Origin of the sequence: Kitasatospora sp. NPDC098652 (assembly GCF_044760155.1) — a bacterium.
Taxonomy (GTDB): domain Bacteria; phylum Actinomycetota; class Actinomycetes; order Streptomycetales; family Streptomycetaceae; genus Kitasatospora.
Window position 1 is genome coordinate 1 of the sequence record NZ_JBIWAQ010000025.1, and the last position, 106887, is coordinate 106887.

85 protein-coding genes are annotated in these 106887 nt (G+C 73.7%); 22 read left to right on the forward strand and 63 right to left on the reverse strand.

Annotated elements, in window-relative coordinates:
- Positions 1-105: 105 nt before the first annotated feature.
- Positions 106-981: a hypothetical protein gene (locus ACIQWA_RS35015; RefSeq protein WP_402489618.1), complete on the reverse strand. Its 876-nt coding sequence runs from the start codon at positions 979-981 to the stop codon at positions 106-108.
- A gap of 517 nt (positions 982-1498) precedes the next feature.
- Between ACIQWA_RS35015 and sepH the strand changes: the two genes are divergently transcribed.
- Positions 1499-2578, forward strand: a complete 1080-nt coding sequence (gene sepH, locus ACIQWA_RS35020) for a septation protein SepH (protein ID WP_360237610.1) — start codon at positions 1499-1501, stop codon at positions 2576-2578.
- A gap of 61 nt (positions 2579-2639) precedes the next feature.
- On the opposite strand, the gene ACIQWA_RS35025 is transcribed toward sepH, so the two are convergent.
- A complete protein-coding gene (locus ACIQWA_RS35025; RefSeq protein WP_402489621.1) occupies positions 2640-3515 on the reverse strand; it encodes a sulfurtransferase in 876 nt (291 codons plus the stop codon).
- Positions 3516-3681: 166 nt separating this feature from the next.
- On the opposite strand from ACIQWA_RS35025, the gene ACIQWA_RS35030 reads away from it, so the two are divergent.
- The gene (locus ACIQWA_RS35030; protein WP_402489762.1) at positions 3682-4425 is read left to right on the forward strand and encodes a VOC family protein; all 744 of its coding nucleotides are present in this window, start codon (positions 3682-3684) and stop codon (positions 4423-4425) included.
- Here the strand turns inward: ACIQWA_RS35030 and ACIQWA_RS35035 are convergent.
- The 4 genes from ACIQWA_RS35035 to ACIQWA_RS35050 all read right to left on the reverse strand — a co-directional run bounded on the left by ACIQWA_RS35035 (position 4422) and on the right by ACIQWA_RS35050 (position 9960).
- Positions 4422-5078, reverse strand: a complete 657-nt coding sequence (locus tag ACIQWA_RS35035; RefSeq protein WP_360237606.1) for a thymidine kinase — start codon at positions 5076-5078, stop codon at positions 4422-4424. The two genes, ACIQWA_RS35030 and ACIQWA_RS35035, sit on opposite strands and share 4 nt — an antisense overlap.
- 61 nt (positions 5079-5139) lie before the next feature.
- A complete protein-coding gene (locus ACIQWA_RS35040; RefSeq protein WP_360237604.1) occupies positions 5140-6327 on the reverse strand; it encodes a nucleotide pyrophosphatase/phosphodiesterase family protein in 1188 nt (395 codons plus the stop codon).
- A gap of 94 nt (positions 6328-6421) precedes the next feature.
- The gene (locus tag ACIQWA_RS35045; protein WP_360237602.1) at positions 6422-7021 is read right to left on the reverse strand and encodes a DUF5998 family protein; all 600 of its coding nucleotides are present in this window, start codon (positions 7019-7021) and stop codon (positions 6422-6424) included.
- A gap of 92 nt (positions 7022-7113) precedes the next feature.
- On the reverse strand, positions 7114-9960 hold the full coding sequence (locus ACIQWA_RS35050) for a GNAT family N-acetyltransferase (protein WP_402489623.1): 2847 nt from the start codon (positions 9958-9960) through the stop codon (positions 7114-7116).
- A 227-nt stretch (positions 9961-10187) separates the two neighbouring features.
- On the opposite strand from ACIQWA_RS35050, the gene ACIQWA_RS35055 reads away from it, so the two are divergent.
- Entirely contained in the window at positions 10188-10469 is a 282-nt protein-coding gene (locus ACIQWA_RS35055) for an HPr family phosphocarrier protein (protein ID WP_360237598.1), read from the forward strand.
- A 67-nt stretch (positions 10470-10536) separates the two neighbouring features.
- Here ACIQWA_RS35055 and ACIQWA_RS35060 read toward each other — a convergent pair whose 3' ends face one another.
- The 3 genes from ACIQWA_RS35060 to ACIQWA_RS35070 all read right to left on the reverse strand — a co-directional run bounded on the left by ACIQWA_RS35060 (position 10537) and on the right by ACIQWA_RS35070 (position 14786).
- Positions 10537-11730: an RtcB family protein gene (locus tag ACIQWA_RS35060; protein ID WP_402489625.1), complete on the reverse strand. Its 1194-nt coding sequence runs from the start codon at positions 11728-11730 to the stop codon at positions 10537-10539.
- A 324-nt stretch (positions 11731-12054) separates the two neighbouring features.
- Positions 12055-13443 carry a M16 family metallopeptidase gene (locus ACIQWA_RS35065; RefSeq protein ID WP_402489628.1) on the reverse strand — a complete coding sequence of 463 codons (1389 nt, stop codon included), beginning with the start codon at positions 13441-13443 and terminating at the stop codon, positions 12055-12057.
- Positions 13440-14786 (reverse strand): pitrilysin family protein, encoded by a 1347-nt coding sequence (locus ACIQWA_RS35070; RefSeq protein WP_360237592.1) that lies wholly within the window; start codon positions 14784-14786, stop codon positions 13440-13442. Before ACIQWA_RS35070 ends, ACIQWA_RS35065 begins: the two co-directional genes overlap by 4 nt.
- A gap of 316 nt (positions 14787-15102) precedes the next feature.
- On the opposite strand from ACIQWA_RS35070, the gene ACIQWA_RS35075 reads away from it, so the two are divergent.
- Both ACIQWA_RS35075 and ACIQWA_RS35080 read left to right on the forward strand, forming a co-directional pair.
- The gene (locus ACIQWA_RS35075; RefSeq protein WP_360237590.1) at positions 15103-17553 is read left to right on the forward strand and encodes a DNA topoisomerase IV subunit A; all 2451 of its coding nucleotides are present in this window, start codon (positions 15103-15105) and stop codon (positions 17551-17553) included.
- Between the two features lie 178 nt (positions 17554-17731).
- Positions 17732-18634: a sucrase ferredoxin gene (locus ACIQWA_RS35080; protein ID WP_402489631.1), complete on the forward strand. Its 903-nt coding sequence runs from the start codon at positions 17732-17734 to the stop codon at positions 18632-18634.
- A 58-nt stretch (positions 18635-18692) separates the two neighbouring features.
- On the opposite strand, the gene ACIQWA_RS35085 is transcribed toward ACIQWA_RS35080, so the two are convergent.
- Genes ACIQWA_RS35085 through ACIQWA_RS35095 form a run of 3 tightly spaced genes read right to left on the reverse strand, consistent with a single transcriptional unit; the run spans position 18693 to position 21470 of the window.
- Positions 18693-19751 (reverse strand): ABC transporter substrate-binding protein, encoded by a 1059-nt coding sequence (locus tag ACIQWA_RS35085; protein WP_402489634.1) that lies wholly within the window; start codon positions 19749-19751, stop codon positions 18693-18695.
- Positions 19752-19789: 38 nt separating this feature from the next.
- The gene (locus ACIQWA_RS35090; protein WP_402489637.1) at positions 19790-20671 is read right to left on the reverse strand and encodes an ABC transporter permease; all 882 of its coding nucleotides are present in this window, start codon (positions 20669-20671) and stop codon (positions 19790-19792) included.
- Entirely contained in the window at positions 20661-21470 is an 810-nt protein-coding gene (locus ACIQWA_RS35095; protein WP_360237582.1) for an ABC transporter ATP-binding protein, read from the reverse strand. Before ACIQWA_RS35095 ends, ACIQWA_RS35090 begins: the two co-directional genes overlap by 11 nt.
- Positions 21471-21718: 248 nt before the next feature.
- Here ACIQWA_RS35095 and ACIQWA_RS35100 point away from each other — a divergent pair, with 248 nt between their 5' ends.
- The gene (locus ACIQWA_RS35100; protein ID WP_402489640.1) at positions 21719-23311 is read left to right on the forward strand and encodes an ATP-binding protein; all 1593 of its coding nucleotides are present in this window, start codon (positions 21719-21721) and stop codon (positions 23309-23311) included.
- Positions 23311-23997 carry a response regulator gene (locus tag ACIQWA_RS35105; RefSeq protein WP_360237578.1) on the forward strand — a complete coding sequence of 229 codons (687 nt, stop codon included), beginning with the start codon at positions 23311-23313 and terminating at the stop codon, positions 23995-23997. The genes ACIQWA_RS35100 and ACIQWA_RS35105 overlap by 1 nt, the downstream gene beginning before the upstream one ends.
- Before the next feature lie 128 nt (positions 23998-24125).
- Here the strand turns inward: ACIQWA_RS35105 and ACIQWA_RS35110 are convergent, their stop codons facing one another.
- From ACIQWA_RS35110 to ACIQWA_RS35135, 6 genes are all read right to left on the reverse strand, one after another.
- Positions 24126-25802 carry a cation acetate symporter gene (locus ACIQWA_RS35110; RefSeq protein WP_402489643.1) on the reverse strand — a complete coding sequence of 559 codons (1677 nt, stop codon included), beginning with the start codon at positions 25800-25802 and terminating at the stop codon, positions 24126-24128.
- Complete coding sequence (locus ACIQWA_RS35115) at positions 25799-26428, reverse strand: DUF485 domain-containing protein (RefSeq protein WP_402489646.1); 630 nt, start codon at positions 26426-26428, stop codon at positions 25799-25801. Before ACIQWA_RS35115 ends, ACIQWA_RS35110 begins: the two co-directional genes overlap by 4 nt.
- A gap of 128 nt (positions 26429-26556) precedes the next feature.
- Entirely contained in the window at positions 26557-27270 is a 714-nt protein-coding gene (locus ACIQWA_RS35120) for a response regulator (protein ID WP_402489649.1), read from the reverse strand.
- Positions 27267-28457, reverse strand: coding sequence for a sensor histidine kinase (locus ACIQWA_RS35125; protein WP_402489652.1), 1191 nt, complete (start codon positions 28455-28457; stop codon positions 27267-27269). The genes ACIQWA_RS35120 and ACIQWA_RS35125 overlap by 4 nt, the downstream gene beginning before the upstream one ends.
- Positions 28458-28487: 30 nt before the next feature.
- A complete protein-coding gene (locus tag ACIQWA_RS35130; protein WP_402489655.1) occupies positions 28488-28973 on the reverse strand; it encodes a DUF1453 domain-containing protein in 486 nt (161 codons plus the stop codon).
- A gap of 154 nt (positions 28974-29127) precedes the next feature.
- On the reverse strand, positions 29128-31239 hold the full coding sequence (locus tag ACIQWA_RS35135; protein ID WP_360237565.1) for a DNA topoisomerase IV subunit B: 2112 nt from the start codon (positions 31237-31239) through the stop codon (positions 29128-29130).
- Positions 31240-31777: 538 nt separating this feature from the next.
- Here ACIQWA_RS35135 and ACIQWA_RS35140 point away from each other — a divergent pair.
- Positions 31778-32011 carry a hypothetical protein gene (locus ACIQWA_RS35140; protein WP_360237563.1) on the forward strand — a complete coding sequence of 78 codons (234 nt, stop codon included), beginning with the start codon at positions 31778-31780 and terminating at the stop codon, positions 32009-32011.
- 218 nt (positions 32012-32229) lie between these two features.
- On the opposite strand, the gene ACIQWA_RS35145 is transcribed toward ACIQWA_RS35140, so the two are convergent.
- The 8 genes from ACIQWA_RS35145 to ACIQWA_RS35180 form a co-directional block, all read right to left on the reverse strand.
- The gene (locus tag ACIQWA_RS35145) at positions 32230-33168 is read right to left on the reverse strand and encodes a S1 family peptidase (RefSeq protein ID WP_402489658.1); all 939 of its coding nucleotides are present in this window, start codon (positions 33166-33168) and stop codon (positions 32230-32232) included.
- Positions 33169-33389: 221 nt separating this feature from the next.
- The gene (locus ACIQWA_RS35150; protein WP_402489660.1) at positions 33390-35039 is read right to left on the reverse strand and encodes an RNA polymerase sigma factor; all 1650 of its coding nucleotides are present in this window, start codon (positions 35037-35039) and stop codon (positions 33390-33392) included.
- A 489-nt stretch (positions 35040-35528) separates the two neighbouring features.
- Positions 35529-36461 (reverse strand): FadR/GntR family transcriptional regulator, encoded by a 933-nt coding sequence (locus ACIQWA_RS35155; RefSeq protein WP_360237557.1) that lies wholly within the window; start codon positions 36459-36461, stop codon positions 35529-35531.
- 162 nt (positions 36462-36623) lie between these two features.
- Complete coding sequence (locus ACIQWA_RS35160; RefSeq protein ID WP_402489663.1) at positions 36624-37529, reverse strand: hypothetical protein; 906 nt, start codon at positions 37527-37529, stop codon at positions 36624-36626.
- Between the two features lie 3 nt (positions 37530-37532).
- Positions 37533-39065, reverse strand: coding sequence for an ATP-binding cassette domain-containing protein (locus tag ACIQWA_RS35165; protein ID WP_402489665.1), 1533 nt, complete (start codon positions 39063-39065; stop codon positions 37533-37535).
- Positions 39066-39224: 159 nt separating this feature from the next.
- Positions 39225-39557, reverse strand: coding sequence for a hypothetical protein (locus tag ACIQWA_RS35170; protein ID WP_402489668.1), 333 nt, complete (start codon positions 39555-39557; stop codon positions 39225-39227).
- Positions 39558-39753: 196 nt separating this feature from the next.
- The gene (locus ACIQWA_RS35175; RefSeq protein ID WP_375889312.1) at positions 39754-40512 is read right to left on the reverse strand and encodes an NUDIX domain-containing protein; all 759 of its coding nucleotides are present in this window, start codon (positions 40510-40512) and stop codon (positions 39754-39756) included.
- A gap of 143 nt (positions 40513-40655) precedes the next feature.
- On the reverse strand, positions 40656-42779 hold the full coding sequence (locus tag ACIQWA_RS35180; protein ID WP_402489764.1) for a glycogen debranching N-terminal domain-containing protein: 2124 nt from the start codon (positions 42777-42779) through the stop codon (positions 40656-40658).
- A gap of 625 nt (positions 42780-43404) precedes the next feature.
- Between ACIQWA_RS35180 and ACIQWA_RS35185 the strand changes: the two genes are divergently transcribed.
- The gene (locus ACIQWA_RS35185) at positions 43405-44718 is read left to right on the forward strand and encodes an alpha/beta fold hydrolase (RefSeq protein ID WP_402489671.1); all 1314 of its coding nucleotides are present in this window, start codon (positions 43405-43407) and stop codon (positions 44716-44718) included.
- Between the two features lie 31 nt (positions 44719-44749).
- Here the strand turns inward: ACIQWA_RS35185 and ACIQWA_RS35190 are convergent, their stop codons facing one another.
- Positions 44750-46297: a DUF4192 family protein gene (locus ACIQWA_RS35190; protein WP_402489674.1), complete on the reverse strand. Its 1548-nt coding sequence runs from the start codon at positions 46295-46297 to the stop codon at positions 44750-44752.
- A 229-nt stretch (positions 46298-46526) separates the two neighbouring features.
- Between ACIQWA_RS35190 and ACIQWA_RS35195 the strand changes: the two genes are divergently transcribed.
- A complete protein-coding gene (locus ACIQWA_RS35195; protein ID WP_360237543.1) occupies positions 46527-48722 on the forward strand; it encodes a RecQ family ATP-dependent DNA helicase in 2196 nt (731 codons plus the stop codon).
- Positions 48723-49088: 366 nt separating this feature from the next.
- Positions 49089-49808, forward strand: a complete 720-nt coding sequence (locus ACIQWA_RS35200) for a hypothetical protein (RefSeq protein ID WP_402489677.1) — start codon at positions 49089-49091, stop codon at positions 49806-49808.
- A 148-nt stretch (positions 49809-49956) separates the two neighbouring features.
- On the opposite strand, the gene ACIQWA_RS35205 is transcribed toward ACIQWA_RS35200, so the two are convergent.
- The 3 genes from ACIQWA_RS35205 to ACIQWA_RS35215 all read right to left on the reverse strand — a co-directional run bounded on the left by ACIQWA_RS35205 (position 49957) and on the right by ACIQWA_RS35215 (position 52198).
- The gene (locus tag ACIQWA_RS35205) at positions 49957-50670 is read right to left on the reverse strand and encodes a hypothetical protein (RefSeq protein ID WP_402489679.1); all 714 of its coding nucleotides are present in this window, start codon (positions 50668-50670) and stop codon (positions 49957-49959) included.
- Positions 50671-50771: 101 nt separating this feature from the next.
- Positions 50772-51470 (reverse strand): ribonuclease HII, encoded by a 699-nt coding sequence (locus ACIQWA_RS35210; protein WP_360237537.1) that lies wholly within the window; start codon positions 51468-51470, stop codon positions 50772-50774.
- Between the two features lie 80 nt (positions 51471-51550).
- Positions 51551-52198 carry a TetR/AcrR family transcriptional regulator gene (locus tag ACIQWA_RS35215; protein ID WP_402489684.1) on the reverse strand — a complete coding sequence of 216 codons (648 nt, stop codon included), beginning with the start codon at positions 52196-52198 and terminating at the stop codon, positions 51551-51553.
- A 556-nt stretch (positions 52199-52754) separates the two neighbouring features.
- On the opposite strand from ACIQWA_RS35215, the gene ACIQWA_RS35220 reads away from it, so the two are divergent.
- Positions 52755-54206, forward strand: coding sequence for an MFS transporter (locus ACIQWA_RS35220; RefSeq protein WP_402489766.1), 1452 nt, complete (start codon positions 52755-52757; stop codon positions 54204-54206).
- 181 nt (positions 54207-54387) lie between these two features.
- Here the strand turns inward: ACIQWA_RS35220 and ACIQWA_RS35225 are convergent, their stop codons facing one another.
- The 15 genes from ACIQWA_RS35225 to nrdR all read right to left on the reverse strand — a co-directional run bounded on the left by ACIQWA_RS35225 (position 54388) and on the right by nrdR (position 71798).
- A complete protein-coding gene (locus ACIQWA_RS35225) occupies positions 54388-56151 on the reverse strand; it encodes a DUF4153 domain-containing protein (RefSeq protein WP_402489687.1) in 1764 nt (587 codons plus the stop codon).
- Between the two features lie 187 nt (positions 56152-56338).
- Positions 56339-57229 (reverse strand): carbohydrate ABC transporter permease, encoded by an 891-nt coding sequence (locus ACIQWA_RS35230; protein ID WP_402489690.1) that lies wholly within the window; start codon positions 57227-57229, stop codon positions 56339-56341.
- 50 nt (positions 57230-57279) lie between these two features.
- On the reverse strand, positions 57280-58302 hold the full coding sequence (locus ACIQWA_RS35235; protein ID WP_402489693.1) for a carbohydrate ABC transporter permease: 1023 nt from the start codon (positions 58300-58302) through the stop codon (positions 57280-57282).
- 202 nt (positions 58303-58504) lie between these two features.
- Positions 58505-59890, reverse strand: a complete 1386-nt coding sequence (locus ACIQWA_RS35240; RefSeq protein ID WP_360237527.1) for an ABC transporter substrate-binding protein — start codon at positions 59888-59890, stop codon at positions 58505-58507.
- Between the two features lie 360 nt (positions 59891-60250).
- Positions 60251-61471, reverse strand: coding sequence for a cytochrome P450 (locus tag ACIQWA_RS35245; RefSeq protein WP_402489695.1), 1221 nt, complete (start codon positions 61469-61471; stop codon positions 60251-60253).
- A gap of 104 nt (positions 61472-61575) precedes the next feature.
- Positions 61576-62814 (reverse strand): cytochrome P450, encoded by a 1239-nt coding sequence (locus ACIQWA_RS35250; RefSeq protein WP_360237523.1) that lies wholly within the window; start codon positions 62812-62814, stop codon positions 61576-61578.
- Complete coding sequence (locus ACIQWA_RS35255; RefSeq protein WP_402489698.1) at positions 62811-63485, reverse strand: GTP-binding protein; 675 nt, start codon at positions 63483-63485, stop codon at positions 62811-62813. Before ACIQWA_RS35255 ends, ACIQWA_RS35250 begins: the two co-directional genes overlap by 4 nt.
- Complete coding sequence (locus tag ACIQWA_RS35260) at positions 63466-63834, reverse strand: DUF742 domain-containing protein (protein ID WP_360237519.1); 369 nt, start codon at positions 63832-63834, stop codon at positions 63466-63468. The genes ACIQWA_RS35255 and ACIQWA_RS35260 overlap by 20 nt, the downstream gene beginning before the upstream one ends.
- Positions 63831-64277 carry a roadblock/LC7 domain-containing protein gene (locus tag ACIQWA_RS35265; protein WP_402489701.1) on the reverse strand — a complete coding sequence of 149 codons (447 nt, stop codon included), beginning with the start codon at positions 64275-64277 and terminating at the stop codon, positions 63831-63833. Before ACIQWA_RS35265 ends, ACIQWA_RS35260 begins: the two co-directional genes overlap by 4 nt.
- On the reverse strand, positions 64274-66064 hold the full coding sequence (locus ACIQWA_RS35270) for a sensor histidine kinase (RefSeq protein ID WP_402489703.1): 1791 nt from the start codon (positions 66062-66064) through the stop codon (positions 64274-64276). Before ACIQWA_RS35270 ends, ACIQWA_RS35265 begins: the two co-directional genes overlap by 4 nt.
- Before the next feature lie 261 nt (positions 66065-66325).
- Positions 66326-66889, reverse strand: coding sequence for a Clp protease N-terminal domain-containing protein (locus ACIQWA_RS35275; protein WP_402489705.1), 564 nt, complete (start codon positions 66887-66889; stop codon positions 66326-66328).
- A gap of 3 nt (positions 66890-66892) precedes the next feature.
- Positions 66893-67129, reverse strand: coding sequence for an RNA polymerase subunit sigma-70 (locus ACIQWA_RS35280; protein ID WP_350513675.1), 237 nt, complete (start codon positions 67127-67129; stop codon positions 66893-66895).
- A 104-nt stretch (positions 67130-67233) separates the two neighbouring features.
- The gene (locus ACIQWA_RS35285) at positions 67234-67995 is read right to left on the reverse strand and encodes an SDR family oxidoreductase (RefSeq protein WP_402489707.1); all 762 of its coding nucleotides are present in this window, start codon (positions 67993-67995) and stop codon (positions 67234-67236) included.
- 182 nt (positions 67996-68177) lie between these two features.
- Complete coding sequence (locus ACIQWA_RS35290; RefSeq protein ID WP_360237509.1) at positions 68178-71063, reverse strand: vitamin B12-dependent ribonucleotide reductase; 2886 nt, start codon at positions 71061-71063, stop codon at positions 68178-68180.
- Positions 71064-71300: 237 nt separating this feature from the next.
- Entirely contained in the window at positions 71301-71798 is a 498-nt protein-coding gene (gene nrdR, locus ACIQWA_RS35295; protein ID WP_360237507.1) for a transcriptional regulator NrdR, read from the reverse strand.
- 439 nt (positions 71799-72237) lie between these two features.
- Between nrdR and lexA the strand changes: the two genes are divergently transcribed.
- The gene (gene lexA, locus ACIQWA_RS35300) at positions 72238-73023 is read left to right on the forward strand and encodes a transcriptional repressor LexA (RefSeq protein ID WP_380526524.1); all 786 of its coding nucleotides are present in this window, start codon (positions 72238-72240) and stop codon (positions 73021-73023) included.
- A 127-nt stretch (positions 73024-73150) separates the two neighbouring features.
- Here the strand turns inward: lexA and ACIQWA_RS35305 are convergent, their stop codons facing one another.
- Genes ACIQWA_RS35305 through ACIQWA_RS35325 form a run of 5 tightly spaced genes read right to left on the reverse strand, consistent with a single transcriptional unit; the run spans position 73151 to position 80890 of the window.
- The gene (locus tag ACIQWA_RS35305; protein ID WP_402489710.1) at positions 73151-75265 is read right to left on the reverse strand and encodes an ATP-dependent DNA helicase; all 2115 of its coding nucleotides are present in this window, start codon (positions 75263-75265) and stop codon (positions 73151-73153) included.
- 12 nt (positions 75266-75277) lie between these two features.
- The gene (locus ACIQWA_RS35310) at positions 75278-77113 is read right to left on the reverse strand and encodes an IucA/IucC family protein (RefSeq protein WP_402489712.1); all 1836 of its coding nucleotides are present in this window, start codon (positions 77111-77113) and stop codon (positions 75278-75280) included.
- Complete coding sequence (locus tag ACIQWA_RS35315) at positions 77091-78515, reverse strand: lysine N(6)-hydroxylase/L-ornithine N(5)-oxygenase family protein (RefSeq protein WP_402489715.1); 1425 nt, start codon at positions 78513-78515, stop codon at positions 77091-77093. The genes ACIQWA_RS35310 and ACIQWA_RS35315 overlap by 23 nt, the downstream gene beginning before the upstream one ends.
- A 9-nt stretch (positions 78516-78524) precedes the next feature.
- Positions 78525-79199: a GNAT family N-acetyltransferase gene (locus ACIQWA_RS35320; protein ID WP_402489770.1), complete on the reverse strand. Its 675-nt coding sequence runs from the start codon at positions 79197-79199 to the stop codon at positions 78525-78527.
- Positions 79091-80890: an IucA/IucC family protein gene (locus ACIQWA_RS35325; protein ID WP_402489718.1), complete on the reverse strand. Its 1800-nt coding sequence runs from the start codon at positions 80888-80890 to the stop codon at positions 79091-79093. The genes ACIQWA_RS35320 and ACIQWA_RS35325 overlap by 109 nt, the downstream gene beginning before the upstream one ends.
- A 368-nt stretch (positions 80891-81258) precedes the next feature.
- On the opposite strand from ACIQWA_RS35325, the gene ACIQWA_RS35330 reads away from it, so the two are divergent.
- Complete coding sequence (locus ACIQWA_RS35330; RefSeq protein WP_360237497.1) at positions 81259-82437, forward strand: hypothetical protein; 1179 nt, start codon at positions 81259-81261, stop codon at positions 82435-82437.
- 27 nt (positions 82438-82464) lie between these two features.
- Positions 82465-83694 carry a trypsin-like serine peptidase gene (locus ACIQWA_RS35335; RefSeq protein ID WP_402489721.1) on the forward strand — a complete coding sequence of 410 codons (1230 nt, stop codon included), beginning with the start codon at positions 82465-82467 and terminating at the stop codon, positions 83692-83694.
- A gap of 42 nt (positions 83695-83736) precedes the next feature.
- Here the strand turns inward: ACIQWA_RS35335 and hflX are convergent, their stop codons facing one another.
- From hflX to miaA, 5 genes are all read right to left on the reverse strand, one after another.
- Positions 83737-85239: a GTPase HflX gene (gene hflX, locus ACIQWA_RS35340; protein WP_360237493.1), complete on the reverse strand. Its 1503-nt coding sequence runs from the start codon at positions 85237-85239 to the stop codon at positions 83737-83739.
- On the reverse strand, positions 85236-87578 hold the full coding sequence (locus ACIQWA_RS35345; protein WP_402489725.1) for a RelA/SpoT family protein: 2343 nt from the start codon (positions 87576-87578) through the stop codon (positions 85236-85238). The genes hflX and ACIQWA_RS35345 overlap by 4 nt, the downstream gene beginning before the upstream one ends.
- A 192-nt stretch (positions 87579-87770) precedes the next feature.
- On the reverse strand, positions 87771-88685 hold the full coding sequence (dapF, locus tag ACIQWA_RS35350; RefSeq protein WP_402489728.1) for a diaminopimelate epimerase: 915 nt from the start codon (positions 88683-88685) through the stop codon (positions 87771-87773).
- Between the two features lie 47 nt (positions 88686-88732).
- Complete coding sequence (locus ACIQWA_RS35355) at positions 88733-89245, reverse strand: hypothetical protein (protein WP_402489730.1); 513 nt, start codon at positions 89243-89245, stop codon at positions 88733-88735.
- 229 nt (positions 89246-89474) lie between these two features.
- The gene (gene miaA / locus ACIQWA_RS35360) at positions 89475-90410 is read right to left on the reverse strand and encodes a tRNA (adenosine(37)-N6)-dimethylallyltransferase MiaA (RefSeq protein WP_402489733.1); all 936 of its coding nucleotides are present in this window, start codon (positions 90408-90410) and stop codon (positions 89475-89477) included.
- A 177-nt stretch (positions 90411-90587) separates the two neighbouring features.
- Here miaA and ACIQWA_RS35365 point away from each other — a divergent pair, with 177 nt between their 5' ends.
- A complete protein-coding gene (locus ACIQWA_RS35365; protein WP_360237483.1) occupies positions 90588-90833 on the forward strand; it encodes an antitoxin in 246 nt (81 codons plus the stop codon).
- Positions 90834-90846: 13 nt separating this feature from the next.
- On the opposite strand, the gene ACIQWA_RS35370 is transcribed toward ACIQWA_RS35365, so the two are convergent.
- Positions 90847-91545 (reverse strand): class III extradiol dioxygenase subunit B-like domain-containing protein, encoded by a 699-nt coding sequence (locus tag ACIQWA_RS35370; RefSeq protein WP_402489735.1) that lies wholly within the window; start codon positions 91543-91545, stop codon positions 90847-90849.
- Positions 91546-91629: 84 nt separating this feature from the next.
- A complete protein-coding gene (miaB, locus tag ACIQWA_RS35375; protein WP_360237479.1) occupies positions 91630-93132 on the reverse strand; it encodes a tRNA (N6-isopentenyl adenosine(37)-C2)-methylthiotransferase MiaB in 1503 nt (500 codons plus the stop codon).
- Between the two features lie 119 nt (positions 93133-93251).
- Here miaB and ACIQWA_RS35380 point away from each other — a divergent pair, with 119 nt between their 5' ends.
- The gene (locus tag ACIQWA_RS35380) at positions 93252-94271 is read left to right on the forward strand and encodes a TAXI family TRAP transporter solute-binding subunit (protein ID WP_402489739.1); all 1020 of its coding nucleotides are present in this window, start codon (positions 93252-93254) and stop codon (positions 94269-94271) included.
- A gap of 65 nt (positions 94272-94336) precedes the next feature.
- Here ACIQWA_RS35380 and ACIQWA_RS35385 read toward each other — a convergent pair whose 3' ends face one another.
- Entirely contained in the window at positions 94337-95767 is a 1431-nt protein-coding gene (locus ACIQWA_RS35385) for a HAMP domain-containing sensor histidine kinase (protein WP_360237475.1), read from the reverse strand.
- Positions 95768-95773: 6 nt separating this feature from the next.
- Positions 95774-96532 (reverse strand): response regulator transcription factor, encoded by a 759-nt coding sequence (locus tag ACIQWA_RS35390; protein WP_402489742.1) that lies wholly within the window; start codon positions 96530-96532, stop codon positions 95774-95776.
- A 394-nt stretch (positions 96533-96926) separates the two neighbouring features.
- Between ACIQWA_RS35390 and ACIQWA_RS35395 the strand changes: the two genes are divergently transcribed.
- The 5 genes from ACIQWA_RS35395 (at position 96927) to ACIQWA_RS35415 (ending at position 102206) form a co-directional block, all read left to right on the forward strand.
- Positions 96927-97700 carry an amino acid ABC transporter ATP-binding protein gene (locus ACIQWA_RS35395; RefSeq protein ID WP_360237471.1) on the forward strand — a complete coding sequence of 258 codons (774 nt, stop codon included), beginning with the start codon at positions 96927-96929 and terminating at the stop codon, positions 97698-97700.
- Between the two features lie 160 nt (positions 97701-97860).
- A complete protein-coding gene (locus tag ACIQWA_RS35400) occupies positions 97861-98769 on the forward strand; it encodes a glutamate ABC transporter substrate-binding protein (protein WP_360237469.1) in 909 nt (302 codons plus the stop codon).
- Positions 98770-98848: 79 nt separating this feature from the next.
- The gene (locus ACIQWA_RS35405) at positions 98849-99499 is read left to right on the forward strand and encodes an amino acid ABC transporter permease (protein WP_402489746.1); all 651 of its coding nucleotides are present in this window, start codon (positions 98849-98851) and stop codon (positions 99497-99499) included.
- Positions 99496-100344, forward strand: coding sequence for an amino acid ABC transporter permease (locus ACIQWA_RS35410; protein ID WP_402489748.1), 849 nt, complete (start codon positions 99496-99498; stop codon positions 100342-100344). The genes ACIQWA_RS35405 and ACIQWA_RS35410 overlap by 4 nt, the downstream gene beginning before the upstream one ends.
- Before the next feature lie 122 nt (positions 100345-100466).
- Positions 100467-102206 carry an FAD-dependent monooxygenase gene (locus ACIQWA_RS35415; protein WP_402489751.1) on the forward strand — a complete coding sequence of 580 codons (1740 nt, stop codon included), beginning with the start codon at positions 100467-100469 and terminating at the stop codon, positions 102204-102206.
- Here ACIQWA_RS35415 and rny read toward each other — a convergent pair.
- The 4 genes from rny to ACIQWA_RS35435 all read right to left on the reverse strand — a co-directional run bounded on the left by rny (position 102203) and on the right by ACIQWA_RS35435 (position 106793).
- On the reverse strand, positions 102203-103639 hold the full coding sequence (gene rny / locus ACIQWA_RS35420; protein WP_402489754.1) for a ribonuclease Y: 1437 nt from the start codon (positions 103637-103639) through the stop codon (positions 102203-102205). The two genes, ACIQWA_RS35415 and rny, sit on opposite strands and share 4 nt — an antisense overlap.
- A gap of 73 nt (positions 103640-103712) precedes the next feature.
- Positions 103713-104627: a regulatory protein RecX gene (locus ACIQWA_RS35425; protein WP_402489756.1), complete on the reverse strand. Its 915-nt coding sequence runs from the start codon at positions 104625-104627 to the stop codon at positions 103713-103715.
- A 7-nt stretch (positions 104628-104634) separates the two neighbouring features.
- The gene (recA, locus tag ACIQWA_RS35430) at positions 104635-105750 is read right to left on the reverse strand and encodes a recombinase RecA (protein ID WP_402489758.1); all 1116 of its coding nucleotides are present in this window, start codon (positions 105748-105750) and stop codon (positions 104635-104637) included.
- Between the two features lie 209 nt (positions 105751-105959).
- Positions 105960-106793 (reverse strand): AI-2E family transporter, encoded by an 834-nt coding sequence (locus tag ACIQWA_RS35435; RefSeq protein ID WP_402489760.1) that lies wholly within the window; start codon positions 106791-106793, stop codon positions 105960-105962.
- Positions 106794-106887 lie beyond the last annotated feature (94 nt).

Genomic DNA, 106887 nt, shown 5'->3' on the forward strand with positions numbered 1-106887 from the left:
TCGCGGAGCCGTTCCACCTCACCAAGATCCACAGACCGCAGCATGCACCACCACGACCACCAAGATCAAATTGACCTAACGAAGTACTACTAGGGAGTCGGGGAGTCAGGGGGTCGCGGTGGCGGGCGGGGGCACCGTCGCGTTCGCCGGGGCGTCGCTCGGCACCGGCGGCTGCGGGGTCGCCTCACCGGTGGGCCCGCCCGAGCCGCCCGCCGACGGCGAGGCGCCGGCCGACGGGCTCGCACTCGAACTCGGGCCCGCCGAGGGCGAGGCGCTCCCGCTCGCACCGCTGCTCGGGGTGGCGGTCGGCTCCCGGCCCGGCCGCGTCGTCGCCGGGGCCGAGGCCCCGCCGGACGGCACGTCCTGCGAGCCGTACCCGGTGGACGGGCGCTGCGACGGCACGTCCTGCGGCGGCGGGTCCTTGCGCGTCACCGTGCCGCCGAAGGACGTCCCGTCGCCCGACTCGCCCTTCACCGTCGCCGACACCGGCTGCCCGGTGACCAGCTCGAACGCCACGATCGGCGTCATCGCCAGGACGAAGACCAGGCCGGAGACGGCCGCGTAGCCCCGCCAGCCCAGCCGCCGGCGCGCCCGCACCACCTGCGGCGCGCTCCACTCCGAGGTGATCACCGGCGGCCCGGCCGACTCCTGCGCCGGGTGCTGGGCCGGGTCCTGAGCCGGGAGCTGCTGCTCCACCGGCACCTGGCGCAGGCCGTTCACCGTCTGGTTCGGCCCGCGGTCCACCGCCTCGCGCAGCTGCTCACCGGTCCGCCGGAACACGTGCTGGAACACCGCGCCGCCGGTGGTGGCCCCGATGCTGACCACCGCGGCGCCCATGATCGTGCCGTACACGCCGAGTTCGGAGGCGAGCAGCGCGCCCACCACCGCGGCCAGCGCACTCGCCACGACCTGAGCCACACTCAGGTCGAGCCGCTTGCGCTCCTCCTTGCCGCCCTCCTCGGCGGGGTTCCGCTCCGACATCAACATCCCTCGGTCCGTACGACTGCAACTCGAACAAGCCACTCCATCTTGCCCAAAGAAGGACACAAGGGACGAAAATGCGGTTCTCCGCTCCCGGATTGTGTGAAGATGATCACCGTTCATCCGCCGGTGGTCCGCCGTCGGGGGCGCACGCTCTTGAGATTCCCGTGAATCGCGGGAGACTTGAGCGGCGAGCCGCCCCTCCGGATGCCACGAATGGAGTACTGTTCGTAAAGCCCGAGCCTTGGGTCGACTTGTCGACTGTGCCTTCACCGGCAGCTTGACGAAGAGCCACTGAGCGGGCACGCACGGCGACGCCGGTCCCGGATCGTCGCGAACACTCCGCGTGCGAGGACGGCCGGGACGCCCAGGCGCGACGTCGACGGATGGCGTGGCAAAAAGGCAACCGTGCCACAGCGGCGTGGCCGGGCGTAAGCCCGACACGCCGGGGAACTCAGCAAGGTTGTGGCCAGTCGCGAGTGGGCAGGCCACACTCAGTACGGGAGCAGCGACGCAGGTGACGTCGGCAGGCACAACCCGGGAGGTGACCGTGCCCGAACTGCGGGTTGTGGCCGTCAGCAACGACGGCACACGGCTGGTGCTCAAGGCTGCCGACAGCACGGAGTACACCCTCCCCATCGACGAGCGGCTCCGCGCCGCCATCCGCGGCGACCGGCCGCGCCTCGGCCAGATCGAGATCGAGGTCGAGAGCCACCTCCGCCCCCGGGACATCCAGGCCCGGATACGAGCCGGAGCCTCCGCCGAGGAGGTCGCCCAGGCCGCCGGCATCTCCGTCGACCGGGTCCGCCGCTTCGAGGGGCCGGTCCTGGCCGAACGCGCCTTCATGGCCGAGCGCGCCCGCAAGACCGCCATCCGCCGCAACGGCGAGTCCCCCGGGCCGCAGCTCGGCGAGGCCGTCGCCGAGCGGCTCGCCCTGCGCGGCGCCGAGAAGGACACCGAACGCTGGGACTCCTGGCGGCGCGACGACGGCACCTGGGAGGTCATCCTCTCCTACCGTGCCGACGGCGAGGGCCGCAGCGCGTCCTGGACGTACGACCCGCCCCGGCGCCTGGTCCAGCCCAACGACGACGAGGCCCGCGCGCTGATCGGCGAGGCGGTCGAGCGCGAGGAGGACTCGGTCTTCCCGTTCATCCCGCGGATCGCCCGGCTCCCCCAGGACCGGCCGCCCCGCCCGATGATCGACCGGCCCTCCGCCGACCGCATCATGTCGGCCCGCGAGGTCCGCGAGTCGCGCGAGGCCACCGCCGATTCCCGGGACTCGCTGACCAGCCTGCTCGACGTCGTGCCGGCCTTCCGCGGCGACCTCGCCGTGGGCGGCCCCGCCCCGATCGAACCGGTGCCCGCCGAGGTCGCCGAGGAGACCGAGGAACCGGCCGCGGCCGCCGCCCCGGCGGTCGGCGCGGGCTCCGCCTACGCCGACATCCTGATGCCGCGCGCCGTCGCCCCGCACCGCGAACGCCTGGTCGGCACCACCGACCGGCAGGCCGAGGCGGACGGCGTCCGGCCCGGCCGCCGGGCCACCGTGCCCAGCTGGGACGAGATCGTCTTCGGCAGCCGGCGCAAGAAGCAGGAGTAGCACCCCACGCGTGCCGGAGGGGCGGGAGGCCGGGCCTCCCGCCCCTCCGGCACGTCCGGGCTCAGCCCGGCTGGTCGGTCACCGCCACCGGGCGGCCCGGGTCGCTCGACCACTCGCTCCACGAGCCCGGGTACAGCACCGCGTCCAGGCCCGCCACCTCCATCGCCAGGATCTGGTGCGCCGCCGTCACGCCCGAACCGCAGTACACCGCGACCTCCCCCTCCCCCGCGCCCAACGCCCGGAACCGGGCCCGCAGTTCGGCCGCCGGGCGAAACCTGCCGTCCGGGCCGACGTTCTCGGCGGTCGGCGCCGACACCGCGCCCGGGATGTGTCCGGCCCGCGGGTCCACCGGCTCGCTCTCGCCCCGGTAGCGCTCCCCCGACCGGGCGTCCAGCAGCAGACCGCTGCGCGCCCGGGCCGCGGCACCGTCCGCGTCCAGCGTCGGCAACTTCCCCGGTACGGGCTTGAAGTCGCCCTCCGCCGGCTCCGGCAGCTCGGCCGTCACCGGCAGCCCGGCCGCCCGCCAGGCCGCGAAGCCGCCGTCCAGCACCCGGACGTTCGGGTGCCCGGCCCAGCGCAGCAGCCACCAGGCCCGCGCCGCCGCCATCGACGCCGCACCGTCGTACACCACGACCGGACGCCCGGAGCTCACCCCGAAGCCGCGCATCGCCGCGCCGAACTCCTCCGGATCCGGCAGCGGGTGGCGCCCGCCCCGGCCCGGGGCGCCCGGCGGGGCCGCGAGGTCCCGGTCCAGCTCGACGAAGTGGGCACCGGGCAGGTGCCCGGCCCGGTACTCCTCGGCCGCGGTCGGGCCGCCCGGCGCGGCACCGACCAACTGGTAGCGCACGTCCAGCAGCACCGGCGGCCGCGTGGAGGCGAGCGCCTCCCGCAGCTCGGCCGCGGAGATCAGCGGGGAACCGTCGTTGAAGGTGGTCATGCCGGCCATTGTCGCGCAGCGCGCCCGAACCACGGCTCTTTGTGCGCTCTTTGCCGGACTTTCCGCGCGGGTCGAGGGTTGGGCACGCGCCAGAGTGGAAGCATCACCCTCGCGCGCCCGGATCTCCGTGCGCCCAACACCCGTGAGGAGGCCCGCATTGCCCGCGGTGGAACTCCGACTGGCCCAGGGCACACCCTGCTGGGTCAGCCTGCTGACCGACGACCTGCCCGGCGCGCGCGCCTTCTACGGCGACCTGCTCGGCTGGACGTACTCCCCCGGGCCCGGCCAACTCGGCGCCTACGTCCGGGCCGAGCTCGACGGCACTCCCGTCGCCGGCCTCGGCGTCTCCAGCACCACCGGCTTCCCGGTGCAGTGGACCACCTACTTCGCCGTGGACGACGCCGACCGCACCGCCCAGTTGGTGCGCGAGTGCGGGGGCACCGTCGCGGTCGGGCCGCTGCAGGCCGACGACGCCGGGCGGATGGCCATCGCCGCCGACCTCTCCGGCGCCGTCTTCGGCCTCTGGCAGGCCGAGGAACACCTCGGCCGGGAGGCCGGGACGGAGCCCGGCGGCCCCGCCTGGGCCGAACTGCTCACCCCGGACGCCGACGGCGCCGCCGTCTTCTACGGCACGGTGCTCGACCGGCCGGTCCGGCCCGCTGCCGACGAGAGCGCACTGCTGGTGCACGGGCGCCCGGTCGCGGGCATCCGCCACCGCGCCGACCTGCGCGGCCACCCGCCGCGCTGGCGCACCCACTTCGCCGTCCGGGACGCCGAACTGACCACCCGTCGCACCGTCGAGCTCGGCGGCCGCGTCCTGGTCGAACCGCACGACACCGCCCGCGGCCGCGCCGCCCGGCTGGCCGACCCCCAGGGCGGGCACTTCTCGGTGCTCGAAGCGGCAGGCTAGGCCTGCTGTTCCTCGAAGGGCAGCACGTCCGGGGAGAGCACCGAGGCGCGAGCGGTCGCGGCGGTCATCCGACGGCGGTGGTGGCGGCGGCACAGCACCTCGTAGCCGATCTCGTCCTCGCTCACCGAGATGTCGCCGATCACCACCTGGGCGCCCTCGACCACCATCACGCCGCCGACCGTACGGGCGTTGTGGGTCGCCCGCGCGCCGCACCAGCAGAGCGCCTCGACCTGGAGCACCTCCACCCGGTCGGCCAGCTCGATCAGCCGCTGCGAACCGGGGAACAGCCGAGTGCGGAAGTCGGTGGTGATGCCGAAGGTGTAGACGTCGATGTCCAGCTCGTCCACCACCCGGGCCAGTTGGTCCACCTGCTCGGCGGCGAAGAACTGGGCCTCGTCGCAGATCAGGTAGTCCACCCGGCCGCCCGCCGACAGCCGCTGCACCACGTGCCCGTGGAAGTCGAAGTCGTCCGTCACCTCGACCGCGTCGGTGCGCAGGCCCAGCCGGCTGGAGACGGTCGCGGCGCCGGCCCGGTCGTTGCGGGTCAGGATGACGCCCTGTCGGCCGCGCGCCGAGTGGTTGTGGTCCATCTGCAGCGCCAGCGTCGACTTGCCGCAGTCCATCGTGCCCGAGAAGAACACCAGTTCAGCCATGGGTGGAGCAAGGGCCTTTCACATCAAGGGGGTTCGGGCGCGAAGGGGTCAAGGGTCCGCCTCAGCCCCGGACTTCGAGCAGCGGCACGAACTGTTCGACCGGGGTCATCGAGCCGTGCAGGCCGATCATCGCGGACTCGCCGGGCTCGTTGCGGGAGGCGATGATCGCGATGTCGTCGCGCGCCGCGGCGACCACGTCGCCGATCCGCAGGTACACCCGCTCGTCCACGGTCGGGCCGAACCAGCCCGCCGCGATCGCCTCGTCCCGGGTGGCCACCCACATCCGGTCGCCCAGCACCTCGCTCCAGACCGTGTGCACGTCGGCCGCGGCACCCGGCACCGCGTACACGTGCCGGGCCCGGCCCTCGCCGCCCAGCAGGGCGACACCGGCACCGAGCTCCCAGTCCTCGTCGAAGTCGATCCGGTCCTCGGGGGCGATGTCGATCATGCCGTGGTCGGCCGTCACGTACATCGCCGACCGCGGCGGCAGCTGCTCGGCCAGCCGGCGGGCCAGCCGGTCCACCGCGTCCAGCGTCATCCGCCACTCGTCGGAGTCCACCCCGAAGCGGTGGCCCGCGCCGTCCAGCTCGCTGACGTAGGTGTATACCAGCGCCCGGTCGTGCTCGGCCAGCCAGGAGGCGGCCAGGTCCATCCGCTCCTCGCCGGTGGTGCGGCCCAGGAAGGTCCCTCCGGACAGCGCCACCCTGGTCAGCGGGGTCTGGGCGAACAGCGGGGAGGACACCTGGGCGGTCGCCACCCCGGCCCGGTGGGTCTGCTCGAACACCGTCGGGTACGGCTGCCAGACCTGCGGGTCGGTGTGCGGCTGCCAGCGCAGCTGGTTCATCAGGTAGTCGGCGCCCGGCACCGCCACCGTGTACCCGGCCAGGCCGTGCAGGCCGGGCGGCGTGCCCGTGCCGACCGAGGCCAGCGAGGTCGCGGTGGTCGACGGGAAGCCCGCGGTCAGCGGACGGCCCGAGCCGCCCAGCGAGCTGCCGGCCAGCGAGGACAGGAACGGCGCGTACTCGGGGTGGCGCAGCAGCAGCTCCCAGCCCAGGCCGTCCACCAGGAAGACCACCGCCCGGTCGGCCGGGGCGATCGGCAGCGTCGCGGTGAACCCCGGGACGCCCAGGCCCGCCGCCACCGAGGGCAGCAGGTCGCAGAGCGAGCCGCTGCCGTACGGGGGCGCGGGGGCGTCGGCCGGGTCGAGGATCTCGAAGGCGTCGAAGCCGTCGGGGGGTGCGAAGGACATGGAACCGGATTCGTAGCGGGCGGGACCGCGGGCGGGCACGCGATCTGGAACGGCGGGGCTCGGTGGCCGGGCGCGACGGGGCCCGGCCGGGACCTCAGACCCGCGGGCCGTTGTCGATCGTCGCGTCGGACAGCGCCCGGGCGAACAGCAGCGCCTGGGCCACCGTCTCCGGGCCGTCCCCGGCCTCGCTCACCCGCAGCGAGAGGTCGTCGGCCGTGGCCGAACCGGTGTAGCCGTGGTCGGCCTCGCAGTTCGGGTCCGAGCAGCCGGCCGGCTCCAGGTCAAGGCGCTGGACCGCGCCCCAGCCGATGGTCAGCACCACCTCGCGCGGCAGCGTCCCGGGCGTGTACGTCTCCGGGTTCGCCACCATCCGGCTCAGCACGACCGAGCCGATCCGGTCCAGCCGGACGCTCTCCGTCGAGGTGGTGGCGAACGGCACGGCCGGGCTGCCGGCGTCGCCCGACTGCTCGTCGGTGTGGCTCACCACGAACCGGGTCGGGGTGAGCACCAGCACCGTCACGTGCCGGCGCACCTCGTTGGAGTCGAAGGTCGTCTCCTGGTGCACCAGGTAGGAGCTGATCGGCTCCGGGCCCACCGCGGACTCGACCGCCTCGGACACCAGGGCCGGGTAGTAGCCACTGCGCTCGATCGCCGAGCGCAGGTCCTGAGTGGTGGTGGTACCGGTCTTCGCCATAACTCCATCCTGGCATGGTCCGCCGACGAAGCGGGCGGCGCGGCGCCGAGCTTCGGACATCAGCGCCCACGGGCAGGCGCAACCAAGGAAGGTTACAGGGTGTCCATCGCGCGCGGGCCCAGATCGCTGCGGACGGGCAGCGGGGCGACCCGCACCCGCGCCCCCAGGATCGCCAGCCCGTGCGGGGCGACGACCACCGGTTCGAGGTCCACCGAGGCGATCTCCGGTAGGTCGTCCACCAACTGCGACACCCGCAGCAGCAGTTCCTCCAGCGCGTCGGTGTCCACCGCCTCGGCGCCGCGCCAGCCGAACAGCAGCGGTGCCGCCCGCACCTCGCGGATCAGGCCGGCGACGTCCTGGTCGGTGGCCGGTACGAGGCGGTGGGCCACGTCGCCGAGCAGCTCGGCGGGGGCGCCGGCCAGGCCGAAGGACAGGATCGCGCCGACGGCCGGGTCGACCGTGGCGCCGATCACGGTGTCCACTCCGCGCGGGGCCATCCGCTGCACCACCAGCTGGGCGCCGGCCGCGCCGCCGAGCAGGGCGTCCAGCTCGCGGTGGGCGCGGCGCAGGCCCTCCTCGCCGGTCAGGTCCAGCCGGACGCTGCCCAGGTCGGGGCGGTGGCGCAGGTGCGGGGCGGTCGCCTTCAGGGCCACCGGGTAGCCGAGCTGCTCGGCGGCCCGGACGGCCTCCTGCTCGTCGGGGGCGGGCAGCGTGGGCGAGACGTCGATGCCGTAGCGGGCCAGCAGCAGCCGGGCCTCGGAGTCGGACAGGGTGATCCGGGCACCGCCGGGCTGGGTGCGCGCGGCGACCGCGGTCCGGGTGCTCAGCGCCGCGTCCACCAGGGCGCGGGCGCCGGGCTGGTCGATCCGGTCCAGGTCGGGGACGCGTGCCGTCTCCTCCGCCGCGGCGGTGCGGCGGCGCCACTCGGCGTAGTGCACGGCGTGCGCGAGGGCGCGCACGGCCCGCTCGGGCGCCGCGTAGGCCGGGATCCCGCCCGGGCGCAGCCGGGTCGGCAGGTCGGTCAGGGCCAGGTGGGCCAGCACCAGGGGCTTGCCCAACTCCCTTGCCCGCTCGCCCGCTTCGAGCAGGGCGGTGGCGATCTCCGGGTCGTCCGAGCCCATCTCCGGAACGCCCGGGCCAGTCAGCCGGCCGCCCATGAAGGCGTGCGCGGAGGTGCCGATCGGCGGGATGGCGACGGCGATCACCGCGTCCACGGCCGGGTCGCTGAGCGCGACGTCCAGGGCGATCCGGAAGTTCTCCCCGGTCGCGGCGGTGGTGAGGTCGACCGGCGTGCGCGGCCGCAGCCCGGCGCTCAGGCAAGTGTCGTAGGTGAGCAGGCCCAGCGAGTCGGAGTTGCCGACCACGGCGACCCGGTCGCCCGGCGGCAGCGGCTGCTGGGCGAGCAGCTCGCCGGTGTCGAACAGCTCGGTGATGGTCGCCACCCTGGTGACCCCGGCCTGTTCGAACAGCGCGTCCACGGTGGCGTCCTGCAGGCCGGTGGCGGTGGCCGGGACGGCGTGGCCGGGCGGCAGGCTGCCGGTGTGGCGGGCACCCTTGACCACCACCACCGGCTTGGCGGTGGCCAGCCGGCGCGCGATCCGGGTGAACTTGCGCGGGTTGCCGAAGGACTCCAGGTAGAGCAGCACCACCTCGGTGGCCTCGTCCTCGGCCCAGTACTGGAGGAAGTCGTTGCCGGAGACGTCCGAGCGGTTGCCGACCGAGGCGAAGGAGGAGACGCCGAGGCCGCGCCGGTGGGCGGACTCCAGCAGGGCTACGCCGATCGCCCCGGACTGGCAGAAGATCCCGAAGCCGCCGCGGTCCGGCAGGTGCGGGGCGAGCGAGGCGTTCAGCGGGCGGTCGGGGTCGGTGTTGATCAGGCCGAAGGCGTTCGGGCCGACCACCCGCATGCCCGCCGCGCGGGCCTGGCGGACCAGGGCGCGCTGGCGGTCGCGGCCCTCCGGGCCGGTCTCGGCGTAGCCGGCGGTGACCACCACCAGGCCCTGCACGCCGTGCGCGCCGCACTCGGCGACGGCCGCCGGGACGACGCTCTCGGGGACGGCGATCACCGCGAGGTCGACCGGCCCGGGAATGTCCAGAATCGAGCGGTGCACCGGGACGCCGTCCAGTTCGGTGCCGGGCGGGGCGCTGCGGTTGACCGCGTAGACGGTGCGCGGGGCGCCCTTGGACTCGTACCGGCTCTCGAACCCGGTGTCGAAGCTGCCGAGCAGGTCGCGCAGCAGGGCCCGGCCGACGGTCTGCGGATTGCGGGAGACGCCGATCACGGCCACCGAGCGCGGGGTGAGCAGCCGCTGCACCGAGCGGGCCTCGGCGCGGTGCTCGCGGGCTCGCATCACGGCGAGTGAGCGGTCGGTCTGTTCGAGGTCGAACTCCAGGTGCACCACGCCGTCGGCGAAGCTGCGGCGCTGGGTGTAGCCGGCGTCGGTGAAGACCTTCACCATTTTGCGGTTCTCCGGCAGCACCTCGGCCTGGAAGCGGCGGATGCCCCGCTCCTGGGCCACCGCCGCGATGTGCTCCAGCAGCGCGGAGGCCACGCCGCGGCCCTGGTGGGCGTCCTGGACCAGGAAGGCGACCTCGGCGTCGGTGCCGTGGTCGGAGGGGCGACCGTCGGCGTCGATCCGGTCGTAGCGGACGGTCGCGATGAAGTGGTCCCGGATCACCACGGCGAGGCCGACCCGGTTCACGAAGTCGTGGTGGGTGAAGCGGCGGACATCCTTGTCGGAGAGCCGCGGGTAGGGGGCGAAGAAGCGGAAGTACTTGGACTGGTCGGAGACCTGTTCGTAGAACTCCACCAGCCGCCCGGCGTCGCCGGGGGTGATCGGCCGGATCCGGGCCGTGCCGCCGTCGCGCAGCAGGATGTCGGCTTCCCAGTGCTGCGGATAGTCGGGTTGCGCGGGGTTCGCCACCGCGGGGTCTTCCACATTCGTCAGGCTATCCGGCGGCGGGCCGAATGGCGCCGGGCGCGCGCTCACGGCAGGGTGGACAGGGCCACTGGCCGGGCCTTATGCCCCGAAAAGAAACAATCACAAGTCCCGAACGCGGCGCCTCGCCGGGGTTGCCTGCGTGCAACACTGGTCTAGACAACACGGTCGTTCCCCCCGCTCGCCCGAGCACGGCCGTGACCAGCTTCACCGGAAAGGCACGTCTCATGGCTGAGCGCCGCGTCACCATCGGTTGGGCCGAGGGCCTGCACGCCCGTCCCGCCTCCGTCTTCGTCCGGGCCGTCACGGCCACCGGCGTGCCGATCACCATCGCCAAGCCGGGCGGCAACCCCGTGAACGCCGCCTCCATGCTCGGCCTGCTCGCCCTGGGCGCCCAGGGCGGCGACGAGGTCATCCTGGCCTCCGACGCCCCCGGCGCCGACGAGGCCCTCGACCGCCTCGCCAAGCTGGTCTCCGAAGGCCTCGACGAGCTCCCGGCCGCCGCCTGAGCCCCCGCGCGCCACGTGTGACCTGACCGAGGCCCCCGGGATCGCCCCCGGGGGCCTCGGCCGTTTGTCAGCCCTTCACGCAGATCACCTGCTTGAGGTGCGCGACCACCTCGACCAGGTCCTTCTGCTGCTCGATGACCTTCTCGATGTTCTTGTAGGCGCCCGGGATCTCGTCCACCACGCCGCTGTCCTTGCGGCACTCCACGCCCGCGGTCTGCTCGGCGAGGTCGCGCGCGGTGAACCGCTTCTTGGCGGCGGTGCGGCTCATCTTGCGGCCGGCGCCGTGCGAGGCGGAGTTGAACGACGCCGCGTTGCCCAGGCCGCGGACGATGTAGGAGCCCGTCCCCATCGAGCCGGGGATGATCCCGAGGTCACCGGAGCCGGCCCTGATCGCGCCCTTGCGGGTCACCAGCAGGTCGACGCCGTCGTACCGCTCCTCCGAGACGTAGTTGTGGTGGCAGCTGATCACCTCGTCGAAGGTGACCTGCGCCTTGGCGAACTCGCGCCGGACCACGTCCTGGAAGAGCGCCATCATGACCGCCCGGTTGTTCTTGGCGTACTCCTGCGCCCAGAAGAGGTCCTGGCGGTAGTCGGCCATCTCCGGCGTCTTCGCGAGGAAGACCGCGAGATCCCGGTCGACCAGCCCCTGGTTGTGCGGCAGGGCGCGGGCGACGCTCATGTGGTGGTCGGCCAGCTCCTTGCCGATGTTGCGCGATCCGGAGTGCAGCATCAGCCAGACCGCATCGGTCGTATCGACACACAGTTCGATGAAGTGATTTCCTCCACCGAGCGTCGCCATCTGCTGCATCGCCCGCTCGCGGCGCCACTTGACGTCCTCCGCGATGCCGTCGAAGCGCTGCCAGAGGTCGTCCCAGCCCTCCGCGCGGAAGCCGGGCAGCGTGGCCGGGTCGACCGGGTCGGTGTGCAGGCCGCGGCCGACCGGGATGGCCTGCTCGATCTTGGAACGCAGGGCGGAGAGGTCGTCCGGGAGGTCCGCGGCGGTGAGGGAGGTCTTCACCGCGCTCATCCCGCAGCCGATGTCGACGCCGACCGCCGCCGGGCAGACCGCGTCCTTCATCGCGATGACGGAGCCGACCGTCGCGCCCTTGCCCAGGTGGACGTCCGGCATCACGGCGAGGCCGTGCAGCCACGGCAGGGAGCTGATGTTGCGCAGCTGCTGGAGGGCCGCGCCCTCGACCGTCGCCGGGTCGGTCCACATCCGGATCGGGACGCGGATGCCGGGTACTTCGGTGTACGACATGGGTGAACGACCTCCAGAGGTCGGGTGGTTAGGGAAAGGGATGCCGCGCGAAAGAGAATCCCGGCGCGGCTCGGGGAAGTTCAGGGGGCGACTGCGCTCAGGCGGCCAGGGCGGAGCAGGGGAGGGACGGTCTCGGGGAGCGCCGTCGTATGGCTTGCTCGACCCGCATGGTGACCGCCTCCCTTCGCTGCTCGCAGTTCGCACGTGTTGTGCGTCGGGGAACATCTATCCACGGAACGGGCCGGGCCCGCAACGGATTTAAGAACGCGTCCGGCCCGGCGGAGCGAAGGCGCTCCACCGGGCCGGAGGGGACAGCGGAAGGCGTCAGCTGACGACGGTGACCTCGCCGATCCCGAGCGCCCGCACGTCCGCCTCGATCGCGGCGGCGTCGCCGACCAGGACGGTGACCAGGCGGTCCGGCGGGAAGGCCGCGACCACGGCCTCGGTGGCCGCCGCGGTGGGCAGTTCGGCCAGCTGCCGGTAGACCTCGGCCTGGTAGTCGTCGGGGAGGTACTGCTCGACCTGGTCGGCCAGGGTGCCGGCGACCGAGCCCGCGGTCTCGTACTTGAGCGGCGCGACGCCGACCAGGAACTGCACGGCCTCGTCGCGCTCGGCGTCGGTGAGGCCCTCGGCGGCGAGGGTGCGCAGGATGGTCCAGGTGTCGGCGAGCGCGGGGGCGGTGGAGGCGGTGTCCACCGAGCCGCTGATGGCGAGCAGCGAGCGCCCGCTGCCGTCGGCGGCGGAGCGCAGCGGCTGGGCGAAGGCCCGGACGCCGTAGGTGTAGCCCTTCTCCTCGCGCAGGACGCGGTCGAGGCGGGAGGTGAGGGTGCCGCCGAGGCAGTAGGTGCCGAGGATCTGGGCGGCCCAGACCGGGTCGTGGCGGTCGGGGCCGATCCGGCCGATCAGCAGCTGGGTCTGGACGGAGCCGGGGCGGTCGACGATGAGGACGCGGCCGCGGTCGTCGCCGGTGACCGGGGCGTGGGTGGAGGGCTCCGCCGCGGTGCCGGTCCAGGTGCCGAGGGTGCTCTCCAGCAGGGCGGGGAGGTCGACGCCGGTGAGGTCGCCGACCACCACGACGGTGGTGGTGGCGGGGCGCACGTGGGCGTCGTAGAAGGCCTTGACGGCGGCCCGGTCGATCGACTTGACGGTGTCGGCGGTGCCGCTGCGGGGCCGGGAGAGGCGGTCGGCGGCCTCGAAGAGCTCGGCGTAGAGGGCCTTGGCGGCCCGCCGGGCGGGGTTGGCCTGCTCGTGGACGATCTCGTCGAGGCGGTTGGCGACGAGGCGCTCGATCTCCTCGGCCGGGAGGGCGGGGGCGCGCAGGGCGTCGGAGAGCAGGGTGAGGCCGCGCTGGAGCCGGGAGGCGGGGACTTCGAGGGCGACCCGGATGCAGGGGTGGTCGGCGTGGGCGTCGAGGGTGGCCCCGGCGCGCTCCAGCTCGCCGGCGAACTCCTCGGCGGTGAGGGTGTCGGTGCCCTCGTTGAGGGCGCGGGCGAGGATGGCGGCGACGCCGTCGAGGCCCTCGGGCTCGGCGGCGAGCGGGGCGTCGAGGAGGACCTCGACGGCGACCAGCTGCTGGCCGGGCCGGTGGCAGTGCAGCACGGTGATGCCGTTGCCGAGGGCGGTCCGCTCGGGGGCGGGGAAGGCCCAGGGGCTGGGGGTGCCGGGCTGGGGCTGGGGGTGGAAGGTCATCGCGGGGACGTAGTCGGTGCTCATACGGCGGCACCCTCCTCTTCGGAAGCGGCGTCGGAAGCGTCGTCGGCGGCGGTCGCGGTCGGCTCGTAGACGAGGACGGCCCGGTTGTCGGGGTGGAGCCGGGCCTTGGCGACGGCCTGGACCTCTTCGGCGGTGACGTCGAGGACCTTGGGGAGGGCGTCGTTCAGCAGCTTGGGGTCGCCGAACAGGACGGCGTAGCGGCAGAGTTCGTCGGCGCGGCCGGCGACGGTGGTGAGCCGGTCGAGCCACTCGCGCTCGATCTGGGCCTGGGCGCGCTCGAGTTCCTCGGGGGTGGGGCCCTCGGCGGCGAAGCGGGCGAGTTCCTCGTCGACGGCGGCGTCGATCTGGGCGATCGTGGCGTCGCCGGAGGTCTTGACGTCGAGCCAGCCGAGGCTGGGGGCGCCGGCGAGGCGCAGCAGGCCGAAGCCGGCGGCGACGGCGGTGCGGTCGCGGCGGACGAGCCGGTTGTAGAGGCGGCTGGACTCGCCGCTGCCGAGGATGGTGAGCGCGAGGTCGGCGGCGTCGGCCTCGCGGGTGCCGTCGTGCGGCAGGCGGTAGGCGGCCATCAGGGCGCGGGAGGGGACGTCCTCGGCGAGCTCCTGGCGCAGTTCGCGGCCGATGGTGTCGGGGAGTTCGCCGGAGCGCGGGGGCTGCTTGCCGTCGTGCGCGGGGATGGAGCCGAAGTACTTCTCGACCCAGGCGATGGTCTGCTCCGGGTCGATGTCGCCGACCACGGAGAGCACCGCGTTGTTGGGCGCGTAGTAGGTGCGGAAGAACGCGCGGGCGTCCTCCAGGGTGGCGGCGTCGAGGTCGGCCATGGAGCCGATCGGGGTGTGGTGGTACGGGTGGCCCTCAGGGTAGGAGAGCGCGGTGAGCTTCTCGAAGGCGGTGCCGTACGGGACGTTGTCGTAGCGCTGGCGGCGCTCGTTCTTGACGACGGCGCGCTGGTTCTCCATGGACGTCTCGTCGAGGGCGGCGAGCAGCGAGCCCATCCGGTCGGCCTCCAGCCAGAGGGCGAGCTCCAGCTGGTGGGCGGGCATGGTCTCGTAGTAGTTGGTGCGCTCGAAGCTGGTGGTGCCGTTGAGCGAGCCGCCGGCGCCCTGGACGAGCTCGAAGTGCCCGTTGTTGGAGACGTTGGCGGAGCCCTGGAACATCAGGTGCTCGAAGAGGTGGGCGAGGCCGGTGCGGCCCTTGACCTCGTGGCGGGAGCCGACGTCGTACCAGAGGCAGACCGCGGCGACCGGGGTGAGGCGGTCCTCGGAGAGGACGACGCGCAGGCCGTTGGCCAGGCGGTGCTCGGTGATGGCGATGCCTCGGCTGGAGGCGGGGGCCGGGTTGGCCATGCGCTCGGGTCCTTCCCGTCGTCGATGTCGGGGTTCGTGTGGCGTCCCCCATTGTGGTGCAACGCGTGGGGGGCGTGTTTGTGTCCGCGCGGAAGCGGCGTTCGCCAGGGGCGGAAGAGGGCCGCTGACCGGGAGTGTCGGCGCGAGGGTCCACAATGGGGGCGCCGTGCCCTGTCGGTCGCACCCGGTTGACGGGTCGCGGCGGCAGGACGGTGAATCAGGGAGCCGGGGCGGCGAAGCCCGTCCGGTGACCGGACCGGACGGCCGACGTCCGGCCGACGACACAGCCAGCGACACGTAAGGGAGCCCCGCCGCGATGGCCCGCCGCAGTTCGCAGACCCCGCCGCCCGGAGACTTCGAGGAGCGGATCCTCGACGTCGACGTCGTGGACGAGATGCAGGGCTCCTTCCTGGAGTACGCCTACTCGGTGATCTACTCGCGTGCGCTGCCCGACGCGCGGGACGGTCTCAAGCCGGTGCACCGCCGGATCCTGTACCAGGCCAACGAGATGGGCCTGCGTCCGGACCGGGCGCACGTCAAGTGCGCGCGCGTGGTGGGCGAGGTGATGGGCCGGCTGCACCCGCACGGCGACCAGTCGATCTACGACTCGGTGGTGCGCATGGCGCAGCCGTTCTCGATGCGGCTGCCGCTGATCGACGGGCACGGCAACTTCGGTTCGCTGGGCAACGACGACCCGCCGGCGGCGATGCGGTACACCGAGTCGCGGCTGACGGCGGCCTCGATGGCGATGGTGGAGTCGATCCACGAGGACACCGTCGACTTCGGGCCGAACTACGACGGCAGCGAGCAGGAGCCGCTGGCGCTGCCGGCCGCGTTCCCGAACCTGCTGGTGAACGGCGCGACGGGCATCGCGGTGGGCATGGCGACGAACATGCCGCCGCACAACCTGTCCGAGGTGGTGGCGGCGGCCCGGCACCTGATCAAGCACCCGAGCGCGGACCTGGACACGCTGATGCGGTTCGTGCCCGGTCCGGACCTGCCGACGGGCGGGCGGATCGTGGGCCTGTCGGGCATCCGGGACGCCTACGAGTCGGGCCGCGGCACGTTCAGGATCCGGGCCACCACGACGATCGAGAACGTCACGGCGCGCCGCAAGGGCATCGTGGTGACCGAGCTGCCGTACAACGTCGGCCCGGAGAAGGTCATCTCGAAGATCAAGGACCTGGTCAACGCGAAGAAGCTGCAGGGCATCGCGGACGTCAAGGACCTGACCGACCGCGAGCACGGGCTGCGGCTGGTGATCGAGGTGAAGAACGGCTTCGTGCCGGAGGCGCTGCTGGAGCAGCTCTACAAGCTGACGCCGTTGGAGGAGACCTTCGGCATCAACAACGTGGCGCTGGTGGACGGGCAGCCGCTGACGCTGGGCCTCAAGGAGCTGCTGGAGGTCTACGTCGACCACCGCTTCACGGTGGTGCGCCGGCGCAGCGACTTCCGCCGCCGCAAGCGGGAGGAGCGGCTGCACCTGGTCGAGGGCCTGCTGGTGGCCCTGGTGGACATCGACGAGGTCATCGCGGTCATCCGGTCGAGTGACAACGCCCAGCAGGCGAAGGAGCGCCTGATGGAGCGCTTCTCGCTGTCGGAGACGCAGACCGGCTACATCCTGGACACCCCGCTGCGCCGGCTGACCAGGTTCGACCGGGTGGAGCTGGAGCAGGAGAAGGAGAAGCTGAACGCGGAGATCGCGGAGCTGACCGAGATCCTGGAGTCGGATTCCCGGCTGCGCAGTGTGGTGTCGTCCGAACTGGGCGCGGTGTCCAAGCAGTTCGGGACGGAGCGGCGCACGGTGCTGCTGGAGGCGGGGGCGGCTCCGTCGGCGGCGCTGACGGTGCCGCTGGAGGTGGCGGACGACCCGTGCCGGGTGCTGCTGTCCTCGACGGGGCTGCTGGCGCGGACGGCGGACGGCGAGCCGTTCGAACTGTCGGAGAAGCGGGCGAAGCACGACGTGATCGTGTCGGCGGTGCCGGCCACGGCGCGGGCGGACGTGGGTGTGGTGACGTCCGCGGGCCGGGTGCTGCGACTGCCGGTGATCGACCTGCCGGCGCTGCCGCCGATGCCCTCGCCGACGCTGGCGGGCGGGGCCGCGGTGGAGGAGTTCCTGCGGCTGGAGGCCGGGGAGCGGGTGCTGGCGCTGACCACGCTGGACGAGTCCTCGCCGGGGCTGGCGCTGGGCACGGTGCAGGGTGTGGTGAAGCGGGTGGTGCCGGAGTGGCCGGCGAACAAGGACGAGTTCGAGGTGATCGCCCTCAAGGACGGCGACGAGCTGGTGGGCGCGGTCGAACTGCGCACCGGCGAGGAGGACCTGGTCTTCATCACCTCGGACGCCCAGCTGCTGCGCTACCCGGCGGGGCAGGTCCGTCCGCAGGGCCGTCCGGCGGGCGGCATGGCGGGCATCAAGCTGTCGGACGGCGCCCGGGTGCTGTCGTTCACGGCGGTGGACCCGGGTGCGGACGCGGTGGTGGTCTCGGTGGCGGGCGCCTCGGGCACGCTGTCGGGTGACGAGCAGACGTCCTGGAAGGTCACCCCGTTCGAGCAGTACCCGCGCAAGGGCCGGGCGACCGGCGGTGTGCGCTGCCAGCGCTTCCTGCGCGGCGAGGACGGCCTGGTGTTCGCCTGGGCGGGTGCCGCCCCGGCCCGGGCCGCCGGTGCCAAGGGCGTGCCGGTCGACCTGCCGGAGCGCGACCCGCGCCGGGACGGTTCGGGCACCCCGGTGACGGCGCCGATCACGGTGGTGGCCGGCCCGGCGTGACGGCCGGCCCCGTGCCGACTCCCGGGCCGACGGGAGCGGAGGGCGGGGTGCCTGCGGGCGCCCCGCCCGCCGGCGTGTCCGCGGCCGTCCCGCCCTCGGGTGGGAGGGCTCCGGGCCTGGTCGCGGGCGCTCCACGACCCCAGGGCCGGGCCGGACCGCCAGGGGTAGCCTTGCCCGGGTGAGCACCTGTGCGACCCTCTCGCGTGAACTTTCGGAGCCGTTGACCGCGACGGCGGCGGTGGCGACCACCTGGCTGCTGCTGGAGCAGAACGGCCCCTGGGGCGCGAAGGCCCTGGGCGAGAGCCACCTGGACGGGGCGGTCGGCCGCGCGCTGGAGGCCGCCGCCGCGGGTACCGGCGTACGGGTCGCCCTGATCCGGCGGCCCGGCCGGCACGCGGACTGCCTGCCGACGGCGCGGCACGAGGTGGTGGTGGCGCACGCGGTGCCGGGCCGGGGCTGGGTGCGCCGGGCGCAGGTGGCGGATCCGGCGGAGCTGCTGGAGCTGGACTTCGCGGCGCTGGGCGCCGGTGACCACAAGGGTTTCGGGCTGGAGCACGTCGGCGGTCCGCTGGCGCTGGTGTGCACCAACGGACGCCGGGACCGCTGCTGCGCGCTGCTGGGCCGTCCGCTGGCGGCGGAGCTGGCGGCGGCCGGGCACAGCGAGGTGTGGGAGGTCACCCACCTGGGCGGGCACCGCTTCGCCCCCACGATGCTGGTGCTGCCATACGGCTACGCGTACGGGCGGCTGACGCCGGAGAGCGCCAAGGAGGTGCTGGCCGCGACGGCGGCCGGGCACATGGTGCCGGAGTGGTCGCGGGGCTGCTCGGGCTGGGAGCGGCCGGGCCAGGCGGCCGAGCACGCGGTGCGGCTGGCGATCGGCGAGACCGGGGTGGACGCGCTGACCGTGACGCAGCGGCCGGACGGCCCGGGCCGCTGGCTGGTGGGGGTGATCCACCGGGACGGCCGGGCCTGGGAGGTGGACGTGATCGAGTCGGTGAGCGAGCCGGCGCGTCCGGAGAGCTGCGGCAAGGCGGCGGGGACGCCGTCGCGGATGGACGTGCTCTCCGTACGGGGGATCTGAGCAGCACGGCGGCCCCGCGCCCGTGGGGGTGGGCGCGGGACCGCCGCGGGCGGTGGGATCAGCCGGCCGCCTTGCCGACGAACTCCGTGGTGTACGTCCTGGACAGGTCGATCGTCCCCTCCTTGCCCTTGACGTCCGGGTGGAAGGCGGCGAGCACCGCGAGCACGGTCCTGGGCCCGTCGGCGGGCATCACCCCGTCGGTGGTGAACATCGGCAGGGTGGACTTGATGGCCGCCGCGTACTGCTCGGCGCCGCCCTGCGCGTAGTCGGCGGGCATCTTCGCGGCGATCTCCGCGGGGCTGTGGGTGGACATCCACTTGAGGGTCTTCACGAAGGCGTTGGTGAGCTTCTGGGTGGTGTCCTTGTTCTTCTCGACCCACTCGGTGCTCATGTAGAGCGAGGAGGACGGGTAGAGCCCGCCGAGTGCCTGGCGCGAGCCCTCGGGGGTGCGCATGTCGTAGAGGATCTTGCCGAGGCCCTTGTCGAGGACGGTGGCGACGGTCGGGTCGGTGGTCATCCCGGCGTCGATGCTGCCCTGCTGGAGGGCGGCGATGAAGGTCTGGCCGGCGCCGACCGCGATTGGGCTGAAGTCGCTGACGGAGGCGCCGTTCTTGACCGCGAGGTACTTGGTGAGGAAGTCGGTGGAGGAGCCGATGCTGGTGACGCCGAGCTTCCTGCCCTTGAAGTCGGCGCCGGACCTGATGGCGTCGGCCTGCTTGGTGGAGACCAGTTCGACCTCACCGGGGGCCTGGGCGAACTGGACCACGGACTCGACGTGCTTGCCCTTGGCCTGGAGGTCGATGGTGTGGTCGTAGAAGCCGACGGCGCCCTGGACGTCGCCGGCCAGCAGTGCGGTGGTGGCGTTGACGCCGGCCGGTTCGGTGAGCAGTTCGACGTTGACGCCGGCCTCGGCGAAGTAGCCGAGCCGCTGGGTGAGCATCGCGGGCAGGTAGATGACCTTGTCCAGGCCGCCGACCATGATCTTGACCTTGGGGCCGTCGACCTGCTGCCCGGCCGGGGCGGCGCCGTGGGCGGAGGTGGCGGCGTCGTTGGCGCAGCCGGTGAGCGGGAGCAGCAGGGCGGCAGCGGCGAGGGCGGCGGCAACGGATCTGCGCATCGTGGGGGAACCTCTCGGTACGTACGGGCGGGGGGAGTTCAGCGGCCGTCGCCCGCGTCGGCGGGCTTCCAGCGGAAGAGCCGCTTCTCGGCGAAGGTCAGCAGCCCCTCGGTGAGCAGCGCGACGACGGCGAGGATGGTCATGGCGGCGTACACCCCGGCCGCGTTGAAGGTGCCCTGGGCGGCGGCGACCAGCAGGCCGAGGCCCTTGGTGGCGCCGATGTACTCGCCGACGATCGCGCCGATCAGCGCGAAGCCGAAGCTGACGTGGAGGCTGGTGAAGATCCAGGTGGTGGCGGCGGGGATGACCACCTGGAGGGTGACCCTGCGGTTGTCGGCGCCCAGGATGCGGGCGTTGGCGACCAGGTTGCGGTCGACCTCGCGGGCGCCCTGGAAGGCGTTGAAGAACACCGGGAAGAACACCAGGACCACCGCGGAGGCGACCTTGGAGGCCGGGCCGAGGCCGAACCAGATCAGGAAGATCGGGGCGAGCACGATCCGCGGGATGGCGTTGAGGACCTTGATGTACGGTCCGAACACGTCGGCCAGGAAGCGGATCCGGCCGAGCGCGATGCCCAGCAGCACGCCGCCGACCACGCCGATCACCCAGCCGGTGAGGGCCTCGTACAGGGTGTAGCCGATCTGCTCGCCGAGCGAGCCCTGGGCGGTGCCGTGCGTGGTCCACTGCCAGATCTGGTCCCAGATCCTGGACGGCTGCGAGAAGTTGAACGGGTCGATGACCTCGGTGCGGGCGCACACCTCCCACAGGCCGAGGAAGGCGACCAGCACCCCGATCCGGGCCGCGTAGACGGTCAACTTCCGGTTGCGGGCGGCCCGTTCGCGGGCCTCGGTCCTGGTGGTGGCGGCCGGGGGCGTCCCGGCGGCGGTCGAAGCGGTCTCGGACGCGGTCTCAAGCGGCACGACCCGCTCCTCTCTCCCGGGTGATGCGCACCTCTTCGCCGAGCGAGGCCCAGATCTCGCGGTACAGCTCGACGAACCTCGGTTCCAGCCGGACGGCCTCCACGGTGCGCGGTCGCGGCAGGTCGACGGTGAAGACCTCCTTGACGGTGGCCGGGCCGGCCGTCATCACGACGACCCGGTCGGCGAGCGCGATGGCCTCGTCCAGGTCGTGGGTGACGAACACGACCGAGGAGCCCGTACCGGCCCACAGCTCCAGCAGCTGGTCGGACATCAGGGCGCGGGTCTGCACGTCCAGCGCCGAGAACGGCTCGTCCATCAGCAGGATGGCCGGGTCGTTGACGAAGGTCTGGGCGAGCGCCACGCGCTTGCGCATGCCGCCGGACAGCTGGTGCGGGTAGCGGTCCTCGAAGGCGGCCAGGCCCACCCGGCCCAGCCAGTCCCGGGCCCGCTCCCTCGCCTCGGCGGCGGGCACGCCGCGGAAGCGCGGCCCGGCCATCACGTTGGACAGCACGGTGCGCCAGGGGAAGACGGCGTCCTGCTGGAAGACGAACCCGACCTGGGGGTCGATCCCGCGCACGGGCTCGCCGTACACCCGGACCTCGCCCTCGGTGGGCTCCTCCAGGCCGCTGACCAGGGTCAACGTGGTGGACTTGCCGCAGCCGGTGGGGCCGACGACGGCGACGAACTCGCCCTGGGCGACGGTCAGATCGAGATCACGGACGGCGGTGTGCAGCGCACCGGAGGGGGTGCGGAAGCGTTTCGTCGCGCCGGTCAGCTCGATCGCCGGGGTATCGGTCATTCATTCCTCCCGGGTCAGTGCTTGCCCCGGAAAGGTAGGAGCGGGCCCGGCCCCGGCGGGAGCCTTCTCCGCGTAGTGCGACTTCTCCGCATTGAGGGGTGTTCTGCTCCTTTTGCTTCCGCTACAACTGCGGGAACGTGGCTGACAGAAACACGTCGGAAACATAAGGTGTCCCGACCGCGCCCCTGCCGGACCCCGCCCCCGTGTCCGCGGGCCCCGTCACACCCAGCCGCCGAGAGGAGGCCCGGATGAAGCTCCCCCACTGGCCCCGCCGGGTCTTCGCCCAGCTCCTGCTGAGCCAGACCGTCGTCACCGTCGGCGTCACCGCCCTGACCGCCGGGCTGTTCCTGGCCCCGGTCAGCAGCGAACTGGACCACGACGCCATGCAGCGGGCGCTGTCCATCGCCCAGGCCACCGCCACCGACGAGGCCATCGCCCGGGCCGCCGACACCCGCGACGTCGTCACCGCGCAGCGCAACGCCGAGCAGATCCGGCTCGCCACCGGCGCCAGCTTCGTCGTGGTCACCGACCTGGACGGCATCCGCCTCTCGCACACCGACCCGGGCCGGATCGGCCAGCGGGTGAGCACCGACCCGGAGCCGGCGCTGGCCGGCCGCAGCGTCACCGCGATCCAGCAGGGCACCCTGGGCCGCACCGCCCGCGGCAAGGTGCCGCTGCGGATGGCGGACGGCCGGATCGTCGGCGAGGTGTCGGTCGGCATCAGCGACGACTCGATCCGCCGCCGGCTGCTCAAGATGCTCACCGGCATCCTGCTGTGCGCCGCCGCCGGCCTGAGCGCCGGCACCGTCGCCACCCTGGTCCTGGCCCGCCGGCTCAAGCGCCGCACCCACAACATCGCGCTGGCCGACATCTCCGCCCTGCTGGTCGAACGTGAGGCGATGCTGCACGGCATCCGCGAGGGCCTGGTCGCGCTGGACGAACGGGGCCGGATCCGGCTGGCCAACGACGAGGCCCTGCGGCTGCTCGACCTGCCCGGGGACTGCACCGGCCACCCGATCGCCGCGGTGCTGCCGCCGGGCCGGCTGGCCGACGTGCTGACCGGGCGGATCACCGGCACCGACCTGCCGGCCGTCCGGGACGACCGGGTGCTGGTGGTGAACCGGACGACCACCGCCGAGGGCGCCGTGGTGACGCTGCGCGACCGCACCGAGCTGGAGTCGCTGGTCCGCGAGCTGGACACCACCCGCAGCCTCACCGAGGCGCTGCGCGCCCAGGACCACGAGCACGCCAACCGGATGCACACCCTGCTCGGCCTGCTCGAACTCGGCCGCCACGAGCAGGCGATGGCCTTCATCTCGGAGCAGTCCGGTTCGCACGCCGTGGTCGCCGCGCGGATCGCCGAACAGGTGCAGGACCCGCACGTGGCGGCGCTGCTGGCGGGCAAGACGGCGGTGGCCGGCGAACGCGGGGTGCGGCTGGTGCTCGCCCCCGCGGCGCACCTGCCGGACGCGGTGGTGGACGCCCGGGCGCTGGTGACGGTGCTCGGCAACCTGATCGACAACGCGGTGGACGCCCTGGTGCCCGGCGGGGGCGGGCGGCTGGAGGTGACGCTGGCGGCGGCCGGCTCCACCCTGCTGCTCCAGGTCGCGGACAGCGGCCCGGGCGTGCCCGAGGAGCTGCGCGAGCAGGTCTTCGAGGAGGGGTGGACCAGCAAGGACGCGCCCGCGCACCGTCCGCGCGGGCTGGGCCTGGCGATGGTGCGGCGGCTGGTCGAACGGACCGGCGGCCGGATCGTGCTCGACACCGGCCCGCTCGGCGGCGCCCGGTTCACCGTCGAGCTGCCCGAGGCCCTGCTCACCACTCAGCTCGTGGAGGCCTGATGATCGACGTACTCGTGGTGGACGACGACTTCCGGGTCGCGGACGTGCACGCCGCCTACGTGGCCAAGGTGCCGGGCTTCCGGGTCACCGGCACCGCCCACTCGGCCGGGGAGGCCCTGGCCGCGCTGGAGCGCCGCCCGGTGGACCTCCTGCTGCTCGACCACCACCTGCCGGACGAGACCGGCCTGGCGCTGGTCCGCCGACTGCGGGACCGCCAGGTGGCCTGCGACGTGATGATGGTGACCGCCGCCCGGGACGTCTCCACCGTGCACGCCGCGATGCAGCACGGCGCCCTGCAGTACCTGGTCAAGCCGTTCACCTTCGCCGGGCTGCGGGACAAGCTGGTCTCCTACGCCCAGCTGCGGCACGCGCTGGCCGCCCCGGCCCGGGAGGCCGGCCAGGACGAGGTGGACCGGCTGTTCGCCACCCTGCGCAGCGCCGCCGCGCCCGCCGGAACGCTGCCGAAGGGCCACTCGGCGCCCACCACCGACCTGGTGCTGGGCGTCCTGCGCCGGGCGGGGCGGCCGCTGTCCGCCCAGGAGGTCGCCGACGCCACCGGGCTGAGCCGCTCGACCGCCCAGCGCTACCTCAAGCAGCTGGAACGGGACAGCCGGCTGCGGCTGACCCTGCGCTACGGCGACACCGGCCGCCCCGAGCACCGCTACGGGCTGGCCGTCCGGGCCTGACCGCACCCGGACGCCCCGACACCCCGGCGCACGACGGACCCCCGACCGGCCCGGGAACGGCGGAACCCCGGCGGGCCCAGGTCCGCCGGGGTTCCGTCTGGTCACCCGGGATTCCCGGGTCACGGCGGTTACGCCGCGCCCGCACCGGTGAGGGCCCGCACCTCCAGCTCGGCGAAGCGGTCCGGATCCGCCGGTTCGGGAGAGGTGAGCGTCCCGATCCAGCCCGCCAGGAAGCCGAGCGGGATGGAGACGATCCCGGGGTTCTCCAGCGGGAACCAGTGGAAGTCGACACCGGGGAACAGCGCCACCTTCGAACCGGAGACCACCGGCGAGAAGAACACCAGCACGATCGCCGGAACGAGCCCGCCGTACACCGACCAGACCGCGCCCCGGGCGGTGAACCGCGACCAGAACAGGCTGTACAACAGCACCGGCAGGTTCGAGGAGGCGGCCACCGCGAAGGCCAGGCCGACCAGGAAGGCGACGTTCAGCTGCTGGGCGTAGAGGCTGATCACGATCGCCGCCGCGCCGATCCCGCCGGCCGCGAACCGGGCCACCACCACCTCCTGCTGCTCGCTCGGCTTCTCCGCGGTGCGCTCCGTGCCGCGCCGGCCCGGCCGGTTCCGCCAGGCGCCGGCCCAGATGTCGTGGGCGAAGGCGGCGGAGGAGGCCAGGGTCAGCCCGGCGACCACGGCGAGGATGGTGGCGAAGGCGATCGCCGAGATCAGCGCGAACAGCACCACCCCGCCGGTGCTGCCGTTGCCGCCGCCGAGCACCAGGGCGAGCAGCGGGACGGCGGTGTTCCCGGCCGCGTTGGCGTGCCGCACCTCCGCGGAGCCGACCAGCGCGGTGGCGCCCAGGCCGAGCGCGATGGCCATCAGGTAGAAGCCGCCGACCAGGCCGATCGCCCACATCGTGGAGCGGCGGGCGGCCCGTGCGGTGGGCACCGTGTAGAAGCGGGACAGGATGTGCGGCAGCCCGGCGGTGCCGAGCACCAGGGCCAAGCCCAGGCTGAAGAAGTCCAGCCGGCTGGTGAAGGTGGCGCCGTACTTGAGCCCGGGTTCGAGGTAGCGCTGACCGGCGCCGCTGTGCCGGGCGGCCTGGCGCATCAGCTCGAACAGGTCGCCGTGGAAGCGGAGCACCAGCAGCACGGTGAGCAGCACCGATCCGGCGATCAGCAGGAAGGCCTTGACGATCTGGATCCAGGTGGTGGCCCGCATCCCGCCGATGGTGACGTAGACGATCATCAGCGCGCCGACCGCGATGATCGTCCAGGTCCGGGCCTGGGCGCTGTTGGTGCCGAGCAGCAGGGCGACCAGCGAGCCCGCGCCGACCATCTGGGCGACCAGGTAGAGCAGGGTGACCACGACGCTGGCGCCACCGGCCGCCGCCCGTACCCTGCGGCGGCGCAGCCGCAGCGCGAGCACGTCGGCGAGGGTGTACCGGCCCGCGTTGCGGACGAGTTCGGCGACCAGCATCAGCACGACCAGCCAGGCGACCAGGAAGCCGATGCTGTAGAGCACGCCGTCGTAGCCGTACAGGGCGATCAGCCCGGCGACGCCGAGGAAGGAGGCGGCGGACAGGTAGTCGCCGGAGAGCGCGAAGCCGTTCTGCAGCGGGGTGAAGTCGCGTCCGCCGGCGTAGAAGTCCTCGGCGGCGCTGCCCTGGCGGCCGACCCAGAGGGTGATCCCCAGGGTGACCAGGACGATCACGGCGAACAGCACGATCGCCAGGCCGTGGTGCTGGCCGGCCGGGGCGACGGGGGGCGGGGTGGCGGTGGTCAGCACGCCGGTGGTGGCGGTCATCGCAGCTGGTCCTGGGTGTCCCAGCGCAGGCCCAGGGCGGCGCGGTCGCGCTTGGTCCGGGCGTTGCGGGCATAGAGCCAGGTGAGCAGGAAGGTGGAGGCGAACTGGAGCAGGCCCAGCACCCAGGCCACGTTGAGCGGGCCGGCCACCGGGCTGCGCATCACGCCGGGCGCGGCGGCCTCGGCGGCGACGTACATCAGGTACCAGCCGAGGAAGGCGCCGCTGGTCGGGAAGACGAACGAGCGGTAGCTGCGGCGGATGTCCTGGAAGGCCGCACTGGCCTGGACGCTCCGGTAGACCTCGGTGCTGTCGGTGGTGCTCACCGCCGCTGCCGGCGCCTGCGGCACCACGGGCGGGGCCGACGGCGCGGCCACGGCCGGTACCAGCGGCGGTACGGCGGGTGGCGCGACCGGCCGCGCGGCGACGGGCGGGGCGGGCGGCGCGGCCACCGGCTCGGGAGCGGCGGCCGACCGGGCGGCGGCCGGACGGGTGGGAACCGGCTGGCCCGGTACGGCCGTTCGGCGGGGGGCGGCAGTCGGCTCGGACGCAGTGGCGGCGGCCGCCGGAGCGGCCCACCAGTCGAATCGCTGCCCCTGGCCGGGACTGCTGGTCTGCTGCTGTGGCACTGCTGCTCCTGGGCGCGGGCCGGGCGTTCTGACCCGAACCATCATGGAGCCCGCCGGACACCGTCCCTGACCATCGCAGATACGTTCACTCAATGAGGTGATCGATCATCTGACGGACACTCATCCGACTACTGCTGCGTACCGGTGATTCCGTGCCGGAAGGCGTACGCGACCGCCTGCGCCCGGTCCCGCACCGCGGTCTTGGCGAACAGGTTGTTGATGTGCGTCTTCACCGTCGCCTGGCTGACGAACAGCCGCTGGGCGATCTCCGCGTTGGAGAGCCCCTCGGCGATCAGCGCGAGCACCTCGGCCTCCCGCACCGTCAACCCGTCCGGCAGCTCGCCGCCCCTGGCGGCCGACCGCTCCGGGCTCGGCGCGCCCGGCGCGCTCGGCGTCGCGGACTTCGCCGGCCCCTCCGAAAGCCGCTCCAGCAAACGGAGTTGGACCTGAGGGGAGAGTCCGGCCGCACCCGCGCGGACGTCCGCGATGGCCTTGGCGATCTGCTCGCCCCCGGCGTCCTTGGTGAGGTAGCCGCGCGCCCCGGCCTGCAGCGCCGGGAACAGCGACTCGTCGTCGGCGTAGGTGGTGAGCACCACGACCTCGGTCCCCGGGTGGGCGGCCCGGATCCGCCGGGTCGCCTCGACGCCGTCCATCCGCGGCATCCGCAGGTCCATCAGCACCACGTCCGGGTGGTGCCGCTCCACCAGGGTGACGGCCTCCTCGCCGTCCGCCGCCGCGCCGACCACCTCGATGCCGGGCAGCAGGCCCAGGAGCATCACGATGCCCTCGCGCACCACCGTCTGGTCGTCCGCCACCAGCACCCTGATGGCCCCGCCGTTCATGCCGGCACCCGCAGCAACACCCGCCACCCTCCGTCCTCCGGACCCGCCAGCAGGGCGCCGCCGAGCAGTTCCGCGCGTTCGCGCATCCCCAGCAGACCGTACCCGCTGCCGCTCCCGGCCAGCTCACCGTCGGACAGCTCACCGTCGGACAGCTCACCCGTCGACTGGCCGCGCGGTGCCCGGGTGTTGCGCACCTCCAGCTCCACCACGCCGTCCAGGTAGCGCAGTTCGACCGAGCAGCGGGCGCCCGGCGCGTGCTTGCGGACGTTGGTCACCGCCTCCTGCGCCGTGCGCCGCACCGCCAGCCCGGCCTCGGCGGCCAGCGGCCGGGGCGTCCCGGTCACGGTGAGCGCGGCCCGCTCGCGCTCGGCCAGCTCCACCAGGAACTCCCCGACCGGGGTGAGCTCCCCGCGCAGCGCCGACAGCGCCTGCCGGGTCTCGACCAGCCCGTCCTGGGCCATCCGCCGGGCGGCCACGACCCGCTCGCGGACCTGCGCGCGGTCCGCCCCGGCGTCCAGCATCAGCCGGGCCGCCTCCAGGTGGACCAGCTGCGCGGAGAGGCTGTGGGCCAGCACGTCGTGGATCTCCCGGGCGATCCGGGCCCGTTCGGCGAGCGCCGCGCTCTCCGCCTCGGCGGCCCGGACGGCGCGCTCCTGGACCAGCAGCCGACGGGCGGTGCCGCGGGCCTCGATGTCCAGCCGCAGCAGGAAGCCGACCAGCAGCGAACCCCCGACGGTGGCGGCCACGCTGAGCCAACTCGCCGGGGAGGCCGCCGTGTACGAGGCCAGCGCGGCCGCCGCGGTGAGCAGTGCGGGCGCGGGCGGCAGCCGGATCAGGGCCGTGACGGCCAGCCCGATCCAGAGGAAGTCGGCCAGCGTGTAGGCCAGTCCCCGGTTGGCGAGCCAGCCAGCGCCGATCAGGGCCGCGGCCAGCAGGTAGGAGGCCGCCGGGTGCTGTTCCCGGGTGACCCGCAGGTACACCGCGCAGAGGGCGACGGCCGCGACCAGCCCGGCCGCCGCGACCGCCACCGCCCAGCCGGCGTACTTGCCGCCGGAGAAGGTCCCCCATCCGATGACGACCAGCAGGACGACCCGGCCGAACAGGGTGAGGACCCGCCGCGGTCGGCTCTCGGCCTCGCGCTCCAGCCCCTCCCGGGACTGCCAGCGGGTCCAGTACCACCCGGGCAAGGCTGCCTCCTCGGTGCTCACGGCGGCGGATCAGTTCAGTACGGCGGTGGCCCGCGCGGGCTCCAGCGACCGGGCCCTCCAGTTGACCACGAGCGAGCGGACCAGCAGCAGGACCGCCATGCCGAGCATCAGCGAGCTGCCCGCCTGGTGGACGCCCAGGGCCGAGCCGGCCGCGTACAGGCCGATCCGGACGACGATCATGCCGCCCCAGGCGGCCAGGGTGGCCTTGGTGCCCTTGACCATGACGTTGCCGTCGGCGGCCCGCCAGATCCGGACGGTCCAGCCCCAGACCGTCCCCATCGCGAGGGTGGTGACCAGCCCGGCGGCGAGCAGGACGCCCGACAGCACGGTGTGCTGGTGGTCGATGACCTGCGGGTCGCGCAGCGCGAGCACGCCCAGGACCAGCGGGAGCAGCCAGAAGCGGCGTTCGGTGTCCAGTCGCTGGACGCGCATCTGGCGTCCGACGACCAGAACCACCACCGCGGCGATCACGAGGAGGTTGGCGAGGGATCCCATCGGATTCTCCGTCCCGGGAGAGGCGTGTTGCTGACCTCTCCGACGCTACGGATCCGGCGCTCCCCGCTGATCGGAGCCGGGGTGGACCCCGGGTGGAACCGACGGCGCGGGGGCCCTCCACCCGTGGGTGGAGGGCCCCCGTCGTCCGGCCGCGTCAGGCGTCGATGCGCGAGCGGTCCAGGGTGGCCGCCGAGTCCACGATGAACTCCTTGCGCGGGGCGACGTCGTTGCCCATCAGCAGGTCGAAGATCTTCTCGGCCTGCTCCAGGTCGCCCAGGTTGATCCGGCGCAGGGTGCGGTGGCGCGGGTCCATGGTGGTCTCGGCCAGCTGGTCGGCGTCCATCTCACCCAGACCCTTGTACCGCTGCACCGGCTCCTTCCAGCGCTGCCCCTTGCGCTGGAACTCCAGCAGGGTGGAGCGCAGCTCGGCGTCGGAGTAGGTGTAGTGGTACTTCTCCTGGCCGCGCTTGGGGTTGGTGAGCTCGATCCGGTGCAGCGGCGGGACGGCGGCGAAGACCCGGCCCTGCTCGACCATCGGCCGCATGTAGCGGTGGAAGAGGGTCAGCAGCAAGGTGCGGATGTGCGAGCCGTCGACGTCGGCGTCGGCCATGAAGATCACCCGGCCGTACCGGGCCTGGTCGATGTCGAAGGTGCGGCCCGAGCCGGCCCCTATCACCTGGATGATCGCGGCGCACTCGGCGTTCTTGAGCATGTCGCTCACCGAGGCCTTCTGCACGTTGAGGATCTTGCCGCGGATCGGCAGCAGCGCCTGGAACTCGGAGTTGCGGGCGAGCTTGGCGGTGCCGAGCGCGGAGTCGCCCTCGACGATGAACAGTTCGCTGCGGTCGACGTCGTCGCTGCGGCAGTCGGCCAGCTTGGCGGGCAGCGAGCTGGTCTCCAGCGCGGTCTTGCGGCGCTGGGCCTCCTTGTGCTGCCGGGCGGCGACCCGGGTGCGGGCGGCGGCGACGACCTTCTCCAGCACGGCCCGGGCCTGCTGCTTCTGGTCCTTCTTGGCCGAGGTGAGGAAGGCCTTGAGCTCCTTGGCGACGACGGCCGCGACGATCCGGTTGGCCGCCGAGGTGCCGAGCACCTCCTTGGTCTGGCCCTCGAACTGCGGCTCGGCGAGCCGGACGGTGACCACGGCGGTGAGGCCCTCGGTGGCGTCGTCCTTGGTGATGTCGTCCTCGGCGACGCGCAGCAGCTTGGCGCCGCGCAGCGCCTCGTTGACGGTCTTGGCCAGCGAGCGCTCGAAGCCGGTGACGTGGGTGCCGCCCTTGGGGGTGGCGATGATGTTGACGAAGGAGCGCAGGGTGGTGTCGTAACCGGTGCCCCAGCGCAGCGCGATGTCCACGCCGAGGTGGCGGGTCACCTCGGTGGGGGTCATGTGGCCGAGCTCGTCCAGGACCGGCACGGTCTCCTTGAAGGTGCCCTCGCCCTGCAGCCGCACCACGTCGCTGACCGGCTTGTCGGGGGCCAGGAACTCGCAGAACTCGGCGATGCCGCCGTCGTAGTGGAAGACCGACTCCTCGACCTGCTCGCTCTCGGTGAGCCGCTCGTCACGCACGACGATGGTCAGGCCGGGGACGAGGAAGGCCGTCTGCCGGGCGCGGTTGTGCAGGTTCTCCAGGGAGAGCTTGGCGTCCTTGAGGAAGATCTGCCGGTCGGCCCAGTAGCGGATCCGGGTGCCGGTGCGGGTCTTGGGCACCTTGCGGGTCCTGGTGGTGCCGTTGGCGGGCTCGAAGGGCGCGTCCGGGCTGGCCTCGGTGAAGATGCCGGGGGTGCCGCGGCGGAAGCTGATCGCGTGGGTGTGGCCGCCGCGGTCGACCTCGACGTCCAGCCGCGCGGAGAGCGCGTTGACGACCGAGGCACCGACGCCGTGCAGACCGCCGGAGGCCGCGTACGAGCCGCCGCCGAACTTGCCGCCCGCGTGCAGCTTGGTCATCACGACCTCGACGCCGGACAGCCCGGTCTTGGGCTCGACGTCCACCGGGATGCCGCGGCCGTTGTCGCGGACCTCCACCGAGGAGTCCGGGTGCAGCAGCACCTCGATCCGGTCGCAGTAGCCGCCCAGCGCCTCGTCCACCGAGTTGTCGATGATCTCCCAGAGGCAGTGCATCAGGCCGCGGCTGTCGGTGGAGCCGATGTACATGCCGGGTCGCTTGCGGACGGCCTCCAGGCCCTCCAGGACGAGCAGGTGCCGCGCGGTGTAGTTGGAACCGTCGTCGCCGGCCAGCAGCGCGGACGGCACGGTCGTTTCGGCACTCACGCGGCACTCTCCTCGGTGAAGTTCTGTCTCATCGGTCACATCCGGACGCATCCGGACCAACCGCCAGTGCAGCACGCCGCACCGACAGTCGTCGCTCTGTGTGCTCGCGCCCCTGCGACGGGTGCACAGCACGGCGGGCCGGCCCCGCGCAGCTTGTACGCGCTGCGCGAACAAGGACCGCGCCCGGGTGTGGGCCCCGGGGGCGCCATCTCCTCCCGGTACCACCGGTCCTGGCGGATCGTGGGGTCCGGCACAGGCTCCGGAACTGCCGTTATGCAGGCTACCCGGGCCCGGGACGGGGCTTATGCTCCAACCCGGCAGAGGATTATGCTACGCGGACCTCGAACCCCGTCCCGATCGGACGTTCGAGCGCAGGGCGGATCCCGGGATTCGGCACGCATGAACCACCGACGCCCGGGGCACCTCCTCATCAACACAGCAGAATCCTCAGAGAAGAAAAGCCACGAGCGGGAACGTTTTCGGCCTGGTTGGATGTTGACCCTGGTACGACAGCTCGTCGAGCTAGAGAAGAGGCGACGTGACTACTGTTCTGACACCTGCGAGCCCGCTCACCGCGGCTGACCGCTGCGACCGATGCGGCGCCCAGGCCTACCTGCGCGTCGTACTCGCCAGCGGCGGAGAGCTGCTCTTCTGCGCCCACCACGGCCGGAAGTTCGAGCCCGAGCTCAAGAAGATCGCCGTGGAGATACAGGACGAGAGCGGCCGTCTCAGCACCGGCACCACCGCGGCGGCCACCGACGAGGAGCGCTGATCCCAGGCGCCACCACCAGCAGCCGGCGTCGAGCTGTGTCCGGCCGCGCACCGCGCGCGACCGGGGAGCCGGGTGGTCGACCCCTTCGGGGGCCGACCACCCGGCTTCGCTGTTCTCCCGACCGTTCCCCCTCGTTCGCCGCCGCCCGGACCACGGGGCGCCCCGGCCCCGGCCGAAACGGCGTCAGAACGTCACCGACCCATCACCCTCGGCGATGATCAGAGCGCGGAGCGCACCGCGTCCGTGACCGAGGACACCCTGGTGTAGACCCCGGGGTGGGCCGCCTCGGCGCAGCCCGTCCCCCAGGAGACCAGCCCGACCAGTCGGCCGGCCACGATCAGCGGGCCGCCGCTGTCGCCCTGGCAGGCGTCCTTGCCGCCCTTCTCCTCGCCCGCGCAGACCATGCCGCGGGCGTCGAACTTGCCCTCCGGCCCGCCCGGGTAGGCGTGGGCGCAGGTCTGGTCCGCGACGATCGGCACGTCCACCCGGCGCAGCACCGGCGAGTAGTCACCCCGCCCGCTGGTGTCGCCCCAGCCGTAGACCTGCGCCGCCGTCCCGGCCGCGTACGGCGCGCTCTCGCCCTGGCCGACCAGCTCGACCACCGGCCGTGAGCCCTGCGACGCGTCCAGGGTGAGCACCGCGACGTCGTTCATGTTCGCGGCGAAGTTGTAGTCGGGGTGGATCCAGATCCGCTGGACGGCCACCTCGTGGCCGGCCGAGCCGCGCATGTCGTCCCGGCCGACGATCACCTTGAGCCCCGGGCGGTCCACCCGGCCCTTGGCCTCGTCGTAGAAGCAGTGCGCGGCCGTCACCACCTTGGTCGGGGTGACCAGCGCGCCCCCGCAGAACTGGCCGGAGCGCCCGCTGCCGAACTGCTGGCGGCTGGCCAGCGCCACGATCCACGGGTGGTCGGCGGTGCTCACGGTGGCGCCCCCGACGACCCGGCGCTGCGCCTCCGCCGGGCCGGCCGCACCGAGCGCCGCCAGCGGCACCGGTACGGCGGCGAGCACTGCCAGCAGTGCGCCCCGTCGCCGCAGGCGGCGGCCGGTCCGGGCGGCGGCCGGGGCGGCGGCCGGAACTGCGGCCGGGGCGACGGCCCGGTCGCTCCGGCGCGGGACGGGGGTCGGCAGATCGGCTCGGTCCGGGACGGTCAGCACCGTGACTCCACAAGGCTCGGCAGCAGGCAACCGGCACAGCGTAGGTGATCGACTACACTGGGCGACCACTTCCCGAGGTGCCGCCACCCGGACGAGCGACAAGCGCCACCCGGACGCTGACGCACCGCCCCCGAACGGCCCGAAGGCCCGGAACCGTGGGGTTCCGGGCCTTCGTCACATACTGTCGCCGGTCGAACCTGCCGACCGGTCCTTGCCGCCGATCAGTCCAGGTAGTCGCGCAGCACCTGGGAGCGGGACGGGTGGCGCAGCTTCGACATGGTCTTCGACTCGATCTGGCGGATGCGCTCACGGGTGACCCCGTACACCTTGCCGATCTCGTCGAGCGTCTTCGGCTGGCCGTCGGTCAGGCCGAAGCGCATCGAGACCACGCCGGCCTCGCGCTCGGACAGGGTGTCCAGCACCGAGTGCAGCTGCTCCTGGAGCAGGGTGAAGGAGACCGCGTCGGCCGGGACGACCGCCTCGGAGTCCTCGATCAGGTCACCGAACTCGCTGTCGCCGTCCTCGCCGAGCGGGGTGTGCAGCGAGATCGGCTCGCGGCCGTACTTCTGGACCTCGATGACCTTCTCGGGGGTCATGTCGAGTTCCTTGGCCAGCTCCTCCGGGGTGGGCTCGCGGCCCAGGTCCTGGAGCATCTGGCGCTGGACGCGGGCCAGCTTGTTGATGACCTCGACCATGTGCACCGGGATGCGGATGGTGCGGGCCTGGTCGGCCATGGCGCGGGTGATCGCCTGGCGGATCCACCAGGTGGCGTAGGTCGAGAACTTGTAGCCCTTGGTGTAGTCGAACTTCTCGACCGCACGGATCAGACCGAGGTTGCCCTCCTGGATCAGGTCCAGGAACAGCATGCCGCGACCGGTGTAGCGCTTGGCCAGCGAGACCACCAGGCGGAGGTTGGCCTCCAGCAGGTGGTTCTTGGCCCGGCGGCCGTCCTCGGCGATGATCTCCAGCTCGCGCTTGAGCTTGGGGGCGAGCTTGTCGGCGGCCGAGAGCTTGTCCTCGGCGAACAGGCCGGCCTCGATGCGCTTGGCGAGCTCGACCTCCTGCTCGGCGTTGAGCAGCGGGACCTTGCCGATCTGCTTGAGGTAGTCCTTGACCGGGTCGGCGGTGGCACCGGCGACGGCCACCTGCTGGGCCGGCGCGTCGTCCTCGTCGTCGTCGGAGAGGACGAAGCCCTGCGACTCCTCCTCGGGCTCCGCCTCCTCGCCCGCCTTGTCGCCGGGCAGTGCGACGTCCTCGAGCAGCTCCTCCTCGCCGATGAGCTCCTCGTCGCCCTTGCCGGCCTTGGCGCTGGTGGTCTTCTTGGCGGCGGTCTTCTTGGCGGGCGCGGCGGTCTTCTTGGCCGCGGCCTTCTTGGCCGGTGCGGCCTTCTTCGCCGCAACGGCCTTCACCTCGGTGACGACCGTGGTCGTCTCCACGACGGTGATGTCGGCGGACACGGTGGGGGCGGGCGCCGCGGCGGCGGCGACGGCCGGAGCCGCGACGGGAGCGCCGGGGGCGATCCGCACGGGCGGCTTGGTCGGGGCCGACGGAGCGGCCGGGGTCCGGGTGGTGACAGCCTTGGTGGCGGTGCGCTTGGTGGGGCTCTTGGCGGCAACGCTCTTGCGCTTGGCGCCGGCCGGCTCGGCCGCGCTGACCATGAGGTCCACGCCCTCCTCAATCAGCACCTGATTGAGGCTGCGCATGACGTTCTTCCACTTGGTGACCGGGATCTGGTCCGCCTCGAACGCCTGGCGCACGTCGTCACCGGCGATCTGCCCCTGGGCCTTGCCCCGCTCGATGAGCGCCAGCAGAGCCGCGGACTCGGCGATCTCGGGGGGAAGCGAACGGGATGTGCTGGCCGACACGAACAACCTCTCGGACGATGAGTGGACTCGAACCCGTACCGGCCGCCCGAGCGGGCGGGGAAGGAGATCGCGCGTCGGACGCGCGGTGTCGATTCCGACCGACTCGGGCTTGAGGACTGGGTTTGCAGGACGGCAGCAGCGCCGCGGACCAACACAGCATTCTGACATGTTGGAGTATTCCGGAGCTGCTTCCGCTCAGGACACATCGCTGCTACTCGTCAAGTGTTACGCATGGCCTTGGTGTCGCGGGTCACACCGTTCGGTGCCCTCGACCCCGGGCCGGTCATCCATCATCGCGCACTCGCGCCGGAGTTGATTGTCATGCTCGGGGCAGTGGTGGTGCACGGGCAGAACCCGGGCGGCGCACGGGCGGAACCCGGACGGCGCACGGGCGTCCACGCGAAGGCCCTCCGGTTGCGCCGCGCGGTGCGGCGGCCGGAGGGCCCTGGCGGAGCGGCCCGCACCCGGCGGGCCCGCTCGCGGAGAACAGCCCGCTCAGTGCTCCCGGGGAGCGGGGACGGAGGGCTCCAGCTCGGGGTGGACGGTGAGCAGCGCGCGCATCGCGGCCTCGCCCGCGGTGCCGTCGCCGGTGCCCAGCGCGTCCACCAGCCGGGCGTGCAGGTTGACCGAGGACTCGGAGGGCCGCTCGCAGGAGATGGTCGGACCGCCCGAGACCTGCAGCGCGCAGGAGACGATTCCGGACAGGTGCTCCAGCATCCGGTTGCCGGCCATCTGCAGGACCAGCCCGTGCAGCTCGGCGTCGGCCCGGGTGTAGGTGGACAGGTCGGCCTGGGCGGCGGCGTGGCCCATGATCTCGACCAGCTCGACCAGCCGCTGCTGGACGTCCTCCCGGCCGTGGCCGGCGGCGAGCCGGGCGGCCAGCGGCTCGATCGCCCAGCGGAGCTCGAACAGCTCCCGGCGCTGCTCGTCCCGCTGCGGCCCGAAGGCCCGCCACTCGATGATGTCCGGGTCCAGCAGGTTCCAGTCGCTGACCGGACGGACCCGGGTGCCGACGTTCGGGCGGGCGCTGACCAGGCCCTTGGCCTCCAGCACGCGCAGCGACTCGCGGACGACGGTCCGGGACACCTCGAACCGCTGGCCGATCTCCTCGGGCACGAGCGGACGGTCGGCGCCGAGGTCGCCGGAGACGATCATCTGGCCGAGCTGCTGGACCAGCTGGCCGTGCAGGCCGCGGCCACGGCTGCTGGTGGTCTTGCGGCCGACCCGGCCGATGTCGGACTCGGCGCCCTCCCAACGGGGCGCCGGCGGAGTCGGCCGGTCGGCGTACGAGAAGCGGTCCAGGTCGCCGGGGCCGTGGATCGGCCCGTCGGCGGAACGGGCGGGGGTCATGGTGGGGTGCGCAAGGGTACTCACGCCTCCTTTGTCGGCGATCGGCAGGCGCAGCTTGAGAATTCTCGTGAAAAGCACACGAAAGGGTGATCGACCGTGACTGGATAATTGACTTCTTATCAGGAAGAACCGCGCATTGCGGTCACTGCTGGTCGATCTTGGTGGTTCGGGGCGGCGGACCACCCCGGGACGGGCGGTGCCCGTCCACGGGGTGGGGCAGTGGGGTGGGCACCGGGTGGGTCAGAGCGCGCGGCGGCGGGCCTGGACGAGCAGGGCGGCCAGCAGCAGGGCGCCCGCGGGAGCCGCGACCGCCGCGAGCAGCGCCGGGTCCGTCAACGCCGCGCCCCCGGCCGCCGCCTCGCGCGTTCCGCCGTACACCCAGCCGTAGGCCCATTCGACGCCGGACTGGAAGGGCAGCAGCTCCGCCGCCCGGGTCGGCCACGGACGGCCGGTGCGCCGCAGCAGCAGGGCGACACCGGACTCCAGCAACGGCGGCAGCGCACACAGCAGCAGCACCCCGGCGGCGGCGCTGCGGGTCAGCGAGGCGGTCAGCACACCGGTCCAGGCGGCCACCACGGTCAGCAGGACGAAGGCCAGCAGCGCGGCCGGCACCCCGTGCCCGATCGCCGGGGCCAGCGGGGCGAACAGGCCCGGCAGGCCGGCCGGCCCGCCCAGCCCGACGGCGCCCAGCGCCGCGGACGCCCCGCCGGACAGCGCGCCCGGATCGGTCCGGGCCGCCACTGTCACGCCGTCCGGCAGCGCGAGGTGCACGGCCGCCAGGTCGACCAGCAGGGTGGCCAGCGCCAGCAGCGCCGCCACCGGGCCGACCACCAGCAGCTTGGCCAGCAGCAGCCGCACCCGGCGCCCGTACGCCACCAGCGAGGCCGCCAGCCCCGGGTGACGCACCTCGTGGCCGTACGAGAGCGCGCCCAGCACACCGGCGCCGAGCGCCGCGAAGGGCAGCGGGATCAGCGGGACGGCGGCGGTCAGCAGTCGCACCCCGGCCGGGCCGCCCAGCGGGCCGGGCGGGGCCTGGCCGGCCAGGACGGCGGCCACGACCGCGTCGCAGAGCAGGACGGCGGCGAGCAGCAGCCAGGTGGAACGCAGGCCGCGCAGGCGGCGCAGCTCGTAGGCCAGGACACGCACGGTTCACTCGCTCCGGTGGTCGTCGGGGGTGGCGGGGGTCGCAGGGGTCGCGGGGGCGGCGGGGCTGTTGCCGGGGGTGACCCGGCCGAGGCGGACGGTGTCGTCGGTGAGCAGGTCGGCGCCGCTCCCGACGGCGGGCCGCGGCTCGGGCGTGCGCACGGTCACGGGCTCGGTCCGGGTCACTGCCTCGGCCACGGAGGCGGTCGCGGCCGCGGAGGCGGAGGCGGAGGCGGTACGGACCGGCTCGGTGAGGGGCTCGGGGGCCGGGGCGGGCCGGTCGCGGAAGAGCCGCTCCACGGCGACGGCGGGAGCGGACGCGGGGGCCGGCTTCCGGGTGGTGGCGGCGAGGACGGGCAGGGCAGCCGTCACGGCGGCGACCGGGAGCGCCCTGGTGCTCCGGACCGCGTCCTCGCGGGAACGGCCCTCCGAGGCGGGCTCCGGCACAGCGGCTCCGGGGAGCACGGGCTCGTCGGCGGCGGTCGGGTCGACGGCGGTGGGGTCGGCGGCGGGCCGATGGACCGGGGCGGGGCCGGGCTCGGGGCTGGGCCCAGGGCTCGACTCGGGGCCGGGCCGCGGGGCCTCGGCGCCGGTCCCCGCCTCCGGCTGGAGAAGGAGCCGACCCGAGCGGCCGGAGGCCGTCGGCAGGGCGGCGCGGGGCACCGGCTGCTCGACCACCCGGTCGGCCAACTCGTGCAACAGGATCCCGTGGCGGTAGGCGAGTTCACCGATCTCGGTGCGGTCGATGCCCGCCACCGCGATCCCCGCGCCGCCGTCCCGGCGGACCTCAGCGCCCTGACTGACCAACAGGTCCGCGAGTCGTGCCATCTGCGGCCCCCGGACGGCCACTTCGGGGCTCAGCCTGGTCCGGCAGAACTCCGCCACCGGCTGGTCGGCCAGCATCCGGCCGCGGTCCAGGGTCACCACCCGGTCCGCCAGGTGGGCCGCCTCCTGCGGGGTGCGGGTGGTCACCAGCACGGTTCCGCCCGCGACGGCGAAGGAGCGCAGGAAGGAGTGGAACCACTCGACGTTGCGCGGGGACAGGCCCTCGGTGGGCGCGTCGAGCAGCAAGGTGCCGGGATCGCCGAGCAACGCGGCCGCCAGCGAGAGGCGGCGGTGCATCCCCGGGGAGAAGGTGCGCAGCCGCTGTCCGGCGACGGCGGCCAGCCGGGTCTGCTCCAGCAGCTCGTCGGCCCGACGGGTCGGGACGCCGACCGCCGCGGCCAGCATCCGCAGGTGTCCGCGCGCCTTGCGGCCCGGGTTCCCGGCCACCGCCGCGGCCCCTTCCCCGGGGCCCGGCAGCAGCACACCGATCTCGCGCTCGGGGCGGCGGATCCGGCGGTAGGTGCGGCCCTCGAAGAGCGTGACGCCCTGGCCCCGTTCGAGTTCGAGCATCAGCCGCAGCGCCGTGGACTTGCCCGCCCCCTCGTCGCCGAGCAGTGCGGTCACCATCCCGGGCCGGGCGTCGAAGGTCAGATCGAGCACCGCGGGCGGGGCGCCCTTGCGATGGACCTTGGTCAGTCCGGTGATCTGGATCATCGCTGGCTGCTCCCATGCCCTCGGTCGACCTGCTCGACGCCAGCACATTAGGGGTCAGCGCCGCCGATTCCGGGCATTACCGAACCGCCACGGGCCCACCGCCTGCCCACCTCACCCGATCAGGGGACAATCCGATCCTGCGATTCACCGGGGCGGCGGCTACGACGGGCCGCCGGCTGTGCCCCTTCCCGGGTCGGTGGCCGGAGCATCGATGGTCAGGAACTCCGCGGCACCGGGCGGCAGCGGCTGGCCGACGCACTCCCCCTGGTACTCCTCGACGGCGGCCTTGCCCGCGACGGCGGTCTCGGCCAGCTGCTCCTGCTCCGCGCTCAGCCGCTCCTCCACGGAGGCGATGGCCTGCGGGTCGGCGTGCGCGGCCTTGAGGGCGGCCAGCTGCTTCTCGGTGCGCTTGGTAGCGGCGGTGAGGTTCTTGAACTCCGCCACGCTGCTCTCGATGATGCTTCGCTGCCGGGCGCAGTCGTCGATGGCCATCACGGGGCTCCCACAGTTCGAAGGCCTCCGGTCCGGTGACCGAAGCGTCCACGGTCACTGTGCGCCGGTGGCGCCGCACCGGCCTCCGGGCCTGGGCCGTTCGGCGGCCGCGGAAGGAAGCGGGGCGGGACGGGGCAGGGGTGAGCCGGGTCCGGGGGGAGCCGGGTCCGGGGTGACCGGCCGGGGTCGTCGGGGCTCAGGAATCGGGGCGGAGCATCGGCGGGTTGAGGACGGTCGCCCCGCCGGCGGTGAAGAGCTGCGCCGGGCGACCGCCCTGACGGGTGGTCGTGCCCCCGGAGGGGAGGAGGAAGCCGGGGGTGCCGGTGACCTTGCGGTGGAAGTTGCGCGGGTCGAGGGCGACGCCCCAGACGGCCTCGTAGACGCGGCGCAGCTCGCCCACGGTGAACTCGGTCGGGCAGAAGGCGGTGGCCAGGGAGGAGTACTCGATCTTGGAGCGGGCGCGCTCCACACCGTCGGCAAGGATCAGGCCGTGGTCGAAGGCCAGCGGAACTCCGTCGGCCGGGCTCCCGCCGAGGAGTTCGCCGACCGGCGCCCAGCGGGCGCCGCTGGCGTCTCCGCCGGCCCGGGGGGTCGGGAGGTCGGGGGCGAGCACCAGGTAGGCGACGCTGACCACGCGCATCCGGGGGTCGCGCTGCGGGTGGCCGTAGGTGGCGAGCTGCTCCAGGTGCGCACCGGCCGCGCCGGGGCCGACCGCCTCGTGGCCGGGGGCGGAGTGGGCGCGCAGACCGGTCTCCTCGGCCAGCTCGCGGGAGGCCGCCTCGGCCAGGCCCTCGTCCGGCCGGACGAAGCCGCCGGGCAGCGCCCAGTACCCCTGGTAGGGCGGCTCACCCCGTCTGACCAGCAGGGCGCAGAGCGAGTGGTCGCGCACCGTCAGAACCACCAGGTCAACCGTGACAGCGAACGGGGGGAAGGCCGACGGATCGTAGCGCGACATGGCGACGATCATAGTCGTCTCTCTGACGATAAGCACAGGCCCGTGCGCGGAGCGCACAGCAGCCGTACCCCGGCCGTCCGACACGGTTCGCGCACGGGCGGACCCGGCGAACGCGCCCAGCGGGTGGGTGACAGGGGCCGATGTCAGCGGGCGACCAGTTGCAGGTGCGCGGAAGCCTCCTCCACCATCGCCACTCCGATCCGGCTCACCCGCACCGAGAAGGGCTCCCCCGCCACCCGCAGGCCGGTCAGTTCGAGTTCGCCGAGCGGGGCGGTGCTGGCCGGGCGGACCAGGACCCGGCCGCCGGGGACGTCCGGCCGGACTCCGGCGAGTGCGAACACCGCGTGAACGGCTCCGGCTGCGGAGACCGCCGCCGGGCGGCAGGCGGCCGGGTGCGGCACCGGTGGGCAGCCGGGGCTGCGCTGCTCGCCCGCGTACATCTCCGGTAGCCGCCCCTCGAAGTGGGCGGAGGCGGCGAGCAGGCCCTCCAGCAGTGCGCCGGCCTCGTTCTCGTGGCCGGCCTCGGCGAGCCCGGCGATCGCCAGCGCGGTCTCGTGGATCCGCACCGCGCCGCCGCGGTGGCCCAGCGGGTTGAAGCGGGGCGACTTGGCGCTGAGGGTACGCAGGCCCCAGCCGCTGTCCAGCTCGGGCGCGACCAGCCGCTGGGCGAGCAGCCGGGTGTGCTCGCGGTCCAGCAGGCTCTCGTGCCGGCCGCCGTCGGCGGCGAGCCCGGTGTCGAGCAGGTGCACCAGGGAGGAGGCCACGGCGGGCAGCGGCTGGCCGCCCGGGGCCAGCCCGGCGGCGGGGCGGCCGCCGGAGAGGTCGTCGATCCAGAACCGCTCGCGGAAGCGTCCGCGCAGCTCGGCGGCCCAGGCCCGCCATTCCCCGGCGCCCGGCCTGCCGAAGGCCTCCAGCAGCTCGGCGCCGTGCAGGGCGGCGCGGTGGGCCTGCGCCTGCACCTCCGCGCGGGCGGCGACCGGCTGGGCGGCGCGGTCCTCCGCCGGGCGGCCGAGGTCGGTGACGAAGCCGTCGACCAGGCCCTCGCGCAGGGCGGCCAGGGCCCGCTCGGCGGACGGGAGCAGCTCGACCACCTCCGCCCGGGGCAGCCCCCAGCGCCAGGCCTCGGCCAGCACCGTGACGAACAGCAGGGTGGCCTCGGTGGCCGTGCAGGTGGGCGGCAGCTCGGGGCCGCCGTGCCGCAGGGCCCCGGGGAACAGACCCTCGGTGCGTCCGGGGGCGGGGGCGAGCTGCTGACGGCGGGCCAGCGCGCGCAGGGTGCCGGCCGCGAGCCGGGTGCCGAGCGGGAGGGTCAGCCGGGCGGCCCAGAGCGCGTCGGCCGGGGCGAGTCCGAAGCGCCAGGGCGCGCCGGAGGCCGGGTAGAGGTCGGTCGGGCGGTCCGGGTCGGCGAACAGCAGCCCGCCGAGGGCGTCCAGGGAACGGTCGACCAGCAGCGCGGCTCGCGGGTCGTCGCTGCGCACCTCCGGTTCGGCCCAGGGCAGCGGGACGCCGGTGCCGCGCCCGCCGGGCGGGCGCGGGCCGCCGGGGACGCTCTCCAGCTCGGCCCGCAGCTCGACCGACCAGCGGGCGCCGGGCTGGACCTCCAAGTCCCAGCGGAGCACCCCGGCCCCGGCGAGGACGGCGTGCGGCGAGGGCTTGGCCCCGACCACGGCGCTGTGCACCGGGCCGGACCAGCGCAGCCCGGCGGACTGCACCTGGCCGGGCAGGTCGGGCGGGCGGTGCCCGGCGGCGATCTCGGCGACCGGGCCCAGGTCGGTGCCGAGGGCGATCTCCAGCGGCAGCCGGGCGGGCCGGGCTCCGGTGTTGCGCACCGTGACGGTCTCCACGCCGTCCGCGTGGCGCAGCCGCTCGACCGTGAGCGCTGGGTCCGGGTCGAGGTCGCCGGGGAGGCGGACCGCGCCGAGGAAGCGGGCCTGGGCGGCGCTGGTCAGGGTGCCCTGGAGCGGCAGCGGCTCCATCCCGCCCAGCCGCAGCTCCATCCGGGCCAGCACCCGGACGCCGTTGCGGTAAAAGCCGTGCAAACCGTGGCCGCGCAGCTGGCCGTCCGGCCCGGAGGCGGCCATCGCAGGGGCGTTGACGCAGAGCAGCACGTGGTGGACGGCCGGGGGCTGGGGGCGCGGCGGGGCCGCCGGCCGGCCGGAGCCGACGGGTGCGCCTGCGGGCCCGGCCGTCGGGAACTGGTCGGGACGGCCGACCGGTCTGGGCGCGCCGACCACGCTCTCGGCCGGCATGGCCTGCAGTGGCCTCATGGCGGTCACCGGACTCTCCTCCCCTCGGCGGTCCGGTGGCTGTCAGGCCGGTGGGCCGCGAGCATGCTCGATCACGTGCTGGTGGTGCCCGGCCGACGGGCTCGCTCCCGTCGGCGGTGGTGCCGTGTCTGGCCGTACCCGACGGTGGGCCGTGCCATGCGGCGTGCGGTACCGGTCCGGCACCGGCGCTCCGCGCCGTTCGCGTCGGGCGCCCCCGGTCGTGCCCGGTACGCCGTCACCTCCGGGTGCCCCGGGCTGCCGGTGACGCCCCGCCCGTGCCACCCCGTCTCCGCGACCGCCGGACGCAGGGCCCCCGGGGGGTGAACGCCGCGCACCGCCGCCAGGTCACGCCCGCCGGGGCTGCCGCTGGTCGCGCCCGGCCGCCGGACGGTCCCGCCGCCCCCGTCGGGCCGTCACCGGAGGACTTCCCAGGGGCTCGGAGCCGCCCCGGCCCGAGCCGCACTCCGGGGGCGGGGCGCCGCAGGCCGGCCGGTCCGGTGGGCGGAGGCGGTCGAACCGGTGCTCGACCGCGGTCAGGATACGGTGCGGGGGTCGCGGCGCCCGTAGCCGGTGACCCCGCGAACCGCGACGCAACCGCTGTGACCAGCAGAGACCGAGGAGTTGCATGTCCACCGTCAGCCGACTGCCCGGGATTGTCACGACCGACCACGTCTTCGAGGTCCCGCTCGACCACGCCTCCCCGGAGGGCGAGCAGATCGAGGTCTACGCCCGCGAGGTGGTGGCCTCCGGCCGCGAGCGGGACGACCTGCCCTGGCTGCTGTTCCTCCAGGGCGGCCCCGGCGGCAAGGCCGCCCGCCCGCTCGGCCGGGACGCCTGGCTGGAGCGTGCCCTGGACGACTACCGGGTGCTGCTGCTCGACCAGCGCGGCACCGGCAGGTCCACCCCCGCGACCCGGCAGACCCTCGCCCGTCGCGGCGGCCCGCAGGAGCAGGCGGACTACCTCGCCCACTTCCGCGCGGACGCCATCGTCCGGGACGCCGAGCTGATCCGCCACCGGCTGCTCGGCGCCGACCGGCGCTGGAGCGTGCTCGGCCAGAGCTTCGGCGGCTTCTGCACCCTCACCTACCTCTCCTTCGCTCCCGAAGGCCTGACGGAGGCCTTCATCACCGGTGGCCTCTCCGGCCTCGGCAGTTCGGCGGACGACGTCTACCGCGCTGCCTACCCGCGCGTCGTCCGCAAGAACGAGGACCACTACGCCCGCTTCCCGCAGGACGTCGAGGCCGTCCGGCGGATCGCCGCCCACCTGGCCGACTCCCCCGCCACGCTGCCCGACGGCGGGCTGCTCACCGTCGAGGCCTTCCAGGTGCTCGGGATGATGCTCGGCGGCGGCAGCGGCTCCGGAGCCCTGCACTACCTCCTGGAGGAGGCCTGGGTGGAGGGCCCGGCCGGGGCCGAGCTCTCCGACACCTTCCTGGCCGGCGTCCAGGCCCGGCTCTCCTTCGCCGAGGGCCCGCTGTACGCCGTGCTGCACGAGTCGATCTACGGCCAGCGCTCGGTGGACCAGGGCGGCACCGCCTGGTCGGCGGAGCGGATCCGCAAGGAGTTCCCGCAGTTCGACGCCCGGGCGGCGCTGGCGGGCGACGCCCCAGTGCTGTTCACCGGGGAGATGATCTACCCCTGGATGTTCGACACCGACCCGGCGCTGCGCCCGCTCAAGGAGACCGCGGACCTGCTCGCCGCCCGCACCGACTGGCCCGACCTCTACGACCCGGCGCGGCTCGCCGCCAACACCGTGCCCGTCGTGGCGGCGGTGTACCACGACGACATGTACGTGGACACCGCCGACTCGCTGGAGACCGCCCGCGCGGTGCGCGGCCTGCGGACCTGGATCACCAACGAGTGGGAGCACGACGGCCTGCGGGTGAGCGGCGGCAAGGTGCTGGACCGGCTGATCAAGATGGCGCACGGGGAGGCGTAGCACCCTCCCGACCGGTGGGGCGGCGGGCGGTTCAGTGCGCACGGCGGGCTCCTCTCACCGCCTGTCGGGCACCGCGGCAGCGGTGCAGGCCGGTACCGGACCGGACGGCGGCAGAGGCGCAGGCCCCCACCCGGCCGAGGCGCACGCCCCGGGTGGGCCGTGCCCCGGCCGCCGGCCCGCGGCCCGGGGCCGGGATCAGGGCGACCGAGCCCCGGGGCCGACCGGCCGACCCCGGCTCGCCGGACCGGTCGGGACCGCCCGGGCCCTGATCGTCCGGGGCCGGGGCCGGGGTCGAGGTCGGGGTCGAGGTCGGGGCGGCGGCCGCGGAACCGCCCTTCCGCCGCCCGCCCCGGCGCCGTCGGCGCGCCCCGCCCGTCGAACCGGAACGCGGCCCGGGCTCGCCGTCCGGGGCGCGCTCGGCGCCCGGCGGCGCCCCCGGCCCGTCGTCGGTCGCGGGCCCGGAGCCGACCCCGCGCCGCGCCGCCGCCGTGCGCTCCTCGCGCCGCCGTCGCTGGGCCTCGACGGCGGACAGCAGCGCCCCCGGCGACATGCCGTCGTTCATCGACTCGTACAGCAGCTCGGCCAGCAGATAGCCCGGCGAGAGCCGCAGCACGTGGCCGAGCACCACCCGGGCGGTGGCCGTGTCCCCCGCGACCCAGGACGCCCAGGCCAGCAGGGTGAGCGGGGCCACCGCGCAGCCCTCGTACGGCGGGACGGCCCGCCGGGCGAGGAAGCGCCAGAGCCGCTCGGCGGGGGCGAGCTCGGCCGGCCGGACGAACTCGACGCCTCGGTCCCGGGTGAGGCGGTCCCGCAGGGCGAACAGCAGCCGGGCCGCCCGCTCCTCATCGAGCTCCCGGGCACCGGCCGCGAACTCGGCGAAGGCCTGCTCCAGCAGTGCGAGGCCCTGCTCCCGGGAGACCGACCCGGCGAGCGGCTCGGCGCGGGCGAGCGCCCCGCGCTGCGCGGCGTCCGCCGGCGGGCCGACCGGGGCCAGCGCGCCGACGATCGCCTTCCGGCTGCCGCGCGGCACCAGGCCGGCCACCGTCGCGGCGGCGGCCGCCGGGCCCGGATCGGGCCCGCGCCGCACCGGGTTGCCCGCCGGATCGCAGCAGCCCTCCCGGCGACAGAGGAAGGACCACCAGCGGCCGTCCGAGACGCACAGCGACTCCTTGACGGCCACTCCCCGGCGCCCGAAGGCCGCGCGCAGTTGGTCGGCCAGCGGCCGCAGTTCGCCCACCGCGGGCGGGGCATGCGCCGTGACCCGATCCTGGCAGAGGTAGAGGAGCACCTCGAGCGGCCGGCTGCCGTGCCGCTCGGAGAGGGCGACCAGCAGGGCGGCCGTCTCCTCGGCCGCCGCCGGCCAGTCCGCGGGCGAGGCCGGGAGGTCCGCCCGGATGACCCCGCCCTGGTGGAGGTCGGGGCCTTGGAGACCCACCGCGACGATGCTGTCGTCGGGGTAGAACCCCAGGAGGTAGGGCAACAGCTCGGCCATGTCGGCCGGACCGCGCATGAGGACGGGCCGCTGCTCGGAAGCCGGGCCCAGGGACAGGGTGACGTGTTCGTTGTTCATCTCGTTCATGGCCGCAAGCGTGGCCGCAATGCGAGAACGACTCCGACACTTTCTCTTTTCCTGTGGATAACTCGGCCCCCGAATTTTCCTTCGCTCGATCGGAGCACACGGCGGCCACTCCGGAGAGTGAATTTCAGCGGCCGTTCAGCGGATCAACGGATGAAATACACCCGGCCTTCCCCTCCGCCGTCCCACCCGCATTCGCCCCTTGTCGGCGGCATGGGGTTACATCGAGGCCATGCAGCAGCCCGAGTTCCACACCACCGCCACCGCCGACCGCGCCGAGGTCCGGGCGCGGGCCGAGGCCGTCCTGCGCGAGCTGGCCGGCCCCGCCGCCAGCCTGCGCGAGGACCAGTGGACGGCGATCGAGGCCCTCGTGGTCGACCACCGCCGCGCCCTGGTCGTCCAGCGCACCGGCTGGGGGAAGTCCGCGGTCTACTTCATCTCCACCGCCCTGCTCCGGGCCCGCGGCGCCGGGCCGACGGTGATCGTCTCCCCGCTGCTCGCCCTGATGCGCAACCAGGTCGAGTCGGCGGCCCGGGCCGGGATCCACGCCCGCACCATCAACTCGGCCAACACCGAGGAGTGGGAGGAGGTCCAGGCCGAGGTCGCCGCCGGGAAGGTCGACGTCCTCCTGGTCAGCCCCGAGCGGCTGAACAACCCGGACTTCCGCGACCAGGTACTGCCGAAGCTCGCCGCCTCCACCGGCCTGCTGGTGGTCGACGAGGCCCACTGCATCTCCGACTGGGGCCACGACTTCCGCCCGGACTACCGCCGGCTGCGCACCATGCTGGCTGACCTGCCGCCCGGCGTCCCGGTGTTGGCCACCACCGCCACCGCCAACGCCAGGGTCACCGCCGACGTCGCCGAGCAGCTCGGCACCGGCAGCACCGACGAGCACGCCCTGGTGCTGCGCGGCCCGCTCGACCGGGAGAGCCTCACCCTGGGCGTGCTCGCGCTGCCCGACCCGGCGCACCGGCTCGCCTGGCTGGCCGACCACCTCGACCGGCTCCCCGGCTCGGGCATCGTCTACACCCTGACGGTGGCCGCCGCCGAGGAGGTGACGGCCTTCCTGCGCGAGCGCGGCTTCCCGGTGGCCTCCTACTCCGGCCGCACCGAGGACGCCGAACGCCGGACCGCCGAGGCCGACCTGCTGGCCAACCGGGTCAAGGCGCTGGTCGCCACCTCCGCGCTCGGCATGGGCTTCGACAAGCCCGACCTCGGCTTCGTCGTCCACCTGGGCTCGCCCAGCTCCCCGATCGCCTACTACCAGCAGGTCGGCCGGGCCGGCCGCGGAGTGGACCGGGCCGAGGTGCTGCTGCTGCCCGGGCGCGAGGACGAGGCGATCTGGCGCTACTTCGCCTCGCTCGCCTTCCCGCCGGAGGAGCAGGTGCGGCGCACCATCGACGCGCTCGCCGAGGCCGGCCGCCCGCTCTCCACCGCCGCCCTGGAGCCCCGGGTGGACCTGCGCCGCGCCCGGCTGGAGACCATGCTCAAGGTGCTGGACGTGGACGGCGCCGTCCGCCGGGTCAAGGGCGGCTGGACGGCCACCGGGCAGAGCTGGGCGTACGACGCCGCCCGCTACGCCAAGGTCGCCGCCTCCCGGGAGGCGGAACAGCGGGCGATGCGCGAGTATGCGGCGACCACCGGCTGCCGGATGGAGTTCCTGCGCCGCCAGCTGGACGACGAGCAGGCCGTGCCCTGCGGGCGGTGCGACAACTGCGCGGGGCCGCTGCACACCCCGGAGGTCTCCGCGGAGGCACTGGCCGCCGCCCGGGCCGCACTCGGCCGCCCGGGCGTGAGCTTCGAACCGCGCCGGCTCTGGCCGACCGGGATGGACGCACTCGGGGTGCCGTTGAAGGGCCGGATCCCGGCGGGCGAACAGGCGGAGACCGGCCGGGCGCTCGGCCGGCTGTCCGACATCGGCTGGGGCACCCGGCTGCGCACCCTGCTCGCCGACCAGGCGCCGGACGTGCCGGTGCCCGGCGAGGCGGTGGACGCCCTGGTCGCGGTGCTGGCCGACTGGGCCCGCGGCCCCGGCGGCTGGGCCGGGCCCGCGACGGCGGAGGGCACCCGGCTGGAACGGCCGGTCGGTGTGGTGACCATGGCCTCCTCGACCCGCCCGCAGCTGGTCGGCAGCCTCGGCGCGCGGATCGCCGAGGTCGGACGGCTGCCGCTGCTCGGCCGGATCGAGTACGCCGGCGGGCTGCCGCCGCACGGGGCCCGCAGCAACAGCGCCCAGCGGCTGCACTCACTGGCCGGGTCGCTGGTGCTGCCGCCGGAGCTGGAGCAGGCGGTGGCGGCCGCCGGCGGACCGGTGCTGCTGGTGGACGACCTCGTGGACTCGGGGTGGACGGTCACCGTGGCCGCCCGGCTGCTGCGCCGAGCGGGGGCCGGCGCGGTGCTGCCGTTGGTCCTGGGGGTGCAGGGGTGAGCGGGCGGCGGGTTGCCCTCGCCCCCGGGGCTGCCATCACTCGAATGGCCTAACGGAAAGGAGTCGCCAGGGCGATTTCGATCACATCGGAGATCCGACCGGAGAAAGGAGGTCCTAGCGCGCCGACAACGGTTCGACATGCCCTTCGCGTGATGTGGATCAAGGTCGGGCGTCACCCGAACCCCACTCGGGCCGACGTGGAACATATCCGGCAGAACATGGGCTATCGGGTGGCGTTCATCATTTCATCGTTGCCGCTCCGGCCCCGTTGCCCTGAGAATTGGGAGGTACCCGAAATCCGGTCCGCTGGGCCCGCCCTTCGGCGTACCCAGGCACCCGCCTGCCCACGGGCCAGGAAGGAGGATCGTGATCAACGGTATCGACCGAGGTCAGCATCCCCTCTCCGGAGGTTCGGCGCCCAGACGGCTGCTGGACCTGGAGACCTGGACCGCCTCGGGGATCCCGTTGCTGCGCGATCCGCGCGAGTTCGTCCTGGAACTGCACCAGCGTCACCTGCCCCAGCCGGGCACGGTCGTGGTGGCGGTCCTGGACGCGCTCCACCACCTGGCCGCCTCGGCCTCGTTCACGCCCTGGCCGCACGACACCGACGGCTGGCAGCACCGGAACGCCCTGCTGACGCACCTGCGGCGGGTCACCCCGCACGACCTGCGCCAGCCCGAGCCGACCCGGACGGCCGTGCTGCTGCGCTGCCGCGACGGTGCGCCCGGCTGGACGGAACAGGACGGCGCCTGGATGTGGGCGTTGCGGGACGCGGCCGGGCTGCACGGGCTGCGCTGCGGCTCGTACATCGGGCTCACCGCGACGGGCTGGCAGATCCTCGGCGACGGGCGGGGCGGGCGCAATCCACACGCGGGTTCGTGGGCGGACGGGCCGCTGCACATCGTGACGGAGCTGCCGCCGCGGTCGGTGCTCGACGACGCCCCGCGCAGCCAGCGGGCCCGGCAGCAGGCCGCCGAACAGGCCAAGCGGGCCGACGCCCCGCAGCGCTCACCGCAGGCCGAGCCGCCGTGGATCCCGGCGCGGGTCACGGCCGTGGAACCGGGCCGTCGCACCGGCACGCGGTGACCGGTCCGAGCCGCCGGCCACGGGCCACGGGCCGCGAGCAGTACGGACGGGCAGTACGGACGGGTACGCGGACGGGCAGTACGAACGAGCCCGGGCCCGGCACCGTACGGCACCGGGCCCGGGGTGAGGACGACGGTCGGAGCTTCGGTCAGGCCTTGACCGGACGCCCGGGTGCAGCTGCGGACGCCCGACCGACGGCCGGGCCGGCCTCCCCGCACACCAGCAGCAGGGTGTTGGCGCGGCCGAGCGCGTCGGCGTAGGCCTCGGTGGCCCGGGCGGGCGAACCGCCATTGACCACCAGCACGACCACATCGCGGCGGACCGGCCTGGTCAGCGCAGCGTCCGCGTAGAACACGTCGCCGCCCTCGGCGAGTTGCGCCCAGTAGCGCTCCTCGCCGAAGGACAGCTCGTGCTGCTGCCAGGGGTGGGCGTCGCCGACGGTCAGCACCAGGATCTGGCCCGGGTCGCGGCCCGAGTCCAGGAGCAGATCGACCGCGTCGTCGGCGCGTTCCAGCGCCTGCGCCGGGGTGGCCGCGATGCGCTGGACCTCGACCTGCGACGCAGCCGGGGCCGGAGCGGCGGCCGGGGCCGGAGCCGTGGCCGGGCGGCGCGGTGCCGGACCGGGCTTGGGGATCAGGCGCGACGGTCCCGGACGGTCGGCACGCGGCGGTGCCGGACGCGGGGGCGCCGGGCGCGGGCCGGGCACCGGGAGCGGCGCGGCGGCGGTGGTGGTGGGTGCGGTGGCGGGTGCGCCGCCGGTGGCAGGCGCGTGGAGGGCTTGTGCGTCCGACTCGCGGGGGAAGGGAACGCCGGGGCCCGGGAGGCTCTCGTGAATCTCCGGCTCCTCGGGGAAGACAGGCATACCCGGATATCTATCAAATGCCGGTCGAACGCGCACGGGCGCCCCACCCATTGGGCACGGGACATCCGTCACCCCCACCCCGGGCAATTCCAGACGGACCGTCAGAAACCGAGCGTCAACTGTTCGTCGGCGGATCCCTGACCGGCGCCGATGACGTCCCGACCGCGCTTCAGGTGACGCCACTTGGGCAGTGCGTCCAAGTACGCCCAGGAGAGCCGGTGGTGCTCGGTGGGGCCGAACTCGTCCAGCGCGGAGCGGTGCACCGGGGACGGATAGCCGGCGTTGTCCGCGAAGCCGTATTCCGGGCAGTTCTCGCCGAGTTCGGCCATCAGCCCGTCACGGTGGACCTTGGCGAGCACCGAGGCGGCGGAGACGCAGATGCAGGACTGGTCGCCCTTGATCACCGTGCGCACGCGCCACGGGCCGCCGAGATAGTCGTGCTTGCCGTCCAGGATCACCGCGTCGGGTTCGACCGGCAGCGCCGCCAGCGCGCGGACGGCGGCCAGCCGCAGCGCCGCCGTCATGCCGAGCTCGTCGCACTCCTGCGGCGAGGCGTGACCGAGCGCGTACGCGGTGACCCAGTCGGCGAGCACCGGCGCGAGGGCCTCGCGGCGCAGCTCGGTGAGCAGCTTGGAGTCGGTGAGCCCCTCCGGCGGCTTGCGCAGGCCGGTGACGGCGGCCCCGACGGTGACCGGTCCGGCCCAGGCGCCGCGTCCCACCTCGTCCAGCCCGACCACGACCTTGGCGCCGGCCCGGCGGAGCGAGCGTTCGACGGAGTGCGTCGGCGGGACGATGGGCATCACGGACTCCGTTCGGCAGTGCAGCCCCCTCCGATGGGGCGCTCTCCAGCCTAAGCCCGCCTACGGAGGCCCCCGACCGGCTACGTCCGGCGGACCATCGGGACCAGCACGTCGTCCACCAGCCGGACCGCGAAGTCCGGGGCCAGGACCCGCTCGGAGACCTTCACCTGGAACATCAGCATCGCCGGGACGACGTCGGCGACCAGCGGGGTGACCGCGTCGGGGCGGACGTCGCCCCGCTCGACGCCGCGGCGGAGGATGTCCAGGATGGCGTCCTTGGTCGGCCCGACCACCCGCTGCACGATGAAGTCCTTGAACACCTCGGCCTGTTGCTGGGAGAGCTCGGCCATCAGTGCGTGCAGGGCGGCGCCCGCCCGGGAGCAGATCGCGTCCGTGAACAGCTCGATGAGCTGCAGCAACTCGGCCCGGGTGGACCCGAGGTCGGGGATGCCGTAGGGGCGTGGCAGAGTGGCGTCCAGGGCGTCGAGGACGAGTTCGTCCTTGGACGCCCAGCGCCGGTAGAGCGCGGCCTTCCCGGTCCGCGCCGCGCCGGCGACGCCCTCCATCGTCAGCCGCGCGAATCCGCCGGAGGTGAGCTGGTCGAGCGCGGCCTCGAAGATCGCGTTCTCCAACTCCTTCCCCCGGCGCCGCACCGGCCGGGCCAGCGCCTCGCGGACGGCCTGGACCGGGCAATAGCGCTCAGACCCCTCTCCCGGTGCTCCCGACACCGGCTGCACTCCCGGCACCACCGGTACGCCTGGCGCCACCGGTACGCCCGACACCCCCGGTACGCCTGGCGCCACCGGCACCCCCGGCGCCCCCGGGCGCACGCCGGTCGGCAACGGCACGGCGGAGCCCCCGGACGTCCGGTCCGCCGCCGGGCGCCATGTCAACCGATCCATTGCCACCATCCTTAAGGAACGCTTGCGTTCACTATCGACCCCAAGCTATCGTCCAGATTAGTGAACGGCATCGTTCCTTCCCAGCCTGCGCCGAAGCGCAGCGGCGCGTTCGGGCCGGCGGATCCGCTGCGGCCCCGGACACGCGAAGCACCACCGATGCACCACCGTTGCACCGCCGACGCACCGCAGTTCCCGCGCACCGAGCGCACCACCACACCCGCCGCATCCACCACACCCATCGCACCGACCGCACCGCGCGCACAGCCAGCAGGGGGCACAGTTCGTGGCTATCTCCGACACACTCAGCAAGAACCCACCGCCGAAGACCGGCCAGGGCCGGGGGAAGAACATCACCCTGGCCGTCATCGCGGCCACCCAGCTCATGGTGGTGCTCGACGCGACCATCGTGAACATCGCACTGCCGCACATCAAGGACGCGCTGAACTTCTCGACCACCGACCTGTCCTGGGTCATCAACGCCTACACGCTGACCTTCGGCGGGCTGCTGCTGCTCGGCGGCCGGGCGGGCGACATCCTCGGCCGCCGCCGGGTGTTCATCTTCGGCACCCTGCTGTTCGGCCTGGCCTCGCTGCTGGGCGGCTTCGCCCAGGACAGCACGCTGCTGCTGGCCGCCCGCGCGCTCCAGGGCATCGGTGGCGCGATCTGCTCACCCACCGCCTTCGCCCTGATCGCCACCAACTTCGAGGAGGGGCCGGAACGCAACAAGGCGTTCGGCGTCTTCTCGGCGGTGGCCGGTTCGGGGGCCGCGATCGGCCTGCTGGCCGGCGGCCTGCTGACCGAGTACCTGGACTGGCGCTGGGTGTTCTTCGTCAACGTGCCGATCGCCGTGCTGATCGCGATCGCCGCGCCGCGCTACATCGCCGAGTCCGAGCGCCACCCGGGCCGCTTCGACCTGCCCGGCGCCTTCACCTCGACCCTCGGCCTGGTCGGCCTGGTCTACGGCTTCATCCGGGCGGCCTCGGACGGCTGGTCGGACCCCCTGACGCTCGGCTCCTTCGCGGCCGGTGCGCTCCTGCTGGCCGCCTTCATCGTGATCGAGCGGCGCACCGACCAGCCGATCACCCCGCTGCACCTGTTCGCCGACCGCAACCGCACCGGCGGCCTGGTGATGATGCTCTGCCTGGCCGCGGCCATGTTCGGCATCTTCTTCTACGTCGTCCTGTTCGTGCAGGGCCCGCTCGGGTACAGCCCGCTCAAGGCCGGTGTCTCGTTCCTGCCGATCAGCGTGTCGATCATCATCGCCGCTCAGCTCGCCTCGGCCTTCCAGGCCAAGTACGGCCCGAAGCCGTTCATGGTGGGCGGCGCGCTGCTGGTCACCATCGGCCTCACCTGGCTGACCCAGATCCACAAGGACAGCGGCTACCTGGACGGCGTGCTGGCCCCGACGGTGATCTTCGGCCTCGGCATGGGCCTGATCTTCGTCCCGGTGATGCTGCTCTCGGTCGCGGGCGTCCCCGGCGAGGAGACCGGCGCCGCCTCCGGCCTGCTCAACTCGATGCAGCAGATCGGCGGTTCGCTCGGCCTGTCGATCCTGACCACGGTCTTCGCGCACTACGCCGTGCCCGAGTTCAATGCGCAGCTGCCCGCCTTCATGCACACGGCCTCGCCGGACCAGCTCGCCTACTTCCAGGAGAAGCACGACTTCCCGCCGGGTTCCGACGCCGCCAACTCGGTGCTCGCCCAGGGGATCTCGCACGGCTTCATCGTCGGCGCGGTGCTCGCCGGGGTCGCGCTGCTGGTCGCGATCCTCGTCATCAAGGCGAAGGCGAGCGACCTGCCGAGCGGCGACAGCGCCGGCATCGCGATGCACTGATCCGCACCGGCCCCCGCCCCCGCAGGGGCGGCGGAACCGCAAACGGGCCGGCCGGGAGCAACACGCTCCCGGCCGGCCCTCAGCACTTCCGGTGCCGTACCCGGCCCGACCCCGGTCCCCGCTACCCGACCCCGGTACCCGACCCCGCTACCCGGTCCCCGCTGCCCGACCCCGGTGCCCGCTACCAGCCCCGCTCGGGCTCCAGCCCGGCCCACTCGCAGGGCCCCCGCCCCGACTTCGGCCCCTCCACCAGCGGCCGCTCCGCCAGGACCTGCCGCGCCCCGGCGACCGAGCCGCCGGCGGCGTACCAGGGCCGGGTGTCCTGGTCCAGGTCCCGCCGGATGAGTTGCAGCGCGCAGGACCGCTCCGGCTCGGGCAGCCGGTCCAGGGCGGGCACCGCGTCCGCCGAGAGGTCACGGACGTTGCGCAGGTCGATCTGCTGCGACCGCTCGTACCGGGCCACGTTCTGCTCCGCGACGATCGCGTCCGGCCCCATCAGCCCGTACACCGCGACAGTGAGCATCCCGCTGAGGACGACGGCGCGCGGCAGCCAGCCCCCGCCCCGGCGGGTGAGGCCGGCGGCGAGCAGCAGCAGGAACACGGCGCCCAGCCAGATCTCGACCACCAGCACCCACAGCCGCAGCCTGGTGAGCCCGGAGGCGTCCACGTAGAACCACATCCGGCCGAGCGCCGAGGCGACCACGACCAGCGCGAGCACGCAGAGCAGCCCGAGCAGGATCCTGGCCAGTCGGCGGTCGCTCGGGGTGGTACGCGGCGCCCAGCGCTTGGCAACGGCCACCACGACCAGGGTCAGCACGGTGATCACGCTCAGCTGCCAGAAGCCCTGCCGGGCGTACGCGGAGCGGCTCATCCCGGTGTTGCCCAGCACGGCGTCCGCGCCGCCGAGCACCACGACCGCCTGGATCACCGCGAAGGCACCGAACAGCAGGTCGAGCGCGACCAGCGGCAGAGCCCATTCCAGCCGCCGCCGTTCGCGGCCCGGGCGGACCTCCAGCCGGTCCCAGCGGCGCGGTCCGGCGGCGATGTGCGCGAAGCCGAGGGCGGCGAGCGTGCCGAGCCCGAACAGCGCGCCGCGCCCCGGCAGTTGGTGGACGTCGAAGCTGGGGACCAGGCCGGTCAGCAGGTCCGCCATGGCGGCGTCCGCGCCGGCGAACAGCAGGCCGAAGACGGTCAGCAGGGCGGCGGCGACCGCGAGTGCCTTGAGCACCGGGACGAGCCGTCCGGCCCCCGGCAGCGGCCGGCCCTCCAGGCTGTCCCAGATCCAGCTCACGCCCGGGATCAACTGCCAGACCAGGGCGGGCAGGGCGAGCAGCACCCCCGCCCAGCGGCGCCCGCCGTGCAGGGAGAGCGAGGCCAGCCCCAGCGCGCAGCCGGAGGCGAGCAGGGCGGGCCAGCCCGCGTCCCAGCGGGCCGGGACGGCGAGCAGGGCGAGGGCCAGCAGGCTCCAGACGAGCGTCCAGGGCCGGATCCGGCGGCCGGCCGTACGGGCGACCAGGCCGGCGACGACGGCCGTGGCGGCGCCGCAGATCAGCAGGTTGGCGCCGACTCCGTCGTACAGCAGCCAGGCCGTCAGCAGACCGGCGAGCAGGGCGAGCAGGAGGACCCGGGGGGTGGCGGCCGCGTGCCGTTCGGGGTCGGTGGCGCGCAGCCGGCCGGGCGGCGGGGGCACGGGGGCGCTCGGCGAGCGGTACGGGGCTCCGGGTCGGTACATGTCGAACGGCGAGTCCGGGGCGGCTTGCGCGTCCGGCTCGGCCAACGGGCCGTACTCCGCCGGCGGGCCGTACTCGGCCGACGGGCCGTACTCCGCCGACGGGCCGTACTCCGCCGACGGGCCGTACTCGGCCGACAGGCGGTGGTCGGCCGACGGGCCGCGCTCGGCCCCCGGCTGCGGATCGGACGGGGCAGGCGTGGACGGGCCTGGCATGAGTCACCCTCGGTGGTCGGCGGGCATGCGGAAGCCGTCCTCCGGGCGGTCCGCGGGGCGGGCGCTCTCGACGCCCTGCCGCAGCCGACTGTAGACGATTCTGAACAAGTTCAAAAGTTGGTTCTGAACGCGTTCAGAAGACTTCCGGGCCCGCCGACACCAAGGCGCACCGCCGGAGCCGCCCGCCCTACCCCTTGACCGAGCCCGCCAGCAGTCCGCGGACGAAGTACCGCTGCAGGCCGAAGAAGACGACCAGCGGCACGATGATCGACAGGAACGCCCCCGCCGTGAGCAGCTCCCAGCGCCCGCCCAGCGACCCGGACAGCTGCGCCAGCCGGACCGTCATCGGCGCCACCTCCGGCGTGCCGCCGGCGAAGGTGAGCGCGACCAGCAGGTCGTTCCAGACCCAGAGGAACTGGAAGATCGCGAACGAGGCCAGCGCCGGGGCGCACAGCGGCAGCACGATCGAGCGGAAGATCTTGAAGTGCGAGGCGCCGTCCACCACCGCCGCCTCCATCAGGTCGCGCGGCAGCTGGGCGATGAAGTTGTGCAGCAGGAACACCGCCAGCGGCATCGCGAACATGGTGTGGGCCAGCCAGACGGGCGCGTAGCTGCCCTTGAGGTCCACCGCGGGGATCAGCGTCAGCGTCCCCAGGTGCGCACCGCCGGAGAACAGCCGCAGCAGCGGGATCAGCGCCATCTGGAGCGGCACCACCTGGAGTGCGAACACCGTGAAGAACACCGCGTCGCTCCCCCGGAACCGCACCCACGCCAGCGCGTACGCCGCCATCGCCGCGAGCACCAGCGGGAAGAAGGTGGCCGGGATGCTGATCGCCAGCGAGTTCACCAGGAAGGGCATCAGTCCGGTGGAGCCGCCGGAGCCGCCCTCGAACAGCACCGCGTGGTAGTTGCCGAGGCCGAAGTCCGGGTGGAGCAGGGCGTTCCACCAGCCGTCCTTCGTCACGTCCTGCTTGGGGCGCAGCGAGGTCACCAGCAGGCCGAGGGTCGGAACCGTCCAGAGCACCGTCACGGCGATCACGAACAGCGAGGCCAGGGGGCTGCTGAAAGCCTTCCGCACCGGGCTCCCCCCGGCCGGACGGCGGCTGACGGCTTTCGCCTCAGGAGTGCTCACCGCACCTCACGCTCCCTCCGCAGCTGGACGATGTTGTAGGCCACCAGCGGCAGCACCGCGAGGAACAGCAGGACCGCGAGGGCGCCGCCCCGCCCGTCGTTGAACTGCACGAAGGACTGCGAGTACATCTCGTTGGCCAGCACCTGGGTGCCGAAGTTGCCGCCGGTCATGGTGCGGACGATGTCGAAGGCCTTCAAGGTGATGATCATGACGGTGGTCAGGACGACCATCACCGTGGTGCGGATCATCGGCACGGTGACGTGCCAGAACAGCCGCGCCCCGGTCGCACCGTCGAGCCGGGCCGCCTCCACCACCTCGTCCGGGATCGCCTTGATCGCCGCCGAGAGCACCACCATCGCGAAGCCGGTCTGCACCCAGACCATCACCGCCATCAGCAGGAAGGTGTTCAGCGGCTGACTGAGCAGCCAGTTGGGCGGGTCCGACCAGCCCACCGCGTGGGCGAGCTGGCTGAGCAGACCGATCTGCGGCTGGTCCTTGCCGCGCGCCTCGTAGTCGAACTTGAAGATGATCGAGGCACCCACCAGCGAGATCGCCATCGGCATGAAGATCAGCGACTTGTAGACCGACTGGCCGCGCATCCGGTCCACCAGCAGCGCCAGCACCAGGCCGAGACCGGTCGCCACCAGGGGCGCGACCACCAGCCACAGCAGGGTGTTGAGCAGCACCTTCCGCACCGAGTCGGTGGTGAACGCCCAGCCGAAGTTCTCGCCGCCGACGAAGGTGCTGCCGTCCGCGCTGTGCAGGCTCAGATAGACCGTACGGATCAGCGGCGCCACCAGGCCGACCGCCAGCAACAGCACCGCTGGGCCCAGGAAGACCAGGACGGCCAGCGGGCGGGCCAGCCGGCCCCGGGCGCGTCCGGCCACCAGGAAGACCACCAGCAGGACGCCGAGGAAGCCCGCGATCGCGCCGAAGCTGTTGCCGAACTTGATCGCCGCGTCGCCCCAGGCGCCGACGGCCAGGGAGCCGGCGGCCGGCGGGGAGCCGGTTACGGGCATGGCTGCACGTCCCTTCGGTTCGTCCAGCAGGAAGGGGAAGCGGGGTCAGGGAGCAGATCAGGGAGCAGGTGACGGGGAGGAGGAGCGGGCGGTGCGGGTGGGTGGCCCCGCACCGCCTTCGGCGGGTGGTCCCGGACGTCCGGCCGGGCGGACCGCTTCGGCGGCTGCCTCGACAGCTGCCCCCAACGGTTGCCTCGGTGGGCTACTTCGGCCAGGCGGCGTCGATGTCGGCGGCGACCTTCTGGATCGACTGCCCCTCGGCGAACCAGGCGGTCAGCGACTTCCACTCCTGCCCGGAGCCGACGGCCGCCGGCATCATGTCGGAGGCGTCGAAGCGGAAGGTGGCGCTCGGGTCGGTCAGCGCCTCCGCGGAGAGCTTGTCGATCGGATCCGTGTACAGGGACTTGTCCACGCCCTGGTTGGCCGAGACCCAGCCGGTCGCGGTCCTCACCCGGCTGCTCGCCCAGTCCGAACTGGACAGGTAGTTCTGCACCGCCTGCGCCTCGGGCTTGCTGGAGAAGGCGGCCAGGAACTCGCCACCGCCCTCGACCGGGTTGGCGATCGCCGGGTTGACGGCGGGCAGGTGGAAGGCGAAGACGTCGCCGTCCGGGGCGACCTTGGTGCCCTTGGGCCACTGCGCCTCGTAGAAGGAGGCCTGCTGGAGCATCGCGCACTTGCCGGTGAGGATCGGCGCGCCCGCGTCCTGGAAGGTGGTGGTGGCGATCGACTTGACGTCGCCGTAACCGCCGTTGACCCAGGCCGGGTTCAGCATCCAGTCGGCGACCGTCCGCATCGCCGTGGCGATCTTCTGGTCGGAGAACTTCACCTGGTGGCCGACCCACTGGTCGTACACCTCACCGCCGTACGTGCCCAGCACCACCTCCTCCAGCCAGTCGGTGGCCGGCCAGCCGGTGGCCGTGCCGGAGGCGATGCCCCCGCACCAGGGCTTGGGGCCGCCCGCCTTGGCGATCCGGTCGCTGAGCGCCATGAGGTCCGCCCAGGTCTTCGGCACCTCGTAGCCGGCCGCCTTGAAGGCCTTCGGCGAGTACCAGACCAGGGACTTCATGTTGGCGCTCATCGGCGCCGCGTAGAAGGTGCCGTCGACCGAACCGTAGGTCTTCCAGACCGGACTCCACTTGTCCTGGTTGGCGACGGTCTGGGCGGGCGGCTTGACCACCTTGCCGCTCTTCACCATCTGCGCCAGCAGGCCCGGCTGGGGGATGATCGCGAAGTCCGGGGCGTTGCCGCCGGCCACCCGGACCGGCAGCTGGGACTCGAAGTCGTTGGACCCCTCGTAGCTGATCTTGATCCCGGTGCACGAGCTGAACTCGGCCCAGGACTTCTCCAGGTTGTCCGACTCCGGGCTGAGGATCGAGGCGAACATCGTCACCGTGGTGCCCGAATGCCCCGCGTACGGCTGGTACTTGGCGCAGTCGCCGGTCAGCGTCCGGGCCGCCCCGTCGCCGCCGCCCGAACCGCCGGAGCTGTTCGAGCAGGCCGCGGTCAGGGCCAGCGCCGCCAGCAGGGCGGGTACGGCCACCGTTCGACGGCGTGAACTCGCGGACGGCGCGTTCGGGTTGAGGGTCAATGCGGTCCTCCTCGCCAGGGCGTGCTGCCTCGGGTGGGCTGCCTCGGGTGGACTGAACGACATTGCGCTGTACCGGAGATGGGCGTGCAGGGATCGCTGGGCGAGCGGACGAACGAACGGACGAACGGACGAGCGAACGGACGGACGGCCGAACCGGTCCGACGACGTTAACGCAGCCTTCCGCCGCCGCCAAGGTCCATGGTCGACCTTCCCCCACACCGGTGCCCCGATCATCACGTCCGAAACCGGCGACCGCCCTCCGGGGCCCGCGGGCATGCCCCGTGAACGCCCGCGGCCCCGCCCGGAATCCGGACGGGGCCGCGTATCTGACGAACCGTCAGCCGATGCCGGTCGGGCCGGTCACCAGAGCCGGACGGGCAGCTCCAGCAGGCTGTTCACCACCAACGACGGGCTCGGCCGCAGCTCGCCGTCGGGCACGGTCAGTGACAGCCCGGGGAAGCGCTCGAACAGCGCCGGCAGCGCGACCGCCGCCTCCAGCCGGGCCAGCGGCGAGCCGGGGCAGACGTGCGGACCGTGGCCGAAGGACAGGTGTCGGGTCGGGTCCCGGGTGATGTCGAACAGCTCCGCCGTCACCCCGTGCTGCAGCGGGTCCCGGCCGATGGCGTTGTACGAGACCAGCACCGGGTCGCCCGCCGGGATCACCAGCTCGCCGACCTCGATCGGCTCGGCGGCGAAGCGGAACAGGAAGTTGCTGGTCGGCGGGGTCCAGCGGAGCGACTCCTCGACCACCGCGTCCCAGGAGACCTCGCCCGCGCGCACCAGCGCCAGCTGGTCCGGGTGCGCCAGCAGCGCCCGCACCGCGTTGCCGATCAGGTTGACGGTGGTCTCGTGGCCGGCCGCGATGATCACCCGCAGGGTGGCCGCCGCCTCCGCGTCGGTGAGCGCCCCGCCCTCGGTGTCCGCCGCCAGCAGCGCGCTCGCCAGGTCCTCGCCCGGCGCCGAACGGCGCTGCGCCACCAGGCCGTTGACGAAGGCGTTCAGCCCGGCGACGGTCGCCTGGATGCCCTCCGGGTCAGGCTTGACCCCGAAGAACCGCTCGTACAGGTCGCGCAGCAGGCCGTGCTCCGACTCCGGGACGCCCAGCAGCGAGCAGATCACCGTCATCGGCAGCGGGAAGGCGAAGGCCGACTTGAGGTCGACCAGCGGCTCCCCGGCCGCCAGGGCGTCAAGCAACGCGTTGGTGATCTCCTCCACCCGCGGGCGCATCAGCTCGACCCGGCGCGGGGTGAAGGCCTGGGCGACCAGCGCCCGCAGCCGGCGGTGCTCGGCACCGTCCGTGGTCACCATGCTCGGGCCCGGCACCGCCAGGCCGATCAGCGGCCAGGTCTTCGGCACCTCACCGCGCTGGTAGGCCGCCCAGTGCCGGGCGTCCTTGACCAACCGGGCGTCGGTCAGCAGGTCGCGCGCGGCCGCGTGCCGGGTCACCGCCCAGGCGGCGACCCCGCCGGGCAGCACGACCGGCACCGCCGGACCGGCGGCCCGCAGCAGGGCACCCTCGGCGGCGTTGTCGCGGGCCAACGGGTCGAGGGCGATCGGGGCCGGGGCCGGGGCAGCGGTCATCGGCGGCAACTCTCCTTGGCGTAAGGGGTCTTCGAACGGTTGTGCACGTCCTGTGGATCCTGACCGGCCCGACCAAGATCCGCAAGACCTCCCCAGGGCGTGGGCTAGTACCCCGGGCTGAACGAGACCGGCAGCGCGACCAGTCCGCGCACCCAGGCCGAGGGCCGCCACACCAGCGCGTGCTCGGCCACCGCCAGCCGCAGGTCCGGCAGCCGGTCCAGCAGCACCTCGATCGCGGTGGTGGCGATCACCTCGGCCGCCTCCTGGGCCGGGAACGGGCAGCCGTGCTCGCCGTACGAGTAGCTCATGTGCGCCCGGTTCCCCTCGGCCGGACGGCCGTCGGCCTGGCGCACCGACGGGTCCGCGTTGGCCCCGGCGAAACCCAGCAGCAGCATGTCGCCCTCGGCGATCCGCTGGCCGCCGAGCTGGGTGTCCCGCACCGCCCAGCGCCCGGCGAAGATCTGGACCGGTGTGTCCTCCCAGAGCGCCTCGTTGAGCGCCTGGCTGATGCTGCGCCGCCCACCCGCCAGCGACGCGGAGAACCGCTCGTCGGTGAGCATCAGCCGCAGCGCGTTGGAGATCCAGTACGAGCTCGGCTGGTGGCCGGAGATCAGCAGCACCCGCAGGTCCCGCATCACCTCGTCGTGGGTCAGCCCCGCCGGGTGCTCCAGCATCCGCGAGGCCACGTCGGCCCCCGGGCGCTCGGACTTCTCCTCCACCAGCGCGAGCATCAGCTCCAGCAGGCGCTGGGCGCCGGCCGGGGCGTCCGCACCGCCGTCCAGCATGGCCAGCAGCGCCGCGATGAGCTGCGGCGCCTGCTCCTCGTCCAGGCCCAGCACCCGGCACAGCACCAGCAGCGGCATCCGGTGCGCGTACTCGGCGACCAGGTCGGCCTCGCCGCGCCCGGCGAACTCGTCGATCAGCCCGTCGGCGATCTCCTCGGCGTGCTTGCGCAGCTCGTACGGGTCGATCCCGGCCAGTGCGTCGGTGACCGCCCGGGACCGCCGGACGTGCTCCTCGCCCTCCGCGTACAGGATCGACGGCACGGGGGCCATCATCGGCTTCAACGGCCAGTCCGCGGGCAGCGTCTGCCACGCGTGCCAGCGGCTGGAGTCCCGGCCGAACAGCTGCGGCTGGCCGGTGACCTGCTGGAGCTCCCGGTAGCCGATGACCAGCCAGGCGGGCACGCCGCCGGCCAGCTCGACCGGGGCGACCGGGCCGTGGGCGGCGCGCAGCTCCCGGTAGAGCTGGGCCGGGTCGGTCTGGAAGCGCGGCCCGTACAGCGGCGTGGCGCCGGTGTGCGCCGGGCAGCCCGGGGGCGGGGTGACGGCGGGCTCGGTCACGGGGTGCTCTCCTCGTAGATCGCGTCGGGTTCGCCGGGTTCGCCGGGTTCGGCCAGCGCCGCCGCGTCGGCCCCGGCGAGGGCGGCCAGGTGGTGGACCAGCGCGATCAGCACCCGCTTGCCGGACTCCCGGTCACGGGCGTCGCAGTCCACCAGCGGGACCTCCGGCGGCAGGTCCAGCGCCTCCCGGACCTGCTCCAGGGTGTGGCCGGGCTCGCCGAAGTTGTTACGGGCCACGACGAACGGCGTGCCGTGGTGCTCCAGCCGGTCGATCGCGTACCAGGAGTCCTCCAGCCGCCGGGTGTCCACCAGCACGACCGCCCCCAGCGCACCGCTGAACAGCCGGTCCCAGAGGAACCAGAAGCGCTCCTGCCCGGGCGCGCCGAACAGGTACAGCACCTGGCGCTCCGACAGGGTGATCCGGCCGAAGTCGAAGGCGACGGTGGTGGAGCGCTTGCCCCAGCTGCCGGCCGGGTCGATGCCCTCCCCCGCCCGGGTCATCACCTCCTCGGTGTTCAGCGGGCGGATCTCGCTGACCGAGCCGACCAGGGTGGTCTTGCCCACCCCGAACCCGCCGACCACCACGATCTTCAGCGCGTTGTCGGCGGTGGCCCGCAGCGGGGTGCGCGCCGCGGGCCGGAGGTCCTGGAGGTCAGAGCCGTTGGAGGCCATGCAGCACCTGCTTCAACGTGTCGAGATCGGGCAGCCGGGCCTTGTTCGGCGCGAACCGGGGGTGCCGGGCGGTGACCGCCCCGGCCTCCAGCAGGTCGCCGAGCAGGATCTTCACCACCGAGACCGGCAGCGACAGTTCCGCCGCCACCTCCACCACGGCCGTCGGGGCCTCGCACATCCGCAGGATCCGGACGTGCTCCGACTGCATCCCCGGCGCCGGCTGTCGCTCCGCGACGATCAGGGTGACCAGGTCGAAGGCGACCGAAGGGGCGCGGCTGCGGCCCCCGGTGATGGTGTAGAGGCGGTCCGGGTCGTCGTCCCGGCCCGGCAGCACCGGCCCGGCGTTCATATCCCGACGCTCTCGCCCGCGGCGGCCGCGCCGGATTCCGCGGCCGCCTCCCGGGCGGGCGCGCTGAGGTGGACGCCGATCTGCTCGATCAGGCCGTGCATGTTGTGGCCGACCACGCCCACGTCCGCCTCGTCGTCCGTGACCACCGCGAGGTGCGCGCCCTCACCGGCCGCCACGATGCACAGGATGCCGCCGTGGAACTCAGTCATCGACTGCCGGACGCCGCCGCTTCCGTCCCCGAACTCGATCGAGGCGCCGTGCGCCAGGCTCTGCAGCCCGGAGGCGATCGCCGCCAGCTGGTCGGCCTGGTCGGCGCTCAGCCCGGCGGTGTGGCAGAGCTTGAGGCCGTCGGCGGACAGCACCAGGGCGTGCCGGGAGCCGGGGGTTGCCGCCAGCAGGTTTTCCAACAGCCAGTCGAGGTCGCGGTCGGTGGCGCTGCTCATCGGGAGTCCTTCTCGGTGACGGGGGAAGCGTCGGGCGTGGTCTCGGAGTCCGCGGTCGGCGCCGTCCCGGGGGCGGGCAGCGCCGGCTGGGCGGCCCGGCGGAAGGCCCCGAACCGGGCGGCGGCGCGCACCGCGTCGGTCCGTACGGGCTTCGCGGCCGGGGCCGCCGCCGGGGTGGTGGTGGCCAGCGTCTGCCCGCGGCGGCGCTGCGGCAGGCCGCTGTCGGTCATCCGGGTCGGTCCGGACGGGGTCTGGGCAGGCGCGGCGGGCGCCGGGACCGCCGTGGCGGTCGGTACCGCGGCCGGTGCCGTAGTCGGTACCGCGGCCGGTACCGCGGTCGGGGCGGCGCTCGGCGCGGCGGGCACGGGCGGCAGCGAGGCGGGCGCCGGGCGGGCGGGGGTGAGCGCGGGGCGCACGGACTCCACGGCCGGCCCGGAAGCCGTCACCGGCGCGGCCGCCGGGGCGGGCGCCGGAGCCGGGTGGGTGACCACCTGCTGCGGGATCAGCATCACCACCCCGGTGCCGCCGCGGGCCGACGGCCGGAAGGAGATCTGCAGCCCGTGCTTGCGGGCCAGCACGCCGACCACCGCGAGGCCCAGCCGGGTGCCGGCGGACAGCGTGGCGAGGTCCAGCGGCTCGGCGGAGACGGCGCGTTCGGCCCGGCGCAGCCAACTGTCGCTCAGGCCCAGCCCGCTGTCCTCGACGGTCACCGCCAGACCGGCCGGCACCTCCTCGACGTAGACGTGCACCTCGGCCGGCGGGGCGGAGAAGTTGGTGGCGTTGTCCAGCAGTTCGGCCAGCGCGTGCATCACGCCCTCGGCCGCGAAGCCGGCCACCGCGGCTGTGCTGGCGTTGTGCAGCCGCACCCGCTGGTAGGCGCCGATCCGGCCGAGCGCACCGCGCAGCACCGACTCCACCGCGATCGGCTTGGCCCAACGGCGGCCGGAGCGGGCACCGGTGAGCACCGCGATGCTGTCCGCCATCCGGCCCGCCTGGGCGGTCGAGTGGTCCAGCCGCAGCAGGTCGCCCAGGACCTCCTCGTCGTGCCGGTGCTGCATCTCGCGCAGTTCGGCGTGCATGCTCGTGGCCAGCGCCTGGACCCGGCCGGCGGCGGTCGCGCAGACCGCGAGCGCGGCGGCCCGCAGCCGCTCGCCGCGGCCGACCTCCTCGCCGACCGCCCGCAGCAGCGCGTACTGGGGGTGCCGGCGGTGGGCGGCCAGCGCACTGTCCACGGACGCGCCCCCGCGCAGCTTCTTCACCAGCTCGGGCAGCACGCCCTCGGGGATCCGCTCCAGTTCGGCCCGCTCGGCGGCGGCCCGCTCCCGCTCCGCGTCGGCCGCGGCCCGCTCGGCCGCCAGCTCGGCCCCCAGTCGGGCCGACTCGGCCTGCGCGGCGGTGAGGTCCGCCTCGACCCGGGCGTGCTCGGCCCGGGCGGCGTCCCGTTCGGCGAACGCGGCGGCGGCCCGGTCCTGGGCGGCCGTCTCGGCCTGCCGGGCGGTGCCGGCGGCGACCAGCGCGGCCCGGGTCTCCTGGTGCTGGGCGGCCAGGTCCCCGGTCAGCCGGCGGGCGCGCTCGGCGCCGCTCGCGGCCAGGCCGACCACGATCAGCCAGAGCACCGCCACGGCGGCCACCGCGAGCGCGGTGAGCGGTTGGTGCGCGCCCAGGGCCCGGCCGATGCCGACCGGCGCGGCGACCAGCGCCAGCAGCACGGCGGCCGCGGTCAGGGCGACGGTGCGCGGCGCGGAGCGGCGGCGCGGCCGACCGTCGGGGCTGGTGGCTTCTCTCATCGGGGCGGTCCTCGGCAACGTCGGCGGGCGGCGGCGCGGGCGGCGGGTCGGCGACGGTCGCGGCCGCCGACAGCTGGTCGGGCGCATACCAGACCGCCCGGTGGCGTCGCGAAACGTCTCCGGGCGGCTGATCGGTTCACGCTTTCGGCCGATCATATCGATTCAGACATTGCCCTCAACCCGCTAGTTGACGGTCAATCTCCTTCATTCACGCCGAGTACACCGCACGGCGACACCTTCCACCCTTCCCGGCACCGCCGCTCAGGCCAGTTCCGCCTCCACCGCCTGCCGCACCTCCGCCGTGTCCAGCCCGTGGTCGGCGACCACCAGCACCCCGAGCCCCTCCCCCTCGCGGAGCACCCCGAGCAGCAGGTGGCCCGCCCCGATCTCCTTCGACCCCAGGCGCAGCGACTCCCGCAGGGAGAGCTCCAGCGCCTTCTTCGCCGGGGCCGAGAACCGGATGTGCCCGGCCGTGGCGCCGCCGGAGCGGAACCGGCCCCAGCGCTTGCGCCCCTGCTCCGGCGGGGCGTCCAGCGCCCCCTCCCCGAAGGCCGCCTCGACCGCCTCCCGCACCGCGTCCAGGTCGACCCCGATCGTGGCCAGGACCTGCCGGTCCCCCTTCCCCCGCAGGCGTCGCACCGCCTGCCGCGCCGCCTCCTGGTCCAGGCCGGCCCCGATCAGCACGGCCAGTGCCGGGTCCTGCGACTGCTCCAGGATCCCCAGCAGGAGGTGCTCCGTCCCGACCCGGTCGTCCCGCAGCTGCCTCGCCTCCTCCTGGGCGATGACCACGGCCCGCCGGGCTCCCTGAGTGAACCGTTCGAACATCGCTCAGCCTCCGTCCTCGCCCTTGCCGGGCCCCCGCCGTGCGTGCTTCTTGTGCACCGCCTGCCTGGTCACCCCGAGGCAGACCGCGATGTCCTGCCAGGACCAGCCCTGTGACCGGGCGTTGCCCACCTGGAGGGCCTCCAGACGGTCCGCCAGATCACGCAGGGCGCGGACCGCCCGGAGCCCCACGGCGGGGTCACGACTGCTCGCGGCGGCCGCGAGCTCTCCGCTCTCGCTCATGACGTCAACTCTGGTTGACACTCTCGGGAATGTCAACCCTGGTTGACGACTTCACCTTCACCTTCACCTTCACCTTCACCGCGGGCGGCCGGCCGGCCCCCGGCTCAGCCGAACCGCCGCGCCAACGCCTCCTCGAAGGTCCCCCGCCCCACCGCCCGTTCCGGCCTCGTCAGCCCACCCGCCCGCAGGGCCCGACCCATCGCCCCCGGCACCCGCAGCGGCAGCACCGGCCGCCGCCGCCCCGCCGCCCGCAGGTACGCCTGCGCCAGCTCCCGGTACGACCGCACCCGCGGCCCGCCCACCTCCGGCGCGAACCCGGCCGGCTCCCGCCCCACCAGGTCCACCAGCCGCTCCGCCACCTCCCGGACCTCCACCGGCTGCACCTCGGCACCGCTCGCCACCGGGAACACCGGCAGCCGCGCGCTCAGGTCGAAGGCCTTGAGCAGCAGGTCGTGGAACTGCGTCGCCCGCAGCACCGTCCACCCCAGCCCGGACTCCCGCACCAGCCGCTCACAGTCGAGCTTCGCCCGGTAGTACCCGAGCGGCACCCGGTCGATCCCCACGATCGACACGTACACCAGGTGCCGCACCCCGGCCCGCCGGGCCTCCGCCACCAGCCGCCCGACCCCCGCCACGTCCTTCCGCCCCTGCGTGGTCGCGCAGTCCAGCACCGTCTCCACCCCCGCCACGGCCGCCGCGATCCCCGCCCCGCCCACCAGGTCCCCGACCACCCACTCGACCCCGTCACCCGTCTCCCGCGCCCGCCGGCTCAACCCCCGCACCGCCACCCCGCGCGCCACCAGCAGCCGCACCACCTCCCGCCCCAACGTCCCCGTCGCCCCGGTCACCAGCACCGTCCCCGTCACCACACCGCTCCTCTCACCCAGCACTGTCACCCCCTACGACCGACCACCACCCCCGGTTCGTGACATCGGCGCCCCGGGACAACAAGAAGAGGCGGGGCGAGGACGTAAAAGTCCTCGCCCCGCCTCAGCGACGGCTCGCCCCGTCTCAGCGGTGGCTCACCCGCGCGGGGTCAGCGCTGCGGTCAGCTGCAGCCGCTGGTGGAGCCGCAGCCCTCGCAGAGGTAGCAGCTGCCGGCACGGCGCATCTTGGTGCCGCAGGAGAAGCAGAGCGGCGCGTCGGCGTTGAGGCCGAGCTGGATCTCCATCAGCTCCGTGGAGTTGTGGGCCTGCTTCGGCGCCGCCTTGGGCGCCTCCACGGCCGGGGCGGGGGCCGGGGCCGGCTTGGCCGCGGCGACCGGGGCGGACTGGGCGAGGGACTCGGTGTCGAGCTCCTCGGCCTCCAGCGGCTCGTACGAGCCGGTCTCCAGGTGGCGGGTGCGCTCCTCGACGGAGTGGATCCCCAGCGCCGAGCGGGTCTCGAACGGCAGGAAGTCCAGCGCCAGGCGGCGGAAGATGTAGTCGACGATCGACTGGGCCATCCGCACGTCCGGGTCGTCGGTCAGACCGGCCGGCTCGAAGCGCATGTTGGTGAACTTCGAGACGTAGGTCTCCAGCGGCACGCCGTACTGCAGGCCGACCGAGACGGCGATGGAGAAGGCGTCCATCATGCCCGCGAGGGTCGAGCCCTGCTTGGACATCTTCAGGAAGACCTCGCCGAGGCCGTCGTCCGGGTAGGAGTTGGCGGTCATGTAGCCCTCGGCGCCACCGACCGTGAAGGAGGTGGTGATGCCCGGGCGGCCCTTGGGCAGGCGCTTGCGGACGGGGCGGTACTCGACGACCTTCTCGACCACGGCGGCGGGGGTCTCCTCGGCCTTGGCCTCGGAGTCCTTCTTCTTGGCCGAGAGCGGCTGGCCGACCTTCGAGTTCTCGCGGTAGATGGCGAGCGCCTTGACGCCCATCTTCCACGCCTCGAAGTAGATCTCCTCGACGTCCTCGACGGTCGCCGCGGCGGGCATGTTCACGGTCTTGGAGATCGCGCCGGAGATCCAGGGCTGGATCGCCGCCATCATCCGCACGTGGCCCATCGGGGAGATGGAGCGCTCGCCCATCGCGCAGTCGAACACCTCGTAGTGCTCGGCCTTGAGGCCCGGCGCGTCGACCACGTTGCCGTGCTCGGCGATGTGGGCGACGATCGCCTCGATCTGCTCGTCCTGGTAGCCCAGGCGCTTGAGGGCACGCGGGACGGTGCCGTTGACGATCTGCATCGAGCCGCCGCCGACGAGCTTCTTGAACTTGACCAGGGCGAGGTCGGGCTCGACGCCGGTGGTGTCGCAGTCCATCATCAGGCCGATGGTGCCGGTCGGGGCGAGGACCGAGGCCTGGGCGTTGCGGAAGCCGTTCTGCGCGCCGATGCGCAGCACGTCCTGCCAGGACTTGTTGGCCGCGAGCCAGACCGGGGCGTCCAGGTCGTCGAAGGAGACGGCGTCCAGGGAGGCGTCGGCGTGCTGCTTCATGACCCGCTGGTGGGCGGTGGCGTTGCGGGCGTAGCCGTCGTACGGGCCGACGACGCCGGCGAGTTCGGCGCCGCGGCGGTAGGCGGTGCCGGTCATCAGCGAGGTGATGGCGCCGGCCAGGGCGCGGCCGCCCTCGCTGTCGTAGGCGTGGCCGGTGGCCATCAGCAGGGCGCCGAGGTTGGCGTAGCCGATGCCGAGCTGGCGGAAGGCGCGGGTGGTCTCGCCGATCTTCTCGGTGGGGAAGTCGGCGAAGCAGATGGAGATGTCCATCGCGGTGATGACCAGCTCGACGACCTTGGCGAAGCGCTCGGCGTCGAACGAGTCGTCGTCGCGCAGGAACTTCATCAGGTTCAGCGAGGCGAGGTTGCAGCTGGAGTTGTCCAGGTGCATGTACTCCGAGCACGGGTTGGAGGCGTTGATGCGTCCGGACTCGGGGCAGGTGTGCCAGTGGTTGATGGTGGAGTCGTACTGGATGCCGGGGTCGGCGCAGGCCCAGGCGGCCTCGGCCATCTTGCGGAACAGCTTCTTGGCGTCGACGGTCTCGATGACCTCGCCGGTCATCCGGGCGCGCAGGCCGAATTCGGTGCCGTTCTCGACGGCGGTCATGAATTCGTCGCTGACGCGGACCGAGTTGTTGGCGTTCTGGTACTGGACGGACGTGATGTCGTCGCCGCCGAGGTCCATGTCGAAGCCCGCGTCGCGCAGGGCGCGGATCTTCTCCTCCTCCTTCACCTTGGTCTCGATGAAGGCCTCGACGTCCGGGTGGTCGACGTCCAGGACGACCATCTTGGCCGCGCGCCGGGTGGCGCCGCCGGACTTGATGGTGCCGGCGGAGGCGTCGGCGCCGCGCATGAAGGAGACCGGGCCGGAGGCGTTGCCGCCGGAGGAGAGCAGCTCCTTGGAGGAGCGGATCCGGGAGAGGTTGAGGCCGGCGCCGGAGCCGCCCTTGAAGATCATGCCCTCTTCCTTGTACCAGTCGAGGATCGACTCCATGGAGTCGTCGACGGACAGGATGAAGCAGGCGCTGACCTGCTGGGGCTGCTTGGTGCCGACGTTGAACCAGACCGGCGAGTTGAAGCTGAACACCTGGTGGAGGAGGGCGTGGGTCAGCTCGTGCTCGAAGATCTCGGCGTCGTCCTTGGTGGCGAAGTAGCCGTGCTTCTCGCCGGCCGCGCGGTAGGTGAGCACCACGCGGTCGATGATCTGCTTGAGGCTCCACTCGCGCTGGGGGGTGCCGACGGCGCCGCGGAAGTACTTGGACGTGACGATGTTGACGGCGTTGACCGACCAGAAGTCGGGGAACTCGACGCCGCGCTGCTCGAAGTTGATGGAGCCGTCGCGCCAGTTGGTCATGACGACGTCGCGCCGCTCCCAGCGGACCTCGTCGTACGGGTGCACGCCAGGGGTGGTGTGGATGCGCTCCATCCGGAGACCGCCCTTCGGGGCCTTGGCGGCCTTGGCCGCGGCCTTCTCGGACTTCGACCCGCGTGCGGAACCGCTCGTGGTGTCTGTCACTTCTCGCTCCTCCTCCTGGGCAAACGCCCGAAGTGCCCCGAAAAATCCGGGCACCGCTGGTTCGTTCTTCCGATGTGCGGGCGGACGGGACCCCGTCCGTTTGCGCACGGTTCGTAGTGTTCCGTGCCCCGGTTTCGGGCACGCGGGGGCCCACGCGGGGCCGGTGTGGCGCTGCCGGCCCACGGGGGCCGCACGGTGGTGACTCCTGGGCGGGCCCGCGGGGGCCCGGCGCGCCTCCTAGGGCGCGGCGGCGGGAACGGGCACGCAGGTGCCGTCCGCCTCGGGGGCGGGCCGCTCGGCGCGGATCTCCGCGATGGCGGCCTCGAAGTCCTCGAGTCCGTCGTACGCCTGGTACACGCTGGCGAAGCGCAGGTAGGCGACCACGTCGAGGTCCCGCAGCGGGCCGAGTATGGCCAGCCCGACGTCGTGGGTGGTCAGCTCGGCGCTGCCGCTGGCCCGCACGCACTCCTCGACCCGCTGGCCGAGCTGGGCGAGGGCGTCCTCGGTGACCGGGCGGCCCTGGCAGGCCTTGCGGACTCCGGTGATGACCTTCTGCCGGGAGAAGGGCTCGGTGACACCGCTGCGCTTGATGACCATGAGCGCGGCCGTCTCCACGGTGGTGAAACGGCGGCCGCAGTCCGGGCACTGTCGACGACGGCGAATGCAGCTGCCGTCCTCGGTGGTCCGACTGTCGACGACGCGGCTGTCGGAGTGCCGGCAGAAGGGGCAGTGCACCTGGGGATCCCTCCCTGGCAGGACGTGCGGACCGGTTGAGTCTATGCGATGCGCCCCCGGCCTCGGCAAGCTGATCATGCGGCGCGACCACTAGTACTGGGCACGGAGAGGACTCTAGCCACTACATCTAGGTCTCGGGGGGAAGTGACACCCCTGGCGTGTCGGCGCCGATTAGACTTCCGGAGTCGACATCCGGTCGAACGTTTACTCGATGTACAACAAAGCCTTGATCGAGTCAGTCAACTCCCGAATAATTCACTCGAACGTGTGTTTGGCGCAACCTTTCGATAGGCGGCGCGTTGGGCTGGAAAAGGGGAGAGGACAGCCGTCGAGAGGGGCCGCCGTGAACACCGTCGAAACCAACACCATCCCGGTGCAGGAACACTCCCAGTTCAAGGTGGGGCAGCGCACCACGAATCAGCAGAGCGTGGACATCAGCATGGACCGTAGCGAAGACCACCGCCTCTCCGGCCCGGCCGTGTCCACCACGGGCCGCGTTCCCGACCAGCCGATCGAGCACTCCCCCACCATGGACGACACCCACCCCTCCCCGGCCCGCGCGATGCCCGGCCGCCCCCCCGGCATCCGCACCGACGAGGCCGGCCTCACCGAGCGCCAGCGCCGGGTGATCGAAGTCATCCGCGACTCCGTCCAGCGCCGCGGCTACCCGCCGTCCATGCGCGAGATCGGCCAGGCCGTCGGCCTGTCCAGCACCTCCTCGGTCGCCCACCAGCTGATGGCCCTGGAGCGCAAGGGCTTCCTGCGCCGCGACCCGCACCGCCCGCGCGCCTACGAGGTCCGCGGCGTCGAGGTGGCCCGCCCCAACACCGCCGAGACGGCCGGGCGGCCCTCCACCTCCTACGTGCCGCTGGTCGGCCGGATCGCGGCCGGTGGTCCGATCCTGGCCGAGCAGACCGTCGAGGACGTCTTCCCGCTGCCCCGCCAGCTGGTCGGCGAGGGCGAGCTGTTCGCCCTCACCGTGCGCGGCGACTCGATGATCGAGGCGGCCATCTGCGACGGCGACTGGGTCACGGTGCGCCGCCAGCCGGTCGCCGAGAACGGCGACATCGTGGCCGCCATGATCGACGGCGAGGCCACCGTCAAGCGCCTCAAGCGCGAGGACGGCCGGATCTGGCTGATGCCGCACAACCCGGCCTACGAGCCGATCAACGGCGACAACGCCACCATCCTGGGCAAGGTGGTCGCGGTCCTGCGCCGCCTCTGACGGCGGCACCCGGCCGCCACCGCGAGCGGCGGCCGGCACTACGACGGGAAGGGGCTCCACCGCGTCAGCGGGGAGCCCCTCCGTCGTTCCTACCGCAAGTGCCTTCTACCGCAGGTGCCGGGCCCGCTCAGCCCCGCTTCACCACCGGCCGCACCGGCGCCGCCGAGGCGTCGATCGCCGCCAGCGAGCGCCGCACCTGGTTGCGGTCCGTGGTGTACCAGAACTCCGGCATCGAGGACCGGAAGAAGCCCCCGTACCGCTTGGTCTCCACCCGCGGGTCGAGCACCGCGACCACGCCCCGGTCCTCCGCCGCGCGCACCAGCCGACCCGCGCCCTGCGCCATCAGCAGCGCCGCGTGGGTCGCCGCGACCGCCATGAAGCCGTTCCCGCCGTGCTGTTCGACGTCCCGCTGGCGGGCGCTCATCAGCGGGTCGTCCGGCCGCGGGAAGGGGATCCGGTCCATCACGACCAGCTGGCAGGCCGAGCCGGGCACGTCCACGCCCTGCCAGAGCGAGAGGGTGCCGAACAGGCAGGTGGTGGCGTCCGAGGCGAACTCGCGGATCAACTCGCCGAGGGTGTCCTCCCCCTGGAGCAGGATCCGGTGGTCGAGCCGCTCCCGCATCGCCTCGGCGGCGGCCTGGGCGCCGCGCATCGAGGAGAACAGCCCCAGGGTGCGCCCGCCGGCCGCGTCCACCAGCTCGGCCAACTCGTCGAGCATGTCGGGCCGTTCGGGGTCGCGCCCGGGGTCCGCGAGGTGCTTGGCCACGTACAGGATGCCCTGCTTGGGGTACTTGAACGGCGAGCCGACGTCGATGCCCCGCCAGTGCGGGACGGCGTCCTCGCCGAAACCGGAGCCGGCCTCCGGGTTGTCACCGGGGGTGCGCTGGTCCGGCAGCCTGGTCTCCTTGGGCAGGCCGAGCGAGCCGGCCACGCCGTTGAAGTCCCCGCCGAGCTTGAGGGTCGCCGAGGTCAGGACGACCGAGCGCTCCTTGTACAGGCCCTCCCGCAGCAGCCCGGACACGCTCAGCGGCGCGACCCGCAGCGAGGCGGTGCCCAGCCCGTAGCGGTCGCTGCGCTCGATCCAGACGACGTCGTACTCGGAGCCCTCCAGCAGCCGGTCGGCGGTCTCGTGCAGGGTCTCGGCCGAGGCCATCGCCTGCTTGCGGACGGCGTCCTCGTCGCTGAGGCCCTTGTCCCGGGTCTCGCCGAGCGAGGTGATCACCTGCCGGGAGGCGTCCCGGATCGCGGTGACCGCGTAGGCCAGGTACTCGGGCAGTTCCTCGACCCGGCCGGGCTGGGCGGTCTCCATCAGGCCGTGGTAGTTCTCGGCGGCGGCCTGCAGGGCGTCCACGGCCTTCTCGTTGGCCAGCCGGGCGGCCCGCTTGACCGCCCGGTTGACGGCGCCCACGGTCAGCTCGGCGGTGGCCGCGCCGGTGACCCGGTTGACCAGCTCGTGCGCCTCGTCGACGATCAGCAGCCCGTGCTCGGGCAGCACCGGCGCGCCCTCGATCGCGTCGATCGCGAGCATCGCGTGGTTGGTGACCACGACGTCCGCCAGCTTGGCCCGCTCCCGGGCCTTCTCCGCGAAGCACTCCTGCCCGTACGCGCAGCGGGTCGCGCCCAGGCACTCCTTGGAGGTGACCGAGAGCTGCGCCCAGGCCTTGTCCGAGACGCCGGGGCTCAGGTCGTCCCGGTCCCCGGTCTCGGTCTCGTCGGCCCAGTCGCGCAGCCGGAGCACGTCCTGGCCGAGCTTGCCGGTGGGGCCGCCGAGCGCGTCGACCGGGTCGAACAGGCCCTCGCCCTCGTCGCTCGGGGTGCCCTCGTTGGCCCGGTGCAGGCACAGGTAGTTGGAGCGGCCCTTGAGCATCGCGTACAGCGGGCGGCGGCGCAGCACCGGGTGCAGCGCCTCGACCGTACGCGGCAAGTCCCGTTCCACCAGCTGGCGTTGCAGGGCCAGGGTGGCGGTGGCGACCACCACCCGGTCGCCGTGGGCGAGGGCCGGCACCAGGTAGGCGAGGGACTTGCCGGTGCCGGTGCCGGCCTGGACGAGCAGGTGCTCGGAGTGGTCGACGGCGTCGGCGACGGCCTCGGCCATCCGCATCTGGCCGGGGCGCTCCACACCGCCGACGGCCTCGACCGCGGCGTGCAACAGCTCGGGGATCCGCGAGCGCGGAACGGCGACGGCTTCCTCGGCCTCGTCGCCGAGGTCCGTCGCGGGCTGGGATTCGGAGTCGTTCGTCATGACCCTTCCACCCTACGGGGCGGGGGCGACAATCCGGTCCCGTTGTCCGGAGCGGCTGCCGGGCAGCCGCACCTCCACGCCGACCAGGGCGTTCGGCACGGTGCCGTGCCGGACGGCGTGCGGGCGGTGCGGGCGGTCCTGGTAGCCGTCCATGAGCAGCCGGTTGCGGTTGAGGCAGAGCCGGTCGATCCGGGGCCGGAACAGGTCGAACAGGTCGAAGCGCTCGCGCAGCTCGGGGAAGCGGGCCTGGTAGCGGTGGATCTCCGCGCGCAGCAGGGCCCAGAACTCGGTCTCGGCGAGGCCGGCCTGCGCCTCCAGCAGCGGGCCGAGGTAGCGGAAGACGCCGATGAACAGTCCGGAGTGGATGAACTGGCACAGCCCCTGGGGGTTCTCCCGCAGCAGCACGTCGGCGACCTCGGGGGGCAGGGCGCGCAGCTCGGGGAGGTCCTGGTCGCTGAGGTTGACGTCGTCGACGAAGTCCTTGACCGCGAGCCGGGTCGGGGTGCCGCGGTCGTCGAAGACCACGATGGCGTTCTCGCCGTGCGGGGAGAAGACCAGTCCGTAGCGGTAGAGGAAGTGCAGCAGCGGCGGCAGCAGCGCGGCGAACAGCCGGGCGGTCCACTCGGCCGGGGTGAGGCCGGAGCGGGCGATCAGTTCGACGGCGAGGGCGCGCCCGTCGGAGCCGGTCTGCAGCAGGGCGGCGAGGGTGCGGGCGCGCTCGGCCTCGGCCAGGAAGGGGCCGAGCGGTTCGCGCCAGATCGCGCCGAGCAGTTCCTTGTACTGGTACGGCGAGTCGGGCATCTCCCGGTAGAGCGGGTGGTCGACGGTGACGGAGGCGATCTCGCCGAGCAGGATCACCCGGCACTCGTCCCGCAGGTACGGGTCGGCGTCGCGCAGCCCGTGCAGCCAGGCGGTGACGGCGGGCGCTGCGAGGGTGCGTTCGACCGGCAGTCCGCGCCAGACCAGGGTGTTGAGGACGGACAGCGGCAGCTTGACGGTGCAGCGCTCGGGGTGGGCGGTGTTGAAGAAGGAGCGGATGGACTGCTGGGGCAGCCGTGGGTCACCGTCCGAGGCCAGCGGGACGATCTCGCCGGAGGCGATCCAGGGCGCGAACAGCGTCAGGACCGTCTCGTCCCACTGCCAGGGGTGGACGGGCAGCAGCAGGTAGTCGTCGGCGTCGGCGCCGAGCGGGGCGCGCAGCGCGGCCTCGTCGTCCAGTTCGCGGGCGTACAGCTGCTCGGGGCGTTCCAGGCCGGGCACGCCGCGGTACTCGGCGAGCCGGCGGTGGACGGCGATCCAGGGCAGCGGCCGGGGGCTGCGGGCCTCCGGGGCCCAGCGGGCGGCGTCGGTGCCGGAGAAGCCGATCCGGCCCTTGTTGGGGACGATCCACGGGTGGCCGCCCTGCCGGCCCTCCAGGGCGGGGTGGTCGAGGTCGGCGAGCTCGGCGGCGGTGAGCGCGGTGGCGAGCTGGCGGGCGTCGGCGGTGAGCGTGGCGGACAGCTCGCGGACCAGGTGGGCGGTGGTGTCGCCGCGCATCCCGAGCGCGTCCCGGGCGTACGGGAGGAAGCGCAGCGGGTCCAGGCCGTCCGGGCGGGAGCAGCGGATCGACCCGGGGTCGACCTGCCAGCTGTCGTAGGCGCCGCGCCGGGCGGCGAAGCGGTACTCGGCCTCGGGGAGCTTGAGCAGGTACTCGCCGTCGAGGGTGCCCGGGACGGGCTTGAGCAGGTCCTCGTAGGCGAACTCGCCGAGCATCTTGGCCAGCAGGGCGCGGCCGGCCCGCTGCCAGTGCCCGGCGGTGAGGTGCGGGGGCAGGTAGAGCGGCGGTTCAGCGGCCGACGGTTGCGGCACGGGACAGCTCCTGGGGGTGGGGGACGACGGGGGTCTGCTCGATCGGGGCGCTCGCGGGCACCGGCCGGGCCGCGGCCGCCGGCCCGGGCGGCGCGAAGCCGGTCCAGGCGGTGCGGCCGGGCAGCCGGTGGACGGTCCGGCCGGTGACGGCGTTGAGGATGACGGCGGCCCGGTGGGCGCCGAGGCCGAGGTCGGGGGCACCGACCCCGTGGGTGTGGAGTTCGGCGTTCTGGACGTAGAGGCCGCCGGTGAGCTCGGGCCGGGTCGCGACCCGGTGGTCGAGGTCGACCCGGTAGCGCCCGGTCTCGTCCCAGTCGATCAGGTGGGCGAGCGGTTCGAGCGCGGCCGGGCGGGCGGCGCGGTAGCCGGTGGCGAGCACCACGGCGTCGGTGCGCAGCACGTGCTCCGCGCCGGAGTCGGTGTGCCGGCAGTCCAGTTCGAGTCCGCCGCAGGGCCCGGGCCGGGCCGCGGTGACGGCGGTGCCGGGGGTGATCTCGACCGGGGCGGTGTCGATCGGCCGGCCGATGGTGCGCTCGTAGAGGTGGTCGTGGATCTCGGCGAGGGTCTCCGCGCTGGCGGCTTTGTGCAGCTGCCACTGGGCGGCGACCAGGGCGTCCCGGACGGGGCCGGGCAGGCCGTGGAAGTAGCGGGTGTAGTCGGGGGTGAAGTGTTCCAGGCCGAGCTTGGAGTACTCCATGGGGGCGAGTGCCCGGGTGCGGGTGAGCCAGCGCAGCCGGACCCCGTCGTCCTGGTGGCGGCGGAGCAGGTCGAGGAAGACCTCGGCGCCGGACTGTCCGCTGCCGACCACGGTGATGTCCCGGGCGCCCGCGAGCCCGGCCCGGCGGTCCAGGTACTCGGCGGAGTGGAAGGCCCGCGGGTGGTCGGCCAGGGCGGCGAAGGCCTCGGGGAGCACCGGCCGGGTGCCGACGCCGAGCGCGAGGTTGCGGGCCCGTACGGTGCTGCGCCGGCCGGTCGCGGTGTCGGTCAGCTCGACCCGGAACAGCGGGCCGTCCCGGTGCAGGGCGGTGACCTCGGTGCCGAAGCGGCAGTTGGGCAGCCGGTCGGCGGCCCAGCGGCAGTAGTGGTCGTACTCGCGGCGGGGCAGCTGGAAGCGTTCGGCGAAGTAGAACGGGAACAGCCGGTCCTGGGCGCGCAGGTAGTTGAGGAAGGACCACGGGTTGGTCGGGTCGACGAGCGAGACCAGGTCGGCCAGGAAGGGCACCTGCATCCGGGCGCCGTCCACCAGCATGCCGTGGTGCCAGCGGAATTCGGGGCGCTGGTCGCAGAAGAGCGTGCGCAGCCCGGGCACCGGCTCGGCGAGGGCGGCGAGCGAGAGGTTGAACGGGCCGATGCCGACGCCGAGCAGGTCGTAGGGGGGATCGTGGGGTGTCGAGGTGTCCACAGGGGTGTCCTAGGCGGGGAGTGGCGCTTCGCGGTCGCGCACCATCAGCGCTGCGCGCTTGTCGGGCAGGTCGAGTTCGGCGGCGGCCCGGAATCCGGCCCGTTCGAAGGCCCGGACCGAGCGCCGGTTGCGGACGTCCGGTTCGGCCACCACCCGTTGGCAGTCGGGCCGGTGGCGCAGGACGAGTTCGGCGACGGCGGCCAGCAGCTGGGCCCCGAGGCCGCGGCCGCGGCTGGCGGCCGGGCCGAGCAGCAGGTGCACGCCGGTGTCGTGCGGGCGGGCGGGGTAGTGCCCGGCGAGCGGGTCGAGGTCGGCGCGGTAGACCTCCCAGTAGCTCATCGGGGTGCCGTCGAGCAGTCCGAGGCAGGGCAGGCTGCTTCCGTCGCCGTCCAGTTGGGCCCGGACGTGCCGTTCGGTGACGGCGGGCGGCCCGGCGAGCTCCCAGAAGGCGTCGACCTCGGGGTCGTTCATCCATCCGGTGAGCAGCTCCAGGTGTTCGGGCAGCCGGACCGGGCCGAGCCGGAACCGGCCGGCCGGGGTGGGGACTTCGCCCCACCCGGGCAGCTCCTCGGGCATCAGGCGCCCGCCACCGGGTTGGGGATGTCCACGTACACGGACTGGGTGGCGACCGGGCCGACCAGTTCGTCGAGGCCGTTGATCCGGGTGAGCAGGTTGGCCTTGCAGGGCAGGGTGGGCGCGTCCAGCAGCAGGGCGGGCAGGGCGGAGCCGGTGGCGGCGGCCCGCGGGCCGGCCAGGAAGCCGCGCAGCCCGGCCAGCAGCACCGTCTCCTCGGCGAGGCCCTGGGAGCCGAGGGCGCCGATCAGCCCGAGCACGTGGTTGATGCCGAGGTAGTAGGCGAAGTGGTGGTCGATGACGTCGTCGGGGAGGAAGGTGTCGCTCTGTTCGCCGAGTCCGGGCAGCCGGGCGGTGAGCTGCTCGGCCGCGCTCTCCCGGTAGTAGTAGCCCTGGTTGTCGCGGTAGCGGCCGCCGCTGGGCCAGCCCTCGGCGTCCAGCAGCACGATGCTGTTCTGCTGGTGGGCCTCCAGGGCGATGCCGCCGCGGCCGTCCAGCCAGAGGACGGGCAGCACGACGGCGTCCAGGTAGCGCAGGAACCATTCGGCAGCCACGGTGCGCAGCGGGCGGCCGGTGCGGGCGGCGAGCGCGCGCAGGGTGTCGCCGAGGGCGGACGGCACGGTCGTGCCGGTGCCGCGCGGCTGTTCGGCGACGAACCCGGCGACGCAGAGGGCGCGTTCGGCCGGGCCGAAGGGCTGGGCGCGCAGCACGGTGTCCAGCCCGCCGGGGTCGCCGAGGTCGGGGTGGTCCACGCCGATCCAGGCGGGATCGCGGACGATGTCGAAGCCGGGGTGGGCGGCCCGCCACTCGGCGGCGAGGCCGCTCTCCAGCAGCCGGTGCACCTCCAGGCCGCGGTGGAGCTCCTTGCGCAGGTTCTCCCGGCGGGAGTTGGTGATCCGCAGGCCGAGCGAGAGCTTGAGCATCCACGGGGTGCCGGGCCGGTAGACGGTGCGCACCGAGGAGGTGGGGTACCAGGGCTCGCCGGCCGGGCCGAGGTCGTGCAGGAGCCCGTCGGCGAGCAGCGCGGCGACGGTCGGGCGGTGAGCGAGTTCGCGGGCCTGCCAGGGGTGCAGCGGCAGGGCGGCGGTGCCGGGCGGCAGGGTCGCGTGGCCGCCGAGCAGGGTGGCGGTGATCCGGTCGGCGCTCTCGGCGACGGCGGAGCCGGCCGCGAGCAGGCCGCGGTCGACGGCGTACCAGTGGACCTGGAAGGAGCCGTGGAGTTCGGGCGAGTAGGCGGCGCTCTGGGCCGGGCCGAGGCCGTCGCGGCTCTTCGGGGTGGGGTGCAGGGGGTGGCCGAGCAGCAGGGCCTGTTCGGCGGCGAGGAAGGCGGAGCGTTCCGGCCCGCCGGGTTCGGCGGCGGTACGGCGGTGGGCGAGGATCTCGGCGGTGCGCACCACCGAGTCGGCGACCCGGGCGGCGAGGTCGGCGACCTGTCCGGGGTCGGGGCGTTCGGCGGCCGCGGCGGCGAGCAGGGCGGCGGCGGTGACGGCGTCCACCGGGGCCGCCGCGGTGCCGTCCCCGGCGGAGAGGGTGGCCGGGCCGAAGCGGTGCCAGCCGCCGGGCGACCAGTGCCGGACGGCGGCGGTGAGCCGGGCGGCCCCGCCGAGGACGTCGATCCGCAGTCGGCCGTCCGTGCCGGGGCGGGCCCCGGTCTCCCGGGCCCAGCAGCGCAACAGGGCTTCCAGGGCCGCCTGTTCGGCGGCGACGGCGGGGTCGGGGTGCAGCAGCGGGTCGGGGCCGGAGGCGGCCCGCTGCGCGGTCGGCGGCGGTACGGGCGGGGCTCCGGTGAGGGCGGTGCTCAAGGCTGCTCCTTGGTGCGCGTGGGGGTGCGGACGCGCGCGGGTGGTGGAGGGGATCGGCGGGCGCTCGCACCGTCGCGTCAGGTAAGGGTTACCTATCCCTGACGGGTGATCACAAGGACTGCTCACTCGTCCGGGTGAAGATCGGGCATAGTGCGTCACCGGGCGGGGCGGCCCTGCTGTGCCAACGAGGGGGCCGGTTCCGCGTCACGGATCGATGACCTCCGGCCGCTCCCGGAACCCGGGGGCGGCCGCCGTCGTCCTGTACGGCGATGGAAGACTCCAGGGCGGCGGGCCGCCGCGCCGAGGACCGACCCGACACAGTCCGACCGAGTACAGCGAGCACAGCGAGCACAGGGGGAAGCGCACCGATGCCACCGATCCACCGGTCAGCCCTGGCCGCCGCCCTGGTCGCCGGAACACTGCTGGCCGTCAGCGCCTGCGGGCCGGACGGCCCGGCGGGCACCGACCGGACCGTCGCCGCACCGCCGCCCAGCACGGACGCGAGCGGCTCCGCCGCCCCCGGCGGCGTCATCGGCGGGATCACCCTGCCGTCCGGCCTGCCGACCAGCCTGCTGGAGGGCCTGCCGAAGACCTGGGACGACCTGAAGAAGTGGAAGTACGACGACTGGGACAAGTGGGCGTCCAAGCACGTCTTCAACAACCCGGTGGTGAAGGACTTCTGGAACCCGGACAAGATGGGCGACGCCAAGCCCGCCGACCCGGCGCCGCCGACCGCCAAGCCGGCCGCCGCCGACGGCGTGACCGACCCGGAGCCGCCGGTGGTCAAGGCCGTCCAGGTGCCCCGCCCGTACCTCAAGCAGCCCTCCGGGAAGGTGTTCTTCTCCGCCCAGGGCGGCCGGGGCAACTGCTCGGCGACGGTGATCGCCGACCCCCAGCACCCGGGCCGGAGCAACCTGGTCTGGACGGCGGCCCACTGCGTGCACGAGGGCAAGGGCGGCGACTTCTACAAGAACCTGGTCTTCGTCCCCGCCTACAACAACTCGGGCGCCTCCAGCGGCGGCAAGAAGGCCCCGCTGTCCGAACTGGCCCCGCTGGGCACCTGGTGGGCCGACCAGATCGTCACCTCCCCGCAGTGGATGGTCGAGGGCGGACAGACCGGTGACGCCGCCAACCAGTACGACTTCGCGGTGATGCGCGTGCACAACCAGAGCGACACCGGCAAGTCCCTGGAGGAGACGGTCGGTTCGGCCGTCCCGGTGTGGTTCGACGCGCCCCGCGACCAGCTCAGGGTCTCGGCCACCGGCTACCCGCTGGTCAAGCCCTTCGACGGCCAGGAGCTGTACAAGTGCGACGGCGGCAAGCCCGTCCGGCTGTCCTTCGACCCCAAGCGCCCGTCCATGCTGACCATCGGCTGCAACATGACCCAGGGCGCCAGCGGCGGCGGCTGGTTCGCCACCATGCCGGACGGGCGGACGGCCCTGGTCAGCAACACCTCGATCGGCACCCAGGAGCACACCTCGCTGAGCGGCCCGTACCTGGAGACGGTCGCCAAGCAGGCCCTGGACTGGATCTCCAGGAAGCAGTGACCGGCACCACCAGGGGGACTCCTCAGCTTGCGCACCATCAGCACCACCAGCACCACCGACAGCACGGGCACTGACACCATCGGCACCACTGACACCACCGGCACCACCCGCACCACTCGCCGCACCCCCCGCACCGCGGGGCGGCGGGCCGCCGCGGCCGGCGCCGCGCTGCTCGCCGCCCTGACGCTCACCGCGGCCGCCTGCGCGCCGGACGGCCCCACCGCCCCCGCCACCCCGCCCGCGGCGCTGCCCAAGGCCGCGCCGACGAGCCTGGGCGACCTGAGCGGCTGGAAGCCGGCGGACTGGGCCCGCTACGTCGCCGAGAGCGGCTTCGCCAACCAGGTGCCCCCTGGCTACTGGACGACGGCCCGGACGGAGGCCGCCAAGGCCCGGCCCACCCCCGAGTACGCCCCGGCCGCCGCCGCACCCCCCGGGGTCGACCGGGACGCCCCGCCAGCCCCCGTCCAGGCCCGGCCGCAGCCGCACCCGTACGGCCCGGACTCCGCCGTGGTCGGCAGGCTGCTGATGACCACGCCGCAGGGCGACGCGGCCTGCTCCGGCACGGTGGTCACCGACCCGCTCAACCCGGGCCGCAGCAACCTGGTGTACACCGCCGCGCACTGCCTGCACGACGGCCGGGGCGGCGGCTGGGTGAAGAACCTGGTCTTCGTCCCCGCCTACAACCGGGACGGCCAGGCGGGCAACCGGGACGGCCGGGCGGCCCGCGGCAAGCCGGACGGCGAGCAGCAGGCCGCCCCGTACGGCCGGTGGACGGCGGTCCGCGCCATGGTCTCGCCGACCTGGCTCCAGGAGAGCGGGGTCGGCGCCCACGACCAGTACGACTACGGGATCGTCCGGGTGCGCGGCGAGTCCGCCTCCGGCCCGTCCCTGGAGGAGGCCGTCGGCGGTTCCGTCCCGGTCTGGTTCAACGCCCCGCGCGAGCAGATCACCTCGGTGGTGGCGTTTGGCTACCCGGTGGAACGGCCCTTCGACGGCACGGAGCTGGAGCGCTGCGACTCCCCCGCCCCACCGGGCCGGCTGTCCTTCGACCGGTCCCGCCCGCCGATGTACGCGATCGGCTGCACCATGACCGGCGGCGCGGGCGGCGGCGGCTGGTTCATCACCAAGGACGGCAGGCCCAACCTGGTCAGCGTCAGCTCGCTCGGCAGCCGCGACCCGGCGGGCTACCGGGCCGGTCCGTCCCTCCAGGACCAGGCCAAGCAGGCCTTCGACTACTTCGCCAAGAACGTGAAGTAGCCCCCGGACGCGGAACGTCCGGGGGCCACCTCGACGAGCGGATCAGCCCTGCAGGGCCACCGCGAAGTGCTCCAGCTCGGCGGCCAGCTCGGCCGGCACCTTGGCGTGCAGCAGCGTGCCGTCGCCGGTGTGCTCGGTGGCGATCAGCTCGCCCTCCTTGTGCACCCGGGAGACCAGCGCGCCCTGGGTGTAGGGCACCAGGGCCCGCACCTCGACGGCCGGTCGCGGCAGCTCGTCGTCGATGAGCTTGAGCAGCTCCTCCATGCCGGCCCCGGTGCGGGCCGACACCACGATGGCGTGCGGCTCGCGGCGCAGCAGGCGCTGCAGCACGTGCGGGTCGGCGGCGTCGGCCTTGTTGATCACCACGATCTCCGGCACGTTCTGCGCGTCGACCGAGACGATGACCTCGCGGACGGCGGCCAGCTGCGTCTCCGGCTCGGGGTGCGAGCCGTCGACCACGTGCAGGATGAGGTCCGCGTCGGCGACCTCCTCCATGGTCGAGCGGAAGGCCTCGACCAGGTGGTGCGGCAGGTGCCGGACGAAGCCGACGGTGTCCGCCAGGGTGTAGAGCCGCCCGCTCGGGGTCTCGGCCCGGCGCACGGTCGGGTCCAGGGTGGCGAACAGCGCGTTCTCCACCAGCACGCCCGCCCCGGTGAGCCGGTTGAGCAGGGAGGACTTGCCGGCGTTGGTGTAGCCCGCGATGGCCACGGACGGCACCTGGTGGCGCTTGCGCTCCTGGCGCTTGGTGTCGCGGCCCTTCTTCATGTCGGCGATCTCCTTGCGGAGCTTCGCCATCTTCTCGCGGATCCGGCGCCGGTCGGTCTCGATCTTGGTCTCACCGGGACCACGGGTGGCCATGCCGCCGCCCGAGGAGCCGGAGCCACCGCCACCCATCTGCCGGGACAGCGACTGACCCCAGCCGCGCAGGCGCGGCAGCATGTACTGCATCTGCGCGAGCGAGACCTGCGCCTTGCCCTCCCGGGACTTGGCGTGCTGGGCGAAGATGTCCAGGATCAGGGCCGTCCGGTCGACGACCTTGACCTTGACCACGTCCTCCAGGTGGATCAGCTGGCCGGGGGTGAGCTCACCGTCGCAGACCACGGTGTCGGCGCCGGTGGAGGCGACGATGTCGCGCAGCTCCTTCGCCTTGCCGGAGCCGATGTAGGTGGCCGCGTCGGGCTTGTCGCGGCGCTGGATGACGCCGTCCAGCACCTCGGAACCGGCGGTCTCGGCGAGCGCGGCGAGCTCGGCCATCGAGTTCTCCGCCTCCTCCAGGGTGCCGTCCGTCCAGACGCCGACGAGCACCACGCGCTCCAGGCGGAGCTGGCGGTACTCGACCTCGGTGACGTCTTCGAGTTCGGTGGAGAGGCCGGCGACCCGGCGCAGGGCGGCGCGCTCACTGCGGTCGTACTGGTCGCCGTCATAGCTGTGGCCGAGGTCCTCGTCGATGGCCGCGAGGTCCTCGTCCATGAGGGCTTCCGCTCGCAGACCGTCGAGGCGGCGCGGGGCGTCGGCGTGGTCGCGGGCTTCGAACGTGGAGGTCATTCTGTCCTTTGGTCGCTGGATGGCTTCGGCGTGGTCCCGTGGATCCCACCGGGGCTCCTCTGCCCTGAGAACGCCGTGGACCGGCCGTGAATTCCCCACGATGGTCGCACGCCCGGTGCGGGCCGGTCACCCCCATTTCCGCCGGAGTGCCGGGTCTGCGTCCCCTCGGGGGCGTGCGGGCGGCTGACGTCGTACACCCCGGAAACCTTGAGCATCGCCCGCATCAGGGCGGGCAGCGCGCCCGGCTCGGGCAGCTCGACGGTGTAGGTGTGCCGGACCCGCAGTTCCTGCGGCGGTTCGACCTCGGCGGAGACGATGCCGACGCCCTCGGCGGAGATCGCCGCGGTGAGGTCGGCGAGCAGTCGGGGCCGGTTCAGCGCCTCGGCCCGCAGGGTCACCCGGTGCCCGGCCGCCGGGGCGTCCTCGGGCTGCCAGCGGACCTCCAGTTCGGCCCGGCCGTCGGCGCGCAGCCGCTGCCCGGCGGGGCAGGCGGTGCGGTGCACGGCCACCGCGCCGCCGCGGATCGGGTAGCCGGCCACCGTGTCCGGGGGGACGGGCGTGCAGCAGCGGGCCAGCCGCACCTGTGCCCCGGGCCGGCCGGCCACCACGACGGGGGCGGAGCGGCGCTCGCCCGCCCGGTGCGCGGGCGGGGCGGGCTGGCCGCCGGCCGGGCCGGTGCGCACCACCGGCAGCCGGGCCGGGTGGTCGGCCAGCCAGCGCTCGATGGCCAGCCGGGCGGCGGGGGTACGGGCGTGCGCCAGCCACTCCGGGGACGGCCCGGACGGCTGGGCCCCGCCGCCGGGCGGGAGGCTCTCGGTGAGCACCGCCAGGACGTCGCCGTCCTGGAGCGGGGTGGACAGCGCGGTGAGCCGGCCGTTGACCCGGGCGCCGATACATCGGTGGCCGGTCTCCTCGCCGAGCAGGTAGGCGGCGTCCACACAGCTGGCCCCGGCCCTCAGCTGAAGCGTTTCACCGCTCTCCGTCACCACGGTGATCTCGCGGTCCCCGGCCAGGTCGGCGGTGAGCGCGGACCAGAAGGCGTCCGGGTCGGGGGTCTCCTGCTGCCACTCCAGCAGCCGGCTGAGCCAGCCGGGCCGGGCCGGGTCGGTGCGGTCCAGCTCGTCGGTGTCCTGGGCCGGCCCGGCCGGGGACGGGTCGCCGAGCGCGACCACCCCGGTCTCGGCCACCTCGTGCATCCGCCTGGTCCGCACCAGCACCTCGACCACCGCGCCGCCCTCCAGCGCGACGGCGGTGTGCAGCGACTGGTAGAGGTTGAACTTGGGGGCGGCGACGAAGTCCTTGAACTCCCCGGGCAGCGGCGTCCAGCAGGTGTGCAGCTCGCCGAGCACCGCGTAGCAGTCGGCGTTCTCCTCGACCACCACCAGCAGCCGCCCGAAGTCGGCCGGCTGCGGCTCCTGCGGCCGGCCGTCCCGCCCGGGCGCGGCGGCCCGCTTGATCAGCACCCGGTGCAGCGAGACGCAGTGCCGGGGCCGTACCGTCACCTCGGCGGCGACCCCGGTCTCGGCGAGCTGGCGGGCCAGCCGGCGGGCGAAGGGCTCCAGCACCGTGTCCGGCTCGGCCTCGTGACCGGCCATCAGGCCCCGGGTGCGGGCGTACTCCTCGGGGTGCAGGGTGGCGAAGACGATGTCCTCCAGCTCCGCCTTGAGCACCTGGATGCCGAGCCGCTCGGCCAGCGGGATCAGCACGTCCCGGGTGACCTTGGCGATCCGCACCTGGCTGGCCGGCTTCATGTGCCGGATGGTGCGCATGTTGTGCAGCCGGTCGGCGAGCTTGATCACCATCACCCGGACGTCGTCCCCGGTGGCGACCAGCATCTTGCGGAAGGTCTCGGCCTCGGCGGCGGCGCCGAAGTCGACCTTCTCCAGTTTGGTCACCCCGTCGACCAGGTAGGCGACTTCGGGCCCGAACCCGGCGCCCACCTGCTCCAGCGTCAACTCGGTGTCCTCGACGGTGTCGTGGAGCAGCGAGGCGACCAAGGTGGTCGTCCCGGCGCCGAGTTGGGCCAGGATCATGGTGACGGCCAGCGGATGGGTGATGTACGGCTCGCCGCTCTTGCGCTTCTGGCCGCGGTGGCTGGCCTCGGCCAGCCGGTACGCCCGGGCCAGCAGGGCGAGGTCGGCCTGCGGGTGGTGCCGCCGGTGCACCTGGACCAGCGGCTCCAGGGCGTCCGGCACGGGCGGCCGGCCGGTGGCCAGCAGGGCGGCCCGCCCGGCCCGGCCGAGCGCGGCCCGGCCGAGCTCCCCCAGGGGCCGCCTGGCCCCGGCCTGCCGTGCGGTCGTCGGCTGCCCCGTGAGGGACTGCCCGGCTTCGATGGTCATCGGCACCTCCGGCAACGTCGCCGGGCGCGACCCCTTGCGGGGGGCTGATCCTGCTACCCCTCCCAGGGGTGATCGACCCGGTGGTCCATGCTACCGAGCAGAGCACGTTCCGCGACGCCGTGATTCCCGTCTGCGACCGCTATCACCCGATCGGGGGGATTCGTCACCGTACGAATTGGGCAAACCGGGCCGTCACCGTCGGCCGATCGACTCCCACCAGCGCGGGTCGAGCCGCCCCTCCGCCACGATCACCGCCGGACCGGTCATCTCCACCCGGCCGTCCGGGTACTCCGTGATGACCAGTCGGCCGCCCAGCACGTCCACCGTGTAGGCGACCGCCTCGCCGGTGACCGCCGGGTCCGCGCCGTCCCGGCGGATGGCCGCCACCGCGACGGCGCAGGCGCCGGTGCCGCAGGAGCGGGTCTCGCCCGAGCCGCGCTCGTGCACCCGCATCGCCACGTGCCGCGGGCCGCGGTCCACCACGAACTCGACGTTGACGCCCTCCGGGTAGGCGCCCGCGGGGCTGGTGAGCGGGGCGGTGAAGAGGTCCCCGGCGTGGTCCAGGCTCTCCACGAAGGCCACCGCGTGCGGGTTGCCCATGTTGACGTTCAGGGCGGGCCAGCGCCGCTCGCCGACCGCGACCTCGATGCCGTCCGGCCCGGGCAGCTTCGCCCGGCCCATGTCGACGGTGACCTCACCGGGCGTACCGTCCGGGGCGTCCTCGGCGACCGTCGCGGTGAGCACCCCGGAGCGGGTGGCGATCGCCAGCTCGCCGGGCTTCGCCAGGCCCGCCTCGACCAGGAAGCGGGCGAACACCCGCAGGCCGTTGCCGCACATCTCGGCGATGCTGCCGTCGGAGTTGCGGTAGTCCATGAACCACTCGGCCCGGTCGGCCTGGTCCGCGGCGGCCGGGTCGGCGGCCGCGCGCACCACGCGCAGCAGCCCGTCGCCGCCGATGCCCGCCCGGCGGTCGCACAGCGCGGCGACGGCCTCCGGGCCGATCTCCAGCAGGCCGTCCGGGTCCGGCACGATCACGAAGTCGTTCTGGGTGCCGTGGCCCTTGAAGAAGGGGAGACCGGCCGGCCGCTGAGGAGAGGATGCGCTCACCCCACCGATGGTACTGAGGGCGCCGGCGGGGCGGGCCGGGGCCCGGCTCAGCGCAGGTAGGCGACCCGCCACACCGCGAGCGCGCAGGCGGCCAGCGCGATCAGGGTGTAGACCACGATGGCCTTCCAGCCGGCCCGCTGCCCGGAGCCCCGGCGCGGCAGTCCCGGCCACTTGTAGCCAGCGTGCCGGGCGGCCATCGCGCCCCAGCCGACCGAGGCGGCGGTGAACAGCAGCCCGAGCATCCCGACCATGGTGGCCCGCGCCCCGGCCGAGCCGAAGGCGAGCGGGAAGGCGAACATCAGCGAGCCGAGGGTGCCGAGCAGGGCGATCGGCAGGGTCTGCCACCAGCGGAGCCGGCGCCGCGGCCGGATCTCCCGCTCGTGCACGGCGGCGTCCGGCGGGGTGCGGGTGTCCAGTGCGGGCACCGCGGCCGCGTACGAGGTCGGCGCCTCCAGCCCGGTCAGCACGGGGAGGTCGCCCCTGGTCGACTCGTCGAACTCCTCGGCCGGTGCGGTGACACTCCCGCGCTGGCCGGATTCGGGGCCGGTACCCGTCGACACGCGGCCTCCCCTGACAGTTCGACACGAGCGGACTCGCGGCCGGGCACGGTCGGCCCGCGCGGGCCGACCCTTACGGCATCGATGATGGCATGTCCAGAGGGGGCGTTCGGGGCCTGACCGGGGTCCTCGGGTGATCCGTGGCCATCACGTGATCGGGCCGTGACCCCCGGTTCGTCCTGCACGGTCGCCTGCGCGCGCAGCTGCACCGCCGAATTGGCCGGAACAGGCCCTATGCGGCCGGAACTCCCTGACGGTCGATCAGTTCCAGGGACCGTTCCAGCAGCTCGACCGGGTCGGTCCCGGCCGGCCGGGAGAGCCAGTGGATGCGGTCGTCCCGACGGAACCAGGACTCCTGGCGGCGGGCGAAGCGCTTGGTGGCCCGGACCGTCTCGGCCCGTGCCTCGTCCTCGGTGCACTCCCCGGCGAAGTGGTCGAGCACCTGCTGGTAGCCGAGCGCCCGGGAGGCGGTCCGGCCCTCCCGCAGCCCGACCCGCTCCAGCGCGCGCACCTCGTCCAGCAGCCCGGCCTCCCACATCCGGTCGACCCGCAGGGTGATCCGCTCGTCCAGCTCGGGGCGCGACACCGCGACGCCGATCTGCACCGCCTCGTAGACCGCGGTGTTGCTCGGCAGGTTGGCGGTGAACGGCTGCCCGGTGATCTCGATGACCTCCAGGGCGCGGACGATCCGGCGCCCGTTGCCGGTCAGGATCGCCTCGGCGGCCGCCGGGTCCAGCCCGGCCAGCCGCCGGTGCAGCGCGTACGGGCCGTCCTGCTCCAGTTCGGCCTCCAGCCGGGCGCGGACCTGCGGGTCGGTGCCGGGGAACTCCATCTCGTCGATCGCGGCCCGGACGTACAGCCCGGAGCCGCCGACCAGGACGGGGGTGCGCCCGGCGGCCAGCAGCCGGTCGATCTCGGCCCGGGCCAGCCGCTGGTACTCGGCGACGCTGGCGGCCTCGGTGACGTCCCAGACGTCCAGCAGGTGGTGCGGCACTCCCCCGCGCTCGGCCATGGTCAGCTTCGCCGTGCCGATGTCCATGCCCCGGTACAGCTGCATCGAGTCGGTGTTGATCACCTCGCCGCCGAGGCTGCGGGCGATGGCGACGGCCAGGTCGGACTTTCCGGCGGCGGTCGCGCCGACGATGCTGATCACACGGGAGCTGCTCACCGCTCCAGTCTCCCAAACCGGCGCGGCACCCGGGGCCGGGCTGCCGCCCGCCGCCGACTGCGCGAGGATGTGACTGTTCCCCGGACCGCCTCCGGCCTGCCCCGCACCGGGCCGGCTTTGCGAACTCTTGACCGGCCCCGTGCGTTGTGCAGGAGACAGGGAACGAAGGAGATCACCATGGGCCTGATGGACAACCTCAAGGGCAAGGCCGAGGAGCTCAAGGAGAAGGCCAGCGAGCTCGCGGGCAAGCACAGCGACCAGATCGAGCACATGGTCGACAAGGCCGGCGGCGCGATCGACAAGGCCACCAAGGGCAAGTACAGCGACAAGATCGAGCACGGCGCCGACAAGGCCAAGGGCGCGGTGGAGGACTTCGCCCACAAGCCGAAGCCCGGCGGCGAGGCACAGCCCCCGCAGGCCTGACCGGCGATCCCGGTCAGGCCCAGGACGCCACGAAGTACCCGACCCCGTACGGCGCGTCCTGGTAGCCCAGCCGCGCGGTGAGGCCGGCGCCCTCGGCCGCACCGGCCAGCACCTGCCAGGGCGCCCGCCCCTCGGCCTTGAGCTCTGCGGCCAGCGCCGGGTCCAGGGCCGCCAGGGCCGGCAGGTCGGCCGAGCCAAGGGCGGCGGCCAGGGCGGCGTCGAAGCCCTCGGCCCGCTCGTCCAGGTAGCCGGGGGCCTTGAGCGAGCGGCAGGCGCTGCCGTCGCCGAGCACCAGCAGGGCGACCTTGTCGGCCAGCCCGGCCAGGCCCTGGCCGAGGCCGAGCATCCGGTCGACGGGGGCGTCCGCGGGCACCGCGCAGGCGTGCGTCGGCACGGTCACCCCGGCGCGCTCCAGCAGCCAGGCCCCGACGGTCAGCGAGGGCGCCAGCTCCGGCCCCTCGACCCGCCCGCCGGGCAGCTTGGCCACCAGCGGCACCCCGTAACGGTGGAAGGAGCCGGCCCCGCCCTCGGTCCACACCTCGGCCTCCGGCCCGGTGCCCACCACCACGACCAGCTCCGGCCCGGCCGCGACCAGCGCCGCCATCGCCTCGTCGCAGGCGGCGCGCAGCCCGTCCAGCTCGGGTGCGGCCCCGGCGGCGACCTCGGGGACGAGCAGCGGCGGACAGGGGCACACGGCGGCGGCTACCAGCATGTGGATCACCTTAGCCGGAATGCCGAACGGCCCGGCCGGAGCCGGAGGGCTCGGGCCGGGCCGTGCGGTCTCACGGCACGCGGGTCAGTCGCCGCAGCAGGCGCCGCCCGCCGGGGCGGCCAGCGGCAGCTCGGCCGGGGCGCCGATCTTCGGCAGGCCGAGCATGACGCCCGCCGGCTTGCCGGCCGGCTGGGCCTGGCGCTTCTCCCAGGCGTCGCCGGCCCGGGTGCGGCGCACCGCGAGGGTCGGGCCCTCGGCCAGCAGGTGGTGCGGGGCGGCGTAGGTGATCTCGACGGTCACCACGTCGCCGGGGCGCACCGGCTCGTCCGGCTTGGTGAAGTGGACCAGCCGGTTGTCGGGGGCGCGGCCGGACAGGCGCTGGGTCCGGTCGTCCTTCTTGCCCTCGCCCTCGGCGACCAGGATCTCCAGGGTGCGGCCGACCTGCTTCTTGTTCTCGTCCCAGGAGATCTCCTCCTGGAGGGCGATCAGCCGGTCGTAGCGGGCCTGGACGACCTCCTTGGGCACCTGGTCCGCCATCTCCGCGGCGGGGGTGCCGGGGCGCTTGGAGTACTGGAAGGTGAAGGCGTTGGTGAAGCGGGCCTCGCGGACGACGTGCATCGTCTCCTCGAAGTCCTCCTCGGTCTCGCCGGGGAAGCCGACGATGATGTCGGTCGAGATCGCCGCGTCCGGCATCGCCTCGCGGACCTTGCGGATGATCCCGAGGAACCGGTCCTGCCGGTACGAGCGGCGCATCGCCTTGAGGACGCGGTCCGAGCCGGACTGCAGCGGCATGTGCAGCTGGTGCATCACGCTCGGGGTCTCGGCCATCGCGGCGATCACGTCGTCGGTGAAGTCGCGCGGGTGCGGCGAGGTGAAGCGGATCCGCTCCAGGCCCTCGATCTGCCCGGCGGCGCGCAGCAGCTTGGAGAAGGCCTCGCGGTCGCCCAGGTCGGAGCCGTAGGCGTTGACGTTCTGGCCGAGCAGGGTCACCTCGATGACGCCCTCGTCGACCAGCGCCTCGATCTCGGCGAGGACGTCGCCGGGGCGGCGGTCCTCCTCCTTGCCGCGCAGCGCCGGGACGATGCAGAAGGTGCAGGTGTTGTTGCAGCCGACCGAGATCGCGACCCAGGCCGCGTACGCCGACTCGCGGCGGGTGGGCAGCGTGGAGGGGAAGGTCTCCAGCGACTCCAGGATCTCGACCTGGGCCCTGCGCTCGACCGCGGCCCGCTCCAGCAGCGCCGGCAGGTGCCCGATGTTGTGGGTGCCGAACACCACGTCGACCCAGGGGGCGCGCTTCACGATGGACTCGCGGTCCTTCTGGGCCAGGCAGCCGCCGACGGCGATCTGCATGCCCTGGTGGCGGCTCTTGACCGGCGCGAGCTGCCCGAGGTTGCCGTACAGCTTGTTGTCGGCGTTCTCGCGCACCGCGCAGGTGTTGAACACGACCAGGTCCGGGTCGCCCTCGGGACCGGCCTTGACGTACCCCGCGTCCTCCAGCAGGCCGGACAGCCGCTCGGAGTCGTGGACGTTCATCTGGCAGCCGTGCGTGACGACCTTGTAGCTCTTCAATCCGCTCTCACCGCTCACCAGACCAGGGTACGGGCAGCCGCGGGCCGCCTTTCCCCGGATCTTCGCGGAACGGCTCCCCGAGCTTTCCACCGGCCGTTCCCCTCCCGTTCGGCCCGGGCGCCTGGCACTATCCCTGCATGACCCCCACCGATCCGTCACGACTCGGCGCCGCCGTCCGCCGCGCGGCCCGCAGCCCGCTGTGGCGGACCGTGCTGGTCCTGGTGCTGCTGGTGGCCGGGTTCGGCGGCTGGTGGCTGTCGGCGGGCCGCTCGCCCGGCTACCCGCGCGGGGAGACCCGCTTCGCGACCGGCGTCCCGCGCGGGGTCTACGACCGGTACGGGCAGCTGCTGCAGAGCCACGTCTCGCAGACCATGCCGGGGGTGCGGCTGGCCCTGGACAGCTCCGAGGGCTCGGTGGACAACCTCCGCCGGGTGGTCGACGGGCAGGACACCTTCGCCATCGCCACCGCCGACGCCGTCGCCGCCTACCAGGGCCCCGGCAAGGGCCGGCTCCGGGCGATCGCCCGGCTGTACGACGACTACCTGCAGCTGATCGTCCCGGCCGACTCCCCGGTGCACCGCACCGCCGACCTCAAGGGCCTGCGGGTGGGCGTCGGCCTGCCGCAGTCCGGGGTGAACCTGGTCACCAGGCGGCTGCTGGCCGCGGCGGGCCTGGACCCGGACCACGACATCACCCCCGTCCCCGGGGGCGTCAGCGACGGCTCGGACGAGCTGCGCGACCACAAGATCGACGCCTTCTTCTGGTCCGGCGGCCTGCCGACCAGCGCGCTCACCGACCTCTCCGACCACATGAGGATCCGGGTCGTCCCGCTGGGCGACCTGTCCGAGGCGCTGCACAAGGCCGAGGGGGACGGCGTGGCCGCCTACCGGGCGGCCACCATGCCCAAGGGCACCTACCCGAACGCCGAGCCCAAGGACGCCGTCGCCACCATGGCCGTGCCCAACCTGCTGGTCACCCGGGACGACGTGGACCCGGGGCTGGTCGAGGGGATGACCAGGGCGGTGATCGACAGCCGGGACCAGATCGGCGCCCAGGTGCACGCCGCCCAGCTGGTCGACCTGCGCACCGCGGTCTACACCGACCCGCTCCCGCTGCACACGGGCGCGGCGCGCTACTACCGCTCCGTAAAGCCGTAAAGCCGTAACGGCCGTAGCAGCCGTAGCAGGTCGAGCGGCCGTGGCAGCCGTGGCGGCCCTGGGCCCTACGGCCGTTCCGGCCGCGGCACCGCCAGCGTCACCGCGAGCCCGGTCGGCCGGACCGGGGCGAAGCCCAGCGAGCCGCCGCCCGCCGCCAGCAGGGTGCGGGCGATCGACAGGCCCAGTCCGGAGCCGTCCACGTTCTGGTGCCGCGCGCTGCGCCAGAACCGGTCCCCGGCCCGGGCGAGCTCGTCCTCGGTCAGCCCGGGCCCGGCGTCGCTGACGGTCACCGCGACCTCGTCCCGGCGCACCACGACCCGCAGCCGCACCTGGCTGCCGGCCGGGCCGAACTTGAGCGCGTTGTCCAGGACGGCGTCCAGCGCCGAACCGAAGCCGATCGGGTCGGCCATCCCGATCGCCAGTGCCGGGCCGTCCCAGCGCAGCTCGATCCCGCGCTGCTCGGCGACCGGCCGCCAGCCGTCCACCCGGGCGAGGGTCAGCTGGGCGAGATCGGTCTGCTCGGGTTCGGGGCGGGCGTGCTCGGCGGTGGCCAGCCCGAGCAGGTCGTCCAGCACCCGGGCCAGCCGGGAGCCCTCCTCCCGGACGCCGCTGAGCTCCTCCTCGTGCCCCTCGGGCAGCTCCAGGCCGAGCACCTCGACCCGCAGCAGCAGGGCCGAGAGGGGGTTGCGCAGCTGGTGCGAGGCGTCCGCGACGAAGGCCTTCTGCTGGTCCATGGCGTGCACCACGTGGTCCGCCATCTCGTTGAACGAGCGTGCCAGCCGCTGGAGTTCGGGCGGGCCGCCGCCGGGCGCGACCCGGGCGGCCATCTGGCCGGTGGCGATGTCGTGGGTGGCCCGGTCGAGGGTGCGGACAGGGCGCAGCACCCACTCGGTGAGCCGGACGGCCAGCAGCACGGCGACGGCCATCGCGGCCGCCTCGCCGCCCGCCAGCACCAGCCACTTGTGCAGCACCCGGGCCCGCAGCGCCCCGGTCGGCGACTCGCTCAGCACCACCGCGACCACGTCGCCGTCGCGCACCACGGGGGCGGCGACGGTGATCGTCCGGTCCTCGGTCCACGGCCAGACCTGCGGCGGGTTGTGGCTGCGCCGCCCGTCCAGCGCCTCCTGGAAGGCCTGGGCGCCCCAGCCGACGGCGGGCACCCCCCAGTCCCCGGGCGCGACCGCTATCGACGTGCCGTCGCGCTGGAAGATGCCGAGCCGGACGCCGTACAGGTCGTAGTAGCGCTGGACCTCGGTGACGATCGCGTGCCGTCGGCTGAGGTCGCCGGGGGCGGGCTCCGGGTCGCCCTTGCGGGCGGAGTCCAGCGAGGCGCCGGAGGTGGGCAGGTCCTGGGCGAAGCGGGCGGCGTCGTCGAGCCGGTCGACCACCACCCTGCTCTGCTCGGCCGCCGCGAACGCCGCCGCGAGCGGCAGCCCCAGGGCGGCCAGGACGCAGAGCATGAGGGCGATCAGGATGCCGAGCAGGCGGGTGCGCACGTGCGGTCAGTGCTCCGCGGGGGAGGCCGGGGTCCGGTCGGTCGTGGGGGAGGCCGGGGAGTCGGGGATCAGCCGGTAGCCGACGCCGCGCACGGCCTCGACCAGGCCGGGCAGCGCCAGCTTGTTGCGCAGCGAGCCGATGTGCACCTCCAGGGTGCGGCCGTTGCCCTCCCAGCCGCTGCGCCAGACCTCGCTGAAGATCTGCTCGCGCCGGTAGACCACGCCGGGGCTCTGGGCGAGCAGCGCCAGCAGGTCGAACTCCTTGCGGGTGAGCGGGACGTCGCGGCCGTCCACGCTGACCCGGCGGCGCTCCCGGTCGATCCGGATGCCGCGGGACTCCAGCGGGCCGCGCTGCTGCGGCACGGCGTCGGGCGCGGGCACCGCCACCGAGGACGGCTGGGTGCCGCGGCGGGCGACGGCGTGGATGCGGGCGAGCAGCTCGCCCATGTCGTACGGCTTGGTGACGTAGTCGTCGGCGCCCAGGTTGAGACCGTGGATCCGGGAGCGGATGTCGGCGCGGGCGGTCACCATGATCACCGGGACTCCGCTGCCGGCCCGGATCCGGCTGCACACCTCGAAGCCGTCGCGGTCGGGCAGCCCGAGGTCGAGCAGTACGACGCGGTACGGGTCGTTGCCGTCCGGCACCAGGGCGTCCAGCGCCTCGTGCCCGCTGCGGGCGTGCCGCACCTGGAAGCCGTGCCGGCCGAGCACCGCGACCAGTGCCGCGGCCACCCGTTCGTCGTCCTCGACGAGCAGCAGTCGCATCCTGTTCTCCTCCTTCCCCCTTGTGATCACCGGACCGATCGGTCCGGGACCGGTCCTGCGCAGTATGGGCCAGTGTGCCGCCCGGCGCCAGGTTCGACCGCGGACCGGGCCCGCGGGGGACGGCGGGCACCGACCCGGATCCCCGCTGTGACATGCCCCGTCGACACACTCGCGAACAGTGCGTACGGATCGCGTGGCCGTTTCGTGATCCTCAAGTTCCGCTCAGATCGGCTGACGGGGCACCGTCCCCGCTCCTAAGGTCGCCCCACCGGGGGCTGCGGCTCCGCCGGTCGCGGCTCCCGGATTTCTTATCACCATTGCCGCCCAAGGGAGTTGGAACTTCCGGGGCAGGCAGGGTTTACCCCGGTTCGACACAGTTTAGGGAGCAGGCGCGATGTCCGAGAGCCCGGTCGAGGACTCCACCCCCGCAGCCGCCCCGCTGGTTGTGCTGAACAAGGTCAACAAGCACTACGGCGCGCTGCACGTGCTCCAGGACATCGACCTGGAGATCCGCCAGGGCGAGGTCGTGGTGCTGATCGGCCCGTCCGGGTCGGGCAAGTCCACGCTCTGCCGGACGATCAATCGGCTGGAGACCATCGACTCCGGGGAGATCACCCTGTCCGGCCGCCCACTGCCCGCCGAGGGCCGGGAGCTGGCGCGGCTGCGCGCCGAGGTCGGCATGGTCTTCCAGAGCTTCAACCTGTTCGCGCACAAGACCGTGCTGGAGAACGTCGTCCTGGCGCAGGTCAAGGTGCGCAAGGTGCTCCGCGGGCACGCCGAGAAGACCGCCCGCGAGCTGCTCGACCGGGTCGGCGTCGGGGCCCAGGCGGACAAGTTCCCGGCCCAGCTCTCCGGCGGCCAGCAGCAGCGCGTGGCGATCGCCCGGGCGCTGGCGATGAAGCCGAAGGTGATGCTCTTCGACGAGCCGACCTCGGCGCTCGACCCGGAGATGGTCAACGAGGTGCTGGAGGTCATGCGCCAGCTGGCCGCCGACGGCATGACCATGGTCGTGGTCACCCACGAGATGGGCTTCGCCCGCTCCGCCGCCAACCGGGTGCTGTTCATGGCCGACGGGAAGATCGTCGAGCAGAACACCCCGGACGCCTTCTTCACCGCGCCGCGCTCCGACCGCGCCAAGGACTTCCTCTCCAAGATCCTCCACCACTGACGCCCGGCCCCCGGCCGGAACGGCCGGGACCGGTCGGGACGCCTCCGAGACCACCGGGGCCGCCGCCGGCAAAGGACGCCGGCCGACCCCGCACGTGCACCAACTTCCAGACGCCAGAGCCCGGTCGACGCCGTGGCCCAGCCCCAGGAGATCAACCCTCATGAGGACTTCCCGCACCCTCGCCGTGGCGCTCTGTGCCGTCGCGCTCACCGCCACCGCCGCCTGCGGCAAGGACGGCACCCCCGCCTCCTCCTCCAACGCGGCGAGCGCCAGCAACGCCCCGGCGCTGCCGACCTACACGGTCAAGACCGACGTCAAGGTCGACTCCCCGGTCCTGGCCGAGGCCAAGAAGCGCGGCCAGCTGATCATCGGCGCCAAGGCCGACCAGCCGAACCTCGGCTGGGAGGACGTCGCCAGCGGCGACCGCAGCGGCTTCGACATCGAGATCGCCAAGATGGTCGCCGCCGACCTCGGCTTCACCCCGCAGCAGATCAAGTGGCAGACGCTGGTCTCCTCGCAGCGCGAGCCGGCCATCGCCAAGGGCCAGATCGACTTCTACGTCGGCACCTACAGCATCAACGACGAGCGCAAGAAGACGGTCTCCTTCGCCGGCCCGTACTACATCGCCGGCCAGGACTTCCTGGTGAAGAAGGACAACACCTCGATCACCGGCCCGGAGAGCATCAGCGGCAAGAACGTCTGCACCGCCACCGGCTCGACCTCGATCAAGAACATCCAGCAGTACAGCCCGAAGATCACCCAGTTCGACACCTACTCGGCCTGCGTCGAGAAGCTGCTCAACGGCGAGGTCGACGCGGTCACCACCGACGACGCGATCCTCAACGGCTACGCCTCCAAGTACGCCCCCAAGCTCAAGGTCGTCGGCAAGCCCTTCACCAAGGAGAACTACGGCGTCGGCCTGAACAAGGACGACAAGGCGCTGCGGGACGCGATCAGCGACGCCCTCAAGGCCCACGAGGACAACGGCGACTGGAAGAAGGCCTACGACGCCACCCTCGGTGCGTCCGGCTCGGCCGCGCCCGCCGTCCCCACCCTCGACCGCTACTGATCCTCCCCCGGTCCCCCGGCTCCCCGGGGGACCGGCCCCGACCAACCGATCCGACCATCTGTGAGAGGAGGGCCGCCGGATGGGGTTCCTGTTCGAGCAGGACAACTTCGCGTTGTTCCGCGACGGCTTCCTGCAGACGATCGAGCTGAGCGCGCTCAGCGCCCTGCTCGCCCTGCTGCTGGGCACCCTGCTGGCGGCCTTCCGGGTCTCCCCGGTGCCGGTCCTGCGCGCCTTCGGCACGACCTGGGTGACGCTGTTCCGCAACACCCCGCTGACCCTGCTGTTCTTCGCCGTCACCTTCGGCCTGCCGCCGCTGGGCGTGCACCTCAGCCACCTCACCTTCGCGGTGGTGGCGCTCGGCGGGTACACCGCCTCGTTCGTCTGCGAGGTGATCCGCTCCGGCATCAACACCGTGCCGCTCGGCCAGGCGGAGGCCGCCCGCAGCCTCGGCATGAGCTTCGCCCAGACCCTCACCCTGGTCGTCCTGCCGCAGGCCGCCCGGACCGTGCTGGCCCCGATGAGCAGCGTGTTCATCGCGCTGCCGAGGAACTCGGCGATCGCCGGCGCGTTCAGCGTCGGTGAGCTGTACAGCGCCCAGCAGACCTTCTCCGAGCGCGGCTACTCGATCTTCGCGATCTTCTTCTGGGTGGCCTGCGCCTACCTGCTGATCAGCGCGACGGTCGCCTCGTTCTTCCGCTTCCTGGAATCCCGACTGGCGGTGGCCCGATGAGTCTGTTCCAGCGCCAGGCTTCGGCGAGCGTCCTCTACGACACCCCCGGCCCCCGGGCCCGGGCCCGCTACCGCCTGTTCGGCGTCCTCGGGGCGATCGCCATCGCCGGCCTGCTCTGGTACGTGGTCTCCACGCTCGCCGACAACGGCCAGTTCGACGCCGACCTGTGGGACCCGTTCCAGTACACCTTCGTCCAGCAGATGATCGTGGACGGCCTGCTGTCCACCCTCAAGGCCTTCGGCCTGGCGGCCGCCCTCTCGCTCAGCCTGGGCGCGCTGCTGGCCGCCGGACAGCTGTCCGACCACAAGCCCGTCCGCTGGACCTGCACCTCGATCGTCCAGTTCTTCCGGGCGATGCCGCTGCTGATCCTGATCGTCGCGCTCTACTACGCGTTCTTCGCCAAGGACCCGATGTGGGCCCTGGTGCTCGGCCTCACCCTGTACAACGGCGCGGTCCAGGCGGAGATCATCCGCAGCGGCGTCAACGCCGTACCGCGCGGCCAGAGCGAGGCGGCGTACGCCCTCGGGATGCGCAAGACCCAGGTGATGTCCGGCATCCTGGTGCCGCAGGCCGTCCGCTCGATGCTGCCGTCGATGATCGGCCAGCTGGTCGTCACCCTCAAGGACACCTCGCTGGGCTACATCATCACGTACAACGAGCTGCTGTTCATGGGCAAGAAGATCGCCAGCCAGCCGATGAACGCCGCGGGCTTCCCCTACATCCCCGTGGTCCTGGTGATCGCCCCGATCTACATCGTCCTGTGCCTCCTGTTGACCGCGCTCGCGCGGTGGATCGAAGCACGTGGCCGTCGCGGCGCGAACCGGCGCACTTCATCTGCTGCTTGACGGACACCCAGGCGAACTGTTGCATTGCTCTTCGTGACACCTCCCGGGAGCATCCACGCGGCATATGCGGCAGCGGTAACTGACGCCGGCCCATGGGCCGGTTCGTCCCCGGAGGTCCCCGCATGGATCCGGTGATCGTGGTCGGGGCCGGACCGGTCGGTCTGGCCCTGGCCCTCGCGCTGGCCCGGCACGAGGTGCCGACCGTCGTCCTGGACGAGGGCTCCGGGCTCTGCCCGGAGGGCCCCCGCAGCGTCGTCCTCGGCGCCGACTCCACCGCCTTCCTGACCCGGATCGGCTACTCCCGGGCCGTCTCCGACTCGGCCCTGTGGGACTCCTTCGCGGTCTGGCGCCGCCGTCAGGAGGTGCTGCGGATCGACCTCACCGACTCGCCCACCTTCCACCTCCCCCAGCACCGCCTCCAGCGCGGCCTGCGGGACGCCCTGACCGGCACCCCGCTGGTCCGGCTGGTCCCGCTGAACCGGGTGGTCGAACTCGAACAGGACCGCGACGGGGTCAGCGTCCGCACCCACGGCACCCAGGACGGCTCCAGCACCTGGTGGCGCGGCAGCCACCTGGTCGGCTGCGACGGCGCCCGGTCCGCCGTCCGCAAGCTGTTGAAGATCCGCTTCCCCGGCCGCCCCGCGGTCGACCGCAACGCCATCGCCACCGTCCGGGTCGACCTGCCCTTCGACGGCGCCCGGCTGCACCGCGAACCCCCGTGGCGCGGCGACCGCGAGGCCACCGCCCGCCCGCTGCCCGACGGCGTCTGGCGGATCGACTGGCGCCTGCCCCCCGGCCGCCCCGCCCCCACCGAACAGGTCGACCCGCACGCCACCTGGCCCGGCATCGTCACCGGCGACACCCTGCTCACCCGGGTCACCGCCACCCTCACCGGCTGGTGCGGCGAACTCCCCCGCTACGAGCTGCTCGCCGCCGCCGACCACACCGCCCAGCAACGCCTCGCCGCCCGCTTCCGCAACGGCCGCTGCTTCCTCGCCGGCGACGCCGCCCACCTGCACGGCGCCCTCGGCATGCAGAACCTCGCCGACGGGCTGCGCGACGCCGACAACCTCGCCTGGCGGCTCGCCCTCGCCTGGCACCTCCACTCCGGCGGCCCCCAGCCCGGCGGCTCGCTGCTGGACGGCTACGAGGCCGAGCGGCGCGGCGCGGTCGGCGCCCGGCTGCGCGCCGTCGACCAGGCGATGCCGCTGCTGCGCCCGCTGCGCGGCTGGCAGCAGACCCGCCGCTCGCTGCTGGTCGGCGGCTTCCGCAAGCACGCGCCGATGCTCGCCGACGGCCAGCTGGGCACCGGCCGCTTCGGCGGCGCCCCCGCCTACCCGGCGGCACCCTCCGGCGTCCCCGGGAGGGTCCCGGTCCAGCGCGGCGCCCGCGGCACCACCTCGCTCAGCGAACTGCTGCCCGCCACCGCCCCCGGCGTACTCGTCCCGGACCTCCCGGTTCTGACCGCCGACGGCACCCCGGACCACCTGCACTCCCGGCTGGGGGCCACCTTCCTGCTGCTGCTGGTCGCCCCCGGCACCGCCGTCTGGTCGACCGAGCACTGGCTGGGCGCCGGCCTGATGCCCCGGCTCGCCGAGGTCGCCGCCGCGCTGCCGGTGCCCGCCGAGGTGCTGGTCACCGAGGAGTACCCGGGCGCCGGGCCGCACACCGTCCTGCTGATCCGTCCGGACGGGCACCTGGTCGGCGTCACCCAGGGCGCCGCCGCCGAGGACCTCCTGGCCCTCGCCGACCGCGCCCGCGGCGGCCCGGCCCCGATCGCCGGCCCGCCCGAGCCCGAGCCCGAACCCCAGCCCGGGTCGGCACCGGAGCCCGAACCCCAGCAGGTCGACTCGGCCAGCTAACCGGCCACCGCCGTGGCCCGGCTCTCCCGCACCACCGTCACCCGGATCTGGCCCGGGTAGGTCAGCTCCGCCGAGACCTGCCGGGCCACCTCCCGGGCGATCAGCTCCGCCCCGAGGTCGTCCACCGTGTCCGGCCGGACCATCACCCGCACCTCGCGCCCGGCCTGCATCGCGTACACCTCGGCCACCCCGGCGTGCGAACGGGCGATCTCCTCCAGCCGGGCCAGCCGCCGTACGTACAGCTCCAGCGACTCCTTGCGCGCCCCCGGCCGCCCGCCCGAGCAGGCGTCGGCGGCCTGGGTCAGCACGGCGGTCACCGTACGGGGCTCCACCTCGCCGTGGTGGGCGGCGATCGCGTGCACCACCTCGGGGGACTCCCCGTGCCGCCGGGCGAAGTCCGCGCCGACCGCCGCGTGGCTGCCCTCGACCTCGTGGGTGAGCGCCTTGCCGATGTCGTGCAGCAGCGCCGCCCGGCGCACCGGCTCCGGGTCCACCCCCAGCTCGGCGGCCATCATCCCGGCCAGGTGCGCGGACTCCAGCAGGTGGCCGAGCACGTTCTGCCCGTAGGAGACGCGGTAGCGCAGGGAGCCCAGGGTGCGGACGAGTTCGGGGTGGAGTCCGCCGATCCGGGCGTCCAGCAGGGCGTCCTCGCCGGCCCGGACGCAGCGCTGCTCGACCTCCGCCCGGCTGCGCTCGTGGACGTGCTCGATCCGGCTCGGCTGGATCCGGCCGTCCTCGACCAGCTGCTCCAGGGTGAGCCGGGCGGCCTCCCGGCGGACCGGGTCGAAGCAGGAGAGCTGCACCGAGGCCGGGGTGTCGTCGATGATCAGGTTGACGCCGGTGACCGCCTCGAAGGCGCGGATGTTGCGGCCCTCGCGGCCGATGATCCGGCCCTTCATCTCCTCGCCCGGCAGCCGGAAGACGGTGACGGCGCTCTCCGCGGTCTGCTCCGAGGCCAGCCGCTGGATCGCCCCGGCCAGGATGGACCGGGCCCGGCGCTCGCCCTCCTCCTTGGCCCCGCGCTCGATCTCCCGGACCGTGACGGCCGCCTCCCGCCGGGCCGACTCCTCGGCCTCGCGCAGCAGTTGGGCGTGCGCCTGCTCGGCGGAGAGCCCGGCGGCGTGCTCCAGGGCCGCCGTCCGGCGGGCCGCGAGCGCCTCGACCTCGCCCCGTGAGCGCTCCAACTCGGCCGAGCGTGCGGCCAGTTCGTCCTCGCGCCGGCGCAGCCGACGGAGCTCCTCGGCCAGGCCCTCCTCGCGCCGGGCGAGTTCGGCCCGGCGGCGTTCCGCCTCGGCCAGCACCTGCCGCCGGGCGGCCTGTGAGCGCCTGACCACCAGGACGACCAGCACCGCGACCACCAACAGGACGGCGACGGCCGACCCGACGATCGGCACCAGGGAGCCACCGGTAGCGGTGCCCGCCGAGATCCTCATGCGTGCGAGGCTAGGTGCGGGTCACGAAAGGGTCAAGACTCGGCCTGGTCCGGGCCAAGAGAGCGAACCGCCACTACTCCCACTCGGGCCCCGGTGGCTCTGCGGCCGCCTCCTCCTCCAGCGCGGCGCGCACCACCCGGAAGGCCAGGCCCTCGGAGTAGCCGCGCCGGGCCAGCACGCCGACCAGCCGCCGGGTGCGGACCTGCGGGTCCAAGCCGCGGGTGGACCGCAGCTTGCGCTCGACCAGCGCCCGGGCGGCGTCCGTCTCGTCGTCGTGGTCGACCTGGACGAGGGCCTGCTCGACCAGGTCGGCGGCGACGCCCTTGGTCCGCAGCTCCTGGGCCAACGCCCGCCGGGACAGGCCCCGGACGGCGTGCCGGGACTCCACCCAGGCCGCGGCGAAGGCCGCGTCGTCGATCAGCCCGACCTCTTCCAGCCGGGTGAGCACCTGCTCGGCGACGTCCTCCGGGATCTCCCGCTTGCGCAGCGCGTCGGCGAGTTGCTTGCGGCTCTTGGCGGCGCCGGTGAGCAGTCGCAGGCAGATGTCCCGGGCGCGGGTCTCCGGATCGGTCTGCTCCTCGGCCCGCTTGCGGGAGCCACGGGCGGTGCCCTTCTCCTCCGCCGGCAGACCCTGGTCGGAGGGTTCGCCGCGCCGGGCCCGGCGCGAGCGGGCGGGCGGGGCGGCCGCACCCCCGTGACCGGCCGCCCCGGCCCCACGCCACCCGCCGGCAGCACCCGGCTCCTCGGCCGCCAACGCCGAGCGGCGCCGGCGCCGGCCGGCGGGCAGCTCGGAGGCGGCGACCAGCCCGAGCGCCTCGACCGAGGGCTCCGCCGGCTCCGGGCCGGACGCCGCGCCGCGCACCGCCCGGACCGGAGCCCGGTCGAACTCCGGCTCGGGCTCCTCGGCGACCGCAGCGAACCAGTCCGGCGGGCCGAAGTCGTCGTCCTCGGGGTCCGCCGGGCCGCCGCCCACCATGTCGTACTGCATCAACGGCTCAGGCCTTGGCAGCCGCCGTCTTCTTCGCCGCGGCCGTCTTGGCGGCGGTCGCGGTGATCGGCTTGGCCGCGCCGTCAGCAGCCGCGGTCTCCGGCTCACCCTCGGCCGGCTCCTCGGCCTTCGGGCCGATGCCGAGCTTGCCCTTGATCTTCCGCTCGATCTCGTCGGCGAGCTGCGGGTTGTCCCGCAGGAAGTTACGGGCGTTCTCCTTGCCCTGGCCCAGCTGGTCGCCCTCGTAGGTGTACCAGGCGCCGGACTTGCGGATGAAGCCGTGCTCCACGCCCATGTCGATCAGGCCGCCCTCGCGGCTGATGCCGATGCCGTAGAGGATGTCGAACTCGGCCTGCTTGAACGGCGCGGCGACCTTGTTCTTGACGACCTTGACGCGGGTGCGGTTGCCGACCGCCTCGGTGCCGTCCTTGAGGGTCTCGATGCGGCGGATGTCCAGCCGGACCGAGGCGTAGAACTTCAACGCCCGGCCACCGGTCGTGGTCTCCGGCGAGCCGAACATGACGCCGATCTTCTCGCGCAGCTGGTTGATGAAGATCGCGGTGGTGTTCGACTGGTTCAGCGCACCGGCGATCTTGCGCAGCGCCTGGCTCATCAGCCGGGCCTGCAGACCGACGTGCGAGTCGCCCATCTCGCCCTCGATCTCGGCGCGCGGGACGAGGGCCGCGACCGAGTCGATGATCACCAGGTCGATCGCGCCGGAGCGGATCAGCATGTCGGTGATCTCCAGGGCCTGCTCACCGGTGTCCGGCTGGCTGACCAGCAGGGCGTCGGTGTCCACGCCGAGCTTCTTGGCGTACTCCGGGTCGAGCGCGTGCTCCGCGTCGACGAAGGCGACCGTGCCGCCGGCCCGCTGGGCGTTGGCGGCCAGGTGCAGCGTCAGGGTGGTCTTACCGGAGGACTCGGGGCCGTAGATCTCGACCACCCGGCCGCGCGGGATGCCGCCGACACCGAGGGCGACGTCCAGGGCCGTCGACCCGGTGGAGATCACCTCGACCGGCTCGTTGGCCTTCTCACCGAGGCGCATCACCGAGCCCTTGCCGAACTGCCGCTCGATCTGGGCGAGCGCGGCCTCGAGGGCCTTCTCCTTGTCCGTACCTGCCATGGCTTTTTCCCTCGGGTTCTGTGCTGTGCGCTTCATCGTCCTCGACGCTAGCGCGTCCCACTGACAAACGAGCCCCACCCGGCTCGCCCTGTGGAAAACTCCACGCCGGAGAGTACAAAAGAACATCTGTTCGATTCAAGCCCCAGCAGATCCGAACACACCGCGGGGCGGGCCGCCGGATCCCTCCCGACCACCCGCCCCGCCGACCGTCATCCCCCGTCGCCGCCGACCATCCGCCGCAGCCGCCGCGCCGCCTCCCGGCGCAGCTCCCGCCGGGCCCGCCGCTGCTCCCCCCGGTCGATCCGCGGGTCGGTGGCCACCTCGTACCGCCGCACGTACGTCCCGACGAAGCCCTGCAGGGTCGCCGCCGCCGGGATCGCGATCAGCGCGCCCACCGCGCCCAGCAGCGCCGCCCCCGCGATCACCGCACCGAAGGCCACCGCCGGGTGCACGTCCACCGTCCGGGCGGTGATCCTCGGGTGCAGCACGTAGTTCTCGACCTGCTGGTAGACCACCGTGAAGACCAGCACCCACAGCGCGTCCACCGGCTCCACGGTGAGCGCCACCAGCACCGGCAGCGCACCCGCCAGGTACGTCCCGATGGTCGGCACGAACTGCGACATGACGCCCACCCAGATCGCCAGCGCCGCCGAGTACGGCAGGTCGATCAGCGCGAACATCACCCAGTGCCCGGCCGCCGACACCACCGCCAGCACCGCCCGCGAGTACAGGTAGCCACCGGTCTTGGCCAGCGCGATCTCCCAGGCCCGCAGCACCTCGCCCTGCTTGGCGGGCGGCAGCAGCGAACAGACCGTCCGGCGGACCCGCGGCCCCTCGGCGGTGAAGTAGAACGTGAACAGCCCCACCGTGAAGGCCTGGAACAGCCCCCCGAGCAGGGTGGAGGACACCCCCCAGACGTTGTCGGCGGCCTGCTGGACGTAGTTCTCCAGCGTCCCCGAGTCCTTCAACAGCCGCTTCTGCAGCTCCCCCAGCGACAACTCCTGGTGGAACGTCCGGTTGACCCAGCCGATCAGGTTGTCCACTAGATGAATGATGCGAAGGGTTAGTGGTCGTAGGCGGTCAGCGAGCGCATGACGGGCTGGCCGGTGTGGTCGTTGTGCCAGATCGCGCAGGTCA

What these genes read in the sequence shown, in the direction of transcription:
- ACIQWA_RS35070 (WP_360237592.1), bottom strand. Translation starts at nt 14,786, where the DNA reads ATGGCCAACCCGGCCCCCGCCTCCAGCCGAGGCATCGCCATCACCGAG.
- ACIQWA_RS35065 (WP_402489628.1), bottom strand. Translation starts at nt 13,443, where the DNA reads ATGAGCACCGACTACGTCCCCGCGATGACCTTCCACCCCCAGCCCCAG.
- ACIQWA_RS35400 (WP_360237469.1), top strand. Translation starts at nt 97,861, where the DNA reads ATGAGGACTTCCCGCACCCTCGCCGTGGCGCTCTGTGCCGTCGCGCTC.
- ACIQWA_RS35045 (WP_360237602.1), bottom strand. Translation starts at nt 7,021, where the DNA reads ATGGCGAAGACCGGTACCACCACCACTCAGGACCTGCGCTCGGCGATC.
- ACIQWA_RS35185 (WP_402489671.1), top strand. Translation starts at nt 43,405, where the DNA reads ATGTCCACCGTCAGCCGACTGCCCGGGATTGTCACGACCGACCACGTC.
- ACIQWA_RS35165 (WP_402489665.1), bottom strand. Translation starts at nt 39,065, where the DNA reads ATGATCCAGATCACCGGACTGACCAAGGTCCATCGCAAGGGCGCCCCG.
- ACIQWA_RS35110 (WP_402489643.1), bottom strand. Translation starts at nt 25,802, where the DNA reads ATGACCGCCACCACCGGCGTGCTGACCACCGCCACCCCGCCCCCCGTC.
- ACIQWA_RS35120 (WP_402489649.1), bottom strand. Translation starts at nt 27,270, where the DNA reads ATGAACGGCGGGGCCATCAGGGTGCTGGTGGCGGACGACCAGACGGTG.
- ACIQWA_RS35130 (WP_402489655.1), bottom strand. Translation starts at nt 28,973, where the DNA reads ATGGGATCCCTCGCCAACCTCCTCGTGATCGCCGCGGTGGTGGTTCTG.
- ACIQWA_RS35205 (WP_402489679.1), bottom strand. Translation starts at nt 50,670, where the DNA reads ATGCCTGTCTTCCCCGAGGAGCCGGAGATTCACGAGAGCCTCCCGGGC.
- ACIQWA_RS35280 (WP_350513675.1), bottom strand. Translation starts at nt 67,129, where the DNA reads ATGAGCGAGAGCGGAGAGCTCGCGGCCGCCGCGAGCAGTCGTGACCCC.
- ACIQWA_RS35220 (WP_402489766.1), top strand. Translation starts at nt 52,755, where the DNA reads ATGGTGGTGCTCGACGCGACCATCGTGAACATCGCACTGCCGCACATC.
- ACIQWA_RS35190 (WP_402489674.1), bottom strand. Translation starts at nt 46,297, where the DNA reads ATGAACGAGATGAACAACGAACACGTCACCCTGTCCCTGGGCCCGGCT.
- ACIQWA_RS35245 (WP_402489695.1), bottom strand. Translation starts at nt 61,471, where the DNA reads ATGACCGCTGCCCCGGCCCCGGCCCCGATCGCCCTCGACCCGTTGGCC.
- ACIQWA_RS35075 (WP_360237590.1), top strand. Translation starts at nt 15,103, where the DNA reads ATGGCCCGCCGCAGTTCGCAGACCCCGCCGCCCGGAGACTTCGAGGAG.
- ACIQWA_RS35025 (WP_402489621.1), bottom strand. Translation starts at nt 3,515, where the DNA reads ATGACCACCTTCAACGACGGTTCCCCGCTGATCTCCGCGGCCGAGCTG.
- ACIQWA_RS35275 (WP_402489705.1), bottom strand. Translation starts at nt 66,889, where the DNA reads ATGTTCGAACGGTTCACTCAGGGAGCCCGGCGGGCCGTGGTCATCGCC.
- ACIQWA_RS35015 (WP_402489618.1), bottom strand. Translation starts at nt 981, where the DNA reads ATGTCGGAGCGGAACCCCGCCGAGGAGGGCGGCAAGGAGGAGCGCAAG.
- ACIQWA_RS35260 (WP_360237519.1), bottom strand. Translation starts at nt 63,834, where the DNA reads ATGAACGCCGGGCCGGTGCTGCCGGGCCGGGACGACGACCCGGACCGC.
- ACIQWA_RS35060 (WP_402489625.1), bottom strand. Translation starts at nt 11,730, where the DNA reads ATGTCGTACACCGAAGTACCCGGCATCCGCGTCCCGATCCGGATGTGG.
- ACIQWA_RS35265 (WP_402489701.1), bottom strand. Translation starts at nt 64,277, where the DNA reads ATGAGCAGCGCCACCGACCGCGACCTCGACTGGCTGTTGGAAAACCTG.
- ACIQWA_RS35415 (WP_402489751.1), top strand. Translation starts at nt 100,467, where the DNA reads ATGGATCCGGTGATCGTGGTCGGGGCCGGACCGGTCGGTCTGGCCCTG.
- recA (WP_402489758.1), bottom strand. Translation starts at nt 105,750, where the DNA reads ATGGCAGGTACGGACAAGGAGAAGGCCCTCGAGGCCGCGCTCGCCCAG.
- ACIQWA_RS35055 (WP_360237598.1), top strand. Translation starts at nt 10,188, where the DNA reads ATGGCTGAGCGCCGCGTCACCATCGGTTGGGCCGAGGGCCTGCACGCC.
- ACIQWA_RS35085 (WP_402489634.1), bottom strand. Translation starts at nt 19,751, where the DNA reads ATGCGCAGATCCGTTGCCGCCGCCCTCGCCGCTGCCGCCCTGCTGCTC.
- ACIQWA_RS35095 (WP_360237582.1), bottom strand. Translation starts at nt 21,470, where the DNA reads ATGACCGATACCCCGGCGATCGAGCTGACCGGCGCGACGAAACGCTTC.
- rny (WP_402489754.1), bottom strand. Translation starts at nt 103,639, where the DNA reads ATGAGGATCTCGGCGGGCACCGCTACCGGTGGCTCCCTGGTGCCGATC.
- ACIQWA_RS35330 (WP_360237497.1), top strand. Translation starts at nt 81,259, where the DNA reads ATGCCACCGATCCACCGGTCAGCCCTGGCCGCCGCCCTGGTCGCCGGA.
- ACIQWA_RS35105 (WP_360237578.1), top strand. Translation starts at nt 23,311, where the DNA reads ATGATCGACGTACTCGTGGTGGACGACGACTTCCGGGTCGCGGACGTG.
- ACIQWA_RS35410 (WP_402489748.1), top strand. Translation starts at nt 99,496, where the DNA reads ATGAGTCTGTTCCAGCGCCAGGCTTCGGCGAGCGTCCTCTACGACACC.
- ACIQWA_RS35405 (WP_402489746.1), top strand. Translation starts at nt 98,849, where the DNA reads ATGGGGTTCCTGTTCGAGCAGGACAACTTCGCGTTGTTCCGCGACGGC.
- ACIQWA_RS35380 (WP_402489739.1), top strand. Translation starts at nt 93,252, where the DNA reads ATGACCCCCACCGATCCGTCACGACTCGGCGCCGCCGTCCGCCGCGCG.
- ACIQWA_RS35180 (WP_402489764.1), bottom strand. Translation starts at nt 42,779, where the DNA reads ATGAGGCCACTGCAGGCCATGCCGGCCGAGAGCGTGGTCGGCGCGCCC.
- ACIQWA_RS35235 (WP_402489693.1), bottom strand. Translation starts at nt 58,302, where the DNA reads ATGCCCGTAACCGGCTCCCCGCCGGCCGCCGGCTCCCTGGCCGTCGGC.
- ACIQWA_RS35395 (WP_360237471.1), top strand. Translation starts at nt 96,927, where the DNA reads ATGTCCGAGAGCCCGGTCGAGGACTCCACCCCCGCAGCCGCCCCGCTG.
- ACIQWA_RS35040 (WP_360237604.1), bottom strand. Translation starts at nt 6,327, where the DNA reads ATGTCCTTCGCACCCCCCGACGGCTTCGACGCCTTCGAGATCCTCGAC.
- ACIQWA_RS35255 (WP_402489698.1), bottom strand. Translation starts at nt 63,485, where the DNA reads ATGGCCTCCAACGGCTCTGACCTCCAGGACCTCCGGCCCGCGGCGCGC.
- ACIQWA_RS35170 (WP_402489668.1), bottom strand. Translation starts at nt 39,557, where the DNA reads ATGGCCATCGACGACTGCGCCCGGCAGCGAAGCATCATCGAGAGCAGC.
- ACIQWA_RS35370 (WP_402489735.1), bottom strand. Translation starts at nt 91,545, where the DNA reads ATGCTGGTAGCCGCCGCCGTGTGCCCCTGTCCGCCGCTGCTCGTCCCC.
- ACIQWA_RS35345 (WP_402489725.1), bottom strand. Translation starts at nt 87,578, where the DNA reads ATGACCATCGAAGCCGGGCAGTCCCTCACGGGGCAGCCGACGACCGCA.
- ACIQWA_RS35305 (WP_402489710.1), bottom strand. Translation starts at nt 75,265, where the DNA reads ATGACGAACGACTCCGAATCCCAGCCCGCGACGGACCTCGGCGACGAG.
- ACIQWA_RS35390 (WP_402489742.1), bottom strand. Translation starts at nt 96,532, where the DNA reads ATGCGACTGCTGCTCGTCGAGGACGACGAACGGGTGGCCGCGGCACTG.
- ACIQWA_RS35100 (WP_402489640.1), top strand. Translation starts at nt 21,719, where the DNA reads ATGAAGCTCCCCCACTGGCCCCGCCGGGTCTTCGCCCAGCTCCTGCTG.
- ACIQWA_RS35270 (WP_402489703.1), bottom strand. Translation starts at nt 66,064, where the DNA reads ATGAGAGAAGCCACCAGCCCCGACGGTCGGCCGCGCCGCCGCTCCGCG.
- hflX (WP_360237493.1), bottom strand. Translation starts at nt 85,239, where the DNA reads ATGACCTCCACGTTCGAAGCCCGCGACCACGCCGACGCCCCGCGCCGC.
- ACIQWA_RS35035 (WP_360237606.1), bottom strand. Translation starts at nt 5,078, where the DNA reads ATGGCTGAACTGGTGTTCTTCTCGGGCACGATGGACTGCGGCAAGTCG.
- ACIQWA_RS35210 (WP_360237537.1), bottom strand. Translation starts at nt 51,470, where the DNA reads ATGCCCATCGTCCCGCCGACGCACTCCGTCGAACGCTCGCTCCGCCGG.
- ACIQWA_RS35225 (WP_402489687.1), bottom strand. Translation starts at nt 56,151, where the DNA reads ATGCCAGGCCCGTCCACGCCTGCCCCGTCCGATCCGCAGCCGGGGGCC.
- lexA (WP_380526524.1), top strand. Translation starts at nt 72,238, where the DNA reads ATGGACCGTAGCGAAGACCACCGCCTCTCCGGCCCGGCCGTGTCCACC.
- ACIQWA_RS35365 (WP_360237483.1), top strand. Translation starts at nt 90,588, where the DNA reads ATGGGCCTGATGGACAACCTCAAGGGCAAGGCCGAGGAGCTCAAGGAG.
- ACIQWA_RS35175 (WP_375889312.1), bottom strand. Translation starts at nt 40,512, where the DNA reads ATGTCGCGCTACGATCCGTCGGCCTTCCCCCCGTTCGCTGTCACGGTT.
- ACIQWA_RS35195 (WP_360237543.1), top strand. Translation starts at nt 46,527, where the DNA reads ATGCAGCAGCCCGAGTTCCACACCACCGCCACCGCCGACCGCGCCGAG.
- ACIQWA_RS35425 (WP_402489756.1), bottom strand. Translation starts at nt 104,627, where the DNA reads ATGCAGTACGACATGGTGGGCGGCGGCCCGGCGGACCCCGAGGACGAC.